Origin of the sequence: Actinophytocola gossypii (assembly GCF_025165815.1) — a bacterium.
GTDB classification, from domain to species: domain Bacteria; phylum Actinomycetota; class Actinomycetes; order Mycobacteriales; family Pseudonocardiaceae; genus Actinophytocola; species Actinophytocola gossypii.
In genome coordinates this window covers 1-87,178 of sequence record NZ_JAFFZE010000018.1, presented here as the reverse complement: position 1 = coordinate 87,178, position 87,178 = coordinate 1, and the positions used below count along the sequence as shown (strand labels likewise).

The 87,178-nt window shown below is 72.0% G+C and carries 72 protein-coding genes and 1 pseudogene; 48 read left to right on the top strand and 25 right to left on the bottom strand.

What is annotated here, in order from left to right:
* From JT362_RS25320 to JT362_RS25305, 4 genes and pseudogenes are all read right to left on the bottom strand, one after another.
* A pseudogene (locus JT362_RS25320) lies at positions 1-196 on the bottom strand (2-oxoacid:acceptor oxidoreductase subunit alpha); the annotation flags it as partial.
* Positions 197-240: 44 nt separating this feature from the next.
* On the bottom strand, positions 241-2,454 hold the full coding sequence (locus tag JT362_RS25315) for a (Fe-S)-binding protein (RefSeq protein ID WP_260194231.1): 2,214 nt from the start codon (positions 2,452-2,454) through the stop codon (positions 241-243).
* Positions 2,455-2,559: 105 nt separating this feature from the next.
* Positions 2,560-3,444, bottom strand: a complete 885-nt coding sequence (locus JT362_RS25310) for a bile acid:sodium symporter family protein (protein ID WP_260194230.1) — start codon at positions 3,442-3,444, stop codon at positions 2,560-2,562.
* A 50-nt stretch (positions 3,445-3,494) separates the two neighbouring features.
* Positions 3,495-4,274, bottom strand: a complete 780-nt coding sequence (locus JT362_RS25305; protein WP_260194229.1) for a TetR/AcrR family transcriptional regulator C-terminal domain-containing protein — start codon at positions 4,272-4,274, stop codon at positions 3,495-3,497.
* A 79-nt stretch (positions 4,275-4,353) separates the two neighbouring features.
* Between JT362_RS25305 and JT362_RS25300 the strand changes: the two genes are divergently transcribed.
* From JT362_RS25300 to JT362_RS25280, 5 genes are all read left to right on the top strand, one after another.
* Positions 4,354-5,322, top strand: a complete 969-nt coding sequence (locus JT362_RS25300; RefSeq protein WP_260194228.1) for an ATP-binding cassette domain-containing protein — start codon at positions 4,354-4,356, stop codon at positions 5,320-5,322.
* Entirely contained in the window at positions 5,319-6,107 is a 789-nt protein-coding gene (locus JT362_RS25295; RefSeq protein ID WP_260194227.1) for an ABC transporter permease, read from the top strand. The genes JT362_RS25300 and JT362_RS25295 overlap by 4 nt, the downstream gene beginning before the upstream one ends.
* Positions 6,108-6,229: 122 nt before the next feature.
* Positions 6,230-8,605, top strand: coding sequence for a DEAD/DEAH box helicase (locus JT362_RS25290; protein WP_260194238.1), 2,376 nt, complete (start codon positions 6,230-6,232; stop codon positions 8,603-8,605).
* Positions 8,602-9,318 carry an SWIM zinc finger family protein gene (locus JT362_RS25285; protein ID WP_260194225.1) on the top strand — a complete coding sequence of 239 codons (717 nt, stop codon included), beginning with the start codon at positions 8,602-8,604 and terminating at the stop codon, positions 9,316-9,318. Before JT362_RS25290 ends, JT362_RS25285 begins: the two co-directional genes overlap by 4 nt.
* Positions 9,319-9,565: 247 nt before the next feature.
* A complete protein-coding gene (locus JT362_RS25280; RefSeq protein WP_260194224.1) occupies positions 9,566-9,781 on the top strand; it encodes a hypothetical protein in 216 nt (71 codons plus the stop codon).
* Here the strand turns inward: JT362_RS25280 and JT362_RS25275 are convergent.
* Positions 9,778-10,794, bottom strand: coding sequence for an MBL fold metallo-hydrolase (locus tag JT362_RS25275; RefSeq protein WP_260194223.1), 1,017 nt, complete (start codon positions 10,792-10,794; stop codon positions 9,778-9,780). The two genes, JT362_RS25280 and JT362_RS25275, sit on opposite strands and share 4 nt — an antisense overlap.
* A 122-nt stretch (positions 10,795-10,916) precedes the next feature.
* On the opposite strand from JT362_RS25275, the gene JT362_RS25270 reads away from it, so the two are divergent.
* On the top strand, positions 10,917-12,158 hold the full coding sequence (locus JT362_RS25270; protein WP_260194222.1) for a glycoside hydrolase family 18 protein: 1,242 nt from the start codon (positions 10,917-10,919) through the stop codon (positions 12,156-12,158).
* Between the two features lie 162 nt (positions 12,159-12,320).
* Here JT362_RS25270 and JT362_RS25265 read toward each other — a convergent pair whose 3' ends face one another.
* From JT362_RS25265 to JT362_RS25255, 3 genes are read right to left on the bottom strand one after another with little or no spacing between them, the layout of a single operon-like run.
* Positions 12,321-13,145, bottom strand: a complete 825-nt coding sequence (locus JT362_RS25265; protein WP_260194221.1) for an ABC transporter ATP-binding protein — start codon at positions 13,143-13,145, stop codon at positions 12,321-12,323.
* A gap of 1 nt (position 13,146) precedes the next feature.
* Positions 13,147-14,190, bottom strand: a complete 1,044-nt coding sequence (locus tag JT362_RS25260) for a FecCD family ABC transporter permease (RefSeq protein ID WP_260194219.1) — start codon at positions 14,188-14,190, stop codon at positions 13,147-13,149.
* Positions 14,191-15,186 (bottom strand): FecCD family ABC transporter permease, encoded by a 996-nt coding sequence (locus JT362_RS25255; protein WP_260194218.1) that lies wholly within the window; start codon positions 15,184-15,186, stop codon positions 14,191-14,193.
* 107 nt (positions 15,187-15,293) lie between these two features.
* Between JT362_RS25255 and JT362_RS25250 the strand changes: the two genes are divergently transcribed.
* From JT362_RS25250 to JT362_RS25240, 3 genes are read left to right on the top strand one after another with little or no spacing between them, the layout of a single operon-like run.
* On the top strand, positions 15,294-16,289 hold the full coding sequence (locus tag JT362_RS25250; protein WP_260194217.1) for an iron-siderophore ABC transporter substrate-binding protein: 996 nt from the start codon (positions 15,294-15,296) through the stop codon (positions 16,287-16,289).
* Positions 16,289-30,814 (top strand): non-ribosomal peptide synthetase, encoded by a 14,526-nt coding sequence (locus JT362_RS25245; protein ID WP_260194216.1) that lies wholly within the window; start codon positions 16,289-16,291, stop codon positions 30,812-30,814. Before JT362_RS25250 ends, JT362_RS25245 begins: the two co-directional genes overlap by 1 nt.
* Position 30,815: 1 nt before the next feature.
* Positions 30,816-31,025: an MbtH family protein gene (locus JT362_RS25240; protein ID WP_260194215.1), complete on the top strand. Its 210-nt coding sequence runs from the start codon at positions 30,816-30,818 to the stop codon at positions 31,023-31,025.
* 8 nt (positions 31,026-31,033) lie between these two features.
* On the opposite strand, the gene JT362_RS25235 is transcribed toward JT362_RS25240, so the two are convergent.
* Positions 31,034-31,408, bottom strand: a complete 375-nt coding sequence (locus JT362_RS25235; protein WP_260194214.1) for a Stf0 family sulfotransferase — start codon at positions 31,406-31,408, stop codon at positions 31,034-31,036.
* Positions 31,409-31,487: 79 nt separating this feature from the next.
* Positions 31,488-32,435 (bottom strand): methionyl-tRNA formyltransferase, encoded by a 948-nt coding sequence (locus JT362_RS25230; RefSeq protein ID WP_260194213.1) that lies wholly within the window; start codon positions 32,433-32,435, stop codon positions 31,488-31,490.
* A gap of 111 nt (positions 32,436-32,546) precedes the next feature.
* Here JT362_RS25230 and JT362_RS25225 point away from each other — a divergent pair, with 111 nt between their 5' ends.
* The 12 genes from JT362_RS25225 to JT362_RS25170 all read left to right on the top strand — a co-directional run bounded on the left by JT362_RS25225 (position 32,547) and on the right by JT362_RS25170 (position 42,900).
* Positions 32,547-33,854: a lysine N(6)-hydroxylase/L-ornithine N(5)-oxygenase family protein gene (locus JT362_RS25225; protein WP_260194212.1), complete on the top strand. Its 1,308-nt coding sequence runs from the start codon at positions 32,547-32,549 to the stop codon at positions 33,852-33,854.
* Positions 33,851-34,639 (top strand): siderophore-interacting protein, encoded by a 789-nt coding sequence (locus tag JT362_RS25220; RefSeq protein ID WP_260194211.1) that lies wholly within the window; start codon positions 33,851-33,853, stop codon positions 34,637-34,639. The genes JT362_RS25225 and JT362_RS25220 overlap by 4 nt, the downstream gene beginning before the upstream one ends.
* 10 nt (positions 34,640-34,649) lie before the next feature.
* Positions 34,650-35,459 carry an enoyl-CoA hydratase/isomerase family protein gene (locus JT362_RS25215; protein WP_260194210.1) on the top strand — a complete coding sequence of 270 codons (810 nt, stop codon included), beginning with the start codon at positions 34,650-34,652 and terminating at the stop codon, positions 35,457-35,459.
* Positions 35,460-35,610: 151 nt separating this feature from the next.
* Positions 35,611-36,492 carry an ABC transporter ATP-binding protein gene (locus JT362_RS25210; RefSeq protein ID WP_260194236.1) on the top strand — a complete coding sequence of 294 codons (882 nt, stop codon included), beginning with the start codon at positions 35,611-35,613 and terminating at the stop codon, positions 36,490-36,492.
* Entirely contained in the window at positions 36,489-37,346 is an 858-nt protein-coding gene (locus JT362_RS25205; RefSeq protein ID WP_260194209.1) for an ABC transporter permease, read from the top strand. The genes JT362_RS25210 and JT362_RS25205 overlap by 4 nt, the downstream gene beginning before the upstream one ends.
* Positions 37,343-37,582, top strand: a complete 240-nt coding sequence (locus JT362_RS25200) for a helix-turn-helix transcriptional regulator (RefSeq protein ID WP_260194208.1) — start codon at positions 37,343-37,345, stop codon at positions 37,580-37,582. The genes JT362_RS25205 and JT362_RS25200 overlap by 4 nt, the downstream gene beginning before the upstream one ends.
* 43 nt (positions 37,583-37,625) lie before the next feature.
* Positions 37,626-38,138, top strand: a complete 513-nt coding sequence (locus tag JT362_RS25195; protein WP_260194207.1) for a methylated-DNA--[protein]-cysteine S-methyltransferase — start codon at positions 37,626-37,628, stop codon at positions 38,136-38,138.
* A gap of 66 nt (positions 38,139-38,204) precedes the next feature.
* On the top strand, positions 38,205-39,050 hold the full coding sequence (locus JT362_RS25190) for a PaaX family transcriptional regulator (protein ID WP_260194206.1): 846 nt from the start codon (positions 38,205-38,207) through the stop codon (positions 39,048-39,050).
* 1,041 nt (positions 39,051-40,091) lie between these two features.
* Positions 40,092-41,000, top strand: a complete 909-nt coding sequence (locus tag JT362_RS25185; RefSeq protein WP_260194205.1) for a GNAT family N-acetyltransferase — start codon at positions 40,092-40,094, stop codon at positions 40,998-41,000.
* The gene (locus tag JT362_RS25180; RefSeq protein ID WP_260194203.1) at positions 40,997-41,713 is read left to right on the top strand and encodes an SAM-dependent methyltransferase; all 717 of its coding nucleotides are present in this window, start codon (positions 40,997-40,999) and stop codon (positions 41,711-41,713) included. The genes JT362_RS25185 and JT362_RS25180 overlap by 4 nt, the downstream gene beginning before the upstream one ends.
* A gap of 85 nt (positions 41,714-41,798) precedes the next feature.
* On the top strand, positions 41,799-42,395 hold the full coding sequence (locus JT362_RS25175; protein WP_260194202.1) for a hypothetical protein: 597 nt from the start codon (positions 41,799-41,801) through the stop codon (positions 42,393-42,395).
* A 40-nt stretch (positions 42,396-42,435) separates the two neighbouring features.
* On the top strand, positions 42,436-42,900 hold the full coding sequence (locus tag JT362_RS25170; RefSeq protein ID WP_260194201.1) for an FxsA family protein: 465 nt from the start codon (positions 42,436-42,438) through the stop codon (positions 42,898-42,900).
* A 4-nt stretch (positions 42,901-42,904) separates the two neighbouring features.
* Here the strand turns inward: JT362_RS25170 and JT362_RS25165 are convergent, their stop codons facing one another.
* The 3 genes from JT362_RS25165 to JT362_RS25155 form a co-directional block, all read right to left on the bottom strand.
* Positions 42,905-43,306 (bottom strand): hypothetical protein, encoded by a 402-nt coding sequence (locus tag JT362_RS25165; protein ID WP_260194199.1) that lies wholly within the window; start codon positions 43,304-43,306, stop codon positions 42,905-42,907.
* 70 nt (positions 43,307-43,376) lie between these two features.
* Positions 43,377-44,786 carry a M20/M25/M40 family metallo-hydrolase gene (locus JT362_RS25160; protein WP_260194198.1) on the bottom strand — a complete coding sequence of 470 codons (1,410 nt, stop codon included), beginning with the start codon at positions 44,784-44,786 and terminating at the stop codon, positions 43,377-43,379.
* A 16-nt stretch (positions 44,787-44,802) separates the two neighbouring features.
* Positions 44,803-45,666 carry a sugar phosphate isomerase/epimerase family protein gene (locus JT362_RS25155; protein WP_260194197.1) on the bottom strand — a complete coding sequence of 288 codons (864 nt, stop codon included), beginning with the start codon at positions 45,664-45,666 and terminating at the stop codon, positions 44,803-44,805.
* A gap of 150 nt (positions 45,667-45,816) precedes the next feature.
* Between JT362_RS25155 and JT362_RS25150 the strand changes: the two genes are divergently transcribed.
* Genes JT362_RS25150 through JT362_RS25135 form a run of 4 tightly spaced genes read left to right on the top strand, consistent with a single transcriptional unit; the run spans position 45,817 to position 48,878 of the window.
* Positions 45,817-46,188: a GntR family transcriptional regulator gene (locus JT362_RS25150; protein ID WP_260194196.1), complete on the top strand. Its 372-nt coding sequence runs from the start codon at positions 45,817-45,819 to the stop codon at positions 46,186-46,188.
* Positions 46,185-47,081 (top strand): ATP-binding cassette domain-containing protein, encoded by an 897-nt coding sequence (locus JT362_RS25145; RefSeq protein WP_260194195.1) that lies wholly within the window; start codon positions 46,185-46,187, stop codon positions 47,079-47,081. The genes JT362_RS25150 and JT362_RS25145 overlap by 4 nt, the downstream gene beginning before the upstream one ends.
* A complete protein-coding gene (locus JT362_RS25140; protein WP_260194194.1) occupies positions 47,078-47,803 on the top strand; it encodes a hypothetical protein in 726 nt (241 codons plus the stop codon). Before JT362_RS25145 ends, JT362_RS25140 begins: the two co-directional genes overlap by 4 nt.
* A 52-nt stretch (positions 47,804-47,855) precedes the next feature.
* The gene (locus JT362_RS25135) at positions 47,856-48,878 is read left to right on the top strand and encodes a M14 family zinc carboxypeptidase (RefSeq protein WP_260194192.1); all 1,023 of its coding nucleotides are present in this window, start codon (positions 47,856-47,858) and stop codon (positions 48,876-48,878) included.
* Between the two features lies 1 nt (position 48,879).
* On the opposite strand, the gene JT362_RS25130 is transcribed toward JT362_RS25135, so the two are convergent.
* Positions 48,880-50,283: an MFS transporter gene (locus JT362_RS25130; RefSeq protein ID WP_260194191.1), complete on the bottom strand. Its 1,404-nt coding sequence runs from the start codon at positions 50,281-50,283 to the stop codon at positions 48,880-48,882.
* 68 nt (positions 50,284-50,351) lie between these two features.
* Between JT362_RS25130 and JT362_RS25125 the strand changes: the two genes are divergently transcribed.
* The 6 genes from JT362_RS25125 to JT362_RS25100 all read left to right on the top strand — a co-directional run bounded on the left by JT362_RS25125 (position 50,352) and on the right by JT362_RS25100 (position 55,961).
* A complete protein-coding gene (locus tag JT362_RS25125) occupies positions 50,352-50,786 on the top strand; it encodes a MarR family winged helix-turn-helix transcriptional regulator (RefSeq protein ID WP_260194190.1) in 435 nt (144 codons plus the stop codon).
* A gap of 95 nt (positions 50,787-50,881) precedes the next feature.
* Entirely contained in the window at positions 50,882-52,567 is a 1,686-nt protein-coding gene (gene accD, locus JT362_RS25120; RefSeq protein WP_260194189.1) for an acetyl-CoA carboxylase, carboxyltransferase subunit beta, read from the top strand.
* 26 nt (positions 52,568-52,593) lie between these two features.
* Positions 52,594-53,139: an acetyl-CoA carboxylase biotin carboxyl carrier protein gene (locus JT362_RS25115; RefSeq protein ID WP_260194188.1), complete on the top strand. Its 546-nt coding sequence runs from the start codon at positions 52,594-52,596 to the stop codon at positions 53,137-53,139.
* Between the two features lie 10 nt (positions 53,140-53,149).
* Positions 53,150-54,499, top strand: coding sequence for an acetyl-CoA carboxylase biotin carboxylase subunit (accC, locus tag JT362_RS25110; protein WP_260194187.1), 1,350 nt, complete (start codon positions 53,150-53,152; stop codon positions 54,497-54,499).
* 71 nt (positions 54,500-54,570) lie between these two features.
* Positions 54,571-55,209, top strand: a complete 639-nt coding sequence (locus JT362_RS25105; RefSeq protein ID WP_260194186.1) for a TetR/AcrR family transcriptional regulator — start codon at positions 54,571-54,573, stop codon at positions 55,207-55,209.
* Positions 55,206-55,961, top strand: a complete 756-nt coding sequence (locus JT362_RS25100) for a sugar isomerase domain-containing protein (protein ID WP_260194185.1) — start codon at positions 55,206-55,208, stop codon at positions 55,959-55,961. Before JT362_RS25105 ends, JT362_RS25100 begins: the two co-directional genes overlap by 4 nt.
* Here JT362_RS25100 and JT362_RS25095 read toward each other — a convergent pair whose 3' ends face one another.
* On the bottom strand, positions 55,962-56,468 hold the full coding sequence (locus tag JT362_RS25095) for a cupin domain-containing protein (protein ID WP_260194184.1): 507 nt from the start codon (positions 56,466-56,468) through the stop codon (positions 55,962-55,964).
* On the opposite strand from JT362_RS25095, the gene JT362_RS25090 reads away from it, so the two are divergent.
* The gene (locus tag JT362_RS25090) at positions 56,467-57,504 is read left to right on the top strand and encodes a dihydrofolate reductase family protein (protein ID WP_260194183.1); all 1,038 of its coding nucleotides are present in this window, start codon (positions 56,467-56,469) and stop codon (positions 57,502-57,504) included. The genes JT362_RS25095 and JT362_RS25090 overlap by 2 nt on opposite strands.
* Here the strand turns inward: JT362_RS25090 and chsH3 are convergent.
* Positions 57,485-58,348: an enoyl-CoA hydratase ChsH3 gene (chsH3, locus tag JT362_RS25085; RefSeq protein ID WP_260194182.1), complete on the bottom strand. Its 864-nt coding sequence runs from the start codon at positions 58,346-58,348 to the stop codon at positions 57,485-57,487. The two genes, JT362_RS25090 and chsH3, sit on opposite strands and share 20 nt — an antisense overlap.
* Positions 58,349-58,521: 173 nt before the next feature.
* On the opposite strand from chsH3, the gene JT362_RS25080 reads away from it, so the two are divergent.
* The 10 genes from JT362_RS25080 to JT362_RS25035 all read left to right on the top strand — a co-directional run bounded on the left by JT362_RS25080 (position 58,522) and on the right by JT362_RS25035 (position 71,865).
* Positions 58,522-62,805 (top strand): S8 family serine peptidase, encoded by a 4,284-nt coding sequence (locus tag JT362_RS25080; protein ID WP_260194181.1) that lies wholly within the window; start codon positions 58,522-58,524, stop codon positions 62,803-62,805.
* A 46-nt stretch (positions 62,806-62,851) separates the two neighbouring features.
* Positions 62,852-63,196 carry an MmcQ/YjbR family DNA-binding protein gene (locus JT362_RS25075; protein ID WP_260194180.1) on the top strand — a complete coding sequence of 115 codons (345 nt, stop codon included), beginning with the start codon at positions 62,852-62,854 and terminating at the stop codon, positions 63,194-63,196.
* A gap of 97 nt (positions 63,197-63,293) precedes the next feature.
* Positions 63,294-64,775: a serine/threonine-protein kinase gene (locus tag JT362_RS25070; protein ID WP_260194179.1), complete on the top strand. Its 1,482-nt coding sequence runs from the start codon at positions 63,294-63,296 to the stop codon at positions 64,773-64,775.
* A gap of 32 nt (positions 64,776-64,807) precedes the next feature.
* Positions 64,808-66,190, top strand: coding sequence for a WS/DGAT/MGAT family O-acyltransferase (locus JT362_RS25065; protein WP_260194178.1), 1,383 nt, complete (start codon positions 64,808-64,810; stop codon positions 66,188-66,190).
* Between the two features lie 54 nt (positions 66,191-66,244).
* Entirely contained in the window at positions 66,245-67,273 is a 1,029-nt protein-coding gene (locus JT362_RS25060; protein WP_260194177.1) for a FecCD family ABC transporter permease, read from the top strand.
* A gap of 130 nt (positions 67,274-67,403) precedes the next feature.
* Entirely contained in the window at positions 67,404-68,423 is a 1,020-nt protein-coding gene (locus JT362_RS25055; RefSeq protein ID WP_260194176.1) for a FecCD family ABC transporter permease, read from the top strand.
* Positions 68,420-69,229, top strand: coding sequence for an ABC transporter ATP-binding protein (locus JT362_RS25050; protein ID WP_260194175.1), 810 nt, complete (start codon positions 68,420-68,422; stop codon positions 69,227-69,229). Before JT362_RS25055 ends, JT362_RS25050 begins: the two co-directional genes overlap by 4 nt.
* Entirely contained in the window at positions 69,226-70,173 is a 948-nt protein-coding gene (locus JT362_RS25045; RefSeq protein WP_260194174.1) for an iron-siderophore ABC transporter substrate-binding protein, read from the top strand. The genes JT362_RS25050 and JT362_RS25045 overlap by 4 nt, the downstream gene beginning before the upstream one ends.
* Before the next feature lie 91 nt (positions 70,174-70,264).
* On the top strand, positions 70,265-71,323 hold the full coding sequence (locus tag JT362_RS25040) for an LLM class F420-dependent oxidoreductase (protein WP_260194173.1): 1,059 nt from the start codon (positions 70,265-70,267) through the stop codon (positions 71,321-71,323).
* The gene (locus tag JT362_RS25035) at positions 71,320-71,865 is read left to right on the top strand and encodes an NUDIX domain-containing protein (protein ID WP_260194172.1); all 546 of its coding nucleotides are present in this window, start codon (positions 71,320-71,322) and stop codon (positions 71,863-71,865) included. Before JT362_RS25040 ends, JT362_RS25035 begins: the two co-directional genes overlap by 4 nt.
* Positions 71,866-71,919: 54 nt before the next feature.
* Here JT362_RS25035 and JT362_RS25030 read toward each other — a convergent pair whose 3' ends face one another.
* The gene (locus tag JT362_RS25030) at positions 71,920-72,120 is read right to left on the bottom strand and encodes a DUF5302 domain-containing protein (protein ID WP_260194171.1); all 201 of its coding nucleotides are present in this window, start codon (positions 72,118-72,120) and stop codon (positions 71,920-71,922) included.
* Between the two features lie 4 nt (positions 72,121-72,124).
* Positions 72,125-73,738 (bottom strand): AMP-binding protein, encoded by a 1,614-nt coding sequence (locus JT362_RS25025; RefSeq protein ID WP_260194170.1) that lies wholly within the window; start codon positions 73,736-73,738, stop codon positions 72,125-72,127.
* A gap of 551 nt (positions 73,739-74,289) precedes the next feature.
* Between JT362_RS25025 and JT362_RS25020 the strand changes: the two genes are divergently transcribed.
* Complete coding sequence (locus tag JT362_RS25020; RefSeq protein ID WP_260194169.1) at positions 74,290-74,907, top strand: class I SAM-dependent DNA methyltransferase; 618 nt, start codon at positions 74,290-74,292, stop codon at positions 74,905-74,907.
* A gap of 1 nt (position 74,908) precedes the next feature.
* On the opposite strand, the gene shbA is transcribed toward JT362_RS25020, so the two are convergent.
* On the bottom strand, positions 74,909-75,517 hold the full coding sequence (shbA, locus tag JT362_RS25015; protein WP_260194168.1) for an RNA polymerase sigma factor ShbA: 609 nt from the start codon (positions 75,515-75,517) through the stop codon (positions 74,909-74,911).
* Positions 75,518-75,861: 344 nt separating this feature from the next.
* Between shbA and JT362_RS25010 the strand changes: the two genes are divergently transcribed.
* Positions 75,862-76,575, top strand: coding sequence for an ANTAR domain-containing protein (locus JT362_RS25010; RefSeq protein ID WP_260194167.1), 714 nt, complete (start codon positions 75,862-75,864; stop codon positions 76,573-76,575).
* A 5-nt stretch (positions 76,576-76,580) separates the two neighbouring features.
* On the opposite strand, the gene JT362_RS25005 is transcribed toward JT362_RS25010, so the two are convergent.
* Genes JT362_RS25005 through JT362_RS24990 form a run of 4 tightly spaced genes read right to left on the bottom strand, consistent with a single transcriptional unit; the run spans position 76,581 to position 79,279 of the window.
* Positions 76,581-77,243, bottom strand: coding sequence for a GntR family transcriptional regulator (locus JT362_RS25005; RefSeq protein ID WP_260194166.1), 663 nt, complete (start codon positions 77,241-77,243; stop codon positions 76,581-76,583).
* Positions 77,244-77,258: 15 nt separating this feature from the next.
* Entirely contained in the window at positions 77,259-77,981 is a 723-nt protein-coding gene (locus JT362_RS25000) for a maleate cis-trans isomerase family protein (RefSeq protein WP_260194165.1), read from the bottom strand.
* A 19-nt stretch (positions 77,982-78,000) separates the two neighbouring features.
* Entirely contained in the window at positions 78,001-78,771 is a 771-nt protein-coding gene (locus JT362_RS24995) for a maleate cis-trans isomerase family protein (RefSeq protein WP_260194164.1), read from the bottom strand.
* Positions 78,772-78,784: 13 nt separating this feature from the next.
* Positions 78,785-79,279, bottom strand: coding sequence for a DUF3830 family protein (locus tag JT362_RS24990; RefSeq protein ID WP_260194163.1), 495 nt, complete (start codon positions 79,277-79,279; stop codon positions 78,785-78,787).
* Positions 79,280-79,461: 182 nt separating this feature from the next.
* Between JT362_RS24990 and JT362_RS24985 the strand changes: the two genes are divergently transcribed.
* The 4 genes from JT362_RS24985 (at position 79,462) to JT362_RS24970 (ending at position 84,410) form a co-directional block, all read left to right on the top strand.
* Positions 79,462-80,454: a D-2-hydroxyacid dehydrogenase gene (locus JT362_RS24985; protein WP_260194162.1), complete on the top strand. Its 993-nt coding sequence runs from the start codon at positions 79,462-79,464 to the stop codon at positions 80,452-80,454.
* Positions 80,451-81,851: an amidase gene (locus tag JT362_RS24980; RefSeq protein WP_260194160.1), complete on the top strand. Its 1,401-nt coding sequence runs from the start codon at positions 80,451-80,453 to the stop codon at positions 81,849-81,851. Before JT362_RS24985 ends, JT362_RS24980 begins: the two co-directional genes overlap by 4 nt.
* Before the next feature lie 88 nt (positions 81,852-81,939).
* Positions 81,940-83,208 (top strand): acyl-CoA dehydrogenase family protein, encoded by a 1,269-nt coding sequence (locus tag JT362_RS24975; protein WP_260194234.1) that lies wholly within the window; start codon positions 81,940-81,942, stop codon positions 83,206-83,208.
* On the top strand, positions 83,205-84,410 hold the full coding sequence (locus JT362_RS24970) for an acyl-CoA dehydrogenase family protein (protein WP_260194158.1): 1,206 nt from the start codon (positions 83,205-83,207) through the stop codon (positions 84,408-84,410). Before JT362_RS24975 ends, JT362_RS24970 begins: the two co-directional genes overlap by 4 nt.
* Positions 84,411-84,468: 58 nt before the next feature.
* On the opposite strand, the gene JT362_RS24965 is transcribed toward JT362_RS24970, so the two are convergent.
* Entirely contained in the window at positions 84,469-86,472 is a 2,004-nt protein-coding gene (locus tag JT362_RS24965; protein ID WP_311202753.1) for an ArnT family glycosyltransferase, read from the bottom strand.
* Between the two features lie 36 nt (positions 86,473-86,508).
* Positions 86,509-87,178: glycosyltransferase family 2 protein (locus JT362_RS24960; protein WP_260194157.1), on the bottom strand; the 670-nt coding region annotated here is incomplete at its 5' end.

The window sequence follows — 87,178 nt, the reverse complement described above, 5'->3', positions numbered from 1 at the left end:
CCGGCAGGGTGCCCGCAGGAGCGCGGATCTCGGCCGGGAAGTTCGGCAGCGTCGCCAGGTCGTTGCCGAACGCGGCCGCCTCCGAGGTGAACCGGTCACCGGTCAGCTGCATACCGTCACCGGAGTCCCCGGCGAACCGGATCACCACCCGATCCAGCTTGACCGGGCTCGCCTGGGGTTCGTCGGCCGTCGTCACCGTGCCAGTGTGAGTGGCGACGACCCAATTTCGGACGAGATCGGCTAGAGGCCCCGCTTGACCGACTCCAGCAGCAGCTGCGAGACGTCCCGGACCTGCATGTCGGTGCCCTTGTCCTCGCTCTGCCGCTGCACCAGCCCGTCGTTGACCATGACCCGGCAGAACGGGCAGCCGGTCACGACCTCCGTGGCGTTGGTGTCGATGGCCTCGTCGACGCGTTCCAGGTTGATGCGCTTGCCGATGTGCTCCTCCATCCACATCCGCGCACCACCAGCGCCGCAGCACAGGGCCCGGTCGGCGTGCCGGGGCATCTCGGTGAGCGTGGCACCCGCGGCGCCGACCAGCTCACGCGGCGGCTCGTAGACCTTGTTGTGCCGGCCCAGGTAGCACGGGTCGTGGTAGGTCACCGGCGTGCCGCCGTCGGCGGGCTTGACCGGGGTCAGCCTGCCCTCGCGGACCAGGCGGTTGAGCACCTGCGTGTGGTGCAGCACGTCCCAGTGGCCGTTGGTGCCGCCGAAGGACGGGATCATGCCCTCCAGCTGCGGGTACTCGCGACCGAGGCTGTTCATGCAGTGCGGGCAGGTGGTGATGATCTTGCGCTTGACCGGCTCGCGGCCCTCGAACACGGAGTTGAGCATCTCCGCGGTCTGCTGGGCCATCATCTGGAACAGGAACTCGTTGCCCGCGCGGCGGGCCGGGTCGCCGGTGCAGGACTCCTCGTTGCCGAGCACCACGTACTTCACGCCCGCGATGTGCAGCAGCTCCGCGGTGGCCCGCACGGTCTTCTTGGCCTGGTCGTCGAAGGAGCCGGCGCAGCCGATCCAGTACAGGTACTCGACGTCCTCGGCGAGTTCACCGTCGAACACCGGGACCTCGAAGTCCAGGTCCTTGGCCCAGTCCATCCGCTCGGAGTTGTTCTGGCCCCAGGGGTTGCCCTTGTTCTCCAGGTTGCGGAACAGGGTGCCCAGCTCGGAGGGGAACTCGGACTCGATCATCACCTGGTAGCGGCGCATGTCGACGATGTGGTCGACGTGCTCGATGTCCACCGGGCACTGCTCGACGCAGGCGCCGCAGGTCGTGCAGGACCAGAGCACGTCCGGGTCGATCACGCCGCCGACCTCGGCGGTGCCGACCAGCGGGCGGGTCGCCTGGGCGGCGCCGCTGCCGGGCACCCGGCCGAAGCCGGACTCGGGCACGCCGTGGTGGCCGTTGCCCTCGGCGAGCGCCAGGACGTCGACGTCGCTGTGGTCGGGCATCTCCTGGCCGCCGATGAGGTAGGGCGCCTTCGCGAACAGGTGGTCGCGAAGGTCCATGATCACCAGTTTGGGTGACAGCGGCTTGCCGGTGTTCCAGGCCGGGCACTGGCTCTGGCAGCGCCCGCACTCGGTGCACGTGGCGAAGTCGAGCATGCCCTTCCAGGTGAAGTCCTCGACCTTGCCCCGGCCGAACACGTCCTCGTCGTCGGGGTCCTCGAAGTCGATCGGCGCCCCGTGCGACTCCATCGGCAGCAGCGGGCCGAGGCCGTCCGGGATGCGCTTGGTGGAGACGTTGATCGGCGCGATGAAGATGTGCAGGTGCTTGGAGTACAGCACGATGATCAGGAACGAGAGCATCACGCCGATGTGCGCCAGCAGGCCGATCGACTCGATCCACTCGTTCGGGGTGTGCCCGAGCGGCTCCAACAGCTCACCGACGCCGATGGACACCCACGCGCCGGAGTCGTAGGGCAGGTTGCCCAGCGCCGCGGCGGCCCCGCGGAAGGCGAACATCGTCCAGACGACGTTGAAGATCATGAACAGGATCAGCCAGGCGCCGCCGGTGTGCGAGCCGTAGAAGCGGGAGGCGCGCTGCCGCCGCTCGGGGGCCTGCCGGAGCCGGATGATGGCGAACGCGACCAGCGAGACCAGCACCATGACCGCGATGAAGTCCTGCAGGAAGCCCAGGACCGCCCAGCGCCCGATGATCGGGATGTGGAAGTCGTGGTCGAACAGGGCGCCGTAGGCCTCCAGGTAGACCGAGGCGAGGATGACGAAACCCCAGAAGGTGAAGGCGTGGGCGGCGCCGGGGATCGACCACTTGAGCAGCTTGCGCTGGCCGAAGACCTCCTTGACCTGCGCCCACAGCCGGCTGCCGAGCCGGTCGAACCGGTCGACCGGCTGCCCGGACTTGATCAGTTCGTACAGGAACTTGGCACGCCGGGCCGCGATGGCGAGCACCACGAGGGTGATCCCCACGCCCAGGACCATTCGTACGACCACGACGCCTCCGCATCCGGCGACATTGACGGCTCACAGCCTTGCTTATTACTCGCCAGTATTTCGGATGGCGGTGCGCGACGCGCAACGGGGTTGTGAGATAACCCGCTATGCCCCCGCGGGGGCCCGGTCACCCGAGCGCCTGCTCAGTACGTAGGCGAGCACCCCGGCGGGGAAGAACATCAGGATGCCGTACACGGCCGCCGGGATGGCCATCTCGGTGCTGTCCAGCAGGGCCGGGCTGAGCGCGATCGTGATCGCCAGGGTGCTGTTGTGCAGGCCGATCTCGAACGCGGAGGCGACGGCCTGGCCGCGCGGGACCCGGACGGCGCGGGGCACGTAGTAGCCGATGGCGAGGCTGATCAGGCAGAGCAGCAGGGCGACGAGCCCGACCGAACGCAGGTAGTCCAGGACGTTGTCCCGCTCCTGGTAGACCGCGACGGCGATGACCGAGACCAGGACGACGACCGAGGCGATCCGGACCGGCCGGTTCAGCCGCTCGGCCAGGGCCGGCGACCGGTGCCGCAGGAGCATGCCGATGCCGACCGGGACCAGCACGATCGCGAACACCTGGAGGAGCTTGTCCGGCTGCAGGCCGATGGCGTCGTCGCCGTCCAGGAAGCCGGCGAGGGAGAGGTTGACCACGATCGGCAGCGTGACCACGGCGAGGACGGAGTTGACCGCGGTCAGGGTGATGTTGAGCGCGACGTCGCCCCGGGCCAGGTGGCTGAACAGGTTGGCGGTCGTCCCGCCGGGCGAGGCGGCGAGCAGCATCATGCCGACGGCGAGCGTCGGTTCGAGGTCGAAGAGGAGCACCAGGCCGAGGCAGACGGCCGGGAGCACCAGGATCTGGCACCCGAGCGCGACGGCGGCGGCGCGCGGGTACCGGACGACCCGGGTGAAGTCGGCGACGGTCAGCGACAGGCCGAGGCCGAGCATGATCACCCCGAGGGCGATCGGCAGGAAGACCGTGGTCGCGGTCGACGAGTTCATCCGCGGACATTCGCACCAATCGGACAATCAGGCAATCGCCCGTCCGGCCGCTATGCGTTCCGGTTCCGAATCAGGGCCTCGACGCCGTCCAGGAGGCGGGCGAGGCCGAAGCGGAAGCCCTGCTCGGGGTCGTAGGCGGACTCGTAGGTCTCCCCCGCGACGGCGCCGACGCGGGCGGCGGTGGGGTACTTCTCCGGGTCGAAGACCTTCTCCAGCAGGGGCGCGTAGGCCTCCCACCACTCGAGGTCGGACTGCCCGGTGTCCCGCTCCGAGCTGGCGGCCTCGATGGCGGTGCGGGCGGCGCCCTGGACGTACACGCCGAGCATCGCCACGACGGAGTCCATCTCGAGGTCGGACAGGCCGATGCCCTCGACGGCCCGCAGGTCGCGGTCGTAGTTGGCGATGCTGTTCGGGCCGAGCGGGGGCCGGGAGTTCGCCATCACCGTCAGCATCCACGGGTGCCGGCGGTAGGTCTCCAGGTTCGCCCGGGCGATCAGCTCCAGGCGTTCCCGCCAGGTGTCCGCCCACGGTGGCGCGATCTCGCCGCAGACCAGGTCGAACATGACGTCGACCAGCTCGGCCTTGGCTGGCACGTAGGTGTAGAGCGACATCGTGCCGACGCCGAGCTTCTCGGCCACGCGGCGCATCGACAGGGCGGCCAGGCCCTCGGCGTCGGCCAGCTCGATCGCGGCGGCGGCGATCCGGTCGACGGTCAGGCCCGGTTTGGGGCCGCGACCTCGCGGCTCGGTACCCGTGCGCCAGAGCAGGGCCATGCTCCTGGCCGGGTCGCCGCGGCCGCCGTAGTGCTTGTCCGCTGATTTCTTCGCCATCGTGGTAACACTCTACTTTCTCCGTACGATGTACGATAGTGTTACTCCGTACAACGTACGACAACAGGAGGGACGCGGGTTGAAACCCACGATCGTCACCGAGGGGCTGCGCAAGCGCTTCGGTACGAAGATCGCGCTCGACGGGCTGGACCTGACCGTCGACGCGGGCACCGTGCTCGGTGTGCTCGGGCCCAACGGCGCGGGCAAGACCACGGCGGTGCGCATCCTGACCACGCTGCTGCGGCCGGACGCCGGTCACGCGGAGGTCGCCGGGTTCGACGTGGTCCGCCAGCCGGACCGGGTACGCGCCGGCATCGGTCTGGTCGGCCAGAACGCGGCGGTCGACGAGGCGCTGTCGGCCCGGCAGAACCTCGAGCTGTTCGGCCGGCTCTACCACCTGTCCACGGCCGCGGCGCGGGCGCGGGCCGGGGAGCTGCTGGACCGGTTCGACCTGGCCGACACCGGCGGCAAGGCGGTCAAGCGGTTCTCCGGCGGCATGCGCAGGCGGCTCGACCTGGCCGCCAGCCTGATCCTGTCGCCGAAGGTGCTGTTCCTCGACGAGCCGACCACCGGGCTCGACCCGCGCGGGCGGACCGAGGTCTGGGCCGCGGTCCGCGGGCTGGTCGCCGCCGGCACCACGGTGCTGCTGACCACGCAGTACCTGGACGAGGCCGACCAGCTCGCCGACCGGATCGCGGTCGTCGACACCGGGAAGGTCATCGCCGAGGGCACCCCGGAGGCGCTCAAGTCCGACCTCGGCGGCGACCGGCTCGACGTCGTCCTGCACGACGCGGCGGCGCTGCCCGGGGCGGCGGAGGTGGTGGCCACGGTCACCGGCGCGCGCCCGGAGACCGACGCCGACGCCCGCCGGGTCAGTGCGCCGGTGCGCGACCGGGTGGCCGCGCTCACCGACGCGGTCCGCGCACTGCACGACGCCCGGATCGGGGTCGAGGACATCGGCCTGCGGCGGCCGACGCTCGACGAGGTGTTCCTGCACCTCACGGGCCATCTCACGGGCCATGGAGCCGACGAGGAGGTACCCGCATGACCGTTCCCTGGGCACTGGTCGACGGCTGGACCGTCACCAGACGTGACCTCATGCACTGGCTGCGCGAACCGGCCCCGGTGATCATCGGGCTGCTGTTCCCGGTCCTGATGGTGCTGATGTTCGGGTTCCTGTTCGGCGGGGCGATGGCGATCCCCGGCACCGCCGACTACACGGAGTTCCTGCTGCCCGGCATGTTCGCGATGACCATGGCCTTCGGCATGGAGGCGACCATGATCGCGGTCAGCACGGACGCCCAGCGCGGCGTCACCGACCGCTTCCGGTCGATGCCGATGTCGCCGTCGGCGGTCGTGGTCGGGCGCTGCGGGGCGGACCTGCTGAACTCCGTCGCCGGGCTGGTCGTGATCATCGGGTGCGGGCTGCTGATGGGCTGGCGGGCGCACGGGTCGGTCGGCGCCACGCTCGGCGCGGTCGGGCTGCTGCTCCTGCTGCGGTTCGCACTGCTCTGGGTCGGCATCTTCCTCGGGCTCGTGGTGCGCAACCCGGAGGCGGTCGGCGCGGTGCAGATCCTGGTCTGGCCGGTCACCTTCCTGTCCAGCACGTTCGTGGCCCCGGCCACGATGCCGGGCTGGTTGGGCACGATCGCGGAGTGGAATCCGTTGTCCTCGACGGCGGCCGCGGCCCGCGAGCTGTTCGGCAACCCAGGCTGGGGTGGCGACTCCTGGATCGCGGAGCACGCCGTGCTGATGGCGGTGGTCTGGCCGCTCGTGCTGGTGGCGATCTTCTTCCCGCTGTCGGTACGCAGGTACCAGCGGCTCAGCCGCTGAACGAGGAGGTGCTGTTGCCGGTCACCACCGGAGACCTCACGGGGTGGGCCGCCGCTTTCGAGCAGGCGGACCCGCCCCGGCTGGGGCAGGTCGTGTTCACCAATGAGAACGAGACCGTGCGGATGCCGGTCGAGGAGGCGCTGCCGTCGCTGCTCGACCGCGGCGGCGAGCTGGGCGAGGCCGTGCGCGCCGCGGTCGAGCTGGTCGCGGCCGGGCGACTGCTGCCGGCGGTCACCGAGGCGGGGTACGACGCCTGGCGGGTCGGTCCACTCGGGACGTCCGATGTGGAGCACTCGCCGGTCATGGACGCCGTGGCCGACGTGCTGGCGCGGGTCGAGGACGGGCCCGCGTTCGTCGGCTCGGCCGTGCACCACGTGCCGGAGCTGCGCGAGTGGGCCGACGGGCTCGCCCGGCCGGGCAGCCGGGTGTCGCTGCGGCTTGAGGTGCCCGGCGGGGACTTCGCGGCCGGCACGTTCACCGCGGTCGTGCAGGTGCACGACGCCACCACGGTCGCCGACCTGGCCGAGGTGTTGGCGACCTCGCCCGAGGCGGTGCTCGCGGTCCGGCACGCCGCCCAGGTGTGGCCGCCGCTGCGCCGCCTGCTCGACCTCGCCGTGCCGGACCGGCTGGTGCTCGACGACGGCGAGGTGCTCGACCTGCTCGGCTCGGGCGGCGCGCGGCTCGCCGAGGCGGGGATCGACGTGCACTGGCCGAGGGAGCTGGACCGGGACCTCACCGCGCACGCCACCGTCGGCGCACCCGACGACGAGCTGCCCTCGTTCTTCGGTGCCGAGGCCCTGCTCGACTTCAACTGGCGGCTCGCCACCCGAGGCGAGGAGCTGACCGAGGCCGAGCTGGACGCGCTCGCCGAGGCACACCGCCCGGTCGTGCGGCTGCGTGACAGGTGGACGCTCGTCGGGCCCGACCTCGCCCGGAAGGCCCGCGAGCGCGACCTCAAGCCGCTCACCGCGATCGACGCGCTCGGCGCCGCGCTCACCGGCACCGCGCGGGTCGACGGCGAGTGGGTGCCGGTGGCGCCGAGCCGGCCGCTGGAACGGCTGCGGGAACGCCTCACCGCCGAGCCAGTGCCGCAGCCGGCGAATCTGCGCGCGACGCTGCGCGACTACCAGCTGCACGGCCTGCGCTGGCTCGCGCACATGACCGGGCTCGGCCTCGGCGGCTGCCTCGCCGACGACATGGGCCTCGGCAAGACGATCACCCTGATCGCCCTGCACCTGCACCGGAACGCGGGACCGACGCTGGTCGTCTGCCCGGCGTCGCTGCTGGGCAACTGGGAGCGGGAGATCCGCCGGTTCGCGCCGGGCACACCGGTGTCGCGTTTCCACGGCGCCGGCCGCGAGGTGGTGACCGACGGGTTCGTGCTCACCACGTACGGCACCATGCGCCTGGACGCCGAGCGGCTCGCCGGCGCCGACTGGGATCTGGTCGTCGCCGACGAGGCACAGCACGTGAAGAACGCGCGCTCGGACACGGCGAAGGCGCTGCGCCGCATCCCGGCCGCCGCGCGCGTCGCGCTCACCGGAACGCCGGTGGAGAACAACCTGGGCGAGCTGTGGGCGATCCTCGACTGGACCACCCCCGGTCTGCTCGGCTCGCACGCCACGTTCCGCGCCCGCTGGGCCAGGCCGGTCGAGGAGGGCGAACCGGCCGCCGCCGACCAGCTCGCCCGGCTGGTGCGCCCGTTCCTGTTGCGGCGCCGCAAGTCCGACCCCGGCATCGCGCCGGAGCTGCCGCCGAAGACCGAGACCGACCAGCCGGTGGCGCTGACCGCCGAGCAGGCCGGGCTCTACCAGGCGGTGGTGCGCGAGACGATGGCCGAGATCCGCGCGGCCGCCGGGATGCAGCGGCGCGGGCTGGTGCTGAAGCTGCTGACCGCGCTCAAGCAGATCTGCAACCACCCGGCGCAGTACCTGGGCCAGCGCGAGGGCCTGACCGGCCGCTCCGGCAAGCTCGAACTGCTCGACGAGCTGGTCGACACGATCCGCGCCGAGCGGGGCGGGCTGCTGGTGTTCACCCAGTACGTCGCGATGGCGCGGCTGCTGGAGACGCACCTGACCGGCCGCGGCGTGGCGACCCAACTGCTGCACGGCGGCACCCCGGTGGCCCGCCGCGACGAGCTGGTCCGGCACTTCCAGGACAGCGCGGACCCGCCGGTGTTCCTGCTGTCGCTCAAGGCGGCCGGCACCGGGCTGAACCTGACCCGCGCCGACCACGTCGTGCACTACGACCGCTGGTGGAACCCGGCGGTCGAGGCGCAGGCGACCGACCGCGCGCACCGGATCGGCCAGGACCGCCCGGTCCAGGTGCACCGGCTGATCGCGGAGGGCACCGTGGAGGACCGGATCGCCGAGCTGCTCGAGGCCAAGAAGGATCTCGCCGCGACGGTGCTCGGGCGGGACGACAGCGGCGCCGCCGAGCTGACCGAGCTGACCGACGCCGAGCTGGCCGACCTGGTCGAACTACGAGGTGACACGTGACAGAGGCACTGGGCTTCCCCGCGTTCCCGCCGAGCAAGCGCCGGCCGGGACGGTTCGCCCGCACCTGGTGGGGGCAGGCGTGGCTCCAGGCGATGGAGGACACGTCGCTGGAGAACGAGCCGCTCAAGCAGGGCAGGCGCCTCGCGTACGCCGGGCGGGTCGGGCCGGTCACCGTGAGCCCCGGGCGGATCTCCGCGCAGGTCACCGACCCCGACGGCGTGTACCACACGGTGGTGTTCGTCGATCGGCTCGACGACGGCGAGTGGCGCCGGTTCCTCGACGAGGTCGCCGCGAAGGCCGGGCACATCGCCGCCCTGCTGGACCGGGACATGCCCCAGGAGCTCGTCGAGGCCGCGGCGCAGGCCGACGTCCGGCTGCTGCCCGGCATCGGCGACCTGCGCGCGGAGTGCGACTGCCAGGACTGGGAGCTGTGCCGGCACGCGGCCGCGCTCTGCTTCCAGGCGGCGTGGCTGCTCGACACGGACCCGTTCCTGCTGCTGCTCCTGCGCGGCCGCGCCCGGCGGGACCTGACCGACGAACTCCGCGAACGCGCCGAGCGGAATTCGGCACGTTCCGCGTCCGAAAACGCACAGCGCGTGTTCCCGCTGGCAGTTCCGCCGGCGCCGGGAGTCGACCGGGAAGCGGTCGCCGGCGCGGCGGCACTGGCCGTCGAACGTGCCCGCACGCTGCTGGAAGATCGGCACCGCTCGTGACCGAATGAACTCCCACAGTCGCATTCTGAAATACCGGGAACACTGGGAAAAACCGTGAATCACCTTTGCAAAACCAGGCGCCGACCTGGTATTGCCGCACCCTCCTGGCCGTGTTCGACGGGTGGCCCGGCGACCACGGGGGCTGGTGCGTCACACTGAGGCGGTGCCACGATCGCCGGCGTCGGGATTTCCCCGCCGGCGCGTTTTCCCGGTGGGGAGACGGAGGGCCGTACTAGAAAGGTGCCGCATGACCTGGGCAAGACACGCCACCCCGACGATCGAGCAAGGCCGCTTCGCCGAGGCACGGGCGAGCGAGAGAGTGCACTACGCGGTGCAGAACCGCAAGGCCGCGCGCACGGTCGCCTACCACTCGAGCAACGCGCAGGACTGCGCGGACCTCCTGGCGATGCTGGGTCTCGACCGCCTCGACGAGGACCAGAACGCACGGTCCACTGAGGACTAGCCGGCCGAGTACCCGACCACGCCGTCCACTGTGGACGTGTGGAGCACGCCGCGTGCCACGAGCACGTCCAGGTGCGCGGCGGTCTCCCCTGCCGCGAGCGTCTGGTTGAACAGGTCGAGGTCGTCGAAGCGGCGCTGCCGGCGGGTCCAGCCCAGCCGCAGCGCCGCCTCGTACGCGGTCCCGGCGCCGTCCCGGACGGCTTCCAGGGTGGCGGCGAGGCGTTCCTCGTGGTGGGCCAGCAGCTCGTCCACCCGCGCGTGCACGCTCGGCGCGACCGGGCCGTGCGCGGGCAGCAGCCGCAGGTCGGGGTACGAGCGCACCAGTTCGAGACTGTCCAGGTAGTCGCCGAGCGGCAGCCGCGCGACCTCCGGCTCGAACCCGATCGACGGCGTGATGTGCGGCAGCACGTGGTCGCCGGCGAACAGCACGCCGGCCTGCTCGTCGACGAACACCACGTGGCCCTGGGTGTGGCCGGGCGTGGGCAGCGCGACCAGGGTGCGGTCGCCGAGGTCGAGCTTGACGGTGCCGTCGAGCCACTCGTCCGGCTCCTCGTACACGGTGCTGGCCTGGGACGCGTCGCGCCTGCCGATGCTCTCGGCCCACTGCTCCACCAGCCGGCCCGCGCCCCAGCGGACCAGCGCGCGTGCCTGGCCGTCCAGCCGGCCGGCCATGATCCGCCGCAGCGACGGCTGCTCCCCGAGGCCGAGCGCGACCTTGGCCCCGAACAGCCTGCGCAGTGTGATGGCCAGCGTGTAGTGGTCGCGGTGCACGTGGGTGACCAGGAAGCGGGAGATGTCGGCGAAGTCGTGGTCGATCGAGGCGAGCGCCCGTTCCAGCTGGTCCCTGGCGACGTCGAGCGACCAGCCGGAGTCGATGAGCACGAGCCCGTCGCCGGTCCGGATCGCGTAGACGTTGACCGCGCGCAGCCCGTCGGTGGGCAGCGGCAGCGGGATGCGGAACACGCCGGGCGCGACCTCGAACGCGCCCGGCTCGGTCCAGGCGTTCTTCGACATTCCGTGAACTTAGCAAACGAAACGATACGGAGTTGGTCCAGACCTCTTGACGAGTGGTGGTCTAGACCACATAGAGTGGTGGCATCTTTCCTCGCTGGTCCCTGCATCCCGGAGGAGGACGAATGTCCGGCACTCGATGGCGCCTGCCGGCACTGATGGCGGCCGTGACGGCCCTCATCGTCGGCCTGGTAGCCACCCCAGCCCAGGGCGCGAGCCCGACGGCGGAACAGAAGGCCGCCCCGGCCGCGTCGAAGATCAACCTCGGTTACTTCGTGCAGTGGGGCGTCTACCAACGCAACTACCACGTCAAGAACATCCACACCAGCGGGTCGGCGGAGAAGCTGACCCACATCAACTACGCGTTCGGCAACGTCACCAACGGGCAGTGCCAGATCGGTGACGCCTACGCCGACTACGACAAGTTCTACGACGCCGCGTCCAGCGTGGACGGCGTGGCGGACACCTGGGACGCCGGTGCGTTGCGCGGCAACTTCAACCAGCTGCGCAAGCTCAAGCAGATGTACCCGGGGCTGAAGGTGCTGTTCTCCTTCGGCGGCTGGAGCTGGTCGGGGGGATTCGGACAGGCCGCGCAGAACCCGGCTGCCTTCGCCGAGTCGTGCTACAACCTGGTCGAGGACCCGCGCTGGGCGGACGTGTTCGACGGCATCGACATCGACTGGGAGTACCCCAACGCGTGCGGCCTGACCTGTGACACCAGCGGGTACGAGTCGTTCGAGACGCTGATGGGCGCGGTCCGGGCCCGGTTCGGCCAGGACAACCTGGTGACCGCGGCGATCACCGCGGACGCCTCGGACGGCGGCAAGATCGACGCCGCCGACTACGCCGGCGCGGCGCAGTACGTCGACTGGTACAACGTGATGACCTACGACTTCTTCGGCGCGTTCGACGCGGACGGCCCGACGGCGCCGCACTCCCCGCTGACGTCGTACGACGGCATCCCGGCCGCCGGCTTCAACTCCGACGCGGCGATCCAGAAGCTCAAGGGCAAGGGCATCCCGGCGTCGAAGCTGCTGCTCGGCATCGGCTTCTACGGCCGGGGCTGGACCGGCGTGACGCAGAGCGCACCGGGTGGCTCGGCGACCGGCGCGGCACCGGGCACGTACGAGGCCGGCATCGAGGACTACAAGGTGCTGAAGAACACGTGTCCGGCCACGGGCACGGTCGCCGGCACCGCGTACGCCCACTGCGGCTCGAACTGGTGGAGCTACGACACCCCGGCGACGATCGGCGGCAAGATGGACTACGCCAACCAGCAGGGCCTGGGCGGCGCGTTCTTCTGGGAACTGTCCGGCGACACGTCCAACGGCGAGCTGATCACCGCGATCGACGGCGGTCTCAACTAAGGGGCGGGTGGAAGAAGGGCGCCTTCGTCTCGCTGGCGGGAGACGAAGGCGCCCTTCGCTCACACCTGCCGCGTCCAGCAGCCGACCGGGTGGTCGGCGGGGGCGCGTGCGCTCAGCACGTTCAGGCACCGGCAGGTCGCCCCAGCGGTCATGGGCGGACGTCTAGGCGTCCGTTCGCACCGGTGACTCTTGTCCATTGTGGACGTGGTGTCGGCTGGTCGGGATGACCAGTGGGGTGCCGCTGACCGGGTCGGTGGCGATCTGGCAGGTGACGTCGAAGACCTCGGACACCAGGTCCGGGGTGACGACGTCGGCCGGGGTGCCGTGGGTGACGATCCGGCCGGCCTTCATCGCGATGACGTGGTCGGCGTAGCGGCACGCCTGGTTCAGGTCGTGCAGCACCATGACCACCGTGCGGCCCTGGTGGCGGTTCAGGTCGACCACCAGGTCCAGCACGTCGATCTGGTGCGCGAGGTCCAGGAACGTCGTCGGCTCGTCCAACAGCAGGACCGGGGTCTCCTGGGCGACCGCCATCGCGATCCACGCGCGCTGGCGCTGGCCGCCGGACAGCTCGTCGACCGGGCGGTCGGCCAGGTCGGTCAGACCGGTCGCGCGCAGGGCACCGGTGACCGCGGTCTCGTCCGCCGACGACCACTGGCGCCACCAGCTCTGGTGCGGCGACCGGCCCCTGGTCACCAGGTCGATCACGGTCAGGCCCTCGGGCGCGACCGGGGCCTGCGGGAGGATGCCCAGCCGGCGCGCCACATCGCGGGTCGGCATGCCGTGGATCGAGCGGCCGTCCAGGTGTACCGAGCCCGCCTTCGGGGTGAGCAGGCGGGCCAGGGCGCGCAGCAGGGTGGACTTGCCGCACGCGTTCGCGCCGACGATGACGCTGATCCGTCCCTCGGGCACCGTCAGCGACAGGTCGGGCACCACGACCCGGTCGTCGTAGGCGAGGCGGAGGCCATCGGCACGTAATCCGGTCACGTCATCCTCCTGAGCCGGCTCGGTTGGCCCTGGTCAGCAGCCAGAGCAGGAACGGGGCACCCAGCGCGCCGGTGACCACGCCGACCGGGAGCTGGGTGCCGGGCAGGATCGAGCGGGCGACCAGGTCACCGCCGAGCACGATCACCGCACCGGCGAACCCGGACGTGACCAGCGGCGGCACCGGCCAGCCGGCCAGGCGCTTCGCGATCTGCGGCGCCGACAGGGCGACGAACGCCACCGGCCCGGCCGCCGCGGTGCCGAACGCGACCAGGCCGACACCGCTCAGCAGCAGCACCAGCCGCGCCTGCTGCACCGGCGTGCCGAGACCGACCGCGACGTCGTCGCCGAGACTCAGCGTGCGCAGCCAGCCGCCGAGCACCACCGCGATCGGCACCAGCACGGCCATCGACACCAGCAGCGGCACGACCCGGCCCCAGGTGGCGTCGTTCAGGTTGCCGACCATCCAGCCGACCACCGCCTGCGCCTCGTGCAGCTTCGCCCGCGCCAGCAGGTACCCGGTCGCCGACGTGCACATCCACGCCACCCCGACACCGACCAGCACGATCCGGTACCCGGTGGTGCCGCGCCGCCAGGCCAGCAGGTAGATCGTCAGCGCGGCGCCGACCCCGCCGGCCAGGCCCAGCGTCTGGGTGCCGATCCCGGCGCCGAAGCCGAGCACGATCCCGGCGACCACGGCGGTCGTCGCGCCGGCCGAGATGCCGATGACGTCCGGGCTGGCGAGCGGGTTGCGGGTGATGGTCTGGAACAGCGCACCCGCCATGCCGAACGCGATCCCGACGAGCAGGCCGACGAGCGCGCGCGGCATCCGCCAGTCGTAGACCACCACCTGGTCGTAGTAGGAGCCCTCGCTGACCAGCGCGGCCAGCACCTGCCCGAGACTCAGCGGGTAGTCGCCGACGGTCATGCCGAGGCAGAACAGCAGGAACCCGGCGCAACACAGCGCCACCGACACCGCGAGCAGCCTCGGCCGCACGACCCAGGACACCGGCGGCGTGGTCAGCCGGACCGTGGTCAGCGCCGCCATCTACAGCTCCGCCAGCCTGCGCCGGCGGACCAGCGCGATGAAGAACGGTGCCCCCACGAACGCCACGACGATCCCCACCTCGGTCTCCCCCGGCCGGGCGATCACCCGGCCGACGATGTCCGCGGCCAGCAGCAGCACCGGCGCCAGCACCATCGCGAACGGCATCAGCCAGCGCTGGTCCGGCCCGGTCACCGCGCGCGCCACGTGCGGCACGACCAGCCCGAGGAACACGATCGGCCCGACCACCGCCACCGCGACGCCGGTGAGCAGGGTGATCGCCACGACCCCCTGCACCCGCACCAGCCGGACCCGCCGCCCGAGCGCCACCGCGACGTCGTCACCGAGCGACAGGCTGTTCAGCGCGCCGGCCATCGCCAGCGCCAGCACGATCCCGACCAGCAGGAACGGCAGTGCCCGGACGACCACACCGGAGTCCTGCCCGGCGAGCGACCCGGCGGCCCAGAACCGGTAGCGGTTCAGCGCCTCCGGGTACACCAGCGTGAGCCCCGAGGTCAGCGAGGTCAGCAGCGCGGTGATCGCCACCCCGGCGAGCGCCAGCTTCACCGGGGTCGCCCCGCCCCGGCCCGCGCTGCCGAGCACGTACACGACCGCGCTCGCGATCGCGGCCCCGACGAACGCGGCGCCGAGATAGCCGTACAGCGAGGTGACGCCGAGCGCGGCGACCGCGACCACGATGCCGAACGCCGCGCCCGCGCTGATGCCGAGCAGCCCCGGGTCGCCGAGCGGGTTGCGGGTCAGCGCCTGCATGACCGCGCCGGCGAGCCCGAGCGCCGCGCCGACCAGCAACGCGAGCAGCGTCCTGGGCAGCCGGACACCCCAGATCAGGGCCTCGATGTCACCGGCGCCGTGCCCGAACAGCGCGGGCAGCACGTCGTTCGGCGGGACGAACCGGGTGCCGATCGCGAGCGACAGCACGCACAGCACGAGGAGCACGGCCAAGGAGACCGCGAGCAGCCGCACTCGGGTCCCGCGCATGTGGCTCACCCTACTGGTCCTACTTAGGGTAGGTATACCTCATCAGGGTGCCGCTGGGGTAAGGTTCGCCTAACTTAACTCGGTCCCCGCCGCACGAAGAGGAAACGATGTCCCTCCTGCGCACGCTGGTCCCGCTCACCCTGCTGCTGACGATCGTCGGCTGCGGGGTCGACGAGCAGGCCGCCGACGCCCCGCCGGCGAACGAGACGCCGGCCGGCTCGGTGTTCCCGGTCTCGGTCGAGCACAAGTACGGCACGACCACGATCTCCGCCGAGCCGAAGCGGGTCGTCACGCTCGGCCTGTCCGACCACGACGCGGTGCTGGCGCTGGGGGTCAAGCCGGTCGGGGCGATCGACTGGTTCAAGGAGCGCCCGTACGGGCAGTGGCCGTGGACCAAGGAGCTCTGGGGCGAGGACCTGCCGGAGGTCGTCGGCGAGCGGGACGACTTCAACAAGGAGAAGATCCTCAACCTCAAGCCGGACCTGATCCTCGCGCTGTACTCGGGCATGTCCCGGGAGCAGTACGACGAGCTGTCCAAGATCGCGCCGGTGGTCGGGCAGCCCAAGGACTTCCCGGACTACGGCGCGCCGTGGCAGGAGATGACCAGGATGGCCGGGCAGGCGCTCGGCAGGGCCGACGAGGTCGAGGACCTGATCGCCGGCATCGACGACCGGTTCGCGGCCGTGCGCGAGGATCACCCGGAGTGGGCGGGGCGAACCGTCGCGGTGGTCGACCCGTTCCAACCGGGTCAGTACGCGGTGTTCCAGGAGACCGACCCGAAGGCGGTCTTCATGACCGAGATGGGCTTTGTGGTCCCGGACGCGATCAACGAGGCGGCCGGGGACAACAACGCCGCCGAGGTCTCCACCGAGCGCGGCGACCTGATCGACACCGATCTGCTGGTGTTCCTCACCGCCGACCCGACCGCCGAGCAGCGGGTCAGGGCCGATCCGGTGTTCCAGGGCCTCGCCGTGGCCAAGGAGGACCGGGCGATGTTCGTGCCCTACGCCGAACCGCCGATCGGGGCCGCGCTCTCGTTCAACACGGTGCTGAGCATCCCCTACGCCATCGACGAGTTCGTGCCGCTGCTCGACAAGTCGTGATGGGGCTGCCGCTCACCGGCGCCCAGGCCGGCGTCTGGTACGCACAACAACTCGAGCCAGACACGACCGCGTTCAACATCGCGGTCTACCTGGAGCTCCGCGGTCCGGTCGACCTCGACCGGCTGCTGGACTCGGTGGTCCGGACGCTGCGCGAGGCCGAGTGCCTGCACGTGCGGTTCGAGGTTCGGGACGGCGCGCCGGTCCAGGTCACGGCGCCCGCAAACGTTTCCGTCGAGGTGCTGGACCAGCCGTCGGAGGCCGACGCGCTGGCCTGGATCGCGCAGGACCGGGCGCGGCCGATGGACCTGGCTTCCGGTCCGCTGTACCGGCACGTGCTGATCCGGCTGCCCGGCGAGCGGGTGTGGTGGCACCAGCGGTACCACCACATCGTCATCGACGGGGTCGGGATCATGCTGCTGTGCCGGCGCGCGGCAGCGCTGTACGCCTCGGACGGCGCCGGTTCGCCGGACTGGACGCTGTCCCGGCTGGTCGACGGCGAAACCGAGTACCGGGCGAGCGCGGCTCATGACGCCGATCGGACCTACTGGCTGGCGCGGTTCGCGGACGCGCCCGCGCCGTCGCGGCTGCTGCCGAGGGCCGCGGCGCCGACGAGGCGGATCGAGCGGCGGCGGGTGCTGCTGGACGCGGCGCGGACCGCGCGGCTGCGGGAGTTCGCGGCGCGGGCGGGGGTGCGGCCGTCGCGGGTGCTGGTCGCGGCGGTGGCGGGTTACGTGCACCGGGCGACCGGCGACGACGACGTGGTGCTCGGCCTGCCGGTGACCGGACGGGTCGGTGCCGCGGCGTTCGGGGTGCCGGGGATGGCGTCGAACGTGCTGCCGCTGCGGGTTCGGGTGGACGCGGCGGCGCCGCTGTCCGCGCTGCTGGCCTCGGTGGCCGGCGAGGTGGCGGACGTGGTGGCGCACAACCGGTTCCGGGCCGAGGAGCTGGCCCGCGAGCTGGGTGCCGGCGAGGAGGTCGGCGGGCTGGTCGGGCCGACGGTGAACGTCATCGGGTACACCGGCGAGCTGGCCTTCGGCGACACGGCGACCATGTTGCACGACGTGTGGCCGGGTCCGGTCGGCGATCTCGCGGTGAACGTGATCGACCAGCCGGGCGGGGAGAGCCTGCTGGACCTGGACGCGGACGCGGCGGTGTGCGGGCAGGCGGAGCTGGCCGCGCACGAGCACGGACTGCTGGCGGTACTCGACGCGCTGGTGTCCACACCGGACGTGCCACTGCGGACGGTCGAGCTGGTGCCTTCCGACGAGCGTTCCCGAATCCTGGCGTTGGGTGACGATCCGGTGGACGCCGACGAGGTGACCTGGCCGGCGGCGTTCGAGCGGCACGTGCTGGCGACACCGGACGCGGTCGCGCTGGTGTGCGAGGACTCGGTGCTGACCTACGCGGAGCTGGACGCGGCGGCGAACCGGGTGGCGCGGCTGCTGGTCGAGCACGGCGTCGGGCCGGAGGACGTCGTGGCGGTGGCGTTGCCGAGGGCGCCGGTGCTGGTGGTGGCGCTGCTGGCGACGATGAAGGCGGGCGCGGCGTACCTGCCGCTGGACCTCGACCACCCGGCGGAACGACTGGCGTACATGGTGTCCGACGCCGGCGCGCGAGTGATCCTCACGAACTCGGACCTCGCCGGTGCGGTGCCCGGGCGGGCGGTGCTGCTGTACACGGTGGATTCGTCGCCTTGCCCACGTGTCGACATCTCGACTCCGCTGGACGCGGCGGCGTATGTGATCTACACGTCCGGGTCGACCGGGCGGCCCAAGGGGGTCGTGGTCACCCACGACGGGATCGGGAGCCTGGTCGCGACGGCGGTGCGGCGGCTCGGGGTGTCGGCGGAGAGCCGGGTGGCGCAGTTCGCTTCGGTGGGGTTCGACGTGGCCGTGTGGGATTTGTGCATGGCGCTCGGCACCGGTGCGCGGGTGGTGCTGGTTCCGGAGGAGCGCCGGGTCGCGGGGCCGGAGCTGACCGGGTACCTGGCCGAGCACGGGGCGACGCACATGATCCTGCCGCCGTCGCTGGTGGCCGCGCTGCCGCCGGAGTGCCGGCTGCCCGAGGGCGCGGTGCTGGTGGTGGGCACCGAGTCGGTGCCGGCGGAACTGGTGGCGCGCTGGGCGCCGACCCAGCGCGTGGTGGTCGCGTACGGGCTGACCGAGGCCACGGTGAACTCGACGCTGTGGCTCGCGGAGCCCGGCTGGTCGGGACCGGTGCCGATCGGCGGCCCGGACCCGAACACGCGGCTGTACGTGCTGGACGGCGCGCTGCGGCCGGTCGGGGTGGGGGTCGTCGGTGAGCTGTACGTCGGCGGGCGTGGGCTGGCGCGGGGGTACCGGGGGCGGCCCGGGCTGACCGCGGGGCGGTTCGTGGCCGACCCGTTCGGGCCGGCCGGGGCGCGGATGTACCGGACGGGCGACCGGGTGCGCTGGCGCGCGGACGGGAACCTGGAGTTCCTTGGGCGTTCGGACGCGCAGGTGCAGATCCGAGGGCACCGGGTGGAGCCGGGCGAGGTGGCGAGCGTGCTGCTGCGCCACCCGGACGTCCGGCAGGCCGCGGTGCTGGCGCGTACCGACCAGCGCGGGCGGCCGCGGCTGGTGGCGTACGTGGTCGGCGGGGAGCCGCGGGACGTGCGCGGGTACGCGGCGGAGCGGCTGCCGGAGTACCTGGTGCCGTCCGCGGTGGTCACAGTGGACGGTCGGCTTCCGTTGACACCCAACGGGAAGTTGGACGCGCGGGCGCTGCCCGACCCGGACTGGGCTGGGCTGGCCGGGGACGCGGCGCCGAGCACGGAGACCGAGCGGGTGCTGGCCGGGGTGTTCGCCGAGGTGCTGGAGCTGCCGTCGGTGGGGGTGCGGGACAGCTTCTTCGAGCTGGGCGGCGACAGCATCGTGGCGATCCAGCTGGTGACCCGGGCCCGCGCGGCCGGGCTGCGGGTGACCCCGCGTGCGGTGTTCCGGCTGCGCACGGTCGCGGCGCTCGCCGAGGTGGCGGAGCCGGTCGCGGTGGCCGCGCCCGCGGACGATCACGAGGCCGGTGTGCTGCCGGCGACGCCGTTGCAGGAGGGGTTCTTCTTCCACGCGCAGGACGCCGACGACGTGTACCTGGCCCAGCAGACGATCGAGCTGGTCGGCGAGGTCGACCCGGCCGCGTTGCGCCGGGCGGTGCAGGGGGTGGTGGACCGGCACGCGCCGCTGCGGGCGTCGTTCGGGCAGCGCGACGACGGGCGGGTCGAGCAGGTCATCGCCGAGCGGGTGACGGTGCCGTGGCGGGAGACCACCGGCGATCCGGTGCTGGTCGCGGCCGAGGAGCGCGCGGCCGGGACCGACCTGAGTCAGGCGCCGTTGCTGCGGGCAACGCTGGTCGTGGGCACGGGCCGGAGCCGGCTGGTGCTCACCATGCACCACATCGCCGCCGACGGCTGGTCGGGCGCGATCCTGCTGCGGGAGCTGCTCGCGCTCTACGCCCCGCACGGCGACCCGCCGGCCCTGCCGCCGGTCACCCCGTACCGGCGTTACCACGAGTGGCTCGCCGGCCTGGACCGGGACGCGGCCCGCGCGGCCTGGCGGGCCGAGCTGTCCGGGTTGGACGGTCCGACGCTGCTGCCCGGCACGCGGCCGGCCGGACGGCACGAGCCGGGGCGGGTGGATATCGAGCTGCCGGCGGAGCTGACCGCGCGGCTCGCCGGGCGGGCCCGTGCGCACGACCTGACCGTGAACACGCTGGTGCAGGGCGCGTGGGGGCTGCTGCTGGGCCGGCTCACCGGGCGGGCGGACGTGGTGTTCGGTACCACGGTGTCCGGCCGGTCGTCCGATGTGGACGGCGTGGAGTCGATGGTCGGGTTGTTCGCGAACACGCTGCCGGTCCGGATGCGGTGGGCGCCCGGGCAGCCGGTGGCCGAGGTGCTGGCGGCGTTGCAGGGCGCGCAGGCGGACCTGTCGGACCACCACTACCTGGGGCTCGGGGAGCTGCAGCGGATCGCGGGGCTGCCGGAGCTGTTCGACACGCTGGTGGTGTTCGAGAACTTCCCCGCTGGCGGGCGGCTGAGCGACCCGGCCGGCACGATCGAGGTCGGCGAGGTCACCGATGTCGGCGAGGGCCACTACCCGCTGGCGCTGGTGGTGTTCCCCGGCGAGTCCCTGCGGGTGCGGTTCGAGTACGACGCCGCGCGCCTGGACGACGCCCGGGTGCGGCGGATCGCCGAGTGGCTGACGCACCTGCTGTCCACTGTGGCCGCCGAGCCGAGGCGGCCGGTGGCGCACCTCGACCTGGCGGTGACCGAGCCGCTGGCCGGGCCCGAGCTGGCGGTGCCGCCGGTGACGGTCGCCGAGCTGGTCGCCGAGCGGGCGGCGCGGACCCCGGACGCGATCGCGGTCGTCGGCGACGAGCGGCTGACGTACCGCGAGCTGCTGGACTGGGCGGGGGCGGTCGCGCACCGGCTGGAGGCCGGACCGGGTGTCGTCGTGGCGGTGGCGGTGCCGCGGTCGGTGGAGCTGGTGGTGGCGCTGCTCGGCGTGCTGCGGGCGGGTGCGGTGTACCTGCCGGTGGACGTCGACTACCCGGCCGAGCGGCGGTCGCTGATGCTGGCCGACTCGGGGGCGGCGGCGGTGCTCACCGCCGAGGACGTGCGGGCGGCACGGGGCGGACCGGCCGGCGGGACACCGGTGTCGCCGGAGCACGTCGCGTACCTGATCTACACGTCCGGGTCGACCGGGCGGCCCAAGGGCGTTCCGGTGCCGCACCGGGCGATCGTCAACCAGCTGACCTGGCTGCGGCGGGAGTTCCCGCTCGGCGCGGACGACCGGGTGCTGCACCAGATCTCGGCGAGCTTCGACCCGGCGCTGCTGGAGATCCTGTGGCCGCTCACCTCGGGCGCCTCGGTCGTGCTCGCCGAGCGGGACGCGCACCGCGATCCGGCGCGGCTCGCGGCGACCATCCGCGAGCACGGTGTGACCACGCTGCTGACCGTGTCCGCGATGCTGCCGGCGCTGCTCGAGGCCGGGGTTGACCCGGCGCGGCTGCGGGTGTTCGGCGGCGGCGACGCGCTGCCGGCGGCGGTCGCCGACCGGTGGGGCGGGCCGCTTTCCAACGTGTACGGGCCGACCGAGGCCGCGGTGCAGGTCTCGTGGTGGCGCCACGACGGCACGGCGTCCGGCGGGACCGTGCCGATCGGGCTGCCGGTGGCCAACACCCGGCTGTACGTGCTGGACCACTACCTGCGGCCGACGCCTCCCGGGGAGCCGGGCGAGCTGTACGTGGCCGGTGCGCAGCTGGCCCTCGGCTACCACGACCGGCCGGGGCTCACCGCGAGCCGGTTCGTGGCCGATCCGTTCGGCGCGCCGGGTGAGCGGATGTACCGGACCGGTGACCTGGTTCGCCTGGACGGCGGCGCCCTGGTGTACCTGGGCCGGGCCGACCGGCAGGTCAAGATCCGGGGGAACCGGGTGGAGCTGGGTGAGGTCGAGGCCGCGCTGGCCTCGGCGCCCGGGGTCACCGGTGCGGCGGCACTGGCCCGCACCGACGGTCCGGGCGGCGCGCGGCTGGTCGGCTATGTCACCCCGGCCACCGCGGACACCGCGGCGGTGCTCGCCTGGCTCGCGGAACGGCTGCCGGCGCCGTTGGTCCCGGACACGCTGGTGGCGCTGGACGCCATGCCGGTGACGCCCAGCGGGAAGCTCGACCGGAACGCGCTGCCCGCGCCTTCGGTGCCACGCCCGCCCGTTCGGGACGCCGGCGGTGAGCGGGAACGGGTGCTGTGCGACGTGTTCGCCGAGGTGCTCAAGGTCGACCGGGTCGGCCCGGACGAGGACTTCTTCGCGCTCGGCGGCGACAGCATCCTGTCGATCAGCGTGTCGACCCGTGCCCGAGCGGCCGGGATCGAGCTGAGTCCCCGGGACGTGTTCACCCACCGCACGCCGGCCGCGCTGGCCGCCCTGTCCCCCGCGCCCGCGCCGATCGCCGACGAGGACGGTGTCGGGGACATCCCGCCGCTGCCGGTGGTGCACCACCTGCGGGAGCGCGGCGGGCCGATCGGGCGGTTCACGCTGCCGATGCTGGTACGGACCCCGGCTGGCGCCACCGTCGAGGGGATCACCCGCACGCTCCGGGCGGTGCTGGACCGGCACGACGGGCTGCGGCAGCGGCTCGTGCGGGTCACGCCGGAGCTGTGGTCCCTGGAGTCCCTGCCCGACGCCGAGATCACGCCGCGCCGGGTGCCGGCGACCGCGGACCTCGCGGCGGAGGCCGACGCCGCGGCCGACCGGCTCGACCCGGAGGCCGGTGTGGTGCTCCAGGCCGTCTGGTTCGACGCGGGCACGGAGCCGGGCCGGCTGCTGCTGGTCGCGCACCACCTGGTGGTCGACGGCGTGTCCTGGCGGATCCTGTTCGGCGACCTGGCCGCCGCGTGGGCCGGGGAGGAACTGGCCCCGGTCGGCACGTCGCTGCGGCGGTTCGCCCGTGACCTGGTCGCGCAGGCGCACGCCCCGCACCGGTTGGCCGAGCTGCCGCACTGGACCGAGACCCTCGCCCCCGGGGCCGACCTCGTACCCGACACGCGACCCGGAGTGGTGCGCGACAGCCGGAGCCGCGTCGTCGAGCTGTCCGTCGCCGACACCGAGGCCCTGCTCCGGGAGCCGACCGAGCTGCTGATCACCGCGCTGCGGGTCGCGGTCACCCGTTGGGGGTCGGACCGAGACCTGCTGGTGGACGTCGAGCGGCACGGCCGGGAGGGCGACCACGACCTGTCCCGCACGGTCGGCTGGTTCACCAGCGTCCAGCCGGTGCGTCTCGCGTCCACGCCGGATCTCGGCGCGCAGCGGCGGCTCGTGCGGCGGGCGCTGCGGGCGGCCCCGGACCACGGGCTCGGGCACGGCCTGCTGCGCCACCTGAACGCGCAGACCGCGCCGCTGCTCGCGGGTGCGTCGCGGGCGCAGGTGCTGGTCAACTACTTCGGCCGGTTCCCCGCCGCCGAGGACCAGGACTGGGCGCCCGCGCCGGAGGGGTTGGCGATCGCCCCGGACGGCGACCTCGGCATGTCGCACCTGCTGGAGCTGAACGCGCTGTGCGCGCAGACCCCGGACGGGCCTCGGCTGCGGGCCGCGTGGACGTGGGATGGCGGGCGGCTCGACGACGCCGACGTGCACGCGATCGTCGACCACTGGCTGGCCGCGCTGGATGAGCTGGGGTCGCTGGTGCCGCTCGACCGGGACACCGTCGAGCGGGTGCGCGCCCTGGCCGGGCAGCCGGTCGAGGACATCTGGCCGCTGTCGCCGCTGCAGGAGGGTCTGCTCTTCCACGCCAGCTACGACACCGCCGAACTGGACGTCTACACCGCACAGGGCGCGCTGGACCTGGACCACCGGCTCGACGTCGACGCGCTGCGGGCCGCGGCGGCGGCGCTGGTGGCCCGCAACCCGAGCCTGCGGGCGGGGTTCACCAGCGACGGCGTGCCGGTGCCGGTCCAGTTCGTGGCCGCCGCGCCCGAGGTGCCGGTCGAGGTCGTGGACCTGACCGGCGAGCCGGACCAGGCGACCCGGGCCGAGGAGGTCGCCGCCGCGGACCGTGCCCGGCGGTTCGACCTCGCGGCCCCGCCGCTGTTCCGGATGACCGTGATCCGGCTCGACGGCGGTGACCGGCTGCTCACCACCCACCACCTGATCCTGTGGGACGGCTGGTCGCAGAGCCACTTCCTGGACCAGCTGCTGTCCCTGTACGACCGCGGCGGCGACCCGACCGGGCTGCCGGAACCCGGTTCGTACCGCGACTACCTCGTCTGGCTGTCCACTCAGGACACCGATGCGGCGCGGGCGGCGTGGCGGGCCCCGCTCGCCGGGCTCGCCGAGCCGACCCTGGTCGGCCGGGCGGACCTGGCGATGCGGCCGGTGATCCCGCGCCGCCAGCTGGCCGAGCTGGACGCCGGCCGGCTGCGGGACGCGGCCCGGCACGCCGGGGTGACGCTGAACGCGCTGCTCAACGCGGCGTGGGCGTTGGTGCTGGCTGGTACGACCGGGCGCGGCGACGTCGTGTTCGGCAGCACGGTCGCCGGACGACCGCCCGAGGTGCCCGATGTGGACAGTGCGATCGGGTTGTTCCTCAACACGGTTCCGGTCCGGGTCACGCTCGATCCACACGAGACGGTCGCCGGGCTGGTGCGGCGCGTGCACGACCAGCGGACCGCGCTGATGCCGCACGAGTACCTCGGGCTGGGTGAGCTGCAACAGCTGGCCGGGCACCCGGTGCTGTTCGACACGCTGTACGTGCTGCAGAACTTCGTCGACGCCGACGCGTTCACCGCGCTGCGCGACCGGCACGGCATCACCGCGATGACCGGCGTGGACGCCACGCACTACCCGCTGACCCTGGTCGTCACGCCGGGCCAGACCCTGACGGTCAAGCTGGAGTACCGCCCGGACGTGTTCGACGACGACACCGCGGCCGGCTACCTGACCCGCTTCACCGCGCTGCTCGACCGGCTCGTCGAGGACCAGGCGGCGCGGGTGGGCGAGCTGGACCTGTTGCTGCCGGCGGAAAAGGCTCTCCTGGCCGCCGAGTGGGAGGCGAACCGGCATCCGGTGCCGGAGACGACCGTCGCCGAGATGCTGGCCGCGCAGGCCGCCCGCACGCCGGACGAGGTCGCGTTGGTGTTCGGTGACGTCAGGCTGACCTACGCGGAGCTGGACTCCCGGATCAACCGGCTGGCCCGGCTGCTGCTGACTCGGGGCGCGGCGCCGGAGACCGTGGTGGCGCTGGCGTTGCCTCGGTCGATCGAGATGGTCGTGGCACTGTTCGCGGTGCTGCGCACGGGTGCGGCGTACCTGCCGCTGGACCTGGACCATCCGGTGGAGCGGCTGCGGCTGATGGTCGACGACACCGCACCGGTGTGCCTGCTGTCAATGTCCACTGTGGACCCGGCGCTGTCGGGGGACGCGGTGCGGCTGGACGAGGTCGACCTGGAGTCGTTGCCGGGTGGGGAGATCACCGAGCGGTTCTCCCTGGACCACCCGGCGTACGTGATCTACACGTCCGGGTCGACCGGGCGACCGAAGGGCGTGGTCACCCCGTACCGCGGGCTGACGAACATGCAGCTGAACCACCGCGCGGAGATCTTCGGGCCGACGGTCGCGGCCGCGGGGCGACGGCTGCGGATCGCGCACACCGTGTCGTTCGCGTTCGACATGTCGTGGGAGGAGCTGCTGTGGCTCGTCGAGGGCCACGAGGTGCACGTCTGCGACGAGGAGCTGCGCCGGGACGCGACCGCGCTGGTCGACTACTGCGCGGAACACCGGATCGACGTCGTCAACGTCACGCCCACGTACGCGCAGCTGCTGTTCGAGGAGGGCCTGCTCGAAGGGCACGTGCCGCCGCTGGTGCTGCTCGGCGGCGAGGCGGTGCCGGAGGCGGTGTGGCGGCGGCTCCGCGACACGCGCGGCACCCACGGCTACAACCTGTACGGGCCGACCGAGTACACCATCAACACCCTCGGTGCGTCCACTGAGGACTCCGACTCGCCCACGGTCGGCCGGCCGATCTGGAACACCCGGGGCTACGTGCTGGACGCCCGGCTGCGCCCGGTGCCGCCGGGTGCGCCCGGTGAGCTGTACATCGCCGGCATCGGCCTGGCCCGCGGCTACCACGACCGGCCGGGGCTGACCGCGGGCCGGTTCGTCGCCGACCCGTTCGGGACGCCCGGCGACCGCATGTACCGCACCGGCGACCTGGTGCGGCGCCGGCCGGACGGGAACCTGGACTTCCTCGGCCGCACCGACGACCAGGTGAAGATCCGCGGCTACCGGGTGGAGCTGGGCGAGGTCGAGGCCGTGCTGGCCGCGCACCCCGAGGTCACCCAGGCCGCGGTCGTCGCGGTCGACGCGGGTGCCTCCAAACGGCTGGTCGCCTACGTCGTGCCCGGCGGGGACGGCCTGCGCGAGTACCTGAGGGAACGGCTGCCGGACTACATGGTGCCGGCCGCGGTCGTGCCGGTGGACCACCTGCCGCTGACCGTCAACGGCAAGCTCGACGTGCGCGCGCTGCCGGCCCCGTCACTCGACCCGGCCCGGGGTCGGGCGGCGTCCACCCGCACCGAGGAGGTGCTGTGCTGGCTGTTCGCCGAGGTGCTCGGCGTGCCGGCGGTCGGGGTGGACGACGGGTTCTTCGAGCTGGGCGGGCACTCGCTGCTCGCCACCCGCCTGGTCAGCCGGGCGCGCTCGGCCCTGGACGTCGACCTGGCGATCCGGGACCTGTTCGAGGCGCCGACCGTCGCCGAACTGGCCGCGCGGGTCGACGCGGCCGGGGCGGCGTCCCGGCCGCCGCTGGTCCCGGTGGAGCGGCCGGCGGAGGTGCCGCTGTCCCATGCGCAGCAACGGCTCTGGGTCATCCAACAGCTGGAGGGCGGGGGCGCGGCCTACAACTTCCCGCTGGTGTTCCGGCTGCGCGGTCGGCTCGACCTCGACGCGTGGCGCGCCGCGCTCGCCGACGTCGTGGCCCGGCACGAGGCCCTGCGGACGGTGTTCGTCGACCGGGACGGCACGCCGTACCAGCGGGTCCTGGCCGACCCTGCGGTCCCGGTCGAGGTCGTCGCCGACCTCGACGTCCAGGCCGAGGTGGAACGCCCGTTCGACCTGGCCACCGAGCTGCCGCTGCGGGTCACGGTCGGCCGGGTGTCCGAGGTGGAGCACGTGGTCGTGGTCCTGTTGCACCACATCACCACCGACGAGTGGTCCGACCGCCCGTTCCTGCGTGACCTCGCGGCCGCCTACCGGACCCGTCTCACCGGTGCCGCCCCGGACTGGGCACCGCTGCCCGTGCAGTACGCCGACTACACGCTCTGGCAACGCCGCCTGCTCGGCGACCTGGCGGGCCAGCAGCTGGACCACTGGCAGCGCGTGCTCGACGGCGCGCCCCGCGAGCTGGACCTGCCGACCGACCGGCCGCGCCCGGCCCGCCCGTCCTTCCGGGGCGCGGAGGAGCTGGTCACGCTGCCGCCCGAGGTGAGCGAGGGCCTGCGCGACCTGTCCGCCGAGACCGGCGCGAGCATGTTCATGCTGCTGCACGCGGGGGTCGCGGCGCTGCTGCACCGGGTCGGAGCGGGTGCGGACCTTCCGCTCGGGGCGCCGATCGCCGGCCGGGTGGACGGCGCGCTGGACGAGCTGGTCGGGTTCTTCGTGAACACGCTGGTGCTGCGCACTCCCGTGTCCGGCGCGGAGTCGTTCGCCGAGCTGGTGGCGACGGTGAAGGACGTCGACCTGGCCGCGTTCTCGCACGCGGACGTGCCGTTCGAGGCGGTGGTGGAGCGGCTCAACCCGGAGCGCTCGCTGTCGCGCAACCCGCTGTTCCAGGTGATGGTCGGCTACCACAACGTCGGTTCCGAGTGGTTGGAGCTGCCCGGCCTGACCGCGGAGCCGGTGGCCTTCGACAGCCACACCGCGAAGTTCGACCTGGTGTTCAGCTTCGCCGAGCACACCGCGAGCGGGCGGGTCGAGTGCCGCCTGGAGTACGCGACCGACCTGTTCGACGCCTCGACCGTGGCCGCTCTAGGCTCCCGGCTGGTCACCCTACTGGCCGCCGTGGTCGCCGACCCGGCCGCGCCGTTGTCCGCTGTGGACCTTCGGACGGCGGCCGAGCGGCACGACGTGGTGGTCGGCTTCAACGACACCGACCGCGTGGTGCCCGAGCTGACCATGCCGGAGCTGTTCGCCCGCCGCGTGGCGGCGAAACCGGACGCCGAGGGGGTCGTGGACGGTTCGCTCAGCTGGACCTACGCGGAGCTGGACGCCCGTTCGAACCGGATCGCTTCTTTGCTGCTGCGGCACGGGATCGGGCCGGAGGACGTGGTCGGCGTGGCCGTACCCCGGTCGGCGGAGCTGGTGGCCGCGGTGCTGGCGGTGGTGAAGCTGGGGGCGGCATACCTGCCGCTGGACCTGAGTCATCCGGCGGACCGGATCGCCTACCAGCTCGAGGACGCCGGCGCCCGTCTGGTGCTCGCGACCGAGCCGGTGACCGGGAAGATCCCGGAGACCGGCGTGCCACGAATCCTGCTGGACACCGTTCCACTGGACGAGCTCGAACCGTCCACACCGGAAAACGGACCGTTCGGTTTGTACTCGGCCGCGTACGTGATCTACACGTCCGGCTCCACCGGGCGCCCCAAGGGCGTCGTGGTCCCGCACGACGGCATCGCCTCGCTGGCCGCGACCGCCGTGGACCGGATGCGCCTGCGCGAGGACAGCCGGGTGCTGCAGTACGCGTCGATCGGCTTCGACGTCGCCGTGTTCGAGCTGACCATGGCCCTGTGCGTCGGCGGCACGCTCGTGCTGGCGCCGGAGGAGGTGCGGACCGCGGGCCGCGCGCTGTCGGAGTTCCTGGAGCGCCAACGGATCACGCACCTGATCCTGCCGCCGTCACTGGTGTCCGCGCTGCCCGCCGACTGCACGCTGCCGGCCGGCGCGACGATCCTGGTCGGCACGGAGACGGTGCCGCCGGACCTGATCGGCCGCTGGGCGGGCCGGCTGAACGTGCTGGCCGCGTACGGTCTGACCGAGGCGACGGTGAACTCCACCCTCTGGCAGGCCGACCCCGGCTGGGCGGGCCAGGTGCCGATCGGCGTGCCGGACCCGAACACCCGGGTGTACGTGCTGGACGAGACGCTCCGCCCGGTGCCGCCGGGGGTGATCGGCGAGCTGTACGTCGCCGGCCGCGGCTTGGCGCGCGGGTACCTGGGCCGCCCCGCCATGACCGCCGGCCGGTTCGTCGCCAACCCGTTCGGTCCGCCGGGCAGCCGCATGTACCGCACCGGCGACCGGGCCCGCTGGCGCCGCGACGGCGTCCTGGACTTCTACGGCCGCTCCGACGACCAGGTGAAGATCCGCGGCTTCCGGGTGGAGCTCGGCGAGATCGAGGCCACCCTGGCCCGGCACCCGTCCGTCCGCCAGGCAGCCGTGGTCGTCGACGGTGCGCGCCTGGTCGCCTACGCCACCGGCCTGGTCGACCCGGTGGAGCTGCGCGCGTACCTGGCGGAGTTCCTGCCAGAACACATGGTGCCGACCACGGTGGTGCCCCTCGACGGCCCACTCCCGTTGACCCCCAACGGAAAGCTCGACCGCCGCGCGCTGCCGGCCGTCGACTGGTCCGCCCTGACCGGCTCGGAACGTCCGACCACGCCCGAGGAGCGCCGGCTCGCCGCCGTGTTCGCCGAGGTGCTCGACCTCCCCGAGGTCGGCGTGCACGACAACTTCTTCGCCCTGGGCGGCCACTCCATGGCCGCGATGCGCCTGTGCGCGCGGGTCCGCGCCACGTTCGCCGTGGACCTGGCGATCCGCGACGTCTTCGACGCCCCCACCGTCGCCACCCTCGCCGGCCGCATCGCCGGTGCCGCCGCGGCGCGCCCCACCCTGACACCTCGCGTGCACGACGCCCCCGTCCCCGCGGCCCCCGTACAACGCAACCAGCTCGCCCACACCACCCCCGACCACGTCTTCGCCATCCCCCTACCCGACGCGGACCTCGACGCCCTGACCGCCGCCATCGACGATGTCGTCACCCGCCACGAGCCCCTCCGGACGCTCGTCGGCACTCACCTGACCCCGGCCACCCCGCCCAGGTTGGTCCACGACACCCCACCGTCAACCCCGCTGGACCCCGCCGTCGAGCCCCCGTTCCGCGCACACTGGCTGGCCGACACCGCGACCCTGGTGCTCACCATGCACTACGCCGCCGTGGACGAGTGGTCGGTGGTGCCCCTGTTCACCGACCTCGCCCACGCCTACGAATCCCGCCGCGCCGGCCAGCCTCCACAATGGACCCCACTCCCGGTGACGTACGCCGACTACGCCGCCTGGTCGACCGACCTACTCGCCACCGACGGCGACCGTCGACGCGCGTACTGGCAGGCACGCCTGGCCGACCTCCCCCACCTGCACCTCCCCACCGACCGCGAGGTCGACGAGGTCAGCGACGCCGCCGACTTCGCCCCCCTGGTCATCGAGGAGCCCCTGCGCCGTCGCCTCGACGAGGTGGCGTCGAGAACCGGAACGAGCCTGTTCATGGTGCTCCAGGCCGCGTTCGCCCGCCTGCTCACCCGGCACGGCGCAGGCACCGACCTGCCCATCGGCACCCTGGTGGCCGGCCGAACCGAGGAGTCCCTGACCGCCCTGGTCGGCTGCTTCGCGAACACGGTGATCCTCCGCACCGACACGTCCGGCGATCCGTCGTTCCCCGAGCTGCTGACCCGGATCCGGGAGACCACACTGGACGCCCTGGACCACCAGAACGTCCCGTTGGCCGACCTGCTCCCCACTCCCCCGCAGGTAATGCTGATCCACCACGAGAAGGCGACCCTGTCCGTTCCCGGCACGGCGATCCCCACCGGCGTGACGAGAGCCGACCTCACCCTCTCCTGCTACGAGCCGGCGGGCGAGGGCTCGGTCGACTGCTACCTGCACTACCGAACGGACCTGTTCACCCGCACCAGAATCGAGTCCCTGCTCACCGACCTGCGCACGATCCTCACCCAAGCTCCGGAGGAGTGACATGACCAACCCGTTCGACGACCAGGACGGCCCGTTCTACGTCCTCGTCAACCACGAGGAACAGCACTCACTGTGGCCCAGCTTCGCCCAGGTACCCGCCGGCTGGCGCATCGTCCACGGCCCGGAACCACGCGACGCCTGCGTGTCCTACGTAGAGCAACACTGGACCGACCTCCGCCCCAAGTCCCTCCTCGAACGCATGGGCGGCTGACAAGGTGTTCAGCGAGCCCTGAATCGGCCTGTCGCCGGTGCCCGATCACCAGTTGCCGACCCGCCGGCACGCGCAGACCCAGATGGTCCGGCGAACCACCGGCTCCAGTCCGCCTCGAACTTCTCGATCGCACCGACCAGCCGGCCGATCAGGTCTTCGTCGTAGTGAGGATGTCGACCTCCGGGTTTGACGGCCTCGTCCGGATGCCAGTAGTGAGTCTGCAGCGCCTTCGCCCACGACACCGCCTGCGCCACGACATCGAGTCGCCGCAGGTGAACGAACTTGAGCCGCCCGGACCGGGCGCTCAACAGGTCGAGGTCGGCCACCGCTGATCCAGCGTCCTCGGCGAGGTCCCCGATCAGTTTCGGCAGCGTCTCGGCCATGATCCCGTCCACCTGCCGACGCCAACCAAGCGCCACGCCGAACCCAACCGGATATCCGCGAGACGATCCTCGTCCGAGGCTACGCCGGGTGCGAGGTCAGGTAGCCGCCCATCGTGCGGAAGTAGTCCGTAGCGGGTAGTTCCGTGCCGTCATCGAGGCGTACTCGCTGGACCAGGAGGGCGTGGTTGCGGCCGAACCTGGCATCCGCGCCGGCCACGATCGCCACTCCGTCGCCCTCCCGGATGAAGATCCGGCCCGGCGTGCCCCCGTACCGCGACTCCGACACCGCCGCCGACACGATCCGCAGCCGCGTCTCCCCGTGGTAGCAGAACGCGTTCGGGTACGGGTCCGACTGCGCCCGCACCAACCGGTCCAGGTCCGCGGCCGGCCAACCGAAGTCGATCCGGCTGTCCTCAATGGACCGCTTGTGGAAGAAGCTCGCCCGCGTCCGGTCCTGGGGCACGAAGTCCCGCCTGCCGGCCGCGATCAGCGCCAGCGCGTCCGTCACGATCGGGCCGATCAGGTCGACCGTCCGGTGGAACAGGTCCGTCGCCGTGTCCCTGGGACCCACCTGGACCGCGCGTTGGAGCACGATGTCCCCCGCGTCCAGCGTCTCGTTCATCATGTGCGCGGTCACGCCGACCTCGGACTCCCCGTTGATCAGCGCCCAGATCACCGGGGCGAACCCGGCGTACGCGGGCAGCAGCGAGTCGTGCACGTTGAGGGTCCCCAGGCGCGGCAGGTCGAAGATGTGCGGCGGGATCCATGTCCGCCAGTTGTTCGCCACGATGATGTCCGGGTCGGCGTCCTTGAGCGCGCGCACCACGTCCTCGTCCGGCCGGTTGCGCAGCAGCACCGGCACCCCGTTCGCCTCCGCCAACTCCGCCACCGAGTCGCCCCAGATCGACTCGTACGCGTGGTTCGAGGCCGGGTGCGTGACCGCGAGCGCGACCTCGTGCTCCGACGCGAGCAGCGCCTCGAGCGTCCGGTACCCCCAGGTCTGGTACCCGAACAGAACCACGCGCATGTCCACTCCTCTACCGCCGACTGTGACCTGTAACGCAGGTGAAGCGAGCCTACCCTTACTGTAACCGATTAGGTTAGGCTTACCTCCGCAGTAGCCGAGGGAAGGACGGTAATGCCAGAGCAACCCCCCGACGCGAGCCCGGTGTACGACCTGATCGGGATCGGCTTCGGACCCTCGAACCTGGCTCTGGCGATCGCGATCGCTGAGCAGAACGACCAGACCGACGCCCTGTTCCTCGAGAAGCAGGAGCGGTTCGGCTGGCACCGCGGCATGCTCATCGACGACGCCACCATGCAGGTCTCGTTCCTCAAGGACCTCGTCACCATGCGGAACCCGACCAGCGGGTTCAGCTTCCTGTCCTACCTGCACAGTTCGAACCGGCTCATGGACTTCATCAACCAGAAGTCCCTGTTCCCGCTGCGGGTCGAGTTCCACGACTACCTGGAGTGGGCCGCCGCCCGCGTCGCCGACTCCGTGCGCTACCAGCGCGAGGTCATCGCGGTCGACCCGGTCACCGAGGCCGGCGACGTCACCGCCTTCGACGTGATCGCCCGGCACGGCGCCGACACCACGACCTACCGCGCCCGCAACCTCGTCTTCGGCCTCGGGCTCGAACCGCACCTGCCCGACGGCGCGACGCCGTCCGAACGGGTGTGGCACAACCGCGACCTGCTGGCCCGCGTCGAGCAGCTGACCACGCCACCCCGCCGGGTCGCGGTCGTCGGCGCCGGCCAGAGCGCCGCCGAGGTCACCAAGTTCCTGCACGACCGCTTCCCGGACACCGAGGTCTGCGGCGTGTTCTCCCGGTACGGCTACAGCCCGTCGGACGACTCGCCGTTCGCCAACCGGGTGTTCGACCCGGACGCGGTGGACCACTTCTACGCCGCGCCGGAGCACGTCAAGGAGATGCTGCTCGACTACCACGGCAACACGAACTACTCGGTCGTCGACACCGACCTCATCGAGGAGCTGTACCGCCGCACCTACCAGGAGAAGGTGCTCGGCACCCCACGCCTGCGGCTGTTCAACGTCTCCCGGGTGGCCGAGGCCGTGGAGACCGGCGACGGCGTGCGCGCCACCGTCGAGTCGCTGACCACGCACGAGAAGACCGTGCTCGACTGCGACGTGCTGGTCTACGCCACCGGCTACCGCCCGGCCGACCCGCTGCGCCTGCTCGGCGACCTCGGCGCGCTGTGCCACCGCGACGACCAGGACCGGCCGGTCGTGGCCCGCGACTACCGCGTCCGCACCGATCCCGAGCTGCGGGCCGGCCTGTACCTGCAGGGCGGCACCGAGCACACGCACGGCATCTCGTCGTCCCTGCTGTCCACCACCGCCGTCCGCGCCGGGCAGATCCTGCGCTCGATCAGCGACCGGCGTGCCGCCCCCCTCGTCCACAGCGGTTGGAGCCTTCCGTGAGCCAGTCCTACACCCTCTTCCGCGCCGAGGTGGTCGCCGTCCGGCAGCTCACCCCGCACCTGCGGCGGTTCACCCTCGCCGGGCCCGACCTCGCCCGCTGCGTCAGCGGCGGCTTCGACCAGCGGATCAAGCTGTTCTTCCCGCTCCCCGGGCAGACCGAGCCGGTGGTGCCCGACGGCGAGGACTGGTACGCCGAGTACCGCGCGATGCCCCTCGACGAGCGGGCTTTCATGCGCACCTACACGATCCGGTACCTGCGTCCCGAAGTCGGCGAACTGGACGTCGACATCGTGCTGCACGGTGACACCGGTCCAGGCTCCACCTGGGCCGGCGCGGCGAGGCCGGGTGACCGGGTGGCGGTCCTCGGGCCGAACGCCGGGCACACCCCGATCCTCGGCTACGAGTTCAAGCCGCCGGAGGACACCGACTGGCTGCTGCTGGCCGGCGACGACACCGCGCTGCCGGCGATCTGCGCCATCCTGGAGGCCCAGCCGGCCGGCCGCGAGGTGCTGGCGTTCGCCGAGGTGGGCTCGGCGGCGGAGATGCTGCCGGTGGAGTCGGCCGCGGACGTGCGGATGACCTGGCTGTGCCGGGGCGGGCGCTCGGGGCTGCTGCGCGAGGCCGTGCGGCGCACCGAGTTCCCCGACGGGAAGCCGTACGTGTGGATCGCGGGCGAGTCGAGTGCGGTCACCGACCTGCGCCGGTACCTGGTCAACGAGCGGGAGATCGAGAAGGAGCTGATCTACTTCGCTGGGTACTGGCTGCTGGGCAGCGCCCTGGAGTAAGCATGGGCGGGTGGACGACTACGCGACTCAGTACCCCAGCCTGCGCTTCCAGGACCTCGGCGACGGGATCCTCGAGGTAGCCATGTCCGCGCCCGGCCGGCTCAACGCCGTCGGGCACCAGGGCCACCGCGACCTGGCCGGCGTCTGGCAGACCGTCGACCGGGACCCCGACGTGCGGGTGGCGATCATCCGCGGCTCGGACGGCGTGTTCTCCGCCGGCGGCGACCTCGACCTGGTCTCGGACATGGCCGACGACTTCGCGGTCCGGATCCGCGTGCTGCGCGAGGCCCGTGACCTGGTCTACAACGTCATCAACTGCGCGAAGCCGATCGTGTCCGCGATGGAGGGTCCGGCGGTGGGCGCGGGACTGGTCGCCGGGCTGCTCGCCGACGTGTCGATCGCCGCGACCGACGCTCGCATCATCGACGGGCACACCAAGCTCGGCGTGGCCGCCGGCGACCACGCGGCGATCGTGTGGCCGCTGCTGTGCGGGATGGCCAAGGCGAAGTACCACCTGCTGACCTGCGAACCGCTGTCCGGCGCGGAGGCCGAGCGGATCGGGTTGGTGTCGCTGTGCGTCGAGCAGTCCGAGCTGCACGCGACCGCGCTCAAGGTCGCCCGCCGGCTCGCGTCCGGGTCCCAGTCGGCGGTGCGGTTCACGAAGTACGCGCTGAACAACTGGCTGCGGCAGGCCGGGCCGATCTTCGACGCGTCGCTGGGGTTGGAGTTCCTCGGGTTCGACGGCCCGGACGTGCGCGAAGGTGTGGCCGCGCTCCGGGAGAAGCGCCGCCCGGACTTCTCCGGGCCAACCTCGGAGTAATCGTGCGCCAGGCCGTAGTACACCTGCTATCGTCCGTCCGACACATTCGATAGGAGGTGGGGCCGTGGCCGTGGTGGAAGAGGCGGACACACCGGCGCGGGAGGTAGGCCGGCACGACGAGAACGTGGTTCTCGACGTCCGCGATCTGCGGATGCGGTACGGGACGACGGATGTCCTCAACGGGGTGAACTTCACCGCCCGACCGGGTGAGGTGGTCGCGCTGCTGGGCCCGAACGGCGCCGGCAAGACCACGACGATCGAGATCCTGGAGGGGTTCCGGATGCGCTCGGCCGGCGAGGTCGCCGTGCTCGGCGTCGATCCCGCGCACGGGGGCGAGGACTGGCGCGCGCGGCTGGGCGTGGTGCTCCAGTCGTGGCGGGACCACGGGCAGTGGCGGATCCGTGAGCTGCTCGGGCACCTCGGCGAGTACTACGCGCCGTACTCGACGGACCGGATCACCCGTCCGTGGCCGCTCGATGAGCTGATCGAGGTCGTCGGACTCACCGAGCACGCGCACAAGAAGATCGCCCGGCTCTCCGGCGGTCAGCGGCGGCGGCTGGACGTCGCGATCGGCATCGTCGGCCGGCCAGAGCTGCTGTTCCTCGACGAGCCCACCGCCGGCTTCGACCCGGAGGCCAGGCGCGAGTTCCACGACCTGGTGCACCGGCTCGCCGACCAGGAGACGACCATCCTGCTCACCACCCACGACCTGGACGAGGCCGAGAAGCTCGCGGACCGGATCCTGATCCTGGCCGGCGGCACGATCATCGCCGACGGCACCGCCGACGAGCTGGCCAGGTCGATGTCGACCGAGGCCGAGGTGCGCTGGACGGTCGACGGGCAGCGGTTCGTGCACTCCACGCACGACGCCACCGCGTTCGTGCGCGACCTGTTCCGCGAACACGACGAGGCGATCGGCGACCTGGAGGTCCGCCGGCCGAGCCTGGAGGACGTCTACATGGCGATGGTGCGCCAGTTCGAGGCCGGACAGCACGAGGCGGCCGTCCGCGAGTTCTCGGAGGTGACGGCATGAGTACCGGCTCTGCGCTGTACGCCGCGCGGGTCGGCCTGCGGCGGGGCGGGCTGGAGGTGCGGCACACGTTCACCAACAGCCAGGACCTGTGGAACTACATCTTCCCGTCACTGATCTTCCTGGTGGTCATGTTCTTCATGCGCGGCGCGGCGGTGCCTGGCACGGACTTCTCGCTCGGGTCGCGGACGCTGCCGAGCGTGTTGGGGATGAGCGTGGCGTTCGGCGGCCTGGTGACGCTGATGATGTCGCTGGCGCTGGAGCGTGAGGACGGCACCCTGCTGCGCGCCAAGGCGATCCCGAACGGGATGCTCGGGTACCTGGTCGGCAAGCTGGTGCTGGTCGCCGGGATGACGGTGGCGAGCATGCTGATCGTGCTGGTGCCGAGCCTGTTCATGCTGGACGGGATCGCGCTGACCAGCGTCACCGCCTGGCTGACCCTCGCCTGGGTGCTCGTGCTCGGGTTGGTCGCGACGCTGCCGCTCGGGGCGATCTTCGGGTCGCTGTTCACGAACCCGCGCAACGCCGGGGTGATCATGATGCCGGTGATGGGCCTGGTCGCGATCTCGGGCGTCTTCTACCCGATCCAGTCGTTCCCCGAGTGGCTGCAGGGCGTGGCGCAGGTGTTCCCGATCTACTGGCTCGCGCTCGGCATGCGCTCGGCACTGCTGCCGGACGAGCTGGCCGCCGTGGAGATCGGCGAGTCGTGGCGGCACCTGGAGACCGTGGGTGTCCTCTCGGCGTGGGCGGTCGCCGGACTGGTGCTGGCACCGTGGGTGCTGCGGCGGATGGCCCGCCGCGAGTCCGGCTCGAGCGTCGCCGAGCGCCGGGAGCGCGCGATGCGGCGGGTCGCGTGAGCGAGGCGATCTACAACCGGATCGCGATGTTGCGGGTGGAGCGCGGGGTGTCGCGGCGGCAGCTCGCCGAGGCGCTCGGGGTGCACTACCAGACGATCGGGTACCTGGAGCGGGGCGAGTACAGCCCGAGCCTGCACCTGGCGTTGCGGATCGCGGAGTACTTCGGGGTGGCGGTCGAGGTGGTGTTCTCCACCTCGCCGTTCCCCCGGATCGGCGAGTCGTCGCAGTCGGCGTGACGGTGCGTTCCCTTCTGTCGGTGCGGTGCGCATACTGACGAGTATGAGCAGCGTGACGTTCGGCAGCGTGCCGACGGAGTTGGGGGACGTGTTCGCGGCGGTGACCCCCGACGGGGTGGTCGCCACCGCGTTCTCCGACTCGCCGCACGTGCGGGCGGCGGTGGCGGGCCGGCTGGGGTTGGCGGAGGGCGAGGACACCGCGCCGGTCGACCGGGTACTCGCCCAGCTGCGCGAGTACTTCGCGGGCCGGCGACAGGCGTTCGAGCTCGACGTCGACTGGCGGCTGATGTCCAGCGCGCAGCGGCGGGTACTCGGCACCCTGTACGAGACGGTCCCGTACGGAACGGTCGTGACCTACGGCGAGCTGGCGCACCGCACCGGCATCCCGGCACGAGGGATCGGCGCGATCATGGGCAGCAACCCGATCCCGATCGTGGTGCCGTGTCACCGGGTCGTGGCAGGCGACGGGCTGGGCGGGTTTAGCGGCGGTAGCGGAGTGGAGTCGAAACGTCGACTGCTCACACTGGAGGGTTATCTTCCGCCGGGCCTCTGGTAACCACCGCACCTTTTGGCCCGATGGGCCGTTGAACCTCGTACGCCGAAACCGAACTGGGGAGTTTTCATGGGCACGGTCGGCCCACGTCCGGTGGTCAGCCGACGGCGGGAGGTCAGTGGCGGAAGCGCGCGGTCGCTGCTGATGACGCTGCTGGGCGAGTACGTGCTGCCGGCGGGCGAGCCGGTCTGGACGTCGACGCTCGTCGACGCGCTGGCGCTGTTCGACGTCGAGGAGAAGGCGGCCAGGCAGGCGCTGGCCAGGTCCGCGGCGGAGGGCTGGCTGAGCTCCGACCGGATCGGCCGCCGGGTGCGGTGGCGCCTGTCCCCGCCGGGCCGAAGGCTGCTGGTCGAGGGCGCCGACCGCATCTACGGCTTCGGCAGCGGCGACCGGCACTGGGACGGCCGCTGGCTGGTCCTCCTGGTCTCGGTCCCCGAGGCGATGCGCGACCTGCGGCACAAGCTGCGCACGCGGCTGAGCTGGGCAGGCTTCGGCAGCCCGACCCCCGGCGTGTGGATCACCCCGCACGCGACCGCGGAGGCCGAGGCAAAGACCATCCTCGACGAACTCGACCTGTCGTCACAGGCGATGTCGTTCCTGGCGAACTACGGCGCACTCGGCCGGGAGCGCGACATGGTCGCGAGCGCGTGGAACCTGACGGACGTGGCGGAGCGGTACACGGCGTTCATCGACGAGTTCACCGCGTTGGACCCGGACACCCCCGACGGGATCCTGCGAGCCCAAACCCTGCTGGTGCACGAGTGGCGCCGTTTCCCGTTCCTCGACCCGCAACTGCCGACCGACCTCCTGCCCCCGAACTGGACCGGCGCCACGGCAACCGCCCTGTTCAACGACAAGCACCAGCACTGGCGCCACCCGGCCCAACAACGCTGGGCCGAACTGGCCAGGTCCTAGCCACCCGAGCCACCCGAGCCGCGCGACCGGCACGGATGGCCAGCTCCGGAACACCCGAGCCACGTGACCGGCACGGATGGCCAGCTCCGGAACACCCGAGCCGCGCGACCGGCACGGATGGCCAGCTCCGGAACACCCGAGCCGCGCGACCGGCACGGATGGCCAAGTCCGGAACACCGGCCCCACGCGACCGGCGGGGATGGCCAAGTCCGGAACACCGGCCCCACGCGACCGGCAAGGACTGGGCTGGTCCTGGACGCCCGACACACGTGACCGGCCGAACTGGCCAGATCCTGAACGTCGAACCGTGCGACCGGCAGTCGCGGCGCGTGTGTTGTTGCCCCGGGCACGCGGAACCGGTGATCGGCGGGTGGTCGGGGCCGTGCGAGGGGGCACGGTCCCGACGCCCGTCGAGCTTGGAGTCAGGCTGCTCTTGTGTCAGGTCTCTCCGTCGTCGGGGTCTCCTTGTCGGGGGTGGACGCACGTTGCGCGGCGAAGTGGGCGAGTTTCGCTTTGTGGCGTGCTCTCAGTCCGTGTTCACGGCGGATCTGGAACTCGGCTCGTACGACCGCCCGGGCCGCTTTTCGTTCGCGGAGAAGCTCGAGGCCGCGTTGGGTTCGCTGGCTCACCAGGTCGACGGGTCGGTCGAGGTCAGGCTGCCGCTCGCTGTCATTCGTCATGATCACGACGGTGCCATGGGGGTCCGACAGAAAAACCGCGCGGGATCGGGATTCGGGGGCATTGCGGGGGATGCGGTTACGGAATGTGTTGCGCCCGGGCGCGGGGACTCACCCGGACGTTGTGGGCCAGGGTTCACACGGTGACCGAACCCGGGGGACGAACACGGATGGGTGGACGCAGGTTCACCGAGCCGGGTAATTCGGTGGACGGGTGCCGGTCAGGGTGGTTGAGTCCCCGTACGCCACTGACGCGGAGAGGAGGTGCGGACATGTTCGTCACGTCGATCATGTGCTCCCGCCCCGCCCTCGTGGCGTTTCGGCGGGGTTGAGGGAGCACCTCGAACCCCGAAGGAAACACCTGATGACCGATCTGGTCGTGCGTCCGCTCCACGCGGGCGAGGAACACCTCTTCCACCAGCTCCACGTGCCACCGCTCGTCGGCGTGCAGACGCTCGGGCGCGACTACCGCACCACGCTCGAACGCAACCAGTACCGCCTCGGGTGGACCTGGATCGCCCAGCGCGGCGACCGGGTCGTCGCGCGCGCCGCCTGGTGGGCGGGGCCTGACGACCCGGCACCGCTCGCGCTCGACTGGCTCGACTTCGCGCCCGGCGAGGAGGACGCCGCCGTCGAGATCCTGCGGGCCGCCGGCGTCGACGCCGAGTACTGCCTGATCCTGCCGCCGCGCTGGCGGGACGACCCGGCCGTTCGCGCCGCCGGCGAGGCCAGGATCGCGGTCGCCGAACGAGCCGGCCTGCAGCCGTTCGTCGAGCGGCTCCGGTACACCTGGACCCCCACCGATGGGCTGCCCGACCGGCCGGACCGGCTCCGGTTCACGGCCGAGCCCGACGACGAGGTCATCCTCGACGTGCTCCGCCGGATCGTGCACGGCTCGCTCGACGCGCACCAGCGCCGGGCCCGCGCCGAGGGCGGAGCGGACGCCGCCGCCCGTGACGAACTCGAGTTCCTACACTGGATGCCCTCGCCCCGGCACTGGTGGCGGCTGGCCCACACCCCCGACGGTGACCTGGTCGGGTTGACCGTCCCGGGTCGCAACTACGGTGGTCCCGTCATCGGCCTCGTGGGCGTGGTGCCCGAGCAACGCGGCCACGGGTACGCCTACGACCTGCTGGTCGCGGCCACCCACCTGCTCGTATCGGAGGGCGCCGAGGAGATCACCGCGGAAACCGACACCACGAACACCCCGATGGCGGCGACGTTCGCGCGCGCCGGCTACCCCATCAGCCAGGAAAGGGTCTACCTGAAGTGACGGACACGCTCGCCGCCGCGCGGTACGCGCGCCTGCGATGGAACACCCCGCTGGCCGAGGACCACGCCGACCTGCTGCTGGAGCGGCTGGCCCTCACCGCGGACACCAGCCTCGTCGACCTCGGCTGCGGCTGGGGCGAGCTGATGCTCCGGGCGGTCGCGAAGACCTACAACCGGGCCGTCGGGGTGGACTCCGACCCGGCGGCGCTGGACCGCGCGCGGCGAGCGGCCCGCGAACGCGGGCTGGCGGACCGGGTCGAGTTCGTCGAGGAGAAGGCGGAGTCCTTCCGCGGCACCGCGGACCGGGCGATCTGCATCGGCGCCGCGCACACGCTGGGTGGCACCCGCAACATGCTGACCGCGCTCGCCGACGTCGTCCCGTCCGGCCGGGTCCTGATCGGTGACGGGTGCTGGCCCGCGCCGCCGACCCCGGGCGCGCTGGACCTGTTCGGCAACGAGTTCCTGTCCCTGCCCGACCTGGTCACGACCGCGAACGCCACCGGATGGCGGGTGCTGCACCTGAGCACCGCCAGCCAACTCGAGTGGGACGACTTCGAGTCGCGGCACCGGGCCGGGCAGCAGGAGTGGCTGATGGCCAACCAGGACGACCCGCGCGCGGGTGAGGTCAGGGAGTGGATCGACAGCCGCGAGCGGGTGTACCTCACGGCGTACCGCGGCGTGCTCGGCTTCGCCTACCTGGTGCTCGGCCGCTGACGGTTCCTTTGACAGGGCGGCGAGGCGGGTGCTACCCATGTTTGGGAGCGCTCCCAAATGCTCGTCCTTCGGCGAAGGAGAGACCATGTGGCGCATCGTCCGCGCGCTGGCCTGCGCGTTGCTGCTGGCCGGGTGCTCGGCTTCCGACGACCCGGGCGACCAGGGCGACCAGGTCGGAGGCCACGGCCACCACCGCGCCCCGAACAACGATCCCCAGCTCATCCCGGCCGGCAAGGTCGGGGCGCCCGCCCTCGGCCAGCCGGTCGAGTCGATGGACGAGCTGACGGCCTGGGTGCGCGAGGTCACCGGCGAGTGCGCCGACCCGGCCGAGGCCGACGCGGCGGAGCTGGCCGACTACCTCGGCCCGACGCGGGTCGAGTGGTACGGGCCGTTCGTGGCGGAGTGGGCGACGTGTGGCATCGAGCCCCACGACCGGCTCGGGCTGGTGCTGTTCGAGCCGGGTCAGCAGCGGGCGCTGCAGGAGTTCTGGCTGCGCGGCCTGGAGTCCGGCGAGCTGGCCGAGAACCCGGACTGGGCGTTCGGCAACGGCTTCGCGGTGACCGCCGGGCCGCTGGGCACGCAACGCCTCGGCCTGCACTATCTGTGGTGCGAGCCGGTCGATCTGCCCGACGCGCACACCGTGCCGGCCGACGTCGAGGGCTGCGTGTACGCACGGCCGTGATCGCCGGGAGTGTTTCGGGCCGTTCGGACGTTGTACGGGTATGCCTGTGTTCGTGTTCCTGCTGCTGGTGTTCGTGGCCGAGATCGCGGTGGTCGTGGCCATCGGGCAGACGATCGGTCTGCTGACCACGATCGTGCTGCTGGTCGCCGTGTCCGTCGTGGGCGTGGCGATGCTGCGCCGGCAGGGCACGCGCACGCTGACGTCCTTCAACGAGGCGCTGCGCAGCCGGCGAGACCCGTCCCCGGAGATGGTCGACGGGATGCTCGTCGGGGTGGCCGCGGCGCTGGTGCTGTTCCCCGGCTTCGTGAGCGACGTGCTCGCGTTGCTGCTGCTGTTCCCGCCGACGCGCGCGGTGGTCCGCCGCCGCGTCCTGCGCCGCGCGGCGGAACGTCAGCGCCAGCACAGCCCGGTCATCGTGGTCGACTCCGAGGTCGTGTACCCGGACCGAGCCCCCCGTCCCGGCACCCCCATGATCATCGAGTCGGAACGCGAGGACCGCGACTAGCACATCACCCGATCGCGTCCTCCTGCGCGGAATTGCCATCGATGTACAACCGATCGAACAGGCCATTGACCTGCTCGTGAAACGAGGCCCCATGCTCGGGCGCGCTATGGTCGACCGCGTCGAGGGTCCGCCTGCCACAACACGAAGAGGCCGGCTGAGCGATGCGACGTTCCTGGTAGGACGCCAGAAGGCTCGGTACGACGAGGTTACGGGTCGCGACCTGGAACGCGCTCGCGCCGACGCACGCACTCGGACGCAGGCGTACGTCCTCAGCTTCCGACTCGGTCAGCTTCGGGTAAGCAAGCTCGAGAGCGGTGACGTCGGGCAGTTGGAGGTCGACACGCTGACCCGCTACGTCACAGCCCTGGGCGGGCGTCTCAGGCTGGTCGCGAACTTCGACGACCACGATGTCGACGTCTTGGTCGGTACCGGGCGTTCAGCCGGCTGAACGCCCGGCGCCCGGCACTACCTCGTGGTCAACGCAACGGTGTCGGGTAGGCGACCGGGCCGCGGCGGCCTGCCTGGTCGACCGCCCGCACGCCGAAGAACACGTTGTCCTTCGACATGTCCACCGTCGTCTCGGTCACGTCGCCGACCGGGATCACGTGGGTCCACTCCGGATCGGTGGTCTCCCGCCAGACGACCTCGTACCCGGCCAGGTCCGGCTCGGTGCCGCGCTCCCACACCAGCACGGTGTCGTTGGTGAGGTTGTCGGTGCGCACATGGGTGCCCTTCGGGGTGCCGGGCGCGTTGGCCAGGGTCCACAGGGTGGCCGCGTTCACCTTGGCCACGCGGTGCATGTACCCGAAGTCGCAGAACTCGATCAGGTCGCCGTACTGCTTGCCGTCCTCGACCCGTACGTCCTGGTGCTGGTGCGCGTAGTCCTCGTGCGGCTCGGTGAACCGGGCCGCCGGGTAACCCTGCTCCAGGAAACCGATGTGGTCGCCGCCGCGCAGGTAGCGGTCGCGGCGGTAGATCACCCGCACGTCCATGCCGGTGGCGCGGTTGTCGGCCACCGTCCGCACGAAGCGGGCGAGCTGCCGGGACGGTGAGTCGTTCTCGCCACCGACCGAACGGCGGACCGCGGCCTCCTCCTCGGTCTCGTCGGTCGGCACGCCCTCGGCGAACAGCCGGACCGTGCGCGGGTCGCGGGTGCCGTCGTCGGCGGTGCTGCTGCCGACGATGTCGTTGGTGAACATGCCCTGCACGTCCACCCCGGCCTCCCGGTACCGGACGGCCATGTACCGGGCGCCGTAGAGGCCCTGTTCCTCACCGGCGACGGCGGCGAACACGATCGTCGCCGCCGGCTCGCGGCGGGCCATGACCCTGGCCAGCTCCATCACGATCGCCACGCCGGACGCGTCGTCGTCGGCGCCCGGCGAGTCGTCCGTGGCGTTCATGACGTCGCTGATCCGCGAGTCGTAGTGCCCGGACACCACGTACACCCGCTCCGGCGAGGTCGACCCGCGCAGGGTGGCGACCACGTTGGTGATCCTGGTGGGCACCGGGATCCGTCCGCCGTCCGGCTCCTGGACATACGACTGCGGCTCGACGGTCATCCGGCCGTCCGAGGCCTCCGCGTACCGGGACAGCTCGGCGAGGATCCAGTCGCGGGCGGCGCCGATGCCGCGTTTCGGATCGTCCTGTGTGGACAGAGTGTGCCGGGTGCCGAAGGACACCAGCGAGCGCACCGACGCCTCGATCCGGCGGCGGTCCAGCTCGCGCAGGATGTCCAGCAGCTCCCGGCTCGGCCGCTGCGGCAGCGGCGGGCGGTCGGAGCCGTGCCCTGGCTCGCCGGTCGCGGTCCCGGGCGCTCCGACCAGGGTCACGCCGCCGGCCGCGACGGAGGCGGTGAGGAAGGTTCGGCGGGAGGGAGTCTGTGTCATCCCTCCTGCCTAGCCCTCACCACCGCACGTTGTCCAGGTACTCGAAGCTGTTGCGTGCGGTGTCCAGCGGCGCCGGCTGGTCGTCGCGCTCCACCAGCCAGTAGCGCACGCCGGCGACACCCGCCTTCTCGAAGATGTGCGGGAAGTCGACGACGCCGTGACCGACGTCGGCCCAGCCGCCCGCGCCGTCGTGGTCCTTGACGTGCAGCACCGGGAAGCGGTCCGGGTGGTCGGCGAAGATCCACCGGCTGTCCACGCCTGCGCGGTGGGCCCAGCCGAGGTCGAGTTCGAAGCCGACGCAGCGCGGGTCGCTCTCGTGCAGCAGGATCTCGTACAGCTGCTTGCCGCCGATGACGTCGAACTCCGTGCCGTGGTTGTGATGCAGCACGCCGCCGAGGCCCAGCTCGCGGGCGGCCCGGCCGGCCTCGGTGAGCTGCCGTGCGCCGAGTTCCATGCCCTCGACGGTGTACATGTCGCCGGGGAACGACGAGAGCACCACCCAGCGCACGCCGATGGTCTTCGCGTCGGCGAGCTTGGCCTCCAGGTTGTTCACCAGGTCGCCGTGACCGACGTGCAGGATGACCGGGTTCAGCCGGGCCTCGCGGCACATGTCCCTGATCTCGTCGGCCGGGCGGGGGAACGCGCTTACCCCGACGCACTCGTAGCCGATCCGGCTCATCGCCATGAGGGTGCCGAGCGGGTCGTCCGCCAGCAGGTCGCGGACGGTGTAGAGGTGCATGCCGATGCCGCGGTCGGGGATGCGGCCCCGGTTGCCGTGACCCGGGGTGGCGGCCGCGCTGCCGGCGAGGCCGGCGGCCGCGGTGGTGGCGAGTGTCGCGCCGCCGAGGAGGTGCAGGATCTCTCGTCTCGTCTGGCCCATCAGGTGCGCTCCATTGCTGGCCGGGGGCTCCAACATCTCGGAAAGTACCTGAGAAAGCGCTTTCCTGCTAGCCCCCAACCTCGGCTTGACGTCCACCCTAGCCCTGTGGTTCATTAGTGAAGTAATGAACCACCGAACCAAGGAACGGACGTGTTCGACGACCGCAGCCCGATCTACCGGCAGATCGCCGAGCAGATCGAGGCCGACGTGCTGCGCGGGACACTGCGCGGTGACGAGCAGGTCATGTCGACCACCAAGTACGCCGCGTTCCACCGGATCAACCCCGCGACGGTCGCGAAGGCGTTCCAGCAGCTCGTCGACGACGGCGTGCTCTACAAACGCCGGGGCATCGGCATGTTCGTCAGCCCGGACGCCCCGGAGGCCCTGCGTGAACGGCGTCGCAAGAGCTTCTTCGCCGACGTGGTGGAGCCGATGGTGACGCAGGCCAGAACACTCGGCATCCCGCTGTCCGACCTCGTCCAGCAGATCACTGAACTGTCCAATAAGGATATTCGACCATGAGTACTTTCATTGAGGCGGAACGGTTGTCGTTGCGGTACGACGACGTGACCGCGCTCGACGAGGTGAGCTTCACGCTGACCGGAGGCAAGATCTACGGCCTGCTCGGCCGCAACGGCTCCGGCAAGACCAGCCTGCTGTCGCTGCTCGCCGGCTACCGGAAGCCGAGCGGCGGCACGGTGACCGTCGGCGGGCGACCGGTGTTCGAGAACGCGGAGGTCACCGGCCAGCTGTGCCTGGTGCGCGGCACCGGCGACGCCGCGGTGTCCGGGCTGAAGGTCAAGGAGCTGCTGGAGTTCGCCGAGCACCTGCGGCCCAGCTGGGACGCCGGCTACGCCCGCGAGCTGGTCGACCTGTTCGAGCTGCCGGTGGACAAGAACGCCGGCACGCTCTCGCACGGCAAGCAGTCCGCGCTCGGCATCGTCGTCGGGCTCGCCTCGCGCACGCCGGTGACCATGTTCGACGAGTCCTACCTCGGGCTGGACGCGCCGTCGCGGTACAAGTTCTACGACGCGCTGCTCGCCGAGGCGATGGCCCACCCGCGCACGATGATCCTCTCCACACACCTCATCGAGGAGGTCAGCGCGCTGTTTGAGGAGGTGCTGATCCTCGACGATGGCCGGCTGGTGCTGCACGACGACGCCGAGGCCCTGCGCGCGTCCGGCTCCGCGGTCACCGGGGACGCCGAACAGGTCGACCGGTTCGTCGACGGCATGCGCGTACTCGGCGAGAAACGCCTCGGCCGCACCAAGTCCGCGATGGTCTACGGCGAACTCGACGCCGACCGGCGGGCGCGGGCGCAGGCCGCGGGACTCGACCTCGGCCCGCTCGCCCTGCAGGACCTGTTCATCCACCTGACCGAACCGGCGAACGCACACCAGGGAGAGACCCCATGACCACCCGGATCGCGAAGCGCTGGCCGACGCTGCGCGTGATGCTCGCCGCGCACCTGCCGTTCGTCGCGGTGTTGTGGGTGCTGTTCACGGTCGTGGTGCTGATCATCGCCGGGGTGGTCGGCGTGACCAACGGGATGCCGGACAGCGTCGTGCACGACGCGGCCACCCAGGTTCCGCGCTGGCTGCTGTTCGGCCTCGGCCTGGACCTGGTCAACACCTACCTGCGGCTGCAGCTCGCGCACGGGCGCACCCGGCGGGAGTTCTTCGGCCAGGCGGTGACGCACACGGTCCTGGTCTCCGGGTTCGCCGCCCTGCTGGTCACCCTGTGCTACCTGGTCGAGCGCGCGCTCTACGCGATCCTCGACTGGCCGCAGACGCTGGACCGGACCGGCCTGTTCACCGCCGCCGACCAGTACCCGGTCATCTTCGGCACCTACTGGCTGACGCTGCTGCTGTGGACGGTCGCGGGGGTGCTGATCGGGCTCGGCTTCTTCCGCTCCGCCGGGCACGGCCTGCTCACCATCCCGCTCGGACTGGTGGTCGTGCTGCCGAGCCTGGTCGTCGTCGGCAACAGCGGCATGCCGTTCATCGGGGACGACCTCGCCGTCGTCGGCCTCTCGAACGCGACGGTGCTCGGCGTCAGCTGCGGGCTGTTCGTGCTGGCCGTGGGACTGGCCTGGGCCATGGTCCGGCACGTGCCGATGAAGCCCCAGGCCGTGTGACGGGGGTGTGACGGGGTTGTCAGCGCGTCACGTCGTGTGACAGGTTGCGTACATGCGTATTCGCCCGCGTTCCCTGCTCGCGCTGGCAACCGCGGCGGTGGTGGCCACCACGCTCGCCGCTCCCGCGCAGGCCGCCCCCGCCCCCGCACCCGCTCCGCCGGCCAAGGCCACCTGGTGGCACGAGGTCGACCCGCGACCGTCCAACGAGGAGGTCGGGCGCCGGCTCGACCAGCTCGCCGACCGCAGCCGAGGCCGCGTCGACGTGCGCACGATCGGCGAGACCAACGAGGGCCGTCCGGTGTGGGCGGCCAGGGTCGGGAACGGCCCGCTGCGCATCCAGTACGTCTCCCAGCAGCACGGCAACGAGCCGCTCGGCGCACCGGCGGCGCTGGAGTTCCTGCGTACGGTCGGGGTCGGCAACACCGGGTGGCACCGGTGGCTGCGCTCCCAGCTGACCGTGGACGTGATCGTGCGGGCCAACCCGGACGGGCACGCGCGGGACTGGCGCTACAACTACGACCCGGACGCCGACCCCGAGTACGGCGAGCGGGGCAAGGGCTACGACATCAACCGCTACCACAACCCGGACCTGGCGCCGGAGGACAACCCGGCCACCGAGGCGGGGCACATCCAGCGCGCGTGGCTGGAGTTCCGGCCGGACATCGTGGTCGACTACCACATGCAGGGCCGCTACGTGGACGACGACGGTCGGGAGATCACCGCGTCGGTGTACTGGCCGAGCGCCGACGGGGTCGCGCCGGAGGCCGTCGACGCGGCCAAGCAGGTGTCCGTGGTGGCCCAGAAGTCCATCGACCACCTGGCCGGCGGGTACGTGAGCCAGTACCCCGGCGGGACCTACGAGGGCATCGCGCGCAACGCCTACGGCCTGCGCGGCAGCGCGAGCGTGCTGCTGGAGCTGTCGGCGATGGGCCAGGAGTTCGAGCAGAAGCAGATCCGCTCGGCGTACGTGGCGATGCTGGCCATCGCGCAGACCGCCGCCGACGGCTCGGTCGACCGGATCGACCCGGCCCGCGCCGACGACATCCCGCTGCGCGGCGACCCGATCCGGAACTGAGTCACCAGCTCCCGCGGTGGTCCGGGATCGTGAAGATCAGCGGGACCACCGCGAGGAGCAGGACGGCCAGTACCACGAACGAGTGCGCCTGGGACATCGCCGGGTTCGCGCTGTTCGCCAGCACCGCGGTGGTGACCGAGACGGCGATGATCGCCCCGGTCTGCCGGAACATCCCGCGCAGCCCGGCGATCGACGCCGCCTGGTCCGGCGCGAGTGACAGGCCGGCGTTGTTCGTCGCCGGGACGGCGAGGCCCATGCCGAGGCCGGTCAGGCCGGCGGCGAACGCGAGCCAGGCATAGCCGGAGATCCCCGGCGGCGGCAGCGCCATCATCGCCAGCCCGACGATCAGCAGCCCGAACCCGACCAGCATCGGGATCCGGTGCCCGGCCCGGCGCAGCGCCAGCACGGCCAGCGCGGCGACGCAGATCATGCCGACGCCGCGGGCGGTGAGCAGGGTGCCCGCGGCGAGCGGATCGAGGTGGAAGCGTTCCTCGGCGTAGAGCGGCACCAGCGCGCCGAACCCGATCGCGGCGCCGCCGAACAGCAGGTTCAGCACGTTCATCGCGCCGAACGTCTTCCCGCGCAGGAACCGGACCGGGATGAACGGGGCCCGGTGCCGCGCGGTGTGCCGCACGAACAGGACCGCGGCGAGGACCGCGACCGCCTCCGGCACCAGGAACCAGGGGCTGGCCAGGCCGAGGTCGAGGTTGGTCAGCCCGTACATCGTGGCCAGCATCAGCGTGGCCAGCAGCACCAGCCCGCGCACGTCGACCCGCTCGGCCGGCTTGCGCGGCGACTCGGCGATGAGCTTGGCGGCCAGCACGAACAGGATCACCCCGATCGGCACGTTGACCAGGAAGATCGCCCGCCAGCCGAGCCAGCTCACGATGACGCCGCCGAGGATCGGGCCGACGATCGCGCCGGCCGGGAAGATGCTGGTGAACATGCCGACCGCGCGGTCGCGGTGCCGGCCGAAGTGCTCGGCGACGATCCCGGTCGCGGACGGCAGGAACGCGCCGCCGCCGAGTGCCTGCACCGCGCGCAGCGCCACCAGCAGGTAGATGTTGTCGGCGAACCCGCAGGCCAGCGACGCCAGCGTGAACACGGCGATGCCCACGAGGAACACCCGCTTGCGGCCGAAGTGGTCGCCGAGCTTGCCGGCCGTCGGCATGGCGATGATCTGACCGAGCGAGTAGACGGTGATCGTCCAGCCGCTCCAGGTCAGCTCGGCGGACAGGTCGGTCTGGATCGCGTTCAGCGCGGTGGCGACAATCGTCTGGTCCATCGACGCCATGAACAACGCGATCGCGACCACCGCGAAGACGAGGTGGCGGCGGGGCAGCGGATCCGGGCCGTCGGCGGAGGACGCGGTGTGGGATGTGTCTCCTACGCTTCGCGTCCGCATGACTCGACAATAATTTGCTTGCCGACAAGCAAGCAATCCGTTTGTGACGAACGTCCGAGGAGGTCATCGTGGATGCCGAGGCAGTGGCGCGGCTGCGGCGGGCCATCGGGCGGCTCGCGCGCATGTTCAACGCGGCGTCCGCGAGCGAGGACCTGACCCCGACCCAGGCGTCGGTCCTGGGGCTCGTCGCCCACCGGGGGCCGCTCGGTCTGGCCGAGCTGACCGAGCTGGAAGGGCTCAACCCGACGATGGTGTCCCGGGTGGTGTCCAAGCTGGACGGCGACGGGCTGATCCGCAGACTGCCCGACCCAGCCGACCAGCGGGCGGTCCAGCTCGAGGCCACCGAGCCCGGCCGGCAGACCCACCAGCGGATCCTCGCCGCGCGGACCGAGACCGTCGCCAAGATCCTGGAGGGGCTGCCACCCGAGGTCGGCGACACGCTCCGCGACGCGCTGCCCGCGCTCGAGGCCCTCGCCGAGGGCATGCGCGACCGGCGCGGATAGCGGCACAGCTGGCGGCACACTTGACCGTCCCTTGAGCCGACGTGGAGATCAGCGGGCGAGTCTCGGTCCCGACGCCTAGCCCAAGGAGGGTCGCCGTGACCGCTGCCGCCAGCTCGACCGGGTCAGCAGCCGTGTCCGCCACCTCAGCGGAACCAGCCGAGTGGGTGAGCTGCCGCCAGTGCCGCTCGCTGGTCTACGACAAGCGGCTGAGCCGCGGTCTCCGGGTGTGCCCGGACTGCGGCCACCACGGCCGGGTGGACGCCCGCAGCCGGGTCGAACAGCTCCTCGACCCCGGCACCGTGACGATCCTGGACCTGCCGGTGCACTCGGCCGACCCGCTCGGGTTCACCGACTCCAAGCCGTACCCGGACCGCCTCGCCGGCGCCCGAGCCAGCACCGGTCTGGACGAGGCCGTGGTGTGCGCGAGCGGGAGCATCGAGGGGAACCCGCTGGTCGTCGCCGTCATGGACTTCGCGTTCATGGGCGGCAGCCTCGGTGGCGCGGTCGGCGAGCTGATCACGCTGGCCGGGGAGACCGCGCTGGAGCGCCGCGTTCCGCTGCTGATCGTCACCGCGTCCGGCGGGGCGCGGATGCAGGAGGGCGCCATCGCGCTGATGCAGATGGCGAAGACCAGCGCGATGCTCGGCCGGCTCGACGAGGCCGGTCTGCTCACCGTCACGCTGGTGACCGATCCGACGTTCGGCGGCGTCGCGGCGTCGTTCGCGACGCTGTCGGACGTGATCATCGCCGAGCCGGGCGCCCGGCTGGGGTTCGCAGGTCGCCGGGTGATCGAGCAGACGATCAAGCAGACCCTGCCGCCCGACTTCCAGACCGCGGAGTTCCTGCTGGCTAACGGGCTGATCGACATGATCCGCCCGCGCCAGGAGCTGCGCGGGACGCTGGCCAGGCTGCTGGCCATGGGCTCGCCGGCCACCCGGGTCGACGAGCCGGCGCCGCCGGTCGGCGAGACCGCCGCGCCCGAGGGCGAGCGGGACCCGTGGCAGGTCGTGCAGCGGGCCCGCGACCTGAACCGGCCCACCACCGCCGACTACCTCGGCCTGCTGCTCGACGACTTCGAGGAGCTGCGCGGCGACCGGCTCGGCGCCGAGGACCCGGCGATCATCGGCGGCCTCGGGCGGATCGCCGGCGTGCCGGTGGTCGTCATGGGTCACCAGAAGGGCCACACCGCGGCCGAGCTGGCGACCAGGAACTTCGGCATGCCGACCCCGGCCGGCTACCGCAAGTCGGCGCGGCTGCTGCGGCTGGCCGGCAAGCTGGGCCTGCCGGTGGTGTCGCTGATCGACACGCCGGGCGCCTACCCCGGCAAGGAGGCCGAGCGGCACGGCCAGGCCATCGCGATCGCGGAGAACATCCGGCTGATGGCGTCGCTGCCGGTGCCGGTGGTGAGCGTGGTCACCGGCGAGGGCGGCAGCGGCGGCGCGCTCGCCCTCGGCGTCGCCAACCACGTGCTGATCTGCGCGAACGCGGTGTACTCGGTGATCAGCCCGGAGGGGTGCGCGGCGATCCTGTGGAACGACCCGCAGGCCGCGCCGCGCGCCGCCGAGGCGCTGCGGATGACCTCGACCGAGCTGCTCGGGCTCGGCGTCGTGGACCGGATCGTGCCGGAGCCGCCCGGTGGCAGCCAGGCCGACAACGTCGCCGCCGGGCAGCACCTGCGCACCGAGGTGCTGGCGAGCCTGCGGGAGCTGTTGCCGCTCGGGCGGGACGAACTGATCGCCGGCCGGCGCGCCAGGTTCCGCGCGTTCGGCACCGGAAGCTGAAGACCGACCCCGGAAGGGCAGGATCGATGACCCACCCACTTCCCCGCGCCGTGAGCAGCGCGGACCAGACCGACGAACGGACCGTCGAGGAGGTGCTGGCCGCCGTCCGGCACACCGCGGCCGACCTGCTCGCCACCTCGCCGCAGCCGCCGAGCACGCTGAACGTGCGGATCGGCGACGTGGCCGTGGAGATGGCCTGGCAGCCGCCGCAGGTCGCGCCGGCGACCGTGGACGGGGCCGTGGTGCCACTGGTGCCAGCGCCCGTCCCGGCCGCGCCCGCCGCCCCGGCCGGCCCGACGCTGAACGCGGCCACCGTCGGCACCTTCTACCGGGCGCCGGCGCCGGGCGCGCCGCCGTTCGTGTCCGAGGGCGACGAGGTCTCCCCCGGCCAGCAGGTGGCGATCATCGAGGCGATGAAGCTGATGCTGCCGGTTGAGGCCGAACGCGGCGGCCGGGTCGCCGAGGTGCTGGTGGCCGACGGCGAGGGCGTCGAGTACGGCCAGCCGCTGTTCCGCCTCGCCAGTGCGGACGGCGCCGCCGAAGGAACCGACGAATCCGAGCTCGCGGCCTGAAGGGTGCACGATGTTCGAGAAGATCCTGATCGCCAACCGCGGCGAGATCGCGGTGCGCGTGTTGCGCGCGTGCCGTGAGCTGGGCATCCGCACCGTCGCCGTGCACTCCACCGTGGACAGCGAGTCCGCGGTGGTGCGGATGGCCGACGAGTCGGTGCGGATCGGGCCCGCGCCGCCCAAGCAGAGCTACCTCAACGCGGCCGCGGTCATCGAGGCGGCGCGGATCACCGGCGCCGACGCGATCCACCCCGGCTACGGCTTCCTGTCCGAGGACGCCGACTTCGCCGAGGTCTGCCACGCGGAGGGGATCACGTTCATCGGCCCGCCGCCGTCGGTGATGACCCAGCTCGGCGACAAGACCTCGGCGCGCGCGGCGATGACCGCCGCCGGGCTGCCGCTGCTGCCGGGCAGTGTCGAGCCGCTGGCCGACGCGGAGTCGGCGAAGCGGCTGGCCGACGAGATCGGCTACCCGGTGATCATCAAGGCGGCCGCTGGCGGCGGCGGGCGCGGCATGTCGATCGTGGACGTGCCGGCCGAGTTCGCCAGGACCTACCAGACCACGAAGGCCACCGCGCTGCAGCTGTTCGGCGACGGCCGGGTGTACGTGGAGCGGTACCTGCCGTCGGCGCGGCACGTGGAGATCCAGGTGCTCGCCGACACCCACGGCAACGCCATCCATCTGGGTGAACGTGACTGCTCGGTGCAACGGCGGCACCAGAAGCTGGTCGAGGAGACCCCGGCACCGGGCCTGCCGACCGAGCTGACCGAGCGGATGGGCGCGGCGGCCGTGCGCGGCGCGCTGGCCACCGGCTATGTCGGCGCCGGCACGTTCGAGTTCCTGGTGGACACCGAGAACGACTTCTACTTCATGGAGGTCAACTGCCGGATCCAGGTGGAGCACCCCGTGACCGAGATCGTCACCGGGGTGGACCTGATCGCCGAGCAGCTGCGGGTGGCCGCCGGCGAGCCGCTGCGGCTGCGGCAGGAGGACGTCGAGCCGCGCGGGGCGGCGATCGAGTGCCGGGTGAACGTCGAGGACCCGGCCCGGAACTTCGCCCCGGCACCCGGGCTGCTGACCGAATTCACCCCACCAGGTGGCCCTTTCGTCCGGGTCGACACGCACGGTTACACGGGTTACAAGGTGCCGGCGAACTACGACTCGCTGCTGGCGAAGGTGATCGCGTGGGCGCCGGACCGGGAGCAGGCGATCGCGCGGATGCGCCGGGCGCTGGCCGAGTTCGCCGTCGACGGGCCAGGGGTGCACACCACCAGGGAGTTCCTGGACCGCGTGCTGCGCGACCCGGACTTCGCCAACGGCAAGCACGACACGTCGCTGGTGGCGCGGTTGCTGGAGTCCTGACGTTCCCGACCTTCGTTGTCCCGCCCGCCGGGCAGCCACTAATCTGGTTCGGACCGATTGGGGGTTTGCGGATGGCGGGAACCGGCGCCGTCGCGCGCCGCACCTACGGCGGCCGATCAGCGGCCGACCGGCGGGCGGAACGCAGGGAACGGCTGCTGCACGCGGGGTTGGAGTTGTTCGGCACCACGGGTTACGCGGCGGCGTCGATCGAGAAGTTGTGCACCCAGGCCGGGGTGTCCACGCGCAACTTCTACGAGGAGTTCACCAGCCGCGAGGACCTGCTGACGGCCCTGCACGACCGCATCATCGAGCAGGCGTTCCAGGCCGTGCTGAAGGCGCTGTCCGACGGGTACGACGCGCCGCTGCGCGAGCGGTTCGAGCTCGCCGTGCGGGCGTTCATCACCACCACGGCCAGCGACCCGCGCTGGGCCAGGCTGACCTACGTCGAGGTCATCGGCGTGAGCGACGCGGTCGAGCGGCACCGGATCGCCTGGCGCGAGCGCTGGGCGGAGTTCCTGGTCGCCGAGGCCGAGCGGGCGGTGGCGCGCGGCGAGGCCGCGCCCCGGTCGTTCCAGCTGGGCGCGGTGGCGCTGATCGGCTCGGTGAACGAGCTGGTGCACCACTGGTCGATCAGCGGCGGCCACGGCTCGCTCGACGACGTGATCGCCGAGATCGTGCGGGTGGCGACGGCGGCGGTGACGGCACCGTGACCGTGTCCGCGGAGACGAGCGCGTCGGAGCTGTTACGCCTGCTCGGCGCGGTGGCGACCACGTCGCAGGAGGCCGTCGCGGCGGCGGCCGCGCTGTTCGCGTCCTGCGTCCGGGACGACGGGGTGATCCAGGCCTTCGGCACCGGTCACTCGCAGGGGACCGCGCTGGAGGTCGCCGGCCGGGCGGGCGGCCTGGTCCCGACCAACCGGATCGCCCTGTCCGACCTGGTGCAGTTCGGCGGCGAGGACCCGTCGGTGCTGGCCGACCCGATGCTGGAGCGCCGGGGCGACGTCGCCGCGCGCCTCTACGAACTGGCCGCGCCCCGCCCGGCCGACCTGTTCGTGATCGCGTCCAGCTCCGGGGTGAACTCGTCGGTGGTCGAGATGGCGCACGTGGTCAAGGCCGCCGGGCACCCGCTGGTGGCGATCACGTCGGTGCGGCACAGCCAGGGCGTGCCAGCGAAGCACCCGTCCGGCAAGCGGCTGGCCGACCTGGCCGACGTGACCCTGGACAACGGCGCCCCGCTCGGCGACACCCTGCTGCCGATGCCGGACGGCACCTCGACCGGGGCCGTGTCGTCCCTGTCCGCCGCCCTGCTCGTGCAGATGATCGTCGCCGAGACCGTGCGCCTCCTGCTGGACAGCGGCACCACCCCGCCGGTGTACGTGTCGAACAACGTCCCCGGCGGCCACGAACGCAACCTCAAGCTGGAAGCCCACTACGAGGGCCGCATCCGCCGCACCGCGAACTAGTCAGACCATGTACTGGTCGTGCTCGGCGAGGAAGGCGGTGCGTTCCTCGGGGGTGAGCTCGCGGCCGGAGTCGTTCAGCTCGGCCAGCGCGCGGAAGTACCGCTCACGCGGCGGGGCCGGGGCGAACAGGATCAGCATCGACGCGGGCTCGTCGGACTCGTTGCGGAAGGCGTGCACGCCGCCCTGGGGCACGTAGAGGAACTCGCCCTTCGTGGCGTCGATCCAGCGCTCGCCGTCGTAGAGGCGGACGGTGCCGTCGATCACGTAGAACGACTCGGAGAACGTGCGGTGGAAGTGCGCGCCCGGTCCGCCCGCGCGCGGGGCCATGTTGTACTCGAACAGGCCGAACTCGTGGTTGGTGACGTCGCCGGTGGCCACGAACCGGTTGGTGACGGTGGGACGGACCAGGGCCTCCACCTCGCCGACCGGCCGGTAGGTCGCGCTGATCTCGCCGCTGTCCCCGGTGTAGGACACCGCTGCCTCCTCCTGGGACGATGGCCGGACCATGAACCGTCCCTTTGTGCTGCTCAGCGCCGCGATGTCGATCGACGGCCACCTCGACGACGCTACCGACCGGCGCCTGGTCCTGTCGAACGACGCCGACTGGGACCGGGTCGACGAGGTCCGCGCGGGCTGTGACGCGATCCTCGTCGGAGCCAACACGATCCGACGCGACGACCCCCGGCTGCTGATCCGGTCGCCGGCCCGCCGGGCGGCCAGGGTCGCCGCCGGGCTGCCGGCACACCCGGTCAAGGTGGCGCTCAGCCGCTCCGGGAACCTGCCCGCCGACGCCGCGTTCTTCACCGAGGGCGACGGGGAGAAGCTGGTGTACGCCGACGTCGACGTGCTGCTCGCCGACCTGCACGCGCGCGGGGTGCGCCGGCTGATGGTCGAGGGCGGCACGAGCGTGCACACCGAGTTCCTCACCCGCGGCCTCGCCGACGAGCTGCACCTGGTCGTGGCACCGTTCTTCGTCGGGGACGCCCGCGCCCCCCGGCTGGTCCACGACGGACGGTTCCCGTGGCACACCGGGCACCGCGCGACGCTCGCCGAGGTGCGGAAGATCGGGAACGTCGTACTGCACCGGTACCTACTCGGACAGTCCGAAGTGGACAGGCACTGGCTGGCCGAGGCGGTCGAGCTGTCCCGCCGGTGCCCGCCGTCGGACACCGCGTTCGCGGTCGGGGCCGTCGTGGTCGACGCGCTCGGCGAGGAAATGGCGCGCGGGTACTCGCGGGAGACCGACGACCGGGTGCACGCCGAGGAGGCCGCCCTGGCCAGGCTCGACCCGGCCGACCCGCGCCTCGCGCACGCGACGATCTACAGCTCGCTGGAGCCCTGCAGCCGACGGGCGTCCCGGCCGCGTACCTGCACCGGGCTGATCCTGGACGCCGGCATCCCCCGGGTGGTGTTCGCCGCCCGGGAGCCGGCCACGTTCGTCGACGGCGAGGGCGCCGAGCTGCTGGCCGCCGCCGGCCGCGAGGTCGTCGAGGTGCCGGAGCTGGCCGGCGCGGTCCGCGAGGTCAACCGGCACCTGTGGTGACGACCGTGTCGGTGAGCACCGGGGCGTCGTCGCGCTCCACCGCGCTCGCGGTCGCCACGAACCGGTCGCCGTCGGCCCAGACCCGGATCCGCAGCGTCTCGCCGGGGTAGACGACGCCGGCGAACCGGGTGGCAACGTGCGACACGCGCCCTGGGTCACCGTCCAGCAGACCGTCCACGACGGACCTGCAGACCACGCCGTAGGTGCACAGGCCGTGCAGGATCGGGCGCGGGAACCCGGCCGCGGCGGCGAACTCCGGGTCGGCGTGCAGCGGGTTGCGGTCGCCGCACAGCCGGTACAGCAGCGCCTGCTGCGGCAGGGTCGGCGCCTCGAACACCGCGTCCGGCTCGCGGTCCGGCACCAGCGGCGTCGCCGACGGACCCCGGTGCCCGCCGAACCCGCCCTCGCCCCGGGCGAAGATCCCGGACGTCGCCGTCCACAGTGGCGTGCCACCCGCGGTGACCGTGGTCTCCTGGACGATCACCGCGGCCTTGCCCTTGTCGAGCACGTCGGCGATCCGCGACCGGGCCACCGCCCGGCCCTCGGGCGGGATGGGGGCGTGCACGGTGATCGACTGGGTGCCGTGCAGGACCTTCGTCAGGTCGACGTCGACGCCGGGGAAGCGCAGCGCGGGTGGCTCGAAGACGCGGATGCCGGGCGCGACCACGCCGAACGTCGGCAGCACCCGGAGCCGGTCCTCCAGCACGTACCGCAGCTCGCGCTCGTCGGTCGGAGTGGCACCGGCACCGAGTGCGAGGTGGTACAGCAGCACGTCCGCACTGGTCCAGGCGAACTCCGTCGCGCCGAGGTCGGCTCCGATGGCGACGGTGGGGTCGATGGGCACGGTTCCTCCACGTAGTCGGCCGGTTCCGAGACGTTACCGAAACGAATCCGAGATGAAGTTCTGTGTAACGAGGACATCCGGCCGTTCGCAAGTAGACCAGGCAGCGCATTGACGGTGGGCAAATTTCGATCATGCTCAAAGGAGCGAAAATCTCGCGCTATAGGAGGCTCACGATGCCCCGACCGTCCCTGCTCAGATCCCGGCGACGTCCGTCGGCAAGACCCTGGGTGGCGATCGCCGCCGCAGCAGGCTTGTTCGTCACCCTCTCCCCGTCCTTCCAACCGAACTCCCCCACCCCCGCCCCGATCGCACCGGAACTCAGCGCACAGGTCGCCGCCGCGGAGGAAGGCGAAGCCGTCCGGGCGCTGCTCATGCTCCCGAACACCGCCGACCTCGACGGTGACCGCACCGAGGTCCTCGACACGCTCCGCGACCACGCCGCCGAGAGCCAGGCCGCCGTCGAGCAGGCCATGAGCGGCGACGCCACCGTGGTGAACCGCTTCTGGATCACCAACATGCTGCTGGTCGAGTTCCCCGCCAGCACGACGTCCCTGAACGCGCTCGCCGCGGTCCCCGGCGTGGAGCGCGTCATCCCCAACTTCGAGCTCACCGCGCCGGACCCGGCGCCGAGCGGCGCGGACCTCACCCCGAACGCCGACCTGGCCTGGGGCGTGGAGAAGGTCGAGGCCGCGCGCGTCTGGGACGAACTCGGCATCGACGGCGCGGGCATCCGGGTCGCCACCCTCGACACCGGTGTGGACATCAGCCACCCGGACCTCGCGGGCAAGATGGTGACCGACGACCCGAGCGACCCCAGCCACCCGGGCGGGTGGATGGAGTTCGACTCGGCCGGCGGCCTGGTGGCCTCGAACCCGCACGACACGGCCTACCACGGCACGCACGTCGCCGGCACCATCCACGGCGGCGCCACCTCCGGCACCGCGATCGGGGTCGCGCCGGGCGCCGAGATGATGCACGGCATCGTGATCCCCGGTGGCGGCGGCTCGTTCGCACAGGTCGCCGCGGGCATGCAGTGGGCGATCGCACCGACCGACGCGGCCGGCAACCCGGCCGGGCGACCCGCCGACGTGGTGAACATGTCGTTGGGCGCCAACGGTTTCCACGAGGAGATGATCGCTCCGACGCGGGCCATGCGGGCCGCCGGCACGTTCCCGGCGTTCGCCATCGGCAACAACTGCGTCACCGGAGGCACCGGCAGCCCCGGCAACGTGTTCGAGGCGGTCGGCGTCGGCGCCACCGACATCAACGACAACGTCGCCGGCTTCTCCTGCGGTGGCGTGGTGCAGAAGAACCAGTGGACCGACCCGCCCGCCGAGTGGCCGGACAGCTGGATCAAGCCGGACATCTCCGCGCCGGGCGCGGACGTGTACTCGGCGTCGCCCGGCGGCGGCTACCGGACCCTGTCCGGCACCTCGATGGCCACCCCGCACACCGCGGGCGTCGTCGCGCTGATGCTGTCGGCCGCGGGCGCCCTGCCCGTCGACGACACGCTGAACGTGTTGGCGGACACCGCTTTCTGGGACGACCGGCACTCCGACGACCGGCCGGACACCCGGTTCGGCGCCGGGCGGATCAACGCGTTCGAGGCCACCCGCTTCGTCGCGCTGAACTCCGGTCTGGAGGGCACGGTCACCGACGCGGCGACCGGTGACCCGGTCGACGGCGCGACCGTGACGATCGAGCCCGGCGGCCGCGGAGTCGTCACCGGCGACGACGGCACGTTCACCACGCGGCTCGAGCCGGGCACGTACTCGATCACGGTCGACGCGTTCGGGTACCAGCAGGGCGCGGTGTCCACTGTGGAGGTCACGGAGGGTTCGTTCGCCACGGTCGCGGTCGAACTGACCGCGCTCCCGAGTGGACAGATCACCGGCACGGCGACGCTGGACGCCTCCGGCGCCGGCCTGCCGGGCGTCACGGTACAGGTGCTCGACGTACCGGCCGAGCTGTCCGCGGTGACCGGTGCCGACGGCACCTACACGATCACCGGCGTGCCGGAGGGCGACTACCGGGTCGCGGCGGACCACTCGTCGTTCCGGGCACCGGCCGCGGTCGACGTCTCGGTGACCGCGGGGCAGTCCGCGACCGCGGACTTCTCCTTCGGCGTGCCGCCGCGCTCGGTGGCGGTGGTGGACAGTTCCAGCACCCGTGCGAACGAGTACCGGGACGTGGTGTTCGCCCCGCGCGGCATCGAGATGGTGCACTACGACTGGGACGAGCTGGCCGACGCGGCGCAGCACGCGACTGTCGTGCTCGCCTACGGCTCGATGTCGGGCGACTACGATCAGGCCGCTTTCCAGGCGTTCCTGGACGCCACGGACGCCAACGGGGCCGGCGTGATCTTCACCGACCACGCGTTCGGCACCGGCAACGGCATCAAGCAGCTGTCCGAGCACACCGGCCAGCCGGTGTCGGTCGGGTCGAGCACCACCAGTGGTGACGCCGAGTCGTTCTACGAGGTCACCTCGGCGCACCCGATCGTCGACGGCTACGCGGTCGGCGACCGGATTCCGATCGACAACAGCACCCAGGCCAAGTGGGTGGCGTGGTTCGACGGCTACGAGGGCGACGGCCGGCAGATCATCGGCGGCCTCGGGCGCACCGAGGACGGCGTGCTCGGCGGCGGCATCGGCGTCGACGAGCGGGCGAACAACCGGCACGTGCTGCTGTCCACGCACGGCGCGTCGTCGACGCGCGGACCGGTCGACTGGACCCCGGAGGCCACCGACCTGTTCCTCAACGCGATCACCTGGGCGTCCCCGTCGCCCGACCCGAACCAGCCGTACTACGCGCTGCACGACCTGAGCGTGTCGCCCGGCCTGGTGAAGGCGAGCGAGAACGTCGACGTCTCGGTGCAGGTCAAGAACGTCGGCATGACCGCGGGCACCTACAACGCGGTGCTGCGGGTCGACGGCGCGGTCCACGAGACCACGCCGGTGCAGCTCGACCCGGGCGAGTCCCGGACCGTCGAGTGGACGATCGACCCGGAGGAGCTCGGCACGTACGACGTCCAGGTGGGCCAGCTCAGCGGCTCGTTCCGGGTGCGTGCGCCGATCGTCGACCTGGCGGCGTCGACGGTGAACGCGCCGGGCGCGGCCGCGGTCGGCCCGCTGGCCGGGGCGACCGTCGAGCTGATCGCCGACGGCCAGGTCCGTCCGCTCGGCACGACCGACGCCGAGGGCAACCTGTCGTTCGAGATCCCGGCCCCGGTCGGCCGGTACACCCTGGTGGTGCGCAAGCCGACCCCGGCGGACGGCGGTGCGGGCTACCTGCTGCACCGGGAGATCACCGTGATCGACGACGAGGCGATCTCGTTCGCGCCTCGGGTGCTGGCCGGCGGGTCGGCCGGTGCGCAGAGCATCGGTGACGACTTCGCCGTGCGGGCCAACATCGAGCTGGACGCCGCCGACGCGCGGCACACCGGGTCGGTGTTCCTGCGCCCGTCCGGCACCGCGCCGCACGGGTACCGCTACGAGCCGGGCACGCTGATCGCGACCCTGGACCGGTACGAGGCGGTCACCGTGCACCAGGTCCAGCACCTGGAGCAGGACTGGTTCGTGCCGAGCACGGTGGTCGGCGGGCTCGACTGGATCGACCCGTTCGACACCGGCTTCTCGTTCGGCGGTCCGGCGGCGGTCACGGTCGGCGACGTCACGGTCGCCGAGGACGGCCAGGCCAGCGTCGACTGGTCGGTCACCGACGCGCACGGCGTGCCGTTCGCGACGGTGATGGCCTCGGACGTGCGGCCGTTCCTCTCGCTGCCCGAGCGGGCCGCGCTGGAGGACGTCGAGGGGCTGGTGCGGGCCGCGGCGCCCAACGAGCTGAAGCCGATCCTGCGCCTGTTCGCCCCGGACGGGACGCCGGTGCGGGCCGGTTCGGTGGAGTGGGACGCCCGGCCGTTCACGTTCACGCTCGACCCGGCCACGCCGGACGGCGCGTACCGGCTGGCGCTGGACGTGGACACCGGCGGCTACTCCGGTGACCTGACCGGGGAGGCCACCCTCCAGGTCGGGCCGCCCGCGGTGGCCGACGTCACGGTGTCGGACACCCGAGGCGCGATCGAGCCGGGCAAGCACACCCGGTTCGAGGTGAAGGCGACCAACAGCGGCACCGCCGACTCCGGGCCGATGGCCTGGACGGTGCGGATCGCGGCGGACCACCGGCTCGCGCCGAGGGACGTCGTACTGCGGCTGCGGGTCGACGACACGTGGCAGCGGGTGCGGCTGACCAGGGACGGCGAGGCGCTGACCGGCACCGTCGTGGCGGACGCCTCGGTGGCCGCCGGGGAGGCGCGGACGTGGCAGATGTCGCTGCTGCTGCGCGACGCCGGCACCTTCACGGTGACCGACACCTTCACCGGTGAGGGCATCGCGGTCAACAACGCCGACGAGCTGCGCGTGCTGGCTCCGGACACCGAGCCGGTGGGCGTGCGGTAGGCCGGTAATCCTGGCAGGGGCCACCCGGAGCCGTCACGATGTCCTCATGGTTACCGAGGACGACGTGCGCCGGGTGGCCCTCTCGCTGCCGCACACCACCGAGAGGCCCTCGTACGGCACTCCGGGCTTCCGGGTGAAGGACAAGCTCTTCGCCCGCATCCGCGAGGAGGGCGACGTGCTCGCGCTGTTCGTGGCCGACGAGTCGGAGAAGCACGGCCTGATCGCGTCCGACCCGGAGAAGTTCTTCACCACCTCGCACTACGACGGCGCCGCCATGATCCTCGTCCGCTTCGGCGCCGTCGACGTCGACGAGCTGACCGAACTGCTCACCGACTCGTGGCGCCTGCGCGCGCCGAAGCGCGTCGTCGCCGAGTACTACCCGGCTGGGTGAGTTCGATATCCTCACTCCCGGTCGGGGTCGGGATGAACGCGCACACGAGAGGTTCCTGGTCATCGAGAAGGGTGCACTGATCGCCGGCCGTTACCGGTTGCAGGAACAGGTCGGCAGCGGCGCGATGGGCGTGGTCTGGAAGGCGCAGGACGAGCGCCTCGGCCGAGTCGTGGCCATCAAGCGGCTGCTGGTCCGGTACGCGCTGTCCGACACCACGGCCGAGGAGACCCGCCGCCGGGCGATGCGCGAGGCGCGGATCGCCGCACGCCTCCAGCACCGCAACGCCATCGCCATGTTCGACGTCGCCGAGCACGACGGCGACCCGTGCCTGATCATGGAGTTCCTGCCGTCGCGCAGTCTGTCGGCGGTGCTCGCCGAGCGCGGGACGCTGCCGCCGAACGAGGTGGCCGAGATCGGCGCGCAGGTGGCGTCCGCGCTGGCCGCCGCGCACGCGGTCGGGATCGTGCACCGCGACATCAAGCCGGGCAACATCCTGCTCGCCGACAACGGCACCGTGAAGATCACCGACTTCGGTATCTCCAAGGCGCTGGACGACGGCACGGTCACCACCCAGAACGGGATCGCCGGCACCCCCGCCTACCTGGCCCCGGAGATCGCCCGCGGCGAGGACCCGAGCCGCGCGTCGGACGTGTTCTCGCTCGGCTCCACGCTCTACCACGCGGTCGAGGGCCGCCCACCGTTCGGCACGAACACCAACCCGCTGGCGCTGCTGCACGCCGTGGCCTCGGGCAACGTGCCGCCGGCACGCAACGCGGGCCCGCTCGCCGGCACCCTGACCTCGCTCATGCGCACCGAGCCGTCGACGCGGCCGAGCATGCAGGACGCCGCGACCACGCTGGCGGCCATTCCGACGCTGCCGGCCACGCCCGTCCCCACCCCGCCGGTCCCGGTCGCCGTCCTCCCCCAGCCGACCACCCCGGCCGCCACGAGCGTCGCGACGGCCCCGGCCACGGCCGCCCTGCCGACCGCCGCGACCACCCCGCGGCCGGCGCGGCCGGTGCGGCAGCCGCAGCGCAACCTGGTGCTGGTCGCGATCGCCGCGGTGCTGGTGCTGGCCGGGGTGGTGACCACGATCCTGCTGAACAACTCGTCCGGCGCCGAGGACCCGCCCGACCAGGCCGGTACCCAGCCGACGCTGACCGGCCAGCCGCCGAGCGACGGAGGCGAGCCGAGCACGCCGCCGTCGTCGGAGGAATCGTCCTCCCCACCACCGGCGAACCCGATCGTTCCGGACGCCCCGGTCACCGACTACAGCGCGGCCGGGAACACGGTGATCGACTACTACAACAACTTCGACAACCCGCAGGCGCGGTGGAACCTGCTGTCCAGCAACGCGAAGGCGCAGTTCGGTGGGCTGGCGGCGTTCAAGGAGTACTGGTCCCAGTACAGCAGTGTCAGCTCGCGGAACGCGCAGGGCGTGACGCCGAACGCCGACGGATCGGTGAACGTGCCGGTCGACGTCACCTACACCAAGGGCGACGGCAGCGTGGAGGAGAAGCGTCACGTCCGGGTCAGCCGCGAGGGTGGCCAGCTCGTCGTCGACTCCATGGCACAGTGAGGGGCTAGTCTCGACGGGCGGAGGTGCGGGCGATGGCGATGATGCCGGTGACGGACTCGATGTTCCTGCTCGCCGAGGCCCGTGAGCACCCGATGCACGTCGGCGGGCTGCAGCTGTTCGAGCTGCCGGACGGCGCCGGGCCGGAGTTCGTCGGCGAGTTCCACCGGTCGCTGCTGGACCTGGTCGACGTGCGGCCGCTGTTCCGCAGGCGTCCGCGTGGTCCGGTCGGCGTGGTGGGCCAGTTCGCCTGGACCAACGACGACCACCTCGACCTGGAGTACCACGTGCGGCTGTCCGGGCTGCCGAGGCCGGGGCGGGTGCGGGAGCTGCTGGAGCTGACCTCGCGCCTGCACGGGTCGTTGCTGGACCGGCACCGGCCGCTGTGGGAGTTCACGGTGATCGAGGGCCTGCAGGGCAACCGGTTCGCCACGTACAGCAAGATCCACCACGCGCTGCTCGACGGGGTGTCGGCGCTGCGCCTGCTGCAGAGCTCGCTGTCCGAGGACCCGGCCGAGCGCGGCGTCCGCCCGCCCTGGTCGCCGAGGGTGCGCACGAACGTCTTCGACAAACCGGGCCGAACCGAGGACTTCGACCCGTTCCGCGCGGTGTCGTCCCTGGTCAAGGACGTGTTCGGACTCGGTCCGGCGGCCGCGCGGATGGTGAACGAGGCGTTCCGCGAACAGGCGGCGACGCTGGCGTTCCAGGCGCCGAAGTCGATGTTCAACGTGCCGATCACCGGCGCCAGGCGGTTCGCGGCGCAGGGCTGGCCGCTGGAACGCCTGCGGGCGGTCGGCCGCGCGGCGAGCGCCACGATGAACGACGTGATGCTGGCGATGTGCGCGGGTGCGCTGCGGCAGTACATGATCGACCTGGGGATGCTGCCGGAGAAGCCGCTGGTGGCGGCGGTGCCGATGTCCCTGCGCGCCCGGTCGGCGCCGGCCGGTGACGGCTCGTTGGGCGGCAACGCGCTCGGCCTGATCCTGTGCGACCTGGCCACCGACGAGGTGGACCCGGCGGCGCGGTTGGCCCGGATCCACGAGTCGATGGTCCGGGGCAAGGAGGTCTACCACGGCATGAGCCGCCTGCAGATCACCGCGCTGAGCGCGATCCCCCTGGTGCCGCTGGCGATCGGTACCGTGCCCGGGCTGACCACGGTGACGCCGCCCGCGTTCAACGTGCTGATCTCGAACGTGCCGGGGCCGCGCCGGCCGCTGTACTGGAACGGCGCGCGGATGCAGGGCGTGTATCCGCTGTCCATCCCGTACGAGGGGCAGGCGCTGAACATCACCGTCACCAGCTACGCCGACAGCCTGGAGTTCGGCCTCACCGGCTGCCGCCGGACGGTCCCGCACCTGCAACGCCTCCTCGGCCTGCTGGAGGAGTCGCTCACCGACCTGGAGAAGACCACCGCCTGAGGGTTTTGTTAGCCTTCCCTAAGTCGTGGGCTTACGGAGGAGGCGGTGGCGGTCGTGTCCACTGTGCTCGCTCCGGCGGACGTCCCGGTCCGGCGGCGTACCGTCGCGTGGCTCGGCGGGACGGCGGTGGCCCTGGTCGGGCTGGTCATGATCAGCCTGCTCGTCGGGTCCAAGGCGATCCCGGTCCCGACCGTGGTGGACGCGCTCGTGGACTTCGACCCGACGATCAACGACCACCTCTTCGTCCGCGAGGAACGGCTGCCTCGGACCCTGCTCGCGCTGCTCGTCGGCGCGGGGCTCGGGCTCGCCGGGACCGTGATGCAGGCCGTGGCGCGGAACCCGCTCGCGGACCCGGGGGTGCTGGGGATCAACGCGGGGGCCTCACTGTTCGTGGTCATGGGGATCACCCTGTTCGGGGTGACCGCCCTGACCGGGTACGTCTGGTTCGCCTTCGGTGGAGCGCTGGTGGCGACCGTGCTGGTGTACGGGGTGGGCGCGCTGGGGCGCGAGGGCGCCACGCCGGTGAAGATCGCGCTGTCCGGGGCGGCGGCGAACGCGGCGTTCGTGTCGCTGACCACGACGGTGCTGCTCTCGGACACCGACGCCTTCGAGCAGTTCCGGCTCTGGCAGGTCGGGTCGTTGTCCGGGCGTCACCTGGACGTGCTCACCCAGGTCCTGCCGTTCCTCGGCGCCGGGATCGTGCTCGCGCTGGCCTCGGGGCGGCTGCTGAACACGCTGACCCTCGGCGACGACATCGCGCGCGGGCTGGGCCAGAACACGGCCGTCGCGCGGATCGTCGCGGGGGTCACGGTCGTGCTGCTGTGCGGGGCGGCCACCGCGGCGGCGGGGCCGATCGGGTTCGTCGGGCTCGCCGTTCCGCCCGTGGCGCGGATGGTCGCCGGGCCGGACCACCGGGTCGTGCTGCCGTGCGCGCTGCTGTTCGCGCCGGTGCTGGTGCTCGCCGCGGACATCCTCGGTCGGGTGATCGCCTGGCCGGCTGAGGTGCAGGTGGGCATCGTCACCGCGGTGCTCGGCGGGCCGGTGTTCATCGCGCTGGTACGGCGGCGGGGGCGGCGGCAGTGAAATACCTTCTGTCGACCTCCGAAACCGTCACCTCAGGGGAACGTGACGCAAGCCAGCCACGAGTACGTGACCGAACCGAACCCGTCCTTCCCAACGTGACCAGCACAAAAAATTCCGGGGAGGCGGAACTGTGAGCGCGCTCGCGGTGGTCCGTCGGGTGCGGCGGCGTGCGCGGCTGGTGTCCGTGCTGCTGGCGGCACTCGCGGCGGGAGTGTTCCTGCTCGCGCTCAGCGTCGGCACGGCGACCGTCTCGCTGCCGGACGTGCTGTCCACCCTCGCCGGGCAGGGCAGCAGCGACACCAACTACATCGTGCTCGACCGGCGGCTGCCGCGGGCGCTGACCGGGTTGCTCGTCGGCGCGGCGTTCGGGCTGTCCGGTGCGATCCTGCAGAGCCTGCTCGGGAACCCGCTGGCCAGCCCGGACGTCATCGGCATCAGCGCGGGCGCAGGCGCCGCCGCGGTCACCGGGATCGTGGCGTTCGGGCTCGGCGGACCGGGGGTCGCCGCTGCCGCGCTGGTCGGCGCGCTGGCCACCGCCGCGCTGATGTACCTGCTGGCCTGGCGCGACGGCGTCACCGGGTACCGCCTGGTGCTGGTCGGCATCGGGCTCGCCGCGATCCTGCTCAGCGTCATCAGCTACTTCATGACCCGCTCCCAGGTCACCAGCGCCCAGGACGCCCTGGTCTGGCTCACCGGCAGCCTCAACGACAGCGGCTGGGACAAGCTCGTCCCGCTCGCCGTCGCGCTCGTGCTGCTGCTGCCCGCCGTCGCGGCCGCCGCGCGGGCACTGGACCTGATGGGCTTCGGCGACGACACCGCGAGCGGACTCGGACTCGCCGTGCCGCGCGCCCGGCTCGGGTTGCTGCTGTGCGCGGTCGCCCTGGCCGGCACCGCGACCGCCACCGCCGGCCCGATCGCGTTCGTGGCGCTGCTCTCCGCGCCGATCGGCCGCCGGCTCGCCCGCGACGGCGGCCCCGCACTGCTGCCGTCGACGCTGGTCGGCGCGGTGATCGTGGTCGCGGCCGACTTCGCCGCCCAGCACACCCCCGGCCTGCCCCGGGTGCCGGTCGGCGTGCTCACCGGCGCGATCGGCGCGCCCTACCTGCTGATCCTGCTCGCCAGAATGAACAGAGGAGGCCACGGCGGATGACCATTCACCACACGCTGACCGCCAAGGACCTGCGCCTGGCCTACGACCGCCGCGAGGTCGTCCGCGACCTCACGATGGACATCCCGCCCGGCCAGGTGACCATGATCGTCGGCCCGAACGCGTGCGGGAAGTCGACGCTGCTGCGCGGGCTCGCCCGGCTGCTCGCCCCGGCCGCCGGCACGGTCGAGCTGGACGGCCGGGACATCACCACGATGCCCGGCCGCGAGGTCGCCACCGTGCTCGGCATCCTGCCGCAGACCCCGGTCGCGCCGGAGGGCATCACGGTCGCCGACCTCGTCGGGCGCGGCCGCTACCCGCACCAGGGCTGGTTCCGCCGGTGGACCAAGGCCGACGACGAGGCGGTCACCGAGGCGCTCACCGCGACCGACACGCTGGAGCTCGCGGCGCGGCCGGTGGCCGAGCTGTCCGGCGGGCAGCGGCAGCGGGTGTGGATCGCGATGGCGCTCGCCCAGCGCACCGACCTGCTGCTGCTCGACGAGCCGACGACCTACCTGGACGTCGCGCACCAGGTCGAGGTGCTTGACCTGCTCGTGGACCTGAACCACTCCGCCGGTACCACCGTCGTGGTCGTCCTGCACGACCTCAACCTGGCCTGCCGCTACGCCGACCACCTGATCGCCATGCGCGACGGCGCGATCGTCGCCGAGGGCGCGCCCGCCGAGGTGGTGACCGCCGAGGTCATCGAGCGGGTGTTCGGCATGGCCTGTCAGATCATCCCCGATCCACTGTCCCGCACGCCGATGGTCGTGCCGAGGGGCCGTCACCGAATGGAGCAGTCCGCGTGAGGAAGTTGTTGGCAGCACTGGTGTCCGTCACCTTGGTCGGCACCGCGTGCGGGCAGGTCGAGGAGACCGAGGAGCCCACCGGCGCCACGGTCGAGACCCGGTTCGGGCAGGTCACCGTCCCGGCCGAGCCGAAGCGGGTGATCGCGCTCGGCTGGTCGGACGCGGAGGCCGCGCTGGCGCTCGGCGTGCAGCCGATCGCGGCGATCGACTGGATGAGCGTCGGCGGCGAGGGCGTCGGCCCGTGGGCGGACGGGCGCTACGACGAGTCGCCGGTGCTGCTGGACAGCCAGGAGCTGGACTACGAGCGGGTGCACGAGCTCGACCCGGACCTGATCCTGAACACCCGCTCGGACAACAGCCAGGAGCAGCACGAGGAGCTGAGCAAGATCGCGCCGACCGTCGGCGCGCCGGCGGACGTGATCCCCTACGGCACGACGTGGCGGCAGCAGATGGAACTGGTGTCCGCGGCCCTGGGCAAGAAGGAGGAGGGCGACCGGCTGATCGCCGAGGTCGAGGACCGGCTGGCGACGGTGCGGTCCGAGCACCCGGAGTTCGAGGGGAAGACGGTCGCGGTCGGGGCGTACTTCAACGACCAGTACGGCGCGTACGTGCGTGGCGACTCCCGGGCGGACCTGATGGAGAGCCTCGGGTTCACGCTGAAGCCGCAGATCCAGGAGCTGGCCGGCGAGTCGTTCTACGTCGACCTGTCGCGCGAGCAGGTCGGGGTGCTGGACGCGGACCTGACCGTGGTGTTCCCGATCGGCGCGGACGCCTCGGCGCTGAAGGCCGACCGGGTGCTCAACCAGCTTCCGTCCGCGAAGGACGGTCGCCTGGTGATCCTCGAGGACCAGGACCTGATCACGTCGTTCTCCAGCGGCTCGACCCTGGGCACGCTGTACGCGATCGACAACGCGGTCCCGCTGTTCGCCGAGGCGATGGGCTGAGCCCTACTCCACTTTATCCGACCTGCACAACAACCACGTTTATCGAACGAGTGAACTATTCGGTTCCCGGTCGCGATCTACGATGCCGGGCATGAAACTTGGACTGCAGCTCGGGTACTGGGGTGCCGCCATGCCGCCGGACGCGGCGGAGATGGTCGTCGCCGCGGACGAGGTCGGGTTCGACGCCGTGTTCACCGCGGAGTCGTGGGGGTCGGACGTGTTCACGCCGCTCGCCTGGTGGGGAGCGGCCACCTCGCGCGTCCGGCTCGGCACGGCGGTCGCGCAGTTGTCCGCGCGGGCACCGACCGCCGCGGCGATGGCGGCGCTCACCCTCGACCACCTGTCCGGTGGCCGGGCGATCCTCGGGCTCGGCGTGTCCGGGCCGCAGGTCGTCGAGGGCTGGTACGGCGCGCCGTTCGCGCGCCCGCTCGCGCGGACTCGCGAGTACGTCGCCATCGTCCGGCAGGTGCTCGCGCGGGAGGCCCCGGTCACCAGCGCCGGGCCGCACTACCCCCTCCCCTACACCGGGCCGGGCGCCGACGGGCTCGGCAAGCCGCTGCGGCCGATCACCCACCCGCTGCGCGCCGACCTCCCGATCTGGCTCGGCGCGGAAGGCCCCAAGAACGTCGCGCTGGCGGCGGAGATCGCGGACGGGTGGCTCGGGCTCTACTTCACCGCCACCCTCGCCGACCAGTACAACGCCTGGCTCGACGAGGGGTTCGCCCGCCCGGGCGCCCGCCGCTCGCGCGCGGACTTCGAGGTCGCCGCGAACGCCTCGGTCACCGTCACCGACGACCCGGCGGCCGAGTACGACAGGCACCGCCCGGTGATCGCGCTCTACGCGGGCGGAATGGGCGCCGCCGAGAAGAACTTCCACGCGGACCTGTTCCGCCGCATGGGATACGGCGAGGTCGTCGACGAGGTCGGGGCCAGGTTCCGCGAGGGCCGTCGGGCCGAGGCGGCCGCCGCCGTGCCGGACGAGCTGGTCGCCGAGACCGCGATCATCGGGAACGCCACGGAGGTCCGCCGCCGCGCCGCCGAGTGGGCCGACCGCGGCGTCACCATGCTGATGGTCGACGCGCGGGACGCCGCCCAGGTCCGCGCCGTTGCCTCGGCCCTGGGAACCGGCCAGGCACACTGGACCGCGTGATCGAGGAACCCGACATCAGGACGCTGTCCACCCGGGTCGTCTACGAGAACCCGTGGCTGCGCCTGCGCGAGGACGAGATCGAGCGCGGCGACGGGTCACGCGGGATCTACGCCGTGGTCGACAAACCGGACTTCGCGGTGATCGTTCCGATGGAGGACGACGGATTCCACCTGGTCGAGCAGTACCGGTACACCCTGGGCGGCCGCCGGTGGGAGTTCCCCCAGGGCGCCTTCCCGCAGGGCCGCACCGGCACGCCGGAGGAACTGGCCGCCGCGGAACTCGCCGAGGAGACCGGGTTCACGGCCGACCGACTGGAGCGGCTGGGGTACCTCAACTGCGCGCAGGGCTTCACCGGGCAGGGCTACCACGTCTTCCTCGCCACCGGCCTCACGCCGGGGCCGGCCCGCCGGGAGGTCGAGGAACAGGACATGCGGCAGCGCTGGTTCCCGCGCACCGAGGTGGAACGGATGCTGCGCGACGGGGAGATCACCGACGACTCCACGCTCGCCGCGTACCTGCTGCTGACCATGCGAAAGCCCTGAAGGTGACCCTCAGGACGCTGGGCGTCTCGAAGGTCACCTTCAGGGGCACTGGGACTACCCGGACTTGCGGCGGAAGGTGCGCTTGGCACTCACGGGGCCGTGCGCGTCCCGCACCTTCGACCTGGCGTCGGCGTGTTCCTCACCGCTCCGCGTCGCGGCCTGCTTGCGCTCGAGGGCCTCGCGGAATCGCTGCTTCACGTCGACCTGCTGCTCGGTCTGCTCGTCGGTGTCGGCGGGCTCCGGTTCATCAGGCATACCGTCAGCCTCGCACGGAACGTGCTCCCCAGTCGAGCCGAATAGGGTCGCTCGACGCGGTCAGCGGCTCGAACCTCAGCTCGGGTCCCTCCCGCCACCACACCGGATCCGGCGACCGCCAGCGCTGCGCGGTCAGCGTCCGCCGGAGCACCCGGAACGTCGCGGTGCGCGGCAGCCGAGCGGTCAGCCGGACGAACCGCGGCACCTCGGCCGGCTCCAGGTCCTCCTGCGCGGCAAGGAACTCGGCGAACGCGTCCGGGTCGAACACCGCCTCCGCGCGCAGCACGAGCGCCGCCATCAACTGCTCGCCGACGTCCGGCGCCGGCACCGTGTACACGGCCACCTCGCCGACGTCCGGGTGCCGGGACAGGATCCGCTCGAGCCGGACCGCACCGGGCCACTCGCCGGACCGGCCGACGAGGAAGCAGTAGCCGTCCTCGTCGCGGTAGGCCAGGTCGCCGCTCCAGAACACGCCGTCGCGCACCCGCTCGGCGTCGGCGTCCGCGTCGCGGTAGTAGCCGGCGAACGCGTCCGCGGTCGTGGTCAGCTCCCCGACGGCGTCCGGGTTCGCCACCCGGCCGCCGGCGTCGAGGACCGCGGGCGGGCACGGCTTCCCGGTCTCCGGGTCGAGCACCTCGGGCCCGCCCTCGAGCCGGCCGATCGAGCCGGGCGGGGTGCCGGGCGGGCGCGGGACGTCGATCGCGCCCTCGGTGGCGTGGTAGGTGTCGACGACCTCGCAGCCGAACCGCTCGGCGAACTCCGCCGCGTCCATGGCCGAGGCCCCGCTGCCGCACGCCACGCGCAGCGGGTTGTCCCGGTCGTCCTCGTCCGGCGGGGTGCTCAGGACGTACGCCAGGGGCCTGCCGACGTAGTGCGCGTAGGTGGCGCCGTGCCGGCGCACGTCGTCGACGAAACCGGACGCGGAGAACCGGCGGCGCAGCGCGACCGCGGCACCGGCGGCGAGGCCGACCGACCAGCCGGCCGTGACCGAGCTCGAGTGGAACATCGGCATCGACAGGTAAACGGTGTCGCCGGTGCCGACGTCGTGGCGGGACGCGATCGCCCGGCCCGCGCCGGCGACCGTCCCGTGGGTGTGGCACACGGGCTTCGGCTCGCCGCCGGTCCCCGAGGTGAAGGTCAGCACGAGCGGGTCGTCCGGCGACGCGGGCACCGGCTCGAGCGGGCTGTGCGTGTGCCGGTACATGGTGACGTGCCAGGCGGCGGAGTCGATGTCGAGCACCCGCGCGCCGAGGTCCAGGCCCTGCAGCAGCTCAACGTACCGGCTGTCGGTGATCACCACCTGGCAGTCGGCGCGGCGGACGTCGCGGACCAGCGCGTCCCCGCGGCGGGCGGTGTTCAGCCCGACGAGCACCGCGCCGGCGAACGCCGCGCCGCCGAGCAGCAGCGAGTACTCGGGCACGTTGTCCATCAGCACGCCGACGTGGAACGGCCCGGGCCGGCGCAGCCCGGCCAGCAGCGCGGCGCGGTTCGCGCTCTCCTGGACGTGGTCGGCCCACGTCCATCTGATGTCCTCGAAGAGCAGCCCTGGGTTCACATCCTCCGCGCGGGCGAGCAGCAGCTCGGTGACGGTGGGGAGCGGCTCCCCTGGCGCGGTCATGTGATCCTCCTCGGGTCAGCAGGGCGGCGCGGGCGCACGACGGCGCCGATGACGAACGCATCGCGTTTGGCGGCACCAAAATATCGACGGAGTGGGTACGCCACGTCAATACCCGTTCGGAACCGACCGACACGAATCGCATTGTGCGCTGGCACCAATTCGGCCGCGTGTAACAATCGACGAGCCCGTGTCGCAGCACGCACACCGCCCCGATCGGAAGGTGAAACTGCAGCCTGCGATTTGCACACGAGGCCGTCAACTGCGACGCTACGCCGCGGACCCCGGCTACCGGGTCGACAGCGGGGCTGAGCAGGGCACCTGGCGGTCCGTGCCCACCTCACCGGCCACGAGCGAGTCGGACTCACCGAAACTTTCGCCAGTGACGAGGAACACATCGGTCCGGGTCAAATGAAAATGCCACTGACCGATTCTGGGCGGCAACATCGCATTTGTTTCGTGCAGATGTCGGCGTGCAGATGCACATGCACCGATCGACGTGGGACACCCGGACGGCGGTGGACGATCACTCCGGCGGGAGGCACGATGAGCCGGTGGGAGTTGAACAGGGCGCGGCGTTCGACCAGATCGGCCGGCGCTACGACGAGTCGTTCGTCGAGCGGGACGCACAGCTCGCCGAGGGGGCGTGGCTGATCGGGCAGCTGGCCGAGCTCGGGCCGGCGCGGGTGCTCGACCTCGGGTGCGGCAGCGGGCTGCCGACGGCGAAGCAGTTGCTCGACGCCGGCATCGAGGTCGTCGGCGTGGACGAGTCGGCGGTGATGCTGGAGCTGGCCGAGGAGCAGGCACCCGGCGGCCGCTATCTGCACCGGGATCTGCGCGAGGTCGCCGACCTCGGCGAGTTCGACGCCGTGGTCGCGTTCTTCTCCCTGCTCATGCTGTCGAAGGCGGACATCCCGCCGCTGTTGCGCCAGCTGCGCGATCAGCTGCGCGGGGCGAGGCTGCTGCAGGTCGCCATGGTGCTCGGGGACTTCGACGAGTTCCCGATCAGCTTCCTCGGGGTGCCGACGCAGGTGTGCGCGTACCCACCGGACGAGCTGCGGCAGGTGCTCGCCGAGGCCGGCTTCGAGATCGTCGAGCTGCGCGAGGTGGCCGCGGAGGCCGAGCCGAACCGGATCGAGGTGCAGATCTTCGTGCGCGCGCGGGCGGTCTGAGTCAGATCCACTCGTTCGGGCGCAGGGCGGCGCGCAGCTTGACCAGCGCGCGGTGCTGGGTCACCCGGACCGCGGTGGGCGTGAGGCCGACGGCGGTCGCGGTCTCCTGCGCCGACAGGCCGACGATCAGCCGCAGCCGCAGGATCTCCCGTTGCCGCGGCGGCAGCGTGTCGAGCAGGTCGGAGAGGCGCTCGCGCAAATCGGCGGCCATGATCTGCTGCTCGGGGCTCGCCGACGTGTCCACGCCGTCCGGCACGTCGGCGGCGGGGTCGGACCGGTCCCGGCCGGCGCGGCGGTAGTGGTCGGCGACCTTGTGCGCGGCGATCCCGTAGACGAACGGCAGGAACGACTCCGGCTCGTCGCCGTAGCGGGACAGGGCGCCGTACACGGCGACGCAGATCTCCTGGGCCACGTCGTCCGCGGACGAGTACGCAGAACCGCTGCGACCGATCCGTGACCGACAGTAACGGTAGATGGCGGGCTGGATCCAGGTGAACAGGGTGGAGATGGCGTCCCGCTCGCCTGCCATGGAGGACACGACGAGCTCGTGGAACGCCGCGCTCTTCAGTCTCGCGAAGATTTCCGTGGCATCGGACGAGATGGCCTGCATGTGAGTGATCCTCGTAAATGAACCGTCAACTACACCAGGGTCCAAAGGCCCTAGCTTCGATAACACCGCCGCATCCACGCCCGGGAAGGCCCGCCTACGCTGCGGGAACCCGCTCGACGGTTGTCTCGGACAGCGTCCGCGCCAGAATGTGTCGCAGCGTGCTCGGCCGCTCACATTCCGGCTGTTCCCCGGCCGTCGATCGGCGCCGCCGCCGGGCGGGCGCGGGGACGCCCGGCGGCGGGGTGTTCGCCAGGCGAACGGAATTGCCGGCTAAATGTCCCCCGGTAGTTCCCGACCGGACCAACGGCACCCATAACGGATAGTGCCGGTCGTACCCTTATCCCGTGACCAGCCCGCCAGTGGAAGAACTGGCCGAAACGTTCGTCGAGCTCGTCGACAACCTCGTCGACGAGTTCGAACTCGCTGACGTCCTGAGCCTGTTGGCCGACCGGTGCGTGCGGCTGCTGGACGTGACCGCGGCCGGATCACTGCTGGTTGACCGCGGTGGCCGGCGGCAGGGGACGGGCGGGTCCGACGCGGAGTCATCACGGCTTTGCCTGCTCGAGGACGGACCTGGTCACGAGTGTTACCGGAGTGGCGAGCAGGTCCATTCGACCGATCTCGTAGCGGCCGCTCGATGGCCGGAGTTCAGTGCCCGAGCGGTGGCGGCCGGCTTCTTGTCCGTGCACGCGCTGCCGTTGCGTTCCCGCGGCGAGGCGCTCGGCGGGCTGCTGCTGCTCCGTTCGGAGCGCGGGATGTTGGACAAGGCCTCCCTGCGGGTCGCGCAGGCCCTGGCGGACGTCACCGCGACCGGCCTGGTGCAGGCGCGGTCCCTGCGCCGGCAGGCGGACCTGGCCGCGCAGCTCCAACACGCGCTGACCAGCCGGGTGGTCATCGAGCAGGCGAAGGGCGTCGTGGCCGAGCGGCTGCGGGTGGGCGTCGACGCCGCGTTCAACGCTCTGCGCCGCCACGCCCGGAGCACCAACACGAGGATGACCGACCTCGCCATGGCCGTCGTCAACGGCGACTTCGAGATCGACCGCCTCCGCTGGCGCTGACCCCGCTACGTCCGGGGGCGGAGCCGCGCGATCGAGTCGCGCATGTGGGACTCGATCAGGTTCAGCAGGAGGTCCTCGTCACCGTCGGCGATCGCGTCGACCAGGACGCGGTGCTCGGTGACCAGGTCGGCCGACTCCGGGTAGTGCTCCTGCAGGGCGGCCAGGCACATCCTGGTCTCCACCAGCAGGGTCTGGGCCATCCGCTCCAACCGCGAGTTGCCCGAGCAGGTCACCAGCGCCAGGTGGAACGCCTGGTCGGCGTCGCTCATCGCGTTGCGGTCGCCCGACTCGGCCGCGGTCATCAGCACCGTCAGCGCCTCGGTCAGATGGGTCACCGCCTCGCCGCGGTTGCCGTGCATGATCAGCTCGCAGGCCATCCGCTCGATCGCCAACCGCGCGAGGTAGATGTCCCGCACGTCCTTCTCGTCCAGGTCGATCACGAACAGACCCCGGTGCCGCTCGCCACGCAGCAGTCCCTCCTGCACCAGCCGCTGCATCGCCTCGCGCAGCGGACCCCGGCTCACCTCGAAGCGTGCCGCCAGCTCGGCCTCACCCAGCTGGGTGCCCGGGGCGAACACGCCGTACATGATCGCCGACCGCAACTGGTCGGCGATCAGCTCCGCGGTGGACTGCCTGGCAACCGGTTCCAACTCGCCGAGCTCACTCATCCCCAGAACCTCCATTCACGCGAACAAGGCACCCAGCCCCGGTCGCGTCGCCATGTCCCCGACCAGGCGCAGGCCCTCCCACACGCTCACCTGGTTCGCGGTCAGTACCGGCTTTTTCAGCCGCTCTTCCAGTTCCGGCAGCCACGCCACGGTGTGCAGCGCCGTGTCGGGCACCAGCACCGCCTCCGCGTCGGCGTGGTCGTTGGCCGCCACGAAGTCCAGCACCTCGTCCCGGCCCAGCGTTCCCACCTCGGCCGCGGTGACGATTCCCTTGCAGGACAACGAGACCACCTCGATGTCCGCCCCGGCGAGGAACGCGGCGAACGCGTCGGCCACGTCCTGCGGGTAGGTCGCCGCCACCGCCACCCGGCGCAGGCCGAGGTGCTTCACCGCGTTGACGAAGGCGAACGACGTACTCGAGGCCGGCACACCAGCCTCGGTGCGCACGCCGTCGACCTGAGCCGTCGCGCCGTCCCAACCGAAGACGAAGCTGCCGCTCGTGCACGCCCACACGGCGGCGTCCACGCCGATGGCCTTCAGCGCCCTGGCACCCTCACCGAGCACGTCGTCGCCGCCGATGTCGAGCAGGGCGTCGACCCGGTGGGCGTCCTCGCGCATGAGCGTGTGCACCACCGGCAGGCGCGCGGCGGCGCCGGACTCGGCGAGCAGGCGCTCCATGGTCGGGTACTCGTCTTCCGCGCTGTAGCCCGGGTACAGGAAACCAACGGTGTGACTCATCAGTGGCTCAATCCTAGCGTCAGGCGGCGTGCGTTTGCGTGGTCTCGGCCAGCCACTGGCCGGTCGCCATCATCGGCGAGCCGATCGCCGACAGCGCCGACCACATCATCACCTGGTTGGCGGTCAGCACCGGCTTGTTCAGCCAGCGCTCCAGCGGGCCGATGATGTCGTAGGTCGGCACGTTCGTACAGCTGATGAACAGGCCGTCGGCCTCCGCGACGTCGGCGGCGGTCACGGCCTGCACGATCTCCGCGTAGCCCACCTTCCAGATGTGGCCGAGCAACCCGAGGCCGACGCTGGACACCACCTCGATCCGGTGCTCGTCGAGGAAGGTCAGCAGGCGTTCGGTGACGCTGTCGATGTACGGCGTCACCACCGCGATCCGTCTCAGCCCCAGCGCGCGCAGCGCGGTGATCAGCCCGCCGGAGGTCGTGGTCGCGACCGGCGCGCCCGCCGACAGCATGCTCGCCGTCAGCGCCTGCTCCCCGGCGGCGCCGTCGATGAAGCTGCCCGACGCGCAGGCGTACGTCACGACCAGGGGTTCCGGCGCGAGCACGTCGGCCGTGGCGCGACGCACCCGGTCCGGGTCGCTCAGCTCGGTGGCCATCTCGATGGTGACCGGGACCGGGACGAACGGGAGCCTGGTCAGGTAGAGCGAGATGTCGTCCGGGGCCCACCGCCACAGCTCGCGGTCGAGCGCGAAGTCGAACGGCGCGACGACGCCGACGCCGCGCTGGGTGACCAACTCCGGGCCGATGATCTCCACGGCCCTGTCTCCTGTGATCGACATGCCGCCCGCCCCATCAGCCGTCGTGCCGTTGGTACACCAGCCGTTCACCGACGCTGCCGGATCGCCAGACGTCGTTGCACGCCTCCGCCATGGCCGGCAGGCCTTCCACGATGGTGGCGTAGACGTTGCCGGGCACCCACCCGACATCGCCGTTGAGCAGGATGTTGTTACGCCCGTAGAAGATGGCCAGATCGATGACGCCGGGCAGCGTTTCGAGCCCCTTCTCCTCCTTGAAGGCGCGATCGAGCATGCCGCCGTGGAAGTCGAAGAACACCACGTCGCCGGGAATGGGGGTGACGGTCGGGTTCTCCTGGCCGATTGGTTCGTCGATGAACCGCTCGACCATCGTGTACACCTCGTTGCGGGCGTACTTGGCATGGTGGACCGGGCCGGCGTGCGGCAGCGCGTTCCACACCGCGTCACACGTGCGCGGCGCGTCCTTCTCCAGCAGCTGGGCGACACAGGAGACGCCGCGGCGCTCCAGCGTGATCGTCATCAACCTTGACATCAGCAACCCCATCGATCACAGCAGCACCTGTAGTTCACACATGAGGCCTGGGCCTCGGGTCTAGCTCTCCCGCGGGCTGCAGCGACCGCGCCGATTGTTGACAATCATACGAGCGGCTCTTAGCGTGTCAATCCCTTGCAGCCCCCTCCTGTCCATGTACCCGTTGAGGGGAGCATCTACCCATGAGCCAGACACGTTCCGCGACCGTCGTGGTCCTGCACGCGCACTCCGGCGACACCGGCAAACCACCCGGTACCGAGGCCCTGGAGGAGCTGGCCGAGGTCCGCTACGTCACCGAGGAAGGCCTCGCCGACGCGCTCCCCGGCGCCGACGTGCTCCTGGCCTGGGACTTTCGCTCGCACGCGCTCGCCGAGGCGCTGCCGACCGCGACCGAGTTGCGCTGGGTGCACGCGGCCAGCGCCGGGGTGAACCACCTCTTGTCCGATCGGGTGAAGTCCAGCGAGTTGGTCGTCACGAACTCACGCGGTGTGTTCGACGAGCCGATGGCCGAGTACGTGCTGGCGCTCGTGCTGGCGTTCGCGAAGGACCTCCCCACCACGCTTCGACTCCAGCACGAGCGGCGCTGGCGGCACCGCGAGACTGAAGGACTGGGCGGGCGCCGAGCACTGGTCGCCGGCACCGGCCCGATCGGCCGGGCGATCGGGCGCAAGCTGGCCGCGGTCGGCATGACCGTCACCGGCATCGGCCGGACCCCGCGCGACGAGGATCCCGATCTTGGCAGGGTGCTGCCAATGGACCGGCTGCCGGACGCGCTGTCGTCAGCCGACTGGGTGGTGCTGGCGGCCCCGCTGACCGAGGACACCCGGGGCATGATCGACACCGCCGCGCTGGACGCGATGAAGCCGACCGCGCGGTTGATCAACGTGGGCCGGGGCCCGCTGGTCGCGCAGGACGACCTGGTCGTGGCCCTGCGCGCCGGGGACATCGCCGGCGCCGCGCTCGACGTGTTCGCCGACGAGCCGCTGCCGGACGACTCCCCGCTGTGGACGATGCCGAACGTGATCGTCTCGCCGCACATGTCCGGGGACGTGGTGGGCTGGCGGGCGGAACTGGTAGCACTGTTCCTCGACAACCTCACCAGGTATCTGGACGGCCGCCCGCTGCGCAACGTGGTGGACAAGCAGCGCGGCTACGTCCGGGAAGGAGCACGATGACCTCGATCGCGGAGCTTTCGGCGACGGAGATGCTGGCGGAGTACCGCGCCGGTCGCCTGTCCCCGGTCGAGGTCGCGCGGGACGCCCTGGACCGCATCGAGGCGGTCGACGGCGCGATCAACGCCTACTGCCACCTCGACCGGGAGCGCACGCTGGCCGACGCGGCCGCGGCCGAGGCGCGGTACCGGGACGGCGAGGCACACGGCCTGCTCGACGGTGTTCCGGTGTCCATCAAGGACATCCTGCTCAGCCGGGGCTGGCCGACGCTGCGTGGCTCCCGCACGGTCGACCCGAACCAGGCCTGGGACGTCGACGCGCCGGCGGTGGCCCGGCTGCGCGAGCACAACGCCGTACTGGTCGGCAAGACCACCACGCCCGAGCTGGGCTGGAAGGGCGTGACCGACAGCCCGCTGACCGGCGTGACCAGGAACCCGTGGGACACCACGAAGACCGCGGGCGGGTCGAGCGGCGGCGCGTCGGCCGCGGTGGCCGCCGGCACCAGCCCGATCTCGATCGGCACCGACGGCGGCGGCTCGGTGCGCATCCCGGCGTCGTTCAGCGGCGTGTTCGGCATCAAGCCGACCTACGGCCTGGTGCCGCTCTTCCCGGCGAGCCCCTACGGCACGCTCGCGCACGTCGGCCCGCTGTCCTGGACCGTCGAGGACTCGGCGATCGCGCTCGACGTGCTGTCCGGCGCGGACTCCCGCGACTGGACGGCCGGGCCGCGCCCGGAGCGCCAGATGACCTCGACCCTGGAGGCCGGGATCGCCGGCATGCGGGTCGCGTTCAGCCCGACGCTCGGCTTCGCGTCGGTGGACCAGGAGGTGGCGACGATCGTCGCTGCGGCGGCGAAGTCGTTCGCCGACCTCGGGGCGCGGGTGGAGCTGGTGGACCCGCCGATCCCCGACCCGGTGGAGGCGTTCCACGTGCTGTGGTTCGCCGGCGCGGCGGCGTCGATCACGGCGCTGTCGCCGGAGCAGCGGGCGCGGCTCGATCCCGGCCTGCTCGAGGTGTGTGAGGAGGGCGCGACCCGGTCGGCGCTGGACTACGTTGCCGCGACGGCGGTGCGCGCGGAGGTCGGCCGGATCATGGGCGAGTTCCACGAGCACTTCGACCTGCTGCTCACCCCGACGATGCCGATCGCCGCGTTCGACGCCGGCGTGGAGGTGCCGAGCGGGTCGGAGTCGCACCGGTGGACCGGCTGGACGCCGTTCACGTACCCGTTCAACATGACCCAGCAGCCGGCGGCGAGCGTGCCGTGCGGGTTCACCGCGTCCGGGCTGCCGGTCGGCCTGCAGGTCGTGGGGCCCAAGCACGCCGACGCGCGGGTGCTGACCGCGTGCCGCGCCTTCGAGCAGGCGCACCCCTGGCAGGACCGGCGACCCGCCCTGGGGTGACCTCGACGCCGACCTACTCTAGAGTAGCCAACGTTCACTACTCAGGAGTAGGTTGGGGTGATCGTCGGTGTCGGGTCTCGGTGCCGTGATGGGCGTGCTCAACCGGGTCGCCGGGTCGAAGCTGGTGGCGCGACTCGGCGTGAAGGCGCCGGTCGACCGCGCCCTCTACCACGCGACCAGGACCGGTTTCACCGCCGCGAACCGCACGTTCGCGGCGACGAAGAAGCTGACGAAGCCGTCCAGGCTGCCGTCGGCTGGTGACTCGGGCGTGTTCGACCTGACCCCGACCGAGGAACAGCGGATGATCGCGGAGACCGTCCGCGAGTTCGCCGCCGAGCAGGTGCGCCCGGCCGCGGCGGCGGCCGACGACAAGTGCACGCCGCCGCCGGACCTGCTGCGCACGGCGGCGTCGCTGGGGATCACCCTCGTCGGCGTGCCGGAGTCGTTGGACGGCGTGGCCACCGAGCGCTCGACGGTGACGAACGTGCTGGTCGCCGAGGCCCTGGCACACGGCGACCTGGGGTTGGCGGTGGCCTGCCTGGCCCCGGCCGCGGTGTCGAACGCGCTGGTGCTGTGGGGGAACGAGACCCAGCAGGCGACGTACCTGCCGGCGTTCACCGGCGACGACGTGCCGGCGGCGGCGCTCGCGATCGCCGAGCCGATGCCACTGTTCGACCCGATGTCGTTGCGCACCAAGGCGTACCGCACCCCCGGCGGCTTCACCCTGACCGGTGAGAAGTCCCTGGTGCCGCTGGCGTCGTCGGCGGAGCTGTTCGTGGTCGCGGCCGACCTCGAGGGACGCGGGCCCGCGCTGTTCGTCATCGAGTCGTCGACCGCCGGGTTGTCGGTCGATCCGGAACCGGCGATGGGCCTGCGCGCCGCCGCCACCGGCCGGCTGGCGCTCTCCCGGGTGTCGGTGCCCGAGTCGGCGCTGCTCGGCTCCACCGAGTCCTATGTGGACTGCGTTCGGCTGTCCCGCCTGGCGTGGTGCGCGCTGGCCGTCGGCACCGGCGCGGCGGTACTCGAGTACGTGACCGGCTACGTCAACGACCGGGTGGCGTTCGGCGAACCGGTGTCGCACCGGCAGGGCGTGGCGTTCAAGGTGGCCGACATCGGCACGGAGCTGGACGGCATGCGCCTGCTGACCTACCGGGCGGCGTCCCGGGCGGAGCAGGGCAAACCGTACGCCCGAGAGGTGGCGCTGGCCAGGAAACTGTGCGCCGCCAAGGGAATGGCGATCGGCAGCGACGGCGTGCAGCTGTTGGGTGGGCACGGTTTCGTCAAGGAGCACCCGGTGGAGCGGTGGTACCGGGACCTGCGGGCGATCGGACTGATGGAAGGCGCGGTGCTGGTGTGATCAACCTCGAGGTCCCCCGGAAGATGACGACCCTGGTCGACCAGGCCAGGCAGGCGGCGATGGCGTTCCTCCGCCCGAACTCCCGCAAGTACGACCAGGCCGAACACACGTATCCCGAGGAGTTGGACACCCTCGCCGCGCTCCTCGACGGCCTGAGCGCGTCCGGCGGCGGCGCCGGAGCCGGCGGCGTCCGCCGCTCCTCCCGCGGTTCCAAGTCCGGTGTGGTCAACGGCGCCAACCTGTCCCTGACCCTTGGCACGATGGAGATGTGCTGGGGCGACGCCGGCCTGCTGCTGGCGATGCCCCGCCAGGGCCTGGGCAACGCCGCCATCGCCTCGGTCGGCGACGACGACCAGGTGGCCCGCTACAAGGGCAAATGGGCGGCCATGGCGATCACCGAGCCGGACACCGGTTCCGACTCGGGCGCCATCCGCACCACCGCGACCCGCGACGGCGACCACTACGTACTGAACGGCGAGAAGATCTTCGTGACGTCCGGTGAACGCGCGGACTGCGTTGTGGTGTGGGCGACCCTGGACCGCGCACAAGGCAAGGCCGCCATCAAGTCCTTCGTGGTCGACCGCGACACACCCGGTTTCGAGCTGGTGCGCCTGGAGCACAAACTCGGCATCCGAGCGTCCGACACCGCGCACTTCCGCCTGGACAACGTCCGCGTCCCCGCGTCGAACCTCTTGGGCAGCCCCGAGATCAAGCCCGACCAGGGCTTCGCCGGCGTGATGCAGACCTTCGACAACACCAGGCCACTGGTGGCCGCGATGGCCTGCGGCATCGCCCGCGCGGCGCTGGAGGAAACCCGCCGCCTACTGACCGAAGCCGGCGTGGAGATCGACTACGACCGCCCCGCGACCACGCAACCCGCCGCCGCCGCGACGTTCCTGGAACTGGAAGCCGACTACGAGGCCTCGTACCTGCTGACCCTCCAGGCCGCGTGGATGGCCGACAACGGCAAACCCAACTCGCTACAGGCCTCCTACGCCAAGGCCAAATCCGGCCGAAGCGCCACGGACATCACCCTGCGCTGCGTAGAACTCTGCGGCACCATCGGCTACGGCGAACACGAACTCCTGGAAAAGTGGTCCCGCGACGCGAAGATCATGGACATCTTCGAAGGGACACAACAGATCCAGCAACTCATCATCGCCCGCCGACTGTTGGGGAAGACCAGCGCAGAGCTGAAGTGACCGACCCCGGCCGCCGAGCCCACAGCGGGCTTCGGCAGCCGGGGTCGTTCGCGGTTGGTCAGGTGCAGCGGTGGAGGGTGGCGTTGGTGGTCGGGTCGGCTGGGGCTTCCTGGGTCCCGGGTGGGAGGTAGGTGGAGGGGGACACCTCCTGGCAGGTGGTCGTGACCCAGTCACGGATGGCGGCGGTTTCGTCGCTGGACCTGTTGCCCAGCCAGCCGGTCTCGCCGGTGAGGAGGAAGAAGCGGGCCTCGCCGGTGTCCACCAGGCGCTGGGCCTCGGCCAGGGTCGGGAAGGGGGACGCGCCCTGGAAGCCGGCCATCGCCAGGGGGCTCGTGCCGGTGGCGACGATGTAGCGGCTGGCCACCACCCAGGAGTCGGTGACGAACGGGTACCTGGCGTCTTCGTTGTTCGTCTCGACGTGGTCCAGGATGTGGCGTTGCCGGTCGGTCAGGGTCGCGGGGACCTCGGTGATCGCGGCGACGGCGCCCGGGTCGGCGCGGTCGCCCATCATGTCGTTGAGCATCTGGTTCAGGCGCGGGCCGATCGGGCCCGCCTCGGCGTCGAACGAGCTGCCGCCGTACCTGTGGTCCAGCACCGACGCCGACCACGCGGCCGGGGCGAGCAGGGCCGCGGCCAGACCGGCCGCCATCGCGCCCTGCTGGACCCTCGGCGAGCTGCGGACGACCAATGCCAGCACCGAACCCACAGTCAGCACGGCGATCGACGGAGCCAGCCACGGCATGAAGTCCGCCGCGTCGGCCAGAACGGCGGCGAACGCGCCCTGGACCGCCACGACCACCGGCAGCACCCACCTGCTCCCCCGCCGCCGCTCGCGGTACGCCCGCCACATGATCGCGGCGCCGCCAGCCGACAGGGCCGCGACCGCGGGGATGAACGTCGCCAGGTACGCGGTGTGCAGGATCTCGATCACCGAGTACACCGCGATGTTGATCGCCAGCCAGGCCGACCACATCGCGAAGCCGCCGTTGGCCACGCGGTCCTGCCTGCGCCATCGGGCCAGGCCGTAGGCCAGGCCGGCCAGGGTCAGCGGGAGCATCCAGGCGATCTGGGTCAGGTAACGCAGCAGGTACAGCTGGCCGATCTCGGGCGGCATCCCACCGCCACCGCCCTCGTCGCCACCCTCGTCGCCGCCGGTGTCGTTGTCGGACAGCACCACCGTGCCCGGGAGGTGGATACCGAACCGCTCCACGCCGTTGTAGCCGACGACCATCGTCCAGACGTTGTCGTTCGTGGTGCCGTCCGCGTACGGGCGGCTGTCGGCCGGGGCCAGCGACATCGCGGCGGTCCAGGAGAACGAGACCACCAGGGTCACGCCCAGCGCGGCCGCCAGGTGGCCGAAGCGTCGCAACACCGGCCCACGGGCGGCGATCAGGTAGGCGATCCCCAAGGCCGGCAGCACCATCCACGCCTGCATCATCTTCGCCTGGAAGCCCAGCCCGATCCACACACCGGCCAGCAGCAGCCAGCGCATCCGTCCGGTGTGGACAGCGCGCTGGCACGCGTCGGCGGCCAGCACCAGGCAGACCGTGAGCGCGCCGTCCACCATCGGGTGGCCGAACATCGACACCAGCAGCGGGGTGGCCGCGAAGATCGCCGCCGCGAGCAGGCCCGCCCTCGGGCCCATCCACAGCCGCACCACCCGGTACATCACCAGCACCGAGATCGCGCCGTAGATCACCTGCGGCAGCGCCATCGCCCACGGGTACGGGCCGAACAGCCACACCGCCACCGCCTGCGGGATGAAGCCGCCGGGCAGCTTGTCCATCATGATCGTGGCGTTCGGGTCGAAGGCGCCGAAGAAGAACGCCTCCCAGCTGCCCGCCATCGACAGCACACCCGACGAGTAGTACGGCGCGAACCCGTTCGCCGGCAGCGACCACGCGTACAGCAGGACCGCGACGGCGGTGACCGCGAGCAGCGCCGGCCTGGCCCACGCCGGCTGGTCCGCCGGCGAGACCCAGAACCGCCACCGCGAGCGCCGCGGCTCCGGCTCTGGGGACGCGTCCTTTTTGTCCCTTTCCAGGACAGACTTGACAGCCATGTGATGACAACTCCTGCGTGCGAAGAGAAGACGTGGTCAGGCGGCGGGTTGGGCGGGCGGCTCGACGCCGACGCGGCGCGGTGCGCGGATCGGCACCGCGTCCCTCGGCAGGCCGGCGTCGTCCCGCAGCGCCGCGACCTTCAGCCCGATGGCGCGGCGGGCGATCTGCCAGGTGGTCCGGACGAGCCGGACCTTCGTCTCGCCGTGCCGTCTGCGGTCGAACTCGATGTCGTGCCCGACGATCTGGTGCCCGGTGGCCTTCGCCGACATCAGGATGTCGAGGTCGATCGCCCACCCGGACGGCCGCACGTGGATCCGGTCCAGCACCTCGCGGCGGATCACCTTCAGCCCGGACTGCACGTCGACGTCCAGCGCGTACAGGGCCTGGACGAACCCGTAGGAAGCCCGGCTGACCACCCTGCGCAGGGCACCGGTGTGGTGGCGCACCCGGTTGGCCACCACCACGTCGGCGCCGGCACGGATCTTGGCCACCATCTCCGGGATCGCCTCTGGCGGGTACTGCAGGTCGGCGTCGATCATGCAGACGATCGGGCCGAGGCCGCGGGCGAACCCGTCCAGCAGCGCGTACCCCTTGCCGGACACGGCGTTGCGTCGGACGACCACGATCACCGGGTGGTGGCGGCCGAGCTCGGCCGCCCCCCCCCCCGGGCGGGCGGGGGCCGGGTGGGCGACGGTAACCCCCGCG

Coding starts and splice junctions, on each gene's coding strand:
- accC (WP_260194187.1), top strand. CDS start 53,150: ATGTTCGAGAAGATCCTGATCGCCAACCGCGGCGAGATCGCGGTGCGC.
- JT362_RS24975 (WP_260194234.1), top strand. CDS start 81,940: ATGGGCGTGCTCAACCGGGTCGCCGGGTCGAAGCTGGTGGCGCGACTC.
- JT362_RS25155 (WP_260194197.1), bottom strand. CDS start 45,666: ATGGGCCAGACGAGACGAGAGATCCTGCACCTCCTCGGCGGCGCGACA.
- JT362_RS25065 (WP_260194178.1), top strand. CDS start 64,808: ATGGCGATGATGCCGGTGACGGACTCGATGTTCCTGCTCGCCGAGGCC.
- JT362_RS25005 (WP_260194166.1), bottom strand. CDS start 77,243: ATGAGTGAGCTCGGCGAGTTGGAACCGGTTGCCAGGCAGTCCACCGCG.
- JT362_RS24985 (WP_260194162.1), top strand. CDS start 79,462: ATGAGCCAGACACGTTCCGCGACCGTCGTGGTCCTGCACGCGCACTCC.
- JT362_RS25140 (WP_260194194.1), top strand. CDS start 47,078: ATGACCACCCGGATCGCGAAGCGCTGGCCGACGCTGCGCGTGATGCTC.
- JT362_RS24965 (WP_311202753.1), bottom strand. CDS start 86,472: ATGGCTGTCAAGTCTGTCCTGGAAAGGGACAAAAAGGACGCGTCCCCA.
- JT362_RS25240 (WP_260194215.1), top strand. CDS start 30,816: ATGACCAACCCGTTCGACGACCAGGACGGCCCGTTCTACGTCCTCGTC.
- JT362_RS25235 (WP_260194214.1), bottom strand. CDS start 31,408: ATGGCCGAGACGCTGCCGAAACTGATCGGGGACCTCGCCGAGGACGCT.
- JT362_RS25230 (WP_260194213.1), bottom strand. CDS start 32,435: ATGCGCGTGGTTCTGTTCGGGTACCAGACCTGGGGGTACCGGACGCTC.
- JT362_RS25025 (WP_260194170.1), bottom strand. CDS start 73,738: ATGACCGCGCCAGGGGAGCCGCTCCCCACCGTCACCGAGCTGCTGCTC.
- JT362_RS24995 (WP_260194164.1), bottom strand. CDS start 78,771: ATGTCGATCACAGGAGACAGGGCCGTGGAGATCATCGGCCCGGAGTTG.
- JT362_RS25130 (WP_260194191.1), bottom strand. CDS start 50,283: ATGCGGACGCGAAGCGTAGGAGACACATCCCACACCGCGTCCTCCGCC.
- JT362_RS25290 (WP_260194238.1), top strand. CDS start 6,230: ATGCCGGTCGAGGAGGCGCTGCCGTCGCTGCTCGACCGCGGCGGCGAG.
- JT362_RS25280 (WP_260194224.1), top strand. CDS start 9,566: ATGACCTGGGCAAGACACGCCACCCCGACGATCGAGCAAGGCCGCTTC.
- JT362_RS25225 (WP_260194212.1), top strand. CDS start 32,547: ATGCCAGAGCAACCCCCCGACGCGAGCCCGGTGTACGACCTGATCGGG.
- JT362_RS25260 (WP_260194219.1), bottom strand. CDS start 14,190: ATGGCGGCGCTGACCACGGTCCGGCTGACCACGCCGCCGGTGTCCTGG.
- JT362_RS25170 (WP_260194201.1), top strand. CDS start 42,436: ATGCCTGTGTTCGTGTTCCTGCTGCTGGTGTTCGTGGCCGAGATCGCG.
- JT362_RS25270 (WP_260194222.1), top strand. CDS start 10,917: ATGTCCGGCACTCGATGGCGCCTGCCGGCACTGATGGCGGCCGTGACG.
- JT362_RS25080 (WP_260194181.1), top strand. CDS start 58,522: ATGCCCCGACCGTCCCTGCTCAGATCCCGGCGACGTCCGTCGGCAAGA.
- JT362_RS25105 (WP_260194186.1), top strand. CDS start 54,571: ATGGCGGGAACCGGCGCCGTCGCGCGCCGCACCTACGGCGGCCGATCA.
- JT362_RS25000 (WP_260194165.1), bottom strand. CDS start 77,981: ATGAGTCACACCGTTGGTTTCCTGTACCCGGGCTACAGCGCGGAAGAC.
- JT362_RS25135 (WP_260194192.1), top strand. CDS start 47,856: ATGCGTATTCGCCCGCGTTCCCTGCTCGCGCTGGCAACCGCGGCGGTG.
- JT362_RS25115 (WP_260194188.1), top strand. CDS start 52,594: ATGACCCACCCACTTCCCCGCGCCGTGAGCAGCGCGGACCAGACCGAC.
- JT362_RS25190 (WP_260194206.1), top strand. CDS start 38,205: ATGGGCACGGTCGGCCCACGTCCGGTGGTCAGCCGACGGCGGGAGGTC.
- JT362_RS24990 (WP_260194163.1), bottom strand. CDS start 79,279: ATGTCAAGGTTGATGACGATCACGCTGGAGCGCCGCGGCGTCTCCTGT.
- JT362_RS25175 (WP_260194202.1), top strand. CDS start 41,799: ATGTGGCGCATCGTCCGCGCGCTGGCCTGCGCGTTGCTGCTGGCCGGG.
- JT362_RS25250 (WP_260194217.1), top strand. CDS start 15,294: ATGTCCCTCCTGCGCACGCTGGTCCCGCTCACCCTGCTGCTGACGATC.
- JT362_RS25210 (WP_260194236.1), top strand. CDS start 35,611: ATGCGGTACGGGACGACGGATGTCCTCAACGGGGTGAACTTCACCGCC.
- JT362_RS25275 (WP_260194223.1), bottom strand. CDS start 10,794: ATGTCGAAGAACGCCTGGACCGAGCCGGGCGCGTTCGAGGTCGCGCCC.
- JT362_RS25245 (WP_260194216.1), top strand. CDS start 16,289: ATGGGGCTGCCGCTCACCGGCGCCCAGGCCGGCGTCTGGTACGCACAA.
- shbA (WP_260194168.1), bottom strand. CDS start 75,517: ATGCAGGCCATCTCGTCCGATGCCACGGAAATCTTCGCGAGACTGAAG.
- JT362_RS25310 (WP_260194230.1), bottom strand. CDS start 3,444: ATGAACTCGTCGACCGCGACCACGGTCTTCCTGCCGATCGCCCTCGGG.
- JT362_RS25160 (WP_260194198.1), bottom strand. CDS start 44,786: ATGACACAGACTCCCTCCCGCCGAACCTTCCTCACCGCCTCCGTCGCG.
- JT362_RS25305 (WP_260194229.1), bottom strand. CDS start 4,274: ATGGCGAAGAAATCAGCGGACAAGCACTACGGCGGCCGCGGCGACCCG.
- JT362_RS25040 (WP_260194173.1), top strand. CDS start 70,265: ATGAAACTTGGACTGCAGCTCGGGTACTGGGGTGCCGCCATGCCGCCG.
- JT362_RS25050 (WP_260194175.1), top strand. CDS start 68,420: ATGACCATTCACCACACGCTGACCGCCAAGGACCTGCGCCTGGCCTAC.
- JT362_RS25185 (WP_260194205.1), top strand. CDS start 40,092: ATGACCGATCTGGTCGTGCGTCCGCTCCACGCGGGCGAGGAACACCTC.
- JT362_RS25255 (WP_260194218.1), bottom strand. CDS start 15,186: ATGCGCGGGACCCGAGTGCGGCTGCTCGCGGTCTCCTTGGCCGTGCTC.
- JT362_RS25145 (WP_260194195.1), top strand. CDS start 46,185: ATGAGTACTTTCATTGAGGCGGAACGGTTGTCGTTGCGGTACGACGAC.
- JT362_RS24980 (WP_260194160.1), top strand. CDS start 80,451: ATGACCTCGATCGCGGAGCTTTCGGCGACGGAGATGCTGGCGGAGTAC.
- JT362_RS25195 (WP_260194207.1), top strand. CDS start 37,626: ATGAGCAGCGTGACGTTCGGCAGCGTGCCGACGGAGTTGGGGGACGTG.
- JT362_RS25095 (WP_260194184.1), bottom strand. CDS start 56,468: ATGGTCCGGCCATCGTCCCAGGAGGAGGCAGCGGTGTCCTACACCGGG.
- JT362_RS25205 (WP_260194209.1), top strand. CDS start 36,489: ATGAGTACCGGCTCTGCGCTGTACGCCGCGCGGGTCGGCCTGCGGCGG.
- JT362_RS25295 (WP_260194227.1), top strand. CDS start 5,319: ATGACCGTTCCCTGGGCACTGGTCGACGGCTGGACCGTCACCAGACGT.
- JT362_RS25090 (WP_260194183.1), top strand. CDS start 56,467: ATGAACCGTCCCTTTGTGCTGCTCAGCGCCGCGATGTCGATCGACGGC.
- JT362_RS25075 (WP_260194180.1), top strand. CDS start 62,852: ATGGTTACCGAGGACGACGTGCGCCGGGTGGCCCTCTCGCTGCCGCAC.
- JT362_RS25030 (WP_260194171.1), bottom strand. CDS start 72,120: ATGCCTGATGAACCGGAGCCCGCCGACACCGACGAGCAGACCGAGCAG.